Origin of the sequence: Idiomarina seosinensis (assembly GCF_003987275.1) — a bacterium.
Classification (GTDB): domain Bacteria; phylum Pseudomonadota; class Gammaproteobacteria; order Enterobacterales; family Alteromonadaceae; genus Idiomarina; species Idiomarina seosinensis.
On the sequence record NZ_PIQF01000002.1, the window covers coordinates 171,810 to 287,152 of the forward strand.

The window sequence follows — 115,343 nt, forward strand, 5'->3', positions numbered from 1 at the left end:
GCATCATTAAACGACTGGTCCCGCGTGCAACAGGATATACAGGCATTAATGGAGGGTGCGGGAAACGTTCATCCAGGTATTCCATAATAATGTGTGCATCATATAGAACCAGTTCCCGGTCGACCAAGGTGGGTGTTGCGTCTGGATAAGGGTTCAGCTGAATAAGATCTTCTGGGCGCTCATCGCGCTCAACATAACTAATCTCAACACTAACGCCCTTCTCCGCTAACACTAAGCGTACCTGATGACTTTTCAAATCATCCCGACCGGAATATAAGGTCATCACCGAACGTTTATTTGCTGCAACAGCCATTTATTTCTCCAGATAATATCAACAGCAAAAGGGTGGCAAGCCACCCTTTTACTGAACTAAAGGTTACTGAGTCTGAATGTAGGGAGCCTCTAAACAATTACTTCAGATCTCTCCAGAATTCTTTCTTCAGTAGCCAAGCTAAAATTGAAAACACCAACAAGAAGCCGAACACAAACCAACCCATGCGTTTTTGCTCCAATAGCATTGGCTCACCCATGTAGACTAAAAACGCGGTCAAATCCAGCATAGCCTGATCATATTCACTTTCAGTCATTCGGCCAGTACCATCCGACTTAATGCCGACGTAAACTTCTTTCATTTCGCCGTCAATGCGACGTTCTTCATAGGTCTTTGCTGGCATCCCTTGAAGTTCTTCCAGTACGTGCGGCATACCGACGTTAGGGAAAACGGTGTTGTTAACACCAAAGGGACGACTATCGTCTTTATAGAAAGACCGCAGATAGGTATATATCCAGTCCTCTCCGCGCACACGGGCGACGTTTGTCAAATCCGGCGGAGTTGTACCAAACCAATTACCCGCAGAGTCAGCTGACATATTATTAGTAATAAGATCACCAGGTTTCTCGCCAGTGAATTGTAAATGCTTCTGACCCAACTCTTCAGGTATTTCCAGATCGTTAAACATGCGGTTATAACGAGCATATTCTAACGAGTGGCAACCTAGGCAATAGTTCATATACAGTTGTGCACCGCGCTGCAATGAAGCTTTGTCGTGTAAATCCACATCCGCTTCGTCTAACGGTACAGTTGGCCCCGCCGCAAAAGAAAGCGACGGGATCAAAGTGATAAGAGCGATTAACAGATTTTTCATTATGATGTCAGCCTCTCTGGTACCGGTTTCGTTTTTTCCCGTCGACTATAGAAGAACAGGAATACGAAGAATGCGAAATACAAGAATGTAAAGATCTGCGCAAACAGAGTTGCCAACGCCGTCGCCGGTTGGGTACCTAGATAACCCAGTACAACAAAGCTGATCACAAAATTGATTAGGTTCAGCTTGTGCAATACTGTCCGGTACCGTATCGAGCGCACTTTACCACGGTCTATCCAAGGTAATAGTGCCAACATGACAATAGCGGCAAACATTAGAATAACGCCAAACAACTTATCGGGTACCGCACGCAAGATTGCGTAGAACGGCGTGAAGTACCAAACCGGTGCAATATGTTCCGGTGTTTTCAGCGGATCAGCCGGCTGAAAGTTTGGTGGCTCCAGGAAAAACCCGCCCATTTCTGGATTAAAGAATATGACGTAACAGAAGAAGAACAAGAATACGCCGATACCAAATAAATCCTTAACAATGTAGTAAGGGAAGAACGGTATTGCATCAACGATGTCATACTTCTTAGTAAAGCGTTCATGGAACTTAAATTTCGGCTTTTCTTCGTCTGGCACAGAGCCTTTCGGCTTCTTAATCGACACCCCATCTGGGTTGTTCGAACCAACTTCGTGTAGCGCAATAATGTGCAAGAACACCAAGATAACCAGCACTAATGGCAGCGCAATCACGTGCAGCGCAAAGAATCGGTTAAGCGTTGCCCCTGAAATGACATAGTCACCGCGAATCCACAGTGTTAGGTCATCACCAATAACCGGTATCGCACCGAACAACGAGATAATTACTTGAGCGCCCCAGTAAGACATTTGTCCCCATGGTAACAGATAACCCATGAAGGCCTCTGCCATAAGCACCAGGAAGATAAACATACCGAATAGCCATAGTAGCTCTCGGGGCTTCTGGTAGGAGCCATACATCATGCCACGGAACATATGCAGGTAAACCACCACGAAAAATGCCGAGGCCCCCGTTGAATGCATGTACCGCAACAACCAGCCGTATTCGACGTCCCGCATAATGAACTCGACCGACGCAAATGCACCATCAGCGCTTGGAACGTAATTCATCGTCAGCCAGATACCAGTCAAAATTTGATTAACTAATACCAGCGTGGCAAGCACACCAAAGAGATACCAAAAGTTAAAGTTTTTAGGCGCAGGGTACTGAGCAAGGTGGATGTTCCACGTCTTGGTCATTGGGATGCGTTCATCCATCCACTGTACGAATTTATTAGCCATTATGCTTGCCCCTTCTCTTCGCCGACCAGAATATTGTTTTCATCAATATAATAATGAGGCGGGACCACTAAGTTTAGTGGCGCAGGAACACCCTGGAAAACGCGGCCGGCAATATCGAACTTAGAACCGTGACATGGGCAGAAGAAGCCGGACTCAATACCTTCCGCATGATCACCCATGCCGGCCGGTAAGTAAGTTGGCGAGCAGCCTAAGTGCGTACAAATTCCTACCGCAACAAAGAAGTCTTCTTTGATTGAGCGATGTTTATTTTGTGCATATTCAGGTTGCTGCGGCTCTTCTGAGTTTGGATCGCGAAGTTCGTCTTCAATCTGGGTCAACTCATTTAACATTTCCGGTGTGCGACGCACAACCCAGACCGGTTTACCACGCCACTTAACACGGATCATCTGACCCGGCTCGGCTTTCGCGATATTCACTTCAACCGGCGCACCGGCGTTTTTTGCTCTGGCACTAGGATTCCAGGAAGCGATGAACGGAACGGCAACTGCCACCGCTCCTGCACCACCAACGACCCCAGTTGCGACCGTCAAAAAACGACGGCGGCCTTTATCTACAGGCGCATTGCTCATCCATTTACTCTCCAGTTTTGGACGCTTCGCGATACATCGCCGCGAAGTCGGGAATTAGCTGCTGCTTTATCCGCCATACGGATTACAAAAAATACCTAAGAATGATAAAGAAAACCCACAAAATTTACAAGACAAAAGGCTTGCTGATGGCACTCACTATTAGAAGTTTAATTCTCCCGGCGTGAGGGGGAGGTTAGCGCACGGCGTTCAGGTGCTTGATCAGCTCCTTGTTCAAGAGTGTGTGGCGCCAAGGATGGCGCCACCCAAGCCCCCCAGGGATGGGTTCACGGGCGTCTCTTGAACAAGGAGTGTCAAGCACCAGCCGTGCGTTAACCTCTCCCTCTTGCCGCTTTTCGTAGACACAAAAAAACCCGGCCGGAGCCGGGTTTTTGAACCACAATCTGTTGAAACGTCGAATTAACGCTTCGAGAACTGTGGACGTTTGCGCGCTTTGTGCAAACCAATTTTCTTACGCTCAACCTGACGAGCATCACGAGTAACGTAACCTTCTTTGCGAAGAGGACCACGAAACGCTTCGTCGTACTGCATGAGTGCACGAGTAATACCGTGACGGATTGCACCCGCCTGACCGGTAGTACCGCCACCACTAACAGTGATGTAAAGGTCGAACTTCTCAGTCATTTCAACAAGCTCTAACGGTTGACGAACAACCATTTGAGCCGTTTCACGACCGAAATATTCATCCAATGCACGGTTGTTGATTTGGATGTTGCCGCTACCCGGACGCAAGAATACGCGAGCCGTTGAGTTTTTGCGGCGACCAGTACCGTAGTATTGATTATCTGCCATAATAGTCTTGCTCCGTTATATATCCAGTTGTTTCGGCTGTTGAGCAACATGGTTGTGCTCAGTGCCTGCGTACACTTTCAGTTTACGGAACATGGCACGGCCTAGTGGTCCACGAGGCAACATACCTTTAACCGCTTTCTGAATTACCATTTCAGGCTTCTTAGCAATCAGCTTTTCAAAGCTGATTGATTTGATACCACCCGGAAATCCAGTGTGCGAGTAGTACATCTTGTCCTGAGCTTTGTTACCTGACACGGCAACTTTCTCTGCATTAACAACCACGATATAATCGCCGGTATCAACGTGTGGAGTATACTCAGGCTTGTGCTTGCCGCGTAAGCGACGAGCAATTTCAGTAGCCAAACGACCTAAAGTTTTACCTTCTGCGTCCACTACATACCAGTCGCGTTTTACCGTTTCTGGTTTTGCTACAAATGTTTTCATGATAAAAAACCTAAATCAAAAAGTTCACGGACAGTAATTCCGGGCTTCCCCGCGAATCACAACAATAAATAATGAATAAAATCATTGATTTATCTGCTGCAACCGTTGAATCAATACATTTAACTCAACGGACTGTAACGTGGGCTGCGCGGATTATAGGAAAAATGACACTAAAGATCACGCACTTTTTGCATAAATTTCATTCTATGCTTTGTGTTCGCTCGCCAGGTACTCCTGGCTTTGCATTTCTTGTAAGCGGCTTACGCAACGCCTGAATTCAAAACTTAACTGGCCTTCAGTGTAGAGCTTTTCGATTGGCACTGCGGCAGACATGATTAACTTAACGTTGCGCTCATAAAATTCATCCACTAAGGCGATAAAACGACGTGCGGTGTCGTCGTTATTACGGCCCATCTGTTCGACATTACTAATAAGTACAGCATGATATAAACGACTCACTTCCATGTAATCATTTTGCGAGCGCGCTGTCTTACAAATAGCATTAAAGTCAAAGAACACGACATCGTCACTCTCGGCTCTAACGTCAATATCTCGCCCAAGAATCTCTATCGTGGTGGCGTCATAGCGATCTTTATTTTCAGGAGCGAGCTGCTGAAAGTATTGCCATAAGTTGGCATCAGCCTCTTCATCGAGCGGTGAATGAAAGATTTCGGCTTTACTCAATGTTCGCAGGCGATAATCAACACCGCTATCAACATTAATTACTCGGCAGTGTCGTTTTATTAATTTTATCGCGGGAATAAATCGCTCGCGTTGTAATCCATTTCGGTACAAATCATCAGGAACAATATTGGAAGTAGCGACGAGCACTACGTCATAGGCAAACAGATGTTCGAATAACTTCCCTAATAACATCGCATCGGTTATGTCCTGAACAAAAAACTCATCAAAACAGATAACTCGCGTCTGTTCGGCTATTCGCCTTGCAATTATCGGTAATGGATCTGACTGTTTTTGCAACGATTTAAGTTCTTCGTGAACGCGGTGCATAAAACGATGGAAATGAACTCGCCACTTCTTCTCTAACGGCAAACTGTCAAAAAAAGCATCCACCAAATACGTTTTGCCGCGACCTACCCCGCCCCAAAAATAGAGCCCTTTAGGAGGCGTCGGCTTTGCTGCAAACAAACGCTTCCAGAACGGTCGGTCTAGCTCTTTTTTCCAGATTATCAGTTGCTGGTAAAGGCGCTCTAACTGCTCTACCGCGTGGGCCTGAGCCTGATCATAAGTAAAACCAGACTGATTAAGGTCCTGCTGGTATCGTTGTTTGGGACTTAAGCCTTGGTTAGACACTACCACTTCACCTCAGATCCTATTATCCTATTAGTGTCGGTTAGTTTATCATGTACCATCTTTTCAGCAATCGAGAGCGTGACAAAGCTCACCTCGCAGGAGTATATAATGAGTTGGATTATTGGAGTGCTGTTAGTCATCGTCGGTGCCATTATTGGCTTTTTTGTCGCGCGGTTTTGGCTAAGCTCAAGTTCGTCCGGCGAACTGGAAAACCAAGTAGAGCAGAGCCAGAAACAGCTGGCCGACTACCAACGCGAAGTGGCCGAGCATTTTGCCACTGCTAATGCATTAGTTGAACAACTTGCAGATACCCAGAACAAACTGCAGAACTACCTGAATCAAAGCAGTGAACTACTGCAACAGCATGGCGTTCAGAACGACTTACCGTTTTTCTCTGAAGACACCATGCGTCAGTTACGGGTTGCTAACACCGTCAACAAAGACTATCGCTCTGGGCAACAAACAGATACTGCCGAGCAGCCACCTCGCGACTATACTGAAAAACGTAGTGGCCTGTTCCAGCAAAGTGAAGAAAAAGCGACAGCGCAGGACAATGAAAAAACATCTTGAAACATTTTGACAGTGAACTCATATAAAGAGTCGGCGGTCTGAACCCTCAGTTGTAATAAGTATTTGTACTGTGGAGTAATTAAAATGATGAAAAAGCTGTTGACTCTTTTTACTGTTTTGATCGGTTGTTCTTTTATAAATACCACGCCGGCCAACGCCAGCATTCCATTTTTTGGAGATAGCGACAAAACCCCGACATTGGCTCCTATGCTGGAAGAAGTAACGCCAGCAGTCGTCAATATCTCGGTTAAGGGTAAACGAGAAGTACGGCAACGGATGCCGGATGCACTGCGCTTTTTCTTTGGCCCCAACGCACCCCGCGAACAGGTTCGTGAACGTCCTTTTCAAGGGCTCGGCTCAGGTGTCATTATCGATGCCGAAAAGGGCTACGTAGTCACTAACAATCATGTCATCGATGACGCCACCGAGATTTTAGTCACCTTGAAAGATGGTCGCGAATTTGATGCAGAAGTAATAGGTACTGACGAACGTTCTGACATTGCCTTAATAAAGATTAAAAGTGGCGAAAACTTAACTGCGATCGAACTAGGCAAGTCATCAGACTTACGCGTTGGTGACTTTGTCGTTGCTATTGGTAATCCATTTGGGCTTGGCCAAACCGTTACTTCAGGTATTGTCAGCGCGTTGGGCCGCAGTGGCCTGGGCATTGAGGAACTCGAAAACTTTATTCAAACCGATGCCGCGATCAATAGCGGTAATTCGGGCGGTGCACTGGTGACCCTGGACGGCAAACTAGTCGGAATTAATACCGCTATCTTAGGACCGAACGGCGGTAATATAGGTATCGGCTTTGCAATTCCTTCTGACATGATGAATAACCTGGTCCTGCAGTTAAAAGAGTTCGGGGAAGTGCGTCGCGGAGTGCTTGGCATCCGCGGTCACGATCTAACCCACGACATCGCTCAGGCGCTCAATATTGAAGCAAGCAATGGTGCCTTTGTCGCAGAGTCGATTGCTGGGGGTGCTGCGGATCAAGCGGGCATCAAATCCGGTGACGTTATTCTCTCAGTCAATGGCTCAAAAATCGCTTCATTCTCTGAATTGAGAGCTCTAGTCAGCAGCATGGGCCAGGATAAAGCCGTGACACTGGGTGTGGTTCGTGACGGCGAAGAATTAGAAATTGATGTGGTGCTCGGCTCACAAGATGTTGAAGTCACGGCTGAATCAATTCACCCGGCGCTGCAGGGCGCAACACTTGCTGTCTCTAACGATCCTGCTGGGATTGAAATCACCGACATTGCTGAGAGCTCACCGGCAGCGCGTGTCGGACTTGAAGTCGGTGATATTATCCGTGGCGTTAACCGTAATCCAGTGACTTCAATCGCAGATTTACGCACTATTATTGAGGATTCCTCAGGGGTAATTGCACTAAATCTGCAGCGTGGCGAAAGCTCTTTGTACTTAGTGTTACGCAACGCTGGTTAAATAAGCAAATATTCAATTAGTTACAAATAGGTGACTTCAGTGATAAGCTGACGTCACCTTTTTTAACGGATTAATAATATGAGTTCACCACACGCTATCCTACGATTTCTTATCCAGTCAGTGGGCTTGGGGTTAGTGGTTGCCGCTATTGTTATTATCGTTTTGCCATTTATCGATTCCAAACCAGGTAACGGACTTGAGAACTCAAACTCTGGTGTGCTTTCCTTTAATCAAGCCGTTAGTCGAGCAGCCCCAGCAGTAGTCAATATATACAGTTTAGGTGAAATAGAAGGCTCATATTATCAGCCGCGAGCTGCCCGCGTCTGGCGTTTAGGCTCCGGGGTTATTATGAATAACCGCGGCTATATTTTAACCGCGCAACATGTGGTCGATAATGTTGACCAAATTGAAGTTGCGTTACAAGACGGCCGACGTTACGCCGCACAGCTGATTGGCAGCGATTACTACACCGATTTAGCCGTTTTAAAAATAGAAGCAGACAACCTACCGGTTATCTCAACACCATCGAACCAACCCGTTCGGGTTGGTGACATCGTTCTTGCAATCGGCAACCCCTATAATATTGGCCAGACTATAACCCAGGGAATCATCAGTGCCACTGGAGGTCGGGTTGGGGTCAGTCGAAGTTCCTATTCAGATTTAATACAAATGGACGCAGTAATCAATCAGGGCGCATCGGGCGGTGCATTGGTTAACACTGCCGGGCAATTGGTGGGTATTAATAATGCGCGTTTTAACAGCGCCTTCGGTGACGGCGCCGAAGGAATTTACTTTGCAGTGCCGTATAGCACGGCCAGTGATATTATGGAAACGCTAATTACTGAAGGCAAAGTGGTTCGTGGTTGGATCGGAATTAGTGTCAACAGTAATTACACCGAACAAACACCACAGTCAGGCATACAAGTTACCGCCGTCGACCGGAACAGCCCCGCCGAACAGGCAGGGATAAAGCCGAATGATATTATTACCCGGATCGGCGGGTCTCCCGTTAGCTCAGCATCGGAAGGTATGCGCCAAGTGGTTAACAGCGAGCCGGGTTCTTCGCTCAACGTTGAGTTTTATCGCAACGGCGAACGTATGGAAGTTACCATACAAACCGCCGAACCGCCGCCGGTTTAACTGCGAACCCGAGTAATATCCGCGCCTAATGCAGTCAACTTACTCTCGATTGACTCATAACCACGATCAATATGATAAATTCGTTCGATTAACGATTGTCCTTCAGCAACTAGTGCAGCAATAACTAGCGATGCCGAGGCCCGCAAGTCCGTACACATAACCTCAGCACCGGTTAATTTTTCAACCCCGCTAGTAATTGCAGTATTACCTTCAAGTTCAACTTGAGCGCCCATTCGGCGTAGCTCAGGAATGTGCATAAAACGATTTTCAAATATTGTTTCACGAATCCAGCCGCTGCCTTCAGCAAGACAATTAAGCGCGCAGAACTGTGCCTGCATATCAGTCGGGAATGCTGGGTGCGGTGCAGTAATAATCGTCACGGGCTTGGGCCGTTGGCTGGCTCTCACCCGAATCCAGTCTTCACCAACATCAATCTTAGCGCCAGCTTCGCACAACTTCTTTAACACCGCGTCAAGACACTTAGGGTCCGTATTAAGGCAGGTAATATCGCCCTTGGTAGCAAGACCAGCAACCAAAAAAGTACCAGTTTCGATGCGATCCGGCATCACCGCATAGCCGCCACCTTTCAGTTTTTCAACGCCATAGATTTCGATGGTATCGCTACCAGCACCGCGAATATCGGCACCCAGCGTATTTAGAAAGTTCGCAAGATCGATGACTTCGGGCTCGCGAGCCGCGTTTTCAATAATTGAGCGTCCGTCAGCAAGTGCCGCCGCTGTCATCAAATTTTCAGTGCCGGTTACGCTGACCGTGTCCATTAATATGTGAGCACCCTGCAGCCGGCCATCTACATGCGCTTTAATATAGCCATTCTCAACAGCTATCGTTGCCCCCATCAGTCGCAAACCTTCAATATGTAGGTTTACCGGCCGCGCACCAATCGCGCAACCACCAGGCAAAGAGACTTCCGCCTTACCGGTTCGGGCAAGCAAAGGGCCTAACGCCAGTATTGACGCGCGCATGGTTTTGACTAGTTCGTAGGGAGCCGTCGTACAACTTAGGGATGCCGGCGAAATAGTCACTTCACCATTAGTTAATCCAGAATGTTCAATGCCCAAGGTTTGTAACAGCTTTAAGCTGGTCGACACATCCTGTAGCTGAGGCACATTGGTGATCGTAATAGGTTCGCTACCCGCAACTGACGCTAGTAGAATAGGAAGAGCAGCATTTTTAGCGCCAGAGATAGTGACCTCACCGTGCAGTTTTTGGCCACCATTAATAACAAATTTATCCATCAACTACGCTCGACCTTATGGCATCATTAATTTTTTATCACGATCCCAGGCGTCGGGCGTGTAAGTTTTTATCGATACCGCATGGATTGAGCCATCCGCTATGTATGGCTTTAGCGGGCTGTAAACCAGCTGCTGTCGCTTGACTCGACTAAGGGGCGTAAATACATCTCCGACCGCAATAATATTTACATTTGCGCCATCGATTTTAGCGTGCACTTCAGTTGCACCAATTTCAGTTTTTAGTAGCTGTTCGAGCTGTTCTGCGTCCATCTTGGTTACCCTTTTTCTGACATCAGGCGTTAATAAGACGCTAGCTTAACGAAAGCACGCCCTCAACGCCACTGACTGCAGCAATTTGTTTTAGTTGTTGGTTCGCACCTAAACAATCGAGTGTTTGGGCTTCTCCCGCTTTCACGATTTCTAACAGCAACGCGACACCAGCTGTGTCGACCGACTCAACGTTGCTCACGTCCACCTTAGTGATTGACTGAGTAAGAACCTCGCGCTGCCAGCGCCGCCAGATAGCAGGTATTGATGAACGAGTTAACTCACCCTGCAACCGCAAAACGCCGTCTTGCTGCAACTCAAAGTCTACTTTGCTCTCGCTCATCATTAACCGTTCCTTATGCGGGGACATCCACGTCGTCATCCATAGAAATTGGCTGCTGAGCTTTTTCGTTTAACAGCTCTACCGTTTTATCTATGCCTCGTGAGCGAATAATCGCAGCAATTTCGCTTTGCTTACTGGACAGCAAGCTAACACCTTCAACCACTAAATCATAAGCTTTCCAGGTCTCGTTGCTGTTATCGTAACGAACCCGAAAGTCTAAACGAATGGGAGGACGTCCATTTTCGACAACGCGAGTCTCGACGACAACAGCACGTTCGTCCTTGTCTGCGTTTTTCGGGTTAACGAACTCGACCTCGTGTTTGCTTTCGTCATATTGTGTAAAAGCTCTGGCGTAGGTGGCAACAATATAATCTGTAAAAGCTTTGTAAAAGGCCTGCCGCTGCTCACTTTTAGTGTCTTTAAAGTAGCGTCCAAGCACTTTTTTCGATGCATAGATATTGTCTACATAGGGCATCAGCTCTTCTTTCACAATAGTTTTTAAATGATTTGGATCTTCATCAATCTGGTTGCGCTCAGCTTCGATCCGATTAAAGGTTTTTTCAGCAACCTGTTCCAGTAACCGGTAGGGGTTGTCACTCTTTATCAACTCCGCTGAGGCAGAAAAACTTAACAGCACTGCGCTCATCAATCCTAACAACCAAACTCTCATCGTTAACTCCTTAGCACTTAATCATTACCCTGACTAAACAGGAACTGTCCAATCAGTTGCTCTAACACTAACGCCGATTTGGTGTCTGAGATCGAATCGCCGTCTTCTAACATGCCTACGGTATCGTCAATGAAACCTGGCTGAAGCCCCAAGTATTGCTCGCCCAATAATCCCGAAGTCAGCACCGACAAGGAACTTGTTTCAGAAAATTGATCGTACTCAGCGCTGATTTTCATCTCTACCTTGGGTTCATAATACTCACCTGATAAAGAGATATTACTGACACGGCCAACAACAACACCGCCAACTTTTACCGGGGAGCGCTCTTTCAAGCTGCCAATATTGTCGAACTTGGCATACAAGGTATAGGTCTCGCCTGAAGTAGCGGTATTGCCGCTTGCCGCGCGTAACGCAATAAACGAGAGGGCTAATACCCCCAGTACCACAAAAATTCCGACCCAAATCTGTGTTTTACGTGATTCCATGGTTATTTACCCACCAAACATCAATGCTGTAAGAATAAAATCTAAACCCAAAATAGTTAACGATGCTGTCACCACCGTCGAGGTTGTCGCTGAACTAATACCGGCCGATGTCGGTGTTGCTGTATAGCCTTTGTATAGGGCAATCCAGGTCACTACAAAGGCAAACACTATCGACTTGATAATACCGTTTAATAAATCGTCATACCAATCCACCGACGACTGCATGACAGACCAAAAAGCTCCTTCGTCGACACCTAGCCAACCAGAGCCGACTAAATATCCGCCATAGATACCAACGGCCGAAAAAATCAGCGCCAGGAGCGGCATACTGAAAAAGCCAGCCCAGAATCTTGGTGCTACGACTCGCCGCAGCGGATCAACGGCCATCATTTCCAGACTCGAGAGTTGCTCAGTGGCTCTCATTAGCCCTATTTCGGCAGTTAATGCAGATCCCGCACGCCCGGCAAATAATAACCCGGTAACAACCGGACCGAGTTCTCGTAACAACGACAATGCCACCATTGGACCGAGGCTTTGCTCGGCACCGTAATCCACCAGGATAGTATATCCCTGTAGGCCCAGAACCATGCCGATAAATAAACCGCTGACAATAATAATGAGCAGTGATAGCACACCCAGCACGTAAAGCTGGTGTACGAATAAAGGAAACGACTTTTTCGGCGTTGGCCTGCCGATAATAGCGCCTGTTAACATCGCCAGGGCATAGCCAATACCGGCTAAATTGTCGATAACGTCTGCACCAACTTTACGGAGCCATTCAATCATTGACGACCTCCCAACAAATCTTCGGCGAAGTCATCATCCGAATAATGAAAAGCAACCGGTCCATCAGCCTCGCCATGCAGAAATTGTTTAACGATCGCAGTGTCGTCTTTTAGCAACTGTTTCGGTTCACCCTCAGCTACCACTCGTTTTTCGGCAATAATATAAGCGTAGTCTGCAATACTTAGCACTTCGTCCACATCATGAGTCACTACAATCGAAGTAAGACCAAGCGAGTCATTAAGTGATTTAATCAGTTTAACGATCACTCCCATCGAAATAGGGTCCTGACCCGCAAAAGGCTCATCATACATTATCAACTCAGGGTCCAGTGCAATGGCTCGGGCTAACGCAGCTCGCCGGGCCATACCGCCGGATAACTCAGCTGGCATTAGGTCTCGTGCCCCGCGCAACCCCACCGCTTCAAGTTTCATAATGACAATGCTACGAATAAGAGATTCTGTTAGCTGAGTATGTTCCCGCAGCGGAAAAGCAACGTTGTCGAATACGCTCATATCGGTAAACAAAGCGCCGCTTTGAAACAGCATACTCATCTGTTTGCGCAGCTCATACAGTGGCTTGCGGGCTAACTTCGGGACTTCGGCGCCGGCCACTTTGATACTGCCGGAAGAGGGTTTCAGCTGCCCACCTATTAATTTCAGCAGCGTGGTCTTGCCAATACCACTGGGCCCCATAACAGCAACCACTTTACCTTTGGGCACAGTCAAACTAAGCCCCTCGTATATCGAGCGCGTGCCATGGGCAAAATGAATATTGTTCAGTTCAACGAAATTGCTCACTATCTTTCCTGAATTGACTGTGTAACCAACAAGCTTAGCGTAGTTTAATGGCTACGCGCTAAATCTCGAACCGTAAAAATGTTGCAAAACATATCAGTTAATCGAATCAACCATCGTCATCAATCGTTGCGCAAACTGTTCTCGGTCGGCCTGGCAATGCGAACACAACTGCAGTTGCTCAAATAGCCTCGCCCCATGCACCGAAAAGAAAAGAAGTTGCGCAAACTCTGGATCATTGGTGTCTTGCCTGATTAACTCAAACGTTTCTTTCACATGTCTTTGCAAAGGCTCTAGCAGCTCTGGATTGTTAGCGGCTACCGCTAACATGCCACTGCTGAGCTGCGCGCATTCGGCACCACTGTTTAACGAAGCTAACAAAATACTCTTTAATTCACGGTGTGGATCATCGACGAACTGCTGTCGAAACTGTTCGCGAAGTTGATCAAACTGAATCACCATGCGTTGCAGCATCGCAGCCAGCAGACTGTCTTTATTCTCAAAATGATAAAGCAATCCGCCTTTACTAATACCAGTGCGCTGGCATAAGGCGTCAAACGTTAAATGTGCAGCCCCCTGCTCGGCGACTAACCGTTCCGCCGCATCAATAATTGTATCTCTGTTACTCGGGCGACCGACCATAATGACTCTTGTAATTGCTCAGTTTATAAACCGTCTAGTTGGTATAGTAATTAAAACTCACTAAAAATGCAATATTCTGTTGCCTTTCGCGGTAGGCATTTAGCCTGTTAATGACGTATCATTAAGTTAGAAAAACAGCGTCTGGAACGAATTAATAGATGAAGCAAATCACACACGACTTTACCACTTTAGGTAACGAAGTTCTGAATATTGAGCGCCAAGCCATTGATGGCTTGTATCAGTATATCGATGAACAATTTAATCGGGCCTGTCAGGCGATGTTTGATTGCAACGGGCGTGTCATTGTCATTGGCATGGGAAAGTCAGGCCACATCGGTGGGAAAATAGCAGCCACACTGGCTTCTACTGGTACCCCGGCATTTTTTGTGCACCCTGGCGAGGCCAGTCATGGCGATCTAGGCATGGTTACCGCAAATGATGTTGTTATCGGTATTTCAAACAGCGGAGAAACCGCTGAGATTTTGAATATTTTGCCGGTTATCAAACGGCTTGGAATAACCTTAATCGCGATGACCGGCAATGCTGAGTCGACGCTTGCCAAACTGGCAGATATTCACGTATCAATTCGGGTAGAACAAGAGGCATGCCCGCTGGGCCTTGCGCCTACGGCCTCAACTACAGCGACACTGGTCATGGGCGACGCGCTGGCGGTTGCTTTACTTAAAGCACGAGGTTTTACAGCAGACGACTTCGCCCTGTCTCACCCCGGTGGATCGCTCGGTAAACGTCTGTTATTACGACTCGAAGATATTATGCATACCGGTGATCGGGTGCCTTCACTTTCTGAGAATGCGCTGATTAGTGAAGCCTTATTAGAAGTATCTAGAAAAGGTCTTGGCATGACCGCAATTATTGACGATAACGGTCGTCTGGCGGGCATTTTCACCGACGGTGATTTACGCCGTATTCTAGATAACCGGATTGACGTACACACAACACGAATCAATGAGGTAATGACTCGTTCATGCGTCACTGCCTCGGCTGATATGTTAGCTGCACAGGCGCTTAAGCTAATGCAGGACCGTAAGATCAATGGCTTGATTATTGTTGATCTAGAAGGCCGTCCCGTGGGCGCCATGAACATGCATGACTTACTGCAAGCAGGAGTGGTTTAATGGATACCATCAATACCTGGTACGGCGACATTAAGAGTGAACTGCTGCGGCGATTTAGTAAAGTTGAGTTATTAATTCTGGATGTCGACGGCGTGTTTTCCGATGGTCGTATTTACCTGGGAGACAATGGTGAGGAACTAAAAGCGTTCCACACACGTGATGGGTTTGGCTTAAAGGCACTTGCCAATGCAGGGTTTGAAGTCGCCGTTATTACCGGTCGACAGTCGAATATCGTCCAGCACCGGATGCAGCACCTTAAGGTAAAGCACATTTTTCAGGGGCAGTCGGACAAAACCGTGGCCTATCAGCAATTACTCACTAAGCTAAACTTAGAAGACTCTCAAGTCGCTTATGTTGGTGACGATATTCCTGATCTTGAACTGATTAAACAATGTGGTTTAGGTATTGCTGTGCATGACGCGCACCCTGCCGTGCAACAAGGAGCTGACTACGTTACCGGAAAACCAGGCGGATTTGGCGCTGTTCGCGAAGTATGCGACTTAATCCTCCTAGCGCACGGTCGCTTGCATCAGGCCGAGGGTATTAGCCTGTGAATTGGCGCATTGGCTTTATCCTGCTGGTCTTGTTTAGTGCTGGTATCCTATTGGTTTGGCGACCTTTTACCGACACCAATGAGACGGCAGATAATCGACGTTCACAGATTATGAAGCCTGATTTTACGGCCCAAGGACTGCAGACGCGTTTATTTGAATCCGAGGGAGACCTTGCGCACCAACTAAATGCCGAACAGATGGCGCATTATTTACAAATTGGGTTAACTGAACTGACCAAGCCGGTATACTCAGTATTTACTAATAAAGACGAAGCCACCTGGAAGATTAGTGCTGAACAAGGCACTTTTTATGATGACCAGACACTAATACTAGAACGCAATGTTGAAATAGTCTCATTGCAGCCCGATACTTCTATAGAACGGGTGCTCACTGATTATTTGATCATTGATATGGCCGCAGAGACCATGCGAACGGACTACCCCGTTACCATGTTTGGTCCACAGTTAACTGTACAGGGTGATGGCATGAAAGCCGACCTTTACGCCGAGAAGATGGAGTTAAACAGACATGTTAAAACCGTATTTGATCCTCGCTAGCAGCTTGTTGCTATTTTGCTTAAGCCCGGAGGTCAGTGCACAAGGCGAGGCCGACTTCTCTAAAGCCATAGAAGTAACCGCCGGGCATGAAGAATTAGACATTAAAAACAATCGATTACTACTCACCGATAACGTCATTGTTAAACAAGGCACTTTGCAAATTAAAGCAGACCAGCTTGAAGCTATCCGAGGCCAGGAAGGCGAAGAAGCAGATACTTTTATTGCGGAAGGACAACCGGCGACTTATCAGCAACAATTAGCAGATGGTTCGATGATTCGTGCTCAAGCCGACCGCATCACTTATTTTCAAACGCGCCAACGGCTGGAATTGACTGGGAATGCTGAAATAGCTCAAGGCTCTAGCCGCTCTAGTGGTGAAATCATTACCTATGACTTAGCTGAGCAGAAAGTCTCTGCCAGCGGCGAAGGTTCTGAAAATAATCGGGTAACAACAATATTTAAGCCACGCAAAAAATCAGAATCAGATAACGACACCAATAATGAGGGTGGTAATTAAGCTTATGTCTACCTTATCGGTCAGTCATTTGGCAAAAAGCTATAAGCGCCGGCAAGTCGTTAAAGACGTCAGTTTGGAAGTCAGCCAGGGCCAGGTCATTGGCTTACTTGGGCCCAATGGTGCCGGCAAGACCACTACGTTTTATATGATTGTTGGCTTGGTCAATAGTGATAAGGGGCAAATTTATTTAGATGATACCGACTTAACGCTTTTGCCCATGCATGAACGAGCCCGCCGCGGAATTGGCTACTTGCCGCAAGAATCATCTATCTTCCGAAAGCTGACGGTACGCGACAACTTAATGGCCATTCTTGAAACCCGAAAGGCACTGAGTGCGGTCGAACGCGAGGAAAGAGTCGATGCGTTACTGGAGGAATTTAATATTGGTCATATCGCTAACAGTTTAGGCATGAGCCTTTCCGGTGGCGAACGTCGCCGCGTCGAAATAGCCCGAGCATTAGCTGCGGATCCAACCTTTATCTTATTGGATGAGCCATTTGCCGGGGTGGATCCTATTTCAGTACTGGATATAAAAAAAATCATCGAACATTTGAAAAACCGCGGCATCGGGGTACTGATTACCGATCATAACGTGCGCGAAACACTCTCGGTCTGCGAGCATGCTTACATTGTCAGTCATGGTCAGTTAATTGCAAGTGGCGATGCTGAAAGTATACTATCCAATCAACAAGTCAAAGACGTTTACCTCGGTGAGCAGTTCACACTGTAGTGACAATAGCGTGATACCGAGAGAGGGATAAATGAGACAAAGCCTTCAACTAAAAATGGGTCAGCAACTAACCATGACCCCTCAACTGCAGCAGGCCATTCGCCTGCTGCAATTGTCGTCTCTGGATTTGCAGACAGAAATTCAGGAAGCGTTAGATAGCAATCCCTTATTAGAAGTTGATGCAGAAAGCAATGAGTCTGAACCCGATAACGAGGCTCATGCCGGGCAGCGTGATGACAGCAGCCACCAAGAAACCTCCGATGCGCTAAAAAATGAGCAGCTCCCGGATGAGTTACCAGTCGATAGTAGTTGGGACGATACTTACACTTCATCGACTCCGACTCAGGGCTCATCGCCATCTAAAAGCTTTGATGGAGAACTCGATGTCTACCAGGGAGAGACCAGTGAATCATTGCAGGACCATCTATTATGGCAAATGCAACTGTCGCACTTTTCTGATGAAGACGCAGCTATTGCCGAAATTATAATAGAATCGATTAACGATAATGGTTACCTGACAACCCCTATCGATGAAATCGTCGAGTCACTCGACAACCCGGAAATCGGTCAAGAAGAAGTTTGCATGGTGCTAAAGCGCATCCAGCATTTTGACCCGGTCGGAGTTGGGGCCCGTTCAGTCAGCGAATGCTTATCGATACAACTGCAACAATTAGTCAGTGATAACCCATTAAAAGAAGTTGCTTTAGAGCTTATCGAGCAACATATGGATCTATTAGGTAGTCGTGATTATCGCAGCATCATGCGCAAAATGCGGCTATCCGAAGCCGATTTAAAGAAAGTAATGCAGCTAATTCAACAGCTGCACCCCCATCCCGGCGAACAAGTTGCCGAAAAGCCGGTGGAGTACGTAATTCCTGATGTCTCTGTCGTGAAAAAACAAGGTCGATGGGTGGTCGAATTAAACCCCGACAGCGTACCTAAATTAAAGGTCAACGAAGAGTACGCTGCGTTAAGTAGGGCGGCTAAGTCAGAAGCTGACAGTCAGTATATAAAGTCACATACGCAAGAGGCTCGTTGGTTTATCAAAAGTTTAGAAAGTCGCAATGATACGTTACTAAAGGTGGCCAATTGTATTGTGCAACGTCAACAAGGCTTTTTTGAGCATGGCGAGGAAGCAATGAAGCCAATGGTATTAAATGACGTTGCTGAGGCTGTGGATATGCATGAAAGTACAATTTCGCGGGTAACCACACAGAAATATTTACACAGCCCGCGAGGGGTGTTCGAACTTAAATACTTTTTCTCTAGTCATGTTAATACTGAAACAGGAGGTGAGTGTTCAAGCACTGCTATTCGTGCTTTAATTAAAAAGTTGGTGGCGGCTGAAAACCGTGCAAAACCGCTAAGTGATAGCAAAATAGCTGAACTCATTGCGGAGCAAGGAATCAAAGTAGCTAGACGAACCATTGCGAAGTATCGAGAGTCGTTAAACATCTCGTCCTCGAGTCAACGTAAGAGTTTGCTGTAATTGTGTACGACAAAAGAAGGAAGACGTTATGCAAATTAATTTGACCGGTCATCACATCGATATTACCGACGCGTTGCGTGATTATGTAGATACAAAGTTCGCTAAGTTAGAGCGACATTTTGACCACATCAATAACGTTCACGTCATCCTTAAGGTTGAAAAAACCGCCCAAATTGCAGAAGCTAACCTGCATGTAAATGGCGGCGAGCTTTTCGCTGATGCCGAGCACACTGACATGTACGCGGCTATCGACGGTCTAATCAACAAGCTTGATCGTCAAGTCATTAAACACAAAGAAAAGATGAAAAAGCATTAACCATGCAACTTGCTGACCTATTAAGCCCTGACTGCACCAAATGTGCAGTCGAGGGTGCTAGTAAAAAACGTCTGTTAGAGACAATAAGCCAAATTGCCGCACCCAAACTGGTTGGCATAACCCGTCATGATATTTTCGAGAGCTTGTTAAACCGTGAGCGCTTGGGCAGTACCGGTATCGGTTTAGGTATCGCGATTCCGCATGGCAGACTGGCCAATGCAACCCAGCCGGTGGCTGTGCTAATAACTTTAGACGCGCCGATAGAATTTGACGCCATTGATAACCAGCCCGTTGATATTATTTTTGCTCTTTTGGTGCCAGAATCAGAGCATGAAAATCATTTACAAACTCTTGCTACCGTTGCCAGACGAATGAACGACAAAGTATGTACCCGTGCGTTACGGCACGCTGATAGTGATCAGGACTTATATACCATTTTCGTTAACGAAGACGATGATGGCTCATGCAATTAATCGTTGTTAGTGGCCGCTCCGGCTCCGGTAAAACCATCGCCCTAAGAGTACTGGAGGATCTCGGCTATTATTGCGTCGACAACTTGCCGATTGCGATGCTACCGACCTTAGTTCATGCAGTGATGGCTCAATACGACCGGATTGCGATTAGCATTGATGTTCGTAACTTACCTGAAAAGTCAGAAGAGCTGCTTGAGTCATTAGACTTTTTACCAACCGACGTCGAGCCGCAAATTCTTTTTATCGACGCTGACGACCAGACATTGTTACAGCGATTTGGCGAAACCCGCCGGCTACATCCCCTTTCTCAAAAAGAATTGCCTTTAACCGACGCACTACAACTTGAACATAAGCTGCTCGAGCCAATAATGGGCAGAGCCACCTGGCGTATCGACAGTAGCCACTTATCGCTGCACCAACTAAGCGAGCAAGTAACAGAACGCGTGTTAGGGCGTGCTGAAAAAAAACTGATCATTGTTTTTCAGTCCTTTGGTTTTAAATACGGCTTACCAAAAGATGCAGACTTCGTCTTCGACGCACGAATTTTACCAAACCCACACTGGCAACCGGAACTTAAACTGCTGAGTGGGCTGGACGAAGACGTGCAGCACTACTTTAGACAGCAACCTTTGGTGGCAAAGTATGTTCACCAAATGGATAACTTTTTAGCCACCTGGTTACCTCATTTTCAGCGCAGTAACCGCAGCTATTTAACCATCGCGACCGGATGCACCGGCGGACAACACCGCTCAGTTTACATTACTGAGCAACTGGCAGAACGCTTTAAGCAAACGGACATTAAAGTTCAGATTCGACACCGAGAGATGTCAAAGTAACCAATATGCATTGTAAAACACTGATTATCCGTAATAAACTTGGGCTACACGCACGTGCGGCGACCAAGCTTGCCCAACTGACACAGCAATTTGATGCAACGATTACAGTTGAACAAGATGGACAGAAGGTAGATGCCGCCAGTGTCATGTGCTTAATGTTGCTCGCCAGTCAGCAGGGAAAAGAAGTGAATGTCTGTGCTGAGGGTGAAGACGCAGAACAGGCACTTGCGGCGGTCACAGAACTGTTTGAACAACGGTTTGAAGAGGGCGAATAAACAATGGTAGCGGAGCTGTCCGATAAAGAATACGCAATGCAGCGTATACAAGAGGTTAATACTGCCTTATCGGACGGTATGTATGTTGCTGCACGACGTATGCTACACAACATGCCCGCCTGTGATATTGCGCTACTGCTTGAGTCTTCACCTCCAAAAAGCCGTGCGATTGTCTGGAAGCTTGTCGATGTCGACGAGCACGGTGAAATCCTTGAAGAACTCTCCGAAGAAGTTCAAAAGTCGATTATTCGTCAAATGGCGCCCGAAAAGCTCGCGGCTGCAACCGAAGGTATGGATACCGACGATTTGGCGTATGTACTACGAGGTCTTCCTGATCAAGTTTACCAGGAAGTCTTAAAGTCAATGGATGAGCGCGACAGAGAGCGCGCTGAGACAGCCTTATCCTATAACGAAGACTCCGCCGGCGGCATCATGAATACCGACACCATTACGGTGCGGGCCGATGTAACCGTCGATGTCGTATTACGCTACCTGCGCCTAAAAGGCGAATTACCCGAAGCAACCGACATGCTTTATGTTGCCGATAGATACGATAAGCTAATCGGTGAGATCGCGTTGTCACGCCTGGTGACGGTAGATCCCAGTCGACTTGTCAGCGATATCATGTCCAGCGACGTGGTCAGTATCCCGGTAGATATGGAAGAGACCGAAGTGGCCAAACTGTTTGAGCGCTTCGATTGGGTTTCGGCGCCAGTTGTCGACGCCGACCAACAGCTGGTTGGCCGTATCACCATCGATGACGTGGTCGATATTATTCGGGAAGAGGCTCAGCACTCGATGTTGAGCATGGCTGGTCTGGAAGATGACGAAGATACCTTTGCACCCGTATTAAAAAGTACTCGCCGGCGTACTATCTGGCTTGCTGTTAACTTAGTTACGGCTTTATTAGCCGCCATGGTTAGCTCTTTGTTTGAAGATATTCTGGCGCAAATGGCGGTACTCGCTATCCTCAATACTATCGTTCCCAGTATGGGCGGTATCGCTGGAAGTCAGACATTAACTCTGGTTATTCGGGGTATGGCATTGGGCCACATTGGTACCAGCAACTCCAAGTGGTTAATTGGTAAAGAGCTGGCTATCGGTGCGCTTAACGGCATTATTTGGTCGATACTGATTGCCGCTGTGGTGGCCTTATGGATGCAAAGCTGGCTGGTCGGTGGAATTATTGCCTTCGCCATGATGGCAAACCTGCTTGCCGCCGCGCTCGCCGGGGTCACGGTTCCTATGGTATTGAAGAAATACAATATCGATCCGGCACTGGCCGGCGGCGTTATTCTAACTACGGTTACCGATGTTGTCGGTATATTCGCCTTCCTTGGCACCGCGACTCTACTGCTATCCGCGTAATTGCTAACGCCCGTTAAGCACCTGCCACACGGAGTTCGTCAAGTAGAACTGAGCCCGTGTGCAGAGCATGACGGGCGTCAATATCACCGCCAATTTCGACAATATTTCGCAACATATCTTTTAAGTTGCCAGCAATCGTTATCTCTTCAACAGGATATTGGATTTCTCCATTTTCGACCCAGAATCCAGCCGCCCCGCGGGAGTAATCACCATTAACCAGATTCACGCCTTGACCCATGAGCTCGGTAACCAACAAACCTGTTCCCATTTGCTGACATAACTCTGCCAACGATTTGTCGCTATGCGTTAACCGCCAATTGTGAATTCCACCGGCATGGCCAGTAGGTTGACGACCGAGCTTTCTAGCCGCATAACTGGTTAGCAGGTAAGTCTGTAGCTCACCGTTTTTAACAATATCTTGCTGTCGGGTCGGTAACCCTTCATTATCAAATGGACTACTCGCTAAGCCACCAATAATATGAGGGTTTTCGTTAACCGTAAGCCAGTCCGGCAACACCTGCTTGCCCAGCGCATCTAATAAAAAGCTCGATTTTCGGTAGAGGTTACCGCCGCTAATGGCGCTGACCAAGTGGCCGAATAAACTGCCTGCCACATCGGCACGAAAAATAACCGGCACCTTAGCCGTATCTATTTTCCGGGCTCCCAAGCGGGACAATGTCTCGTCAGCTGCTTGTTCAGCTACTTTCTCGGCTGCTACCAAATCATCAATTTCACGAGCCACGGTGTAACTCATATCCCGTTGCATCTTGCCGTCTTGCTCGGCAATAAGTACACAACTTAAATCATGACGCGATTGCAAATAACCGCCTAGAAAGCCGTGACTATTACCATATACTTTGAACCCTGAGTGTGAACCATAGTGGGCTCCATCCGAGTTTATAATTCGTTTATCGAGTTGCAGTGCATGCCGCTCACAGCGTAACGCTTGCTCGATAGCATAATCTGCACTTTGGTCACCTGGGTGACACAAATCGAGCTCTGGATAGCTTTCTGCAATCAACTGTTTGTCAGCGAGACCATTATAGGGATCGGCGGATGTATGCTTGGCAATTTCACAGGCTTTATTGACTGCTGCCCTAATAGCTTCAGGCGATAAGTCTGTGGTAGAAGCCGAGCCTTTACGATGGTCGCGGTAAACGCTGATACCTAAGGCCCCATCCTGATTGAACTCTACGGTTTCTACCTCGCCCATGCGGGTACCCACAGAGATACCGGAACTTTTACTTATTGAGCATTCGGCTTCAGAAACGCCAATTTCATCCGCTATCGCTAAAGCTTTGCTCACAGCTCCCTTTACCTGTTCAAGTTGTTGCTCTAACTCTATCTTTTCTACTTTCAAAAAGTACTCCTTAAATCGCTACCGACTGCATAACGAAAACTGCTAAACTTGTCTTTAATCGCAATTTAAACTGGTGCAGCAACAATTATGGCAAAGAATAAAAATACATCACCCGCCGACGAACCTTTTATTAGCAAGTCCCAAATTAAACGGGAGATGGATGCCTTACAAGTTACCGGGCTCGAACTGGTCAAGCTAACAGACAACCAGTTAAAAGCCATACCTCTGGATGACCAATTACACGATGCCATTCTATTGGCTCGGCGCATCCAAAACAAACACGAAGGCTTCCGTCGGCAAATGCAATTTATCGGCAAGCTGATGCGCCAGCGTGACGTGCAACCAATTACCGAAGCCCTTGACCAGTTAAAAGGCAACCACCGTAAGACCACTGCTCATTTCCACTCTATTGAGCAATGGCGAGATCGTATTTTGGACCAGGGTGAAGACGCTATTCAGGAACTGTGCGAATCGCAACCGACTGCTGACCCGCAGCAACTTCGTCATTACTGCCAGGAGCATCAGCAGCAAATGCAGCACAATAAGCCACCTGTGGCATCACGCCAATTATTTGTCTACTTACGTCAACTAATGAGCAGCCAGTAAGCTGCTCAACCGTTATTCTGTGCCGCCTACAGTCATTGCATCCAGCTTGAGTGTTGGTTGACCGACGCCTACTGGCAGACTCTGACCGTCTTTACCACAAACACCGACCCCTTCATCCAGGGCTAAATCATTACCAACCATTGATACTTGTGCCATCGCTTCGGGACCATTACCAATCAATGTCGCACCTTTCAGTGGTGTCGTAATCTTCCCATTTTCAATAAGGTATGCTTCCGAGGCTGAAAAAACGAATTGCCCGGACGTAATGTCGACCTGCCCGCCCGCAAATTGGGGCGCATAAATGCCACGCTTCACGCTGGCAATAATATCTTCTGGCTGGTGTTCACCCGGCAACATGTAGGTGTTTGTCATACGCGGCATCGGCAAATGCGCATAGCTTTCACGGCGGCCATTACCGGTTACCGGCATATTCATTAGCCGAGCGTTCACTTTATCCTGCATGTAACCTTTTAATATGCCCTTCTCAATAAGAACATTGTAACCGCTGTTGGTGCCCTCATCGTCGATACTCATCGAGCCACGCCGATCGCTAAGGGTCCCGTCATCGACAATCGTGCACAACTCAGAAGCTACTTTCTGACCAATTTTTCCAGCATAGGCCGAAGACCCTTTCCGGTTGAAATCACCTTCTAGCCCGTGTCCGACAGCTTCGTGCAACAACACGCCGGGCCAGCCGGCGCCCAAAACCACCGGCATCGTGCCAGCGGGGGCAGGAATCGCTTCTAAATTAACCAGCGCTTGGCGAACGGCTTCCTCTGCAAACTTTTGCCAGCGGGGCTGACCTTGCTGCAGCACAAAATAGTCATAGCCGACCCGCGCGCCGCCACCAGCGCTGCCGCGCTCTCGTCTCCCATCCTGTTCGGCGATCACACTACAGTTTAGCCGCACCAATGGTCGTTTGTCCGATGCTAAAGTCCCGTCCGTCGCCGCTACCGTCACATCATCATAGCTACCGGCTAGACTCACAACTACCTGAGAGACTCTGGGGTCCTGAGCCCGCGCGTGTGCATCAACCTGCTTTAGCAAACTTATCTTGTCCGCTTCGGACATCGAAGTTAAAGGATTAAGTGCCTGATAACGGCTTTTAACACGTTGACTTTTAATGGCCTGCACTGACTTACTTTGGCCTTGTCTAGCTATTCCTCGTGCCGCTTGGCAAGTCCGTGTCAGCGCCTGTTCGGTAATCTCATCAGCATAGGCAAAGCCAGTTTTTTCTCCGTGCACCGCACGCACACCCATACCGGTTTCGATATGGTAAGCGCCGTCTTTAATAATGCCATCTTCCAGCACCCAAGACTCGTTGACGCTGTTTTGTAGATAAATATCTGCAAAATCGATATCCCCGGTGTACAGCTTTTCGAGCGCGCTTTGCAATTTGCTAACGCCTATGCCCCACTGCTCAAGCCAGGTTAGTGATTGGTTACTACTATTTAACATGAAACCTCTTTTACTGCGTCAGCGATACTTTGAAGCGAGTTTGCTTTGCCACCGGCATTTGCTGACGAATTTGTTGTACCTTAGCGAGATCAAATTCGGCAGAAATAGCACCTTCACCGGTTGCTTTTTCAGCTTGTATTTGACCCCAGGGGTCAACAATTAATGAGTGCCCGTAGGTCTTACGACCGTTTTCGTGCTCGCCAAATTGTGCCGGCGCCACCATATAAACTTGCTGTTCAATTGCTCTTGCCTTTACCAAAGTATGCCAGTGCGCTTCGCCAGTCACCTGTGTGAACGCCGTCGGCAATACAATGATATCGGCCCCCGCTTGCCGTAACGCTTTAAACATCTCGGGGAAACGAACATCATAACATACCGCCATACCAACCACAGCAAAGCCACAGTCGACCGTAACCACTTGCTCTCCGGGGCGGGTCCACTTTGATTCACGATATTCTTTCGTGTTGTCGGCAACATCCACATCAAACAAGTGAATTTTGTCATATCTGGCCAGTTGCGTACCGTCGGGACCGAAGCAGATGCTGGCAGCAGCAAACCGTTCGCCAGCGTAAATAGGTAGCGTCCCTCCGATTAGGTACACATTGTATTGACGAGCTAGCTCCGATAAACGTTGCTGCACCGGTCCATCACCGTAGGGCTCCGCCATCGCTAATTGTGCTCGATCGCCAGCACCAAAGCAGCTGAAGGCTTCTGGTAACACAACCAATTGTGGCCGCCCCTCAGGTATGGCTTTAAGCTGCTGTTCTACGCGTTGCAAGTTCTGCTTGGGAGACTGGCGACTACTCAGTTGAATTGCCGTTAATTGTGTCTTCATCATTTGCATCCTCCTGTCCTTCATCGACATCAGGTATGTCGACTGGACGGCTATCGCGTTCAATCTCAGTGACTTCTGGCTGGCCAATAGTGCCAGACACCTTGTAGCGCAACTGAGAAATTACTTCGGCATCTTGCAGTACCTTATCAATCAATAAGGCTGCCAGTCCACTGGGCGGGTTTACCATCCAGGCCAGAATAACTGGCAAACTTGAGGTTACCTTTGGCGCGTAAGTTAATTCATAATCAAGCGTTTCATTGACTAAATTAGTGGTACCAATAATTTCCATGTTACCAGCAGAGCCGAGCAGCTTGGTATCCGAAGTAGTAGCAACGCCATCAGCCATCTGCACACTACCGGTCAGGTCTGTATAGAACATTCCTTGCGAGAAAATATCCCTAAAGTCGAGGGTTAGCTTACGTAAAATGCCATCCAGGCTCAGTAACGAAAATAACCTTGCGCCGCCATCGCTGACCTCAGCAAGATATCCCTGACCAAAATCCCATTGCAATGACCCTCCCAGCGTATTCACATCAAATTGATGAGGATGTCCGTTCCAGTGCAGGCCAAAGTCGATGACTGCACTACTATCCCTGATAGCTGTTTCCAGACCGTACTGCCGCAATAAATCACCGATATCATCGCTGTTCAATGAACCGCTGAACTGGCTATAAGGTGCGCCCTCTGTCACCAGCCAGTAACCCGAGGTGGACAGCTCGGAGTTGTTACTTCGAGCGCTTAGCTGGTCAAGTCTAATACCACCGTCTATCGGGGTTATTGAAGCCTCCACATCAACAAAGCTTTTATCGTCCAGCTTACATGTTTTGCAGCTCAAGTTGATGGCGGGAATTCGTGTCACCCACTGCCATTTTGTCTCGGTATCACGCAAGTTATTCTTAGCAGATAAGTCGAGCTCAGAGGAGAGCTGGATAAAGTCGGCGTCCACTTGAATCGGTTGTTCGATGAAATTATCAGGAATTTCAACTTCTACCGCCAGGTCATTGGCATAAACTCTACCATTCCAGCCTCCCGACTCTGGAAAGACTGATACTTCAGCCTCTTCAAACTGCTGACCGGCCCAGTTTAACTCTGGAGTAGTAACATAAATAGCATCTGGCAAGATTGCCGCTTGTGACTCGGCTGGGGACTTCTGCGTCTGCAGATCTTGCTGGAGAAAATAAATTAGGTCATACCATTCAGCAACATTGATATAGGGAACATGCCCGGAAATTAGAAAATTGTTTGTTGCCGGTGACTGTATAGGTTGCTGTTCCGTTGGTGCCTCACCAATCAATAAATTCGCTTGTTCCCAGCCAGCTTCTCCGGCACGCCAACGACTTTGCCAGCGCAAACGTTCATCCACGGCTAACGCCATCGACAATTGATCGTTATTTCCTTCAATATCTAAATTTAACTGCCAGTTTTCACCAAAGTCTTTGGCCAGTGGCGCCGGCAAATTCGATTCGAGCCCTGTTAAGTCATATTGAGACTGCCAATTAGCCTTAACGTCATCCGCAAATCTCAATGTTAGTTTGCCGCTCCCGTTAACAGCACCGTAGAAGTATTTTTGCCAGCCTTGCATTGCTAATTCGTTCAATAAAGGCTCTAACTGCCAGTCGATTGCAGTATCAACAGATAGTAAGTAGTCACTATCTTTTGTTTCTCCGGCGACCTTAGTGGTAATAGGTTGACCATACCAGTTTAGACTAAGCTCCTCTGTTGAGACCTTGTCATTAACGATATGTAACTGACCTGCCGAGACATTAAAAGTTTGGTCCAGCGCCGCAATATAGATATCTTGCCCGCTAAGATCGGCGTCCACTGTTACCCCTACATCTTTCGAGTTATCCAGTGGAATATCGAGCGTGAAATCGCCGACCACTGTATTTTGTGGTTGCACTTGTTTGAGTGTTGCAGACACTGATGTTAGGGGGGACGCAGCAAAAACGGACTGCAATTGATCGGGTTCTGCACTCACTTGGCTAGCGATCTGTAACCCTTTACGGGCATCGGTTAGATCAGGAATTTGAGCATTTACCTGTTTTATGACTGCTCCTTTTATCGTCCCCGCGTCTGCAAACATAGACAAACGGTGCTGATAAAAGTCAAGTCGCAGCGGTGTTTCCGCTAAAACTGGCCAGTTCGACTGAAACCGATAATCCAATGGCTCGAAATCAACTCGAGCATTAAACACTCCATTCATCGACGAGTTCGGAAATTGATTCACAGGCCCCCGCCACAGGACTTCCACCCCCCGAATTTGACCGTCCTGCAATGCCCCTGTTAAGTAGCTTTTTAGACCAGAACCCATGAGTTCCGGTAATAGCTGCCGGGCCGTTGACACATCGAACGGGCTATCGCTGTAGCCGTGTAAGGCTATCTCTAATGGCTTATTTTGTTCACCCCTAAGCTCACCATTTACTGTTAACAATAAGTCGTTAAAAGTTACTCTTCCTTCATCAAGCCGCGCCTGCCAGTACTCGGAATTAACCTGCCAACTGCCGCTGAAATCAACAGCATCGGCTTTCCAGGCTTGGCTGGTCGATAATGCAGGACTGGTTAGGCTCAGAGTCTCTGCCTGCACACGCCACCAACCACCTGTTCTATCTCCGGCCGCAGTAACGCTCAGTGGTGACCATGAGGGCTGTGAGCTGTTGCCGGCACTTTGCAAGTCGTTCGTAGTAACTAACCAGCGTAACTGTTGTGGGGTGCTATCAACTCGAACATTCACATTAGCCTCGGTTTCGGCACGCTGCTGATGCTTAACAACACTAGATAACCCGGGCTCAACCAGGCTTAATATCGGCAGCAACTCATGCAGTGGCACATTGTCGCTACTCAGCGTGTGTCGATTAGCACTACTTTGCCATGCAATCAGCGGTAACTGCACCGTTTGCTGATTAAGTTCGGCTGTTATTGGCTGAACATTTAACAACCAACCATTCTGACGGGGTTCAACTGACACTTTTCCTTCGGGAATATGAAGCGCTACCGCTCGGCCATCGACTTCTGCCGCTATTCTATTGTCGCGCAGCTGCAAATAGCCCCCGGCAATTTCACCATCAACCAAACTAAGCCAGCTGGTAAAGTTTACATTAGATTCCTGAATATCAATGTTACCAGCCAACTGCTCAAGCCAGGGGCTGATGTCTACTTGCCGTGAGTCGACATAGAATTGTCCGTCGATTGTGGATAGCTCATTGCCCTCTAATTTTACGATAAAATCGAGGCTATTTCGGGTGAAGTCTCGTACTCGGAACTTTCCCACCCCTTGGTGACTCGACCCCTGGTTAGCCCAAGATAGACGCTCAATGACTACGGAGCGCCTGTTACCCGCCAGGTTAACAACGTTTAATTCACTCTCAGTCAGTGAAAAGCGCTCCAGCTGCTGTAAAAATAGGTTTTCCAGGGTCTGCAGGTTAACGGTATTGCCGTCTTGCTGTTCAAATTTGCGTAAGTCGATATCAATCTTCGCGTCATTTAAAATAAATTCCTGCGCAACAAACTGACGCTGCAATATGGATTGCCAGAAATCGAGCACCACTGATATCTGTTCAACGTCAACTTGAACCGGTGAATTGGGTTGTTCTATCAGGCGGATATTGGAAACATCAACGGCCGGCCCCTGTCGGTGCCATGACATCGCCAACTGTTCAATCGATATCGGCTGCTGCAACCGTTGTTCTATTTGCTGCTCAAGCTGAGCAGAAACATCTGGGATATGAGGCAACGCATATCGCAATGCGCTCATTAGCACTGCTGCCAGCACTAACAAGATTGCCAATATTAGCCATAATTTATTAATTAACCACAGCAAGCTTCGGGCCATCGTCACTACATCATCACCACATCAAATTGCTCTTGATTATAGAGCGGTTCCGTTTGTATGGTTATTTGACGCGAAACAAATAGCTCAAGTTCAGCCAAAGCATGAGATTCTTCATTTAACAGTGAGTCACTGACTGCTGCAGACGCGTAAACCACAAACTTATCAGCATCATAGGCTTTATGAACCCGGACAATTTCGCGCATGATTTCATAGCATACCGTCTCAACCGTTTTCATCGAGCCTCGACCACGACAAACCGGGCACTCTCCACATAAAACATGTTCAAGGCTCTCGCGCGTCCGTTTCCGTGTCATCTCGATAAGGCCAAGGCTGGTAAATCCGTTAATTGAGGTTTTTGCTCTGTCTTTAGCCAGTGCCTGTTCCAGGTTATGCAAAACACGGCGCTTGTGCTCTTCGTTTTGCATATCAATGAAGTCGATAATGATAATACCCCCTAAGTTCCTCAAACGCAGCTGGCGAGCTATTGCTTGAGTCGCTTCGACATTGGTATTAAAAATCGTTTCCTCTAAATTACGATGACCAACGAACGCTCCGGTATTGATATCAATCGTCGTCATCGCTTCGGTCTGGTCAATAATCAACGAGCCTCCGGATTTTAGCTCCACTCGGCGATCTAACGCTCGCTGAATTTCGTTTTCGATATCAAACAAATCGAAAATAGGCCGTTCGCCGGTGTAGTATTCCATCACATCGGTGAGCTCAGGAATAAAATCTTTAGTAAAAACCTGCAACTGCTCTAATGTCGTGCGCGAGTCCACGCGAATTCGTTCGATTTCCTCGCCAACAAAGTCGCGCAACACCCGACAGCACAAATTTAAGTCTTCGTATAAGACACCGGTTTTACGCTGACTTTTTTTGCGCTTTTTTATTTGCTGCCATAGTCTCGTCAAAAACTCGGCATCACCTTTTAGCGAGTGCTCTTCTGCTCCTTCCGCCGCAGTTCTTACAATAAAACGGCCGTCCTCAGTGCTCAATTCTTCTGCCAGTTTGCGCAAACGATCGCGTTCGTCACCGTCATCAATACGCTGAGATACGCCCACATGACTGCTTTGTGGCATGAATACCAGGTACCGGGAGGGAAGTGTAATATCAGTCGTGAGGCGGGCGCCTTTAGTGCCCAGCGGGTCTTTAACCACTTGCACCATAATGTATTGTCCCTGGTGCACAAGGGAAGTTATATTTTGTTCCGGTCGTTCGTCTCGCTCTATCGTGTCACCATCGATCCTTGTGACAATATCAGAGGCGTGCAAAAAGGCCGCTTTGTCTAGGCCGATATCTATAAATGCCGCCTGCATCCCCGGCAATACTCGCGATACCTTGCCCATATAGATATTGCCAACCAATCCTCGTTTAACTTGCCGCTCTATGTGAACTTCCTGCAAGATTCCATTCTCGACCAATACCACCCGGCTTTCTGTCGGGGTCACGTTCATCAGTACTTCAACACCCATCGTGACTCCTTAATTCGTTCTCAACTCGAGTTAACAATTGTTGGGTCTCATATAGCGGCAGTCCCACTACTCCAGTGTAGCTTCCATTAATCGCTTTTACGAACCGCGCAGCTCCTCCCTGAATCGCATACCCACCTGCTTTGTCGGCTGGTTCGCCAGTCGCCCAGTATGTTTCCGCATCGGCTAAGCTAATGTCACCAAAATCGATTTCAGTAACGACTTCGGTAACCGTTTGCTGCAATAGACCATCCACACAGCCCGCAACCACCGCAACTGATGTGCGCACTTTGTGTTGTCGACCAGACAGCCGCATCAGCATCGACAAAAAGTGTTCTTTATCGATCGGCTTCTCCAATACGCTGCCGTTAAAGTCAATTAAGGTATCCGAGCCGATAATAATAGACAGTTCGGCCTGTTGTTTTGCAACTGCAGTCGCTTTATCCAGGGCCAACCGCTGAACGTAGTCGGAAGCAGTTTCACCCGCCTGCTGCTGTTCCTCGATAGCAGAGGGCTTACAGCTAAACTGAGTTCTAAGTTGCGATAATAACTGACGCCTTCTGGGAGAGTCAGAAGCCAGCACTAACTCCATCAATTGACTCCAAATCGACGCCGAATCTTACGTAATAAGGGGAATAGCCATAGCCAAAACAGCGCCGAGGTTAGCGCAGGCCAAAAATAATTGGCAGTAAATTCAGCGTCATGAATGAATACGTTGGCCTGAAACACTAACATTCTTTTTAATAAAATTAGGAACGCGATAAGTATCGCTTGTTGCGGTAACGAAAAATTCCGGATCCGTTGGAAGTGACGCGCTGCAAAATAAGTAACTACGATCATGCCTAACGCATGCACGCCCAATACCGAGCCCAGTAAAATATCGCTTAAAACACCAAGCACTAGTGCTGTACCAATATTAACCCGATGCGGCAACGCAAGTACCCAATACAACAGCACCAGCGTAACCCAGTCAGGGCGAAAAATATCAAACGAACCCGGCATCGGCATCACCATCAACACCAACGCCACCAGATAGCTCAGAATTAACGTAAACGCGCCCTGCTTAACCATCTGGCTGATCCTCATAAATCGGTTGCCGCTCATCATCATTTTGCCATAGCAACAACACATTTCTTACTCGATCGAGCGCCGAAACCGGGTCCGCCTGCACTTGCGCGAATGGTAGTGATTCATCCCGGTTGATTTTACGAATTTTGGCGACCGGGTAGCCTTCAGGGTAAACACCACCTAAGCCGGAAGACAGTAGCAAGTCACCTTCTTTTAATTCACTACTATGCGGCACGAACATTAACTGTAAACGGCCAATTTCGCCGGTACCCTGCGCCAGCACCCGAATATCGTTGCGCTCCGACCGCAATGGGATAGCGTGACTTTGATCAGAGATTAATAACACCCGCGCGGTGTTGCTGCCAACATCCTGCACCTGGCCAATGATGCCTCGATTATCCAGAACTGCCTGGCCTTCGTAGACACCACTAAGGGTGCCTTTGTTAATAACCAACTGCTGACTGAAAGGCTCGGAAGCGACCGCAATTACTTCGGCCACCATCCGTCGGTTAGGCACTCGTTGCTCAGAGCCCAGTAATTCTCGTAAGCGTTTGTTTTCGTTGGCTAAAAGTCGAAACTGTTGCAGTTGTCCCTGCTGCTTAAGTAACTGTTGCCTTAACTGCTCGTTTTCTTCCGCCAGTTGTTCTTGTGTCTTGATACTATCGGAAAAGTTATCAAGAATTTGTTCCGGCAAAATGGCTAGATATTGTACCGGTGTTACCAGGGAGTTTAAAAATAGGCGAACGGGTTGCATCGCTTGCAGGCGATGATCAATGAACATCAACAGAAACGAACAGGCTAGTGCGAGCACTAGCCTGGACAAAAGTGACGGACCTCTGACAAATAACGTTTTCATCGTTGCGCTAGGTCACCTTGCTGCATCATAGTCGATAGATTTCCGTAACTCTTAACCTGGGGAGGACTACTCGTAACTAAACAAGTCACCGCCGTGCATATCGATCATTTCAAGCGCTTTACCGCCCCCACGAGCAACACAGGTCAGAGGATCGTCAGCAATAATAACCGGGATTCCGGTTTCTTCCATTAGCAGCCGGTCGAGATCTTTTAACAAGGCACCACCACCGGTCAATACCATGCCCCGCTCAGAAATGTCAGATGCAAGTTCCGGTGGAGACTGCTCAAGCGCAACCATCACAGCACTGACGATTCCCATCAGTGGCTCTTGCAACGCTTCTAAGATTTCATTGCTGTTTAGCGTAAATGAGCGCGGTACACCTTCCGCCAAATTACGACCGCGAACTTCTATTTCTTTAAGCTCTTCGCCAGGGAAAGCCGAGCCGATTTCGTGCTTAATACGTTCCGCCGTAGCATCACCAATGAGCGCACCAAAATTACGACGCACATAATTAATAATCGCTTCGTCAAACTTGTCGCCACCAATACGAACCGATGACGAGTATACCACGCCGTTCAGGGAGATAATCGCCACTTCCGTAGTACCGCCACCGATATCTACCACCATTGAGCCGGTTGCTTCAGACACTGGTAGGCCAGCCCCGATCGCAGCTGCCATTGGTTCATCGATAAGATAAACTTCACGTGCCCCGGCGCCCAACGCTGATTCGCGGATAGCCCGACGTTCAACTTGAGTAGAACCGCAAGGAACGCAAACTAAAACGCGCGGACTCGGTCTAAAATAATGGCTGTCATGTACTTGCTTAATAAAAAACTGAAGCATTTTTTCGCAAACATAAAAATCTGCGATAACACCGTCTTTCATCGGCCGAATAGCTTTGATGTTGCCCGGTGTACGCCCAAGCATCTGCTTCGCTGCGGCACCAACTGCTGCAATCGCTTTGGGTCCTCCAGAGCGCTCTTGACGAATCGCTACGACTGAAGGTTCATTCAATACAATACCTTCATCTTTTACATAGATGAGGGTGTTAGCGGTACCTAAATCGATCGATAAATCGTTAGAAAAAAGGCCGCGAATTTTCTTAAACATGAAGCGGTAAATCCCTACTTAAAAGCTAAAAACTGCATGATAGCGCAAGTCAGCGCTTACTGCGCTCGTATTACACGAAAACCAATATAATTAGAACTAAAATCTTCCGGAAGTTCCATCCGTGTAGAAACCCGGGCTAAACTGGGTGCAAAATTCCAGGCGCCGCCGCGTACCACAAAACCGTTATCGGACTGCGTCCATTCCCAGGCATTACCTACGGTATCAAATAAGCCCCACGGATTACGCTGAAAGCTACCGACCGGAGCCGTGCTGACATTTGACCAGTCAGAGCCACAGTTCCGGCAATTGGCTTTACCGAAGCCAACATCGTTACCCCACCAGAAATCTGATTCCGTACCAGCACGGGCTGCATATTCCCACTGTGCTTCGTTAGGCAACGAATAGTTATAACCGCTTTTCTCGGTTAACCATTGAGCGTATGCCTTCGCATCATTAGCGCTAACGCAAACAACCGGTGAGTTCTCAGATTGACTAAAGCCAGGATTACGCCAGTTCATACTGTCGTCAAACTTAGGCGTACCACTTTCTAACGCCGCGCAGCTACCATTTTTTTCAGCTTCGGTCACATAGGCGGTGTCGTTTATAAACTCACGGAAGCTTGCCACCGTAATTTCAGTGTCGGAGACACCGAACGGACGCTCGATACTTTCGGTCGTTACCGGACGTTCGTTTGGCAGCCCATTGCCCACCAGATCGCCCATTTTAAACTTACCGGAAGGGACAACCACAAGCTCCGGACCGCGGACATCGCGATACAGGATATCCTGTATTTTCTCACCTCGGGTGAACGAATATTCTGACTTTTCGAGCTCCGCACGAATTGACTGTGCATCCTTTAACTTGATCACGTCATTGTAGGTACTGTAGCCGTACTTAATCACTTCAACTTCGTGTTCACCGCCTGGCAACATCACTTCGATTGGGGTTGAACCGTAGCTGACTCCGTCAATCATAACTTCGTCGTCATAAACGTTTGAACGAATTGTCAGCGGGTGCATAACCGAACTATCTACAACCTGCTCGTCGGCTTTCCCATTATTAGCTGTTTTTTTTACCGCACAATACCGAGTGTCGATGTCTAACAGGGTACAGGCTTGTGACTGAGGCAACTGACCGCGTAATTCGACGCCCATTTTGACCCCATAATTTCCCTGACCACTGAAACCGTCACTGACCGTCTTGGAACCCAGGATCTGAACATTTGGACTAACCCGGTCCAGGTTTTCCCGTGCCAGCTCAGGTTCTGATAAATCAGCTAAGGTCTGCTCCAGGTATTGCTTAGATGCTTTTTGCTTAGCCAGCAATTTGCCGCGTGTTTCACATTGGCTTAGTGTTTCTTCACGGTCACAGACAATTGACTGACTCACTTCTAATTCGCCAGACCGATTAAACTCACTTTGTAACCGCTCAACCCGTGCCACATTGCGCTGATCTTTTAGGGTTTCTATTTCATTGATCAAGCTGTGCTTGCTGACCCGGGCTTCTTCAACTTCCCGGCTCTTAGCACTGACCAATTGCACCTGAGTTTTGATGTCTTCTTTATTTTGCTGGTGCGCCATAACAGCTTCTTTATAGGCTTCCTGAGCACCGGCAATGTCGATCGACGGGTCGTCAACCAACTGTTGGTAGCGGTTGTTCATTTCTTCAAGCGCTGCTTGCCGCTGTTGCTCAAGCTCTCTATTGCGCTCACGCAGAGACTGTAGCTGCTCTCTTAATTGTTGCTCTTCTCGCTGCAAGGTCGCGACAGTATCAGAAAAGTTGTCATACTCTGTCTGTAAAGTCGCAATTTGGTTTGATATTTCTCCGACAGACATTTGAGCCGTATCAGGCTGCTGCTGAGCCAATGCCGTCGAGGCGAATGTCAAAGTAGAGGCCATTACTAAGGCCAGTCGAGCCAATCGCATCATGTTCCCATTCCAAGCTTGAAAATAACTCAGCGGCTAGTAGCTATTGCTGTTCCCGCGCTATTGTTATTGTAGTTTTATTGAACGTTCGTCAACGTCGCGCATTTGTAATTACACTGCTTTATGCTATGTGCTTGTCAACCAAAGCGCAAGAGGCAATATTGGATATTGACGACAAAATGGCGCATCACTTATTACCAACCTACTTCTTCCCAGTAGATTTGACGGTCGCTGCCTTGATATATACCGAATGTTGCTTCGGCTTCCGGATTGTCATCGAAGTCGCCGTCATTATCATTGTCTACTTTTAAAAAGTCGGGAACATCTAGTTCGAAAATGAACTGCTGGATACCAACCACTGCATTACTTGAGTCCTCTATCCAGGCTAATTGCTCTGCGATAGGCACTGAATCATTGAATAATTTACCATCATTGAGAAGTTGCTGGGCTCCTGCCTGAACCTGCAGTTCAGCATCGTAATCAGAGGTCACAACGTTATCATTAACTTGCGAGCCTTCGAAAGCCGTACATACATCCTGCTCAAAGGCAACAAACTCGGTTCCGTTCCAATATTCAGCCTGTCCTTTTATTGACAAAGGATCTGAAGGAGGGCCAAATAAGTTTTGCAATTGCATCCGTCCATAAACCAAGTTTAATCCTGAGCTGTTCAACGCATAATAGCTGCGTGGTGCACCATTGCTATTTAACTCTGCTCCTGAAGTATCGATTAGCGAGTAATAGTTGCCATTCTCTGCGTCGTTATACTGAACACCTAACTGGTATTCTGCATAGGGTCCCTCAGGTGAACCAACCATCCGCTCGTAACGAACCTCAGGAATACCGACAAACGTCCCTATACCATCCGTCCAACTTAATTCGGTATTAATGGGCTCCAATTGTGACGATGAAGGCAATAGCGTACTTGATGAGTCCTCGTTAAAGGGATAAAACTCAAGCTCAGCATTGGTTTTAACGTAGGGTAAGCCGTCGTCGTAGTTTACCGTTACCGCTCCTGCAGCATTAACGGCTGACACTTGTGTGCTACCATCTAACGGTTGCAATTGACCAATATAGAAGTAATCTTCATCAAATTCACAACTTGTTGAATCAAATCCCGACGTACTAATTTCAAATCGATCCGGAATGTAACGTCCCGGACTATGGGTTCGCGTTGGCGTGCTGACCGGCGGGTGGACTCCCGCAAGATAATCACCTGATTCTATTTCGGCAACAAATTGTGGTTCACCAACCTCTGAATAAACAATCGAATTTGACGAGGTTGTTCCATTTACCGGATCGTCGAAATTCTCCTCGCCAGATATATTCCCGGCTATTTCGTCGGCTTCAGCCACACTAACTGTATTACTCAACTCTAACCGCTCAGTCACCAACTCATTTCCGAAGTTTGGTGTAACGGCTCCGTTTGAATTTAGAGCCGTCAAATTTACCGTAATCTCTCTACCCGCTCGGGCGATGATATCGCCGCTAAAAGTTTCATTTGGGTTAGAGCTGGTAACACCAATTGCCGCGGGTTCCCAAACGAAAGATTCACTGCTGCCCTCAAGCACCTTTCCATTGGGCAGCGTAGCCCGAGCAGACAACCTGACTTCTCCAACGTCGCCGTAGTCGATCGCTAGAGCTTCGCTGCCACCGGAGAACTGCACCGGTACACTAACAAAGCCTCCGTTCGCCGGAAGCGTCGCCGAACCTGCATCACTGGAAGCTGACATCGTTGCTTGTGGGTAAGTAGATAGGTCACTAATACAACTATTAGGATTTATACATTGTCGGCGCATATCAATAGAGCCGACTTGCTCGATAGCAGACTGGCATTGCAAGGTACTGTTATTTAGCTCGACCGTATGCAAATATAAATTGCTGTAGGATGTACCGGCTGTTTGTTTAGGAATATCAGTCGAGGTCAAGTTTGGTCCATTAGTGAACAAAAATCCGGTATCGTTAAAGGTAATTTCGCAATCGGTGGTTTCTGCCCCATCAACAAAACAACGACTGGAATTATTCGCAGACGGAGTCGCTGAATCTATCGCTACCTGGTATGTACCCGCTGTGTATTTTTGCAGCTGAACCGTAGCGCTGCCAAAGAAGTTAACCGGATTTTCACTCCAGTCGTCAGCTGCATCTGATAGGCTCAAATCTACCGTACTACTGTCGGTGGAAATGTTGTTGCAGTTAATGTCCTCACAAGCTCTAACGGTTATGTCTGCTCCCGTACAGGTCAGTGCTTGCGAGTTGAACTCCAGACGATAATGTTCAACCCCCGTAGCACCATCGCCTTCAGAGCTACAGACTTGAAATAGATCAAATTCATGAACGTTAGTCGAGCCACCCGTGCTTCCGGCAAAGCTAATATAAAACTGATCCGGTATGGCAGGTTGTAGACCCGAAATATCAGTATTTTGATACAGTGACGTGTAGTTGTCCCCTTGTCCGGAGATATCTCTTAGCACTTCAACACTAACACTACTCGTGTCAGTGTTGTCGACAACCACTTTGTATAAATGTCCGGGCTCGGGTGCAGTGGAAGAAGCATCATCTATACCTGGGTTCAATGTGTCAGACGTACCAATATATTGATACTCCTGACGTCCGGGCACTGCATCTTCAGCACCTCTCAATGTTACACTGTCAGGCGTACGTTCAACACCACCATTTCTGCCCTCGTTGGGGTTAGCAAAGTTGCCGTATGCATCAAAACCAATACCTAACCAACCACCATCGAAGCCCTCATTACCATTAGCATTGGCATAGCCCAACGAGCCGCCAAATTGACCGGCATTATCGGGTATTTTATCCGACAACACCAAGGCAATACCGTCAGCTCCACTGCCACCGTATGCGAATAATCTAAATGTTACTTCAACTCGGTTCCCCGCAGCAGCCACCGGTTCCTTTAGTGTAATTGCTGTGGTTTGATTTTGAATGTTCTCTGTTAATCGCAGACGGGGCGAGGGAGTGCCAGAGTTAATTACGCCTGGAACACTATTATTACCTTCGACGATTTGCCAATCCTCTTGGAATGAAGTTTCATTTAACGTTGGTGATAGGCACACTTGCGGAGTTGACTGGCATAAGCTAGTTTGTTGCGCAACTGCGATTAATTGGGTATCTGTTAGAGACTCATCAAAAATTGACACCTCATCCATGTCACCATCAAAATATCGATTTTGATTGAAGTCATTGCCCAGTATCAGCGGTAAATCATTAGTTGTTAATCCACCGGTATAGTTTTCAGTTGTCTTCGAGTCGATATTAAACTGGTCATCAATAATGGTGATGCTTTGTTCTCCATCCTTATAACGGATTGCGACGTATTGCCATACGTCCTGAGTTATCGAAGTGGAGCTATCAAATTGTCGTGTATTACCGGCATCAGTGTTCCACCACCAGTTAATGCTACCGTCATTTTTGACATGGAACTCGTAATTAGTATCTTTCGACAAAATTGTCATCAAGCTGGATGTTGGGTTAAAACTGTCAGGTTTTATCCAAAGCCCAATGGTGAACTCTTCTCCAGTGCCAAAGTCGAGTTGATTGTTTAATCCACTACCGTCATCGGCAATTTGTATTGTGTGATTTTGGGTATAATCAAATTCGCCGTATCCACAAGTACCTTCACCACTTAGGTTGGTCGGTATTGCCGGCGTATCGGTACTCCAAGCGGTATTGCTATTAGTTCCGTTGAATCCATTACCACTACTGTCAAGAACTTGCCCTAACGCGTTATCCCAGGGACCGTCATTTAAACGCCAATTTAACAGCGGCTGCGGAGCACCCGGCGGTTCGGCCGCACAAAACTGACCGCCGTCAAGCGGCGTTACGGGTCGTTGATAAGTAATATTTGGCCCAAAGGTTCTACCTGAGTCCAGTGCGGTTGAAGTACCTCCAACACTTACGCCTCCACTAATTAAAATACGGTTATTCAAATCGTTAGAATGGAAATAGCGGAAGTTACTCTGGACATAAATATAGGCATTAATGCGAGCGTCTCGTTCGATAGTCAAATCACCCGTAACAATTAAGATAAGTTCACGGGCATCGCCTGACGTATTAATTCTCCTTCCAGATTGGATGGTTAAATCACCATCAATGTAAACACGCGAGGTTTCTCCATTCGTGTCATAGTTTTCACCAACATCGGCAAAATCGCCAATGCGCAAATAATCGGTCGGCTGAAGCAGCTGAGGCAATTGGTTTTGACTGGAGTTATCAGGTAATGGGAATGGCTGCGCTTCAGTATTACCGGTATCGTCAAATGCCGTTGGCCAAATTGCTGAACATTGCGCTGGCGCTTGAGCTGCACCGCAACTGCGAGTGCGATTATACAACTCTGTCACTTCAGCTTGCGTATAAACGCCTGTCGCAACGGTGACCTCGTCAATTTCACCAACCAAACCGTTTGACCCAAACTGCTGCCCACCGATATATAGATTAGGCTGACCGCCAATATTGTTAAGATTAAAATTACCTGGGGTTGAAAAAGTTGCAACCTCTGTACCATTGATATAAAGCCTTAACACTCCCTCGTCAGCATTAAAGGTTGCAGCAAGGTGTTGCCATTCATCGTTAAGTAGCTGTGGTTCATTTTCGGACTGGTCGCCATACTCAACAGAGTAAACATCACCTTGATTATTGCGCACTTCAAAGTTAAGCCCTCCGCCATTTGCTCGGCGATAGACCTCAAAACGTCCATCACTTCCGAGAGTGGGCCCTTCTCCTAGAATCAATAATGTTTGGTAGTCCTCGTCGTTATCGTTCGGATCCTGGCGTTGACTACCCCCCTTAAACCAAAGCGACACACTGACCGAATCCACGGAGGACAGCGCTGCTATATCCGGTATTTGAACTTGGTTGCTGCCATCAAAAGTACCGTATCGACAGGTACCAGGAGTGCCCGTAATCGCTGACGAAAACACATTCGTCGTCGCGCCTCTAAGTGCCCTTCCGTCATTGCCGTTACCACTGGCGTCAATAACCTCACCTGCATTACCCTGCCACTGTTGTTCATCAAAGTGCCAGTCGCCGATGGTATTACTTTGAGAGCCGCCACCAGTGCCACTACAAGCCCCCTCATTATCATTTTGGTCACAGGTCTCACCGCTGACCGTTCCCTTTCCCAAATCATCATAGTTTGGAGCATTAACGTAGCCATTAATTTCACTATCTTTTCCTAATTTCACATCTTTTTTTGCATTAATATTTCCATTAACTTCAACATCCTTGTCAATCTTGATTTCGTCACCAGATTCTATATTACCGTTAATTTCAACATCTTTTTTAATGTCTACCTTGTCATCTGCTTTAATATTGGCGTTAACCTCAGAATCTTTTTGTATCGTTACTTTTCCTGTCACAACAATGTTAACAAGAGGAGAGCCTTCTTCATTAAACTCCACCTCTTTAGATATTTTTAAATCTCCATTAACCTCTATTTTTACTGTATCGACTTCCGATAGTTCAGTATCATCTTTCAATTTCAATCCATCATTGCATACATACAGGTTTGGAGTTGAATCATCGCACTCATCTAATGAGTCAGCTGCATAAACGCTAAGAGTCGGGACAGTAAAAAACAGCAGAACACCTAAAAGCTTAGTCATTTTTTGTGTAGCGGAACGCATTAGTTTCTCACTCGTTTTTCTAAGTCAAAAATGAGTGCCAGCAAATAGGCTGACGAGGAAAGCAACACATCAAGGCGTTGTAGCATCATTCTATCGTCCTCGCTTCGATAGCAACCTTTCGCGTTGTAACGGTGTTACCCGCTTCGCAGGTGCCCGTCGACTCAAGGCGGTAGTGAGTATCACCACCGGTATAGTTAAACGAATTGCATACGACTTCTGAGCGGCATTGAGCAAGCCCTCCGTTACTGTACGTTACGGTGCCACTATTTACAGCCGAACAATCAGCAATATCACTGCCTAATGGAAACAGTTCAACCATCCCGAGTTGCAAGCCACTTTGTGCTGCCATAAACGCGCGGTTTCCGAACACTTCAACTACCGTTGAGTCTGAGCTGGTACTGACTAAACGAGTGAGTACGCTAACCAAGAGACCAAGCACCACAATAACGAAAATCGCGACCACTAGCGCGCTGCCTTGCTGGTTTTTGTGTTCAGCTATACTTTTAGGGCGCATTAGGAATGTGAACCTCTTGATTAAAAAACAACCGCTCTGCTGCTGCCGTTTCGTACTCTAAAAATATATGTATCACGTTATTGCGCAATAACGTCGCATTTTCAACTTCGAAGGGCGGCTGGCTCCCCTCAGCTGTTAGATTAATAATGCGTTCACCGATGGCGACATTGTCAGAAGATGATGGCGTTTGATTCCATCCATAGTCGCTAAACCTGCGGATAGTACCTGCGGTATCAACGCAAAAACTGACGGGAGAACTGCCAACATAAAGACGCTGTCGAGGGGATTGTTCCGCAAAAAAATAATTGGATTCAAGCGTTATGGTGGTTTGTTGGCCGCTCCGGGTTTGATTAGTGTCAGCTAACGCCCAGCGACGCTCCCCTGCGACATCCTCGTTATAAACGTATTTAGGCTGTGTTGCATAAATAAATAAGCGGTCGTTATTAGGTGCTTGAGCGCTTATTTGACTCCAGCTTGTCGACATTGTGACAAGCTCCAGTGTTGCTGCCGCAGAGTCATTAAAAGGGGCGTTATAGTAGGTTCCTGCCACTTTGATGGGTACAAATTCGAGGCATTCGCTACCGTCGGCTAAAGACCTGACGCGCGCACTGTTAGGAACCGAATTGCGCAACTCGCGGGTAATTCGTTCAATGGTAAACCGACTTTGATCGAGCAGTTTAAGCCGCTCAGCTCCGGTAACGTACATTTCAGAACCTAAGCCAACGAAACGAAAAGTAAATATCGAGACGATTGCCAACAAAACAATCACGACGACGAGTTCGATTAACGTAAAGCCTTTCATCACCAATTACCCCGCACCCCGGAAAATTCAATACGCTGGCTTTGTGGCGTTACAATTACTATATCAATTTGTTTGGCTTCATTAGCTACAGTTTCGCTGACACGAACCTCCGCTGTAAAACCGTTATAATAAGCGGTGTCGATAGCGTTGCCAAATATGTTATCCAGGCCGGTTTGATTGATACCGAGGCAATTGAAATCATCGACGTCATCAAAGTCCGCCCGGGTTTCCGAGCCATCGGTATCAGGCAGCGGATTCCCCGGGCCGGCACACGTTGCCTCCGGTACCGTGCAGGCTCCGGCTCCTTCACTACAGCGGACGCTTGCCGTGTTCACTTCGTCATACTTGCGAGCCATGATTTCATTCATGAGGCTTTGCCCCAGTTCAGCTGCCCGAACCTGCTGCCAGGGGTCGACGGTTTGGCGGAACAATGGACCCATTCCAGCGGTGACCACTCCGATAACGATGGCGATAACAACGATGCCAATAATAATTTCGATGAGAGTAAAGCCGCGTGTTTTATTCATTGGGCTTTAGCTTAGTAACGTGAGAGAAGAATGAAAAGCGTTAACTGTCGGCATAGCGACTCCAGCATTCTGTTAGTTAACTACATTTTCAGCAATCATAAATGTAGCCTTCTTTATTAATGCACAGTGAAGCACTGGCCCCACCCGGCTCATTAAAAGTTAGCTGACATTGACTGGTGCAATCAAGGTTTTGAGGCTTCCCCAAAGGACCGAACTCAACAGCAAAAGGCAACGATGGCGTATTAACTACTGCCAGTGTGTTATCAGTATAATTCAACAATCTATCGTTACTGTCAGTGGCTCCGGACGGTAAGGTATAAGCTGTTGAACCACAGTTTTGCTCCGGACGACCCAGTGTCGCTGAGGTAACGTAAGCGGCTTTGCAGTCATCTGTCGTTCTTTGCATCGCTGACAACTGGATATTGCGCAGCACGCTTTTAGCGCGCTCGCGCAATACCACACTATCAATGCCGTCAGTGCCAATAAATAAAGGTGCTGCACTGACGGACAATATACCCACCACTACCAGGACTATTATTAGCTCTACTAGGGTGAAGGCTTTCATTTATGCATTAACAACCACCTGTAACTGTGGTTACGGTTGCTTTGTTTGATTCATCTTCCGCTTCTGTATAAAGTAAATGACAACTGTCACCGTCTTCGGCGGTTATAGAAAAATCTACATCGCTAGATTCAAGAGACGATGGGTAAAAACCGACACTACCTTCTGCAGGGTTTCCTGCAGCTGCGGATGTACCACTCCCGGCGACCAAAGTCCAATCGGACGCATCCAGTCCTGCTGCAATATCAATGCCTCCAGCCGCAGCTTCAGGGTAACCGTAAACGATCGAAACAGATCCACCGTTTGTCTCTACGGTGCTACCGCTAGCTGTTCCTGAACTACCGTCAACTAATGAGCGCGCGTAAACAGAATCCATTGCTCCTTTTACTGAGCCTTTAGCCCCCTCAACAGTGCTCACTCTCGCGTCTGAAGAAAAATTAATAAACTGCGGAGCTGCAGTCACTGCCAAAATCCCCAATACGACGATCACAATGATCAGCTCGATTAAGGTAAAACCTTTTTGATTACGCATAGTGTTACTCTCTCTATGTTGAACAATTTTAAATTAAAACTTGTGACACACTTTATCAGTTATTGTTATTACTGAATACGGTTACGCCACCATTTCTTGGGTTATAGACAAAAGCGTTGCCGGTTGTCTGGTAATCGGTTCCGCTGGGTGCGGTGTTTAGATTCTTAATGGTATTGGCCAAGAAATAGACACACAATTGGTTGTCCATTGTCGGCTCGGGATTGGCGACTGCATGGGTGTAATAGCGGTTTTCTCCCAGTGTGGTGAAGTCATCGGTTATGGTCGGCGAACCCTGCAAAATTCCCTGCATTAAGCTCATACAGTCAGCGCTGGTTAAATTTTCATCGTTAATCGAGTTGTCGCCGCGAGCGGTTACTGGATAGCCTGTGTTGCCATCAACATAGATGGGTAACGAATCCAGCTCCACTTGCGCGCCGGCACCATCGGTGCCATTGCCTCTTGGGCGGCCACGGAGTTCCCATTCCCCCCGAGCGATGCCGACAGCACTGGCAAAACCTCCTGCTACACCCTCGATAGCTGAATCTTCAGCGTCTGCTGTTACATCGGTAAAGCGCGGTAACGCGGAAGCCGCCAATAACCCCAAAATTACCACCACGATAATCAATTCTATAATGGTGAAACCGTACTGTTGCTTAACCGCTCTCATGACTTGCGTCCTTTATTACATATGGTCATAGTTTATAACTTTAATTTTACATTTAATAGTAATTACGCTTGGTTTTTGATCAATTTATTTGACCTGTTTCACTGTTATAAAACAGCGTAAACATTTGCTCGTCTGAATTTCCATTGAGTCGATACGAACAACCCTGTGGTTGTTCCGAAATAACCAGGTTATAACGACCACCGGCCAACATCTGCCACAATTCATGACAGCCGTTTTCAACACTTGGCCAGCCTTGCTGGTTCATTATAATTTCAACTTTTGAATCACGGGTCATTAACCAGACGGTGGATGGTCTACCGCGCCGCAACCACTCGGTTTTGGTCAATAGTAGATTCTCATTAAATCGCTTAAGCAGTACTTCACGCTCAGCCTGTTGCCAGCCCCAACCGTCTCCTATAAAGCCTTTTTTTAACATCAACATTATCAACAGGCCGATAGCAACGACAACTAAAACGGTTTGTAACCACCGTTTTAAATTGCTTTGCGCTCTATCTTCCGCTGTCATTTTCGTCTCTGCCCGTTAACCGCCCTGATAAGCACTCATCATATCCCACATTGGGGTAAATATGCCGAGGGCCAATATCAACACCATAACCGCTACCACCGCTATCATGGCTGGCTCGATACGCGCTGTTAATGTTTTAAGATCGTAGTCTGTTTCGCGTTCATAGTATTCAGCCACTTCTCTTAATAACGTATCGATACGGCCCGTTTCTTCACCCACCACGATCATTTGCATCACCAGCGGTGTAAATAACTGGGACTGCCGTGCGGCGCGTGATAAGTTTTCCCCGCGTTCTATGGATCGGCGAATATCGAGAATCTTTTTTTCCATCCAGGCATTATCCACCGCTTCGGCTACCAGCGATAACGCCTGAGTCAGCGGTACACCCGCGCCCAGCATCACCGAAAAGCTACGCGAGAATCGCGCCAGCATCGATCGCTCCAGAATGCTGCCAATAATTGGGACCTTCAGCTTAAGGCTGTCCCACAACAACCTTCCGTTCTTGGTCGCTTTGTAATAGCGAAGACCAAAAAAACTGGCAGTCATGGCAATAATCATTAGCGGCCAGTAATTGACAAAGAAATCAGAGGTTCCTAATAGCGCTCGAGTCGCCCAGGGTAATTCAACGTTAAATCGGCTGAACATATCGGCGAATGTCGGGATCACAAATATGTTTAATACGAACAGCGCAATGACCAAGGCTATCAATACAAAGCTCGGGTAACGGGTCGCCGCTTTGATTCGCTTACGGGTGTCCTGCTCTTTCTCAAGATATAGCGCGAGTTGCTCGAAAGATTCTTCCAGCTGCCCGGTATTTTCGCCGACGTGAACGATGGCGATGACCAGCTTTGGAAATACTTTTTTATGCAGGGCCAGTCCGGCAGATAAGGTCCGGCCGCGCTCTAGCTGGCTATGAACGTCGCGTAATGCCCGCTTCATTCGTTTGTTTTGTGTACTGTCGGATAATCCCTCTATAGCGCGCAGAATAGGAATGCCCGCATTCGTCAACGAGTACATTTGCCGACAAAAGATGATCAGCTGATCGAGATCGACTTGTGGCTCCAGCGCGTCCCGCATGGTTTGTATCACTGAGCCAATACTCAGGGTAGTATCGCTGCGCTTAGTGTCATTGCGGCCAGTCGGTTTACTACCACCGGCTGCGTTAACCTGCACCGGAATTAGCCCACGACTCATCAGGTTACTGGCTGCTGCACGAGAGTCATTGGCTTCGACATCGCCCGTTTGTAAGTTGCCGTTTTTATCCCGCGCCTGATAGCGAAACCGCATACTAAGACTCCTCAGCCTCGGCATTGGCATCGCTTTCTATGTCAGTCTTAGCAAGCGTAATGTTATCTTCCACGCTTTCCGCCAAAAATAACACTTCCTCGACGCTGGTTATTCCTTGCTGCGCATATTCCAGCGCTACCAGCGCCATCGACCGAAATCCCGGTGCCTCATTAGCTGCTTCAGCAAATTGCTGGGTATCGTTCATGCGTAATGCGTCCATCATTGGTCGGTTCATTTCCAGCAGTTCGAAAACACCAATACGACCTTTGTAACCCGTGTGGTTACAGGACTGACAACCGCTACCCATTTTGTAGGTTTTGGCGGAGCTGTCTTTTTCTAGATGCTCCAGTAATGCCGCTTGGTCATCATCCAGGGGCTTGGCCGTCGCACAATTATCACACACCCGACGCACCAGTCGTTGGGCAATAATACCGCGCAGTGCGGCAGCGACTAAATACGATGGCGCGCCCATGTCTATTAGCCGCATGGCACTCGTGATCGCATCATTGGTGTGTAACGTTGATAACACTAAGTGACCGGTTATAGCGCCACGCAAGCCTATCTCGACCGTTTCATGGTCACGCATCTCACCGACCATGATGATATCGGGATCCTGACGCAAGGTGGTGCGCAAGACACGCGCGAAATCGAGACCAATTTTTTTATTGGTCTGCACCTGAGAAATCCTTGGCAGTCGATACTCGACTGGATCCTCGACCGTAATCACCTTTTTCTTTTCGGTATTGAGCTCGCTCAACGCGCCGTATAGCGTGGTTGTTTTACCTGAGCCGGTAGGTCCGGTCACCAGCAACATTCCATGCGGCCGCCCAATTAATGCACGTACGCGTTTTAACAGAGGCGCCGGCATACCCGTTTGTTCCAGCGATAAAATACCGCTGGTCTGATCCAGTAAACGCATAACGCAGGATTCGCCATACTGTACGGGCATGGTCGATACACGCACATCAATACTGTGGTTTTTAACCTTAATATTAAAGCGACCATCCTGGGGTAAACGGCGTTCAGAAATATCCATGCCCGACATTAGCTTTAGGCGTAGCACCAACGCATTGGCGATATTAGTCTCGTCGAGGATGTTTTCCTGCAGCACGCCGTCAATACGCTGCCGAATGCGCAGCATATTCTCGTCGGGCTCGATGTGGATATCTGATGCCCGTACTTGTACGGCATCCTCGAACAGCGACTGCAACAGTTTGGCAACGGTCGCGTCTTCGCCCTCTTCATCCAGACTTAAAGTACCAAGCTCAAATTCTGAGGTTTCTTCGTACTCATCCTGCAGTTGGCTGGCAAAGGTCTCTATCTCTTTCGTACGCCGATATAGAGCATCAAAGGCCTGCAGTAGCTCGGACTCCGAAACGACCGCAAATTCGAGATTTCTTGGCGCTAACCGTTGGGTGATAGCATCAACTGCGGATAAGTCAGCGGGATCGCTCATTCCCACTAACGCAGAAGAATCGTCCGACTCAATAACCAACGCACGATGTCGTCGTGCCTGAACCTCGGGCAGTAACTTGAAAGTTTGTGGTGGAATTTGTCGGTCGCTAATCGATAACAGCGGTAACTTTAATTGCTGCGACAAGAATTCAAGCAGCTTTGATTCAGTAATGTAACCCAGCTCGATAAGTGTTGCGCCAAGCTTACGACCTGATTGCTTTTGCTCTTTTAAGGCATTGTCTAACTGCTGTTCACTAATGACCTGTTCCTGAACCAACAGATCACCAAGACGCATTTTAAGGCGTGGGCGTTTCATGCTGGCTCCTTAACTGTTGTATCTGCTGAGCAATAAATTCCAGCGTGGCCTGGTTACCGACCAATTGCGCCGCACGCTCGAAGTACCGCAGGGCTGCCTGCGGATCAGTATCTCTTAGTGCCAGGGCAAGACCCAGATGCCAGCGGCCTTTATCGGGTTCGACCTTAACTAATGCACGGTAGCTGCTGCTCATTAGTGCCGTATCATTCAGTTTTTGTCCCAGCTCTGCCATAAACTGATAATACTGTTTAAACTCATTCGGGTCTGGCTGACGTTGCATTAAAAGCTGTTTTGCCGATCCTGCTTCACCTCTTTTATCAAGCATGCTGGCCGCTAACAGACGTAACGAATGAGCATTCGGAAACGCTTCCAGGCCATCGCGTAAAATGGACAATCCCTTATTGAGTTGACCACGCCCATACTCAAGCGCCGCCCACTCCTTGCGCGCTTCATGCAAATCGGGTTTGGCGTCGAGAGCATCGCTGAAATAATCAGAAGCATCACTAAATAATCCTCTGGACTGCGCATCACGGGCTTTTCTTAGCGCTCTCTCTGCTATCTCTGCAGCACTCAGATTAACGCTTCTTTTGGTAAATGAGCCTTTGTCGTTAGTTGTTTTAGTATTTTGTTGCCGGTCAGCCTCAGGCTCGGTTCTCTCTACTTTTGCCTTTACCGGGTTTGCTTCTTTTGCCCGGGCGATAGCGGCTGTATCGATTTGCTCTGGCAGCTCAAATGGCTTTGCTGAGTCCTCCTCAGCGGGCTGTTGAGAGTCTGATGGTTGTTGTTGCGTCGTCGCCAGCGGCTGCGGATTCAACGGTTGTTCCGCTACTGACTGAGGTTCTGAGCTATTTTCGTTGGCGCGGGTGCTATCGCTACCAAACCCTATTTCGTCACTCATAAAAACAAGCGCCAGCACAACAATACTGAACAGCAGCAGTACCACTAACTTAGTACCAATAGGGGATCTCCGGCGAGGCGCAACCGCTGACCCCTGATAACCGCTCGACCCGGACTGTTGATGACGCTTATCAAGGTCTTTTAGCACTTTATTGATGATGCTCATGAGCTTAGTCCTAAGCTCTGAAGAATCTTACTAATCGGCATTTGCATATAACGCAGGCTTGCTATTCCAATAATAATGATAAGTGCGCTAACAATCAGCCACACCACCAAGCGGTAATTCCGTGGTTTATAAACAACATCCTCGGTGTCTTCGGCAGCAAGCTTAAGATCTCTGTAGGTTAGCTGATGTCGTCCTTCTCCGTAGGCCAGTAGCAGCATTTTATGACACAACATATTAACCAGCCGCGGTATGCCACGACTGCATTGATAAACGGAGTTTACTACTGAACTAGAAAAGATTGGCGCCCCTTTATAACCTGCAACGTTCATCCGGTGGCCAATATATTGTGACGTTTCATTGGCGTTCATTGCTGTAAGACGGTAGGAAAAGCTAATCCGTTGCCGCAACTGGCGAAATCGATGCTGCTGCAAACGCTCATCTAGCTCGGGTTGACCAATCAACACAATATGAATCAACTTGCGCGACTCTGTTTCCATATTAGACAACAGCCTTACTGCCTCCAGACTATCCTCGGGGAGTGCCTGCGCCTCATCTATCAGTAAAACTACGGACTTACCTGACTGATTAATATCAACTAGCCGTTGTTGCAGAACCCGTGCCAATTGATGCTCTGTTTCTATAGTCTGGGTATCAACTTCCAGTTCGTGGGCGATGGCGCGTCTAAGTTCTTCAGGATTCAAATAGGAGTCAGGGACATAGGCGGTTCGAAAAAAGTCCGGAATCTCGTCCAGTAGACGCCGACATAACAAGGTTTTACCAGTGCCTACTTCGCCGGTTACTTTAATAAACCCTTCGCCTGTATTCAGGGCTGTCAGTACCACCTTCACCGCTTGCGCATGACTGTCTAGCTCGCAATAAAATTGCGTGTTAGGCGTTATCGTAAACGGCAGTTGTCTTAATCCATAGTGATACAAATACATAAGCAACGGCTAGCCAACTATTAACGGTTTAACTCAGGGAACCAAGTTTCTAAAAGTTCCCGCGAACGCTCAAGTTCCTGTTGCCAGGTATCCACACCGATCACAGTCGGCTTAATCAAAATCACCAGTTCTTTTTTCTGAGCACTATTACTTCTATTCGTAAATAAGTTACCAATCAACGGGATATCGCCAAATAATGGTACCTTTTGAATATCTTCACTGGTTGATGTCTGCATCAACCCTCCGAGCACCACAATCTCACCATTGCGCGCTCTAACTATGGTATCGGACTCACGAATATTGCTTCGGGCAAGTGGCAGCCTGAGTGTCTCATCGCCAATCTGTATTACTTTCTCTTGTTCAGCGGTTTCGACCACAGAAGGGTGAACATGCAGAGTAACGACGCCATCGTCGCTAATCTGCGGTGTCACATCTAAAGAAATACCTGAGAAAAACGGTGTGAGTTCGACGTCAGAGCTGGTAAGGGCGTCACTGATGCCCGAACTGTTGGTCTGCGACTGAACATCAGTCACGTAGTACTCATCCTCACCGATTTTTATTACCGCTTTTTGGTTATTGGACGCACTGACCCTTGGATTAGACAAAACCTGGACACTCCCCTGGGTTTGCAGCAGATCTAAAAAGCCAGAGAAATTATTATCCTGAAAACGTAAACCAAAGACCCCGTTACTTGTGGCAGCGCTTAAATCGTTCGGTATCGAGCCGTTAAAACTTACGTCAAAACCAGACGACAATTGATCCAGCTCACTCCAGCGAATACCCTGCTGAAATTCATCACCCAGGGTCACTTCGATAATGCGCGCTTCCAAAATAACTTGTCGTTGTAAGCGTGTTTGTATAGTGGACAGGAACTCCCCAACAGCCCTCAACTTTGAAGGCTGAGCAGTTACGCTAACAATACCAGCCTGGGGCGATAAAACGACACTGCCTGAGGTACCCACCACCTTTTCCAACATCGATTCAAGCGAACCCCACAGATCAGTTTCTGACTGAGTGCTGATACTTGCTCCATTGCCCTGTTGATTATTACTTTGGAAGCTACTTCCGCCTTGGCTGCCCCCACTACCACCAATCATTCCCGGGTTATTAAAGCTGCCCGAACTGCTACTCATATTAGAGGAATTGCCAAGGTTTCCACTTTGATTACGTTCCTGGCTAACGCCACCACTGCTAATCTGAGTTTGGGACATGCCAAAACGCTTTAGTGACAAGTAATCCAAGGAAAACGTCTTAGTTCTGACACCCTGCGGAAAGACTTGGATCATCCGGTTGTTTTGTTTTATTTCATAACCGTATGTATCTCCAATAACATCAAGCGTTTCAACTATCGTGACGTCTTTGAGATCGACCGAAATGGTACCGTCTACATCCGGGTGAACGATAATGTTATAGGGCGTATCCACCGTTAAGCTATAAAAGAAGTCGCGTGCCTCTACCTCGTCTGCCTGTAATACAAAACGGGGCTCTTGCAGGATACTATTTTCTCCGCGTTGCTCAGACGGCTCCGTCAAAAAGGCGAGCACCTCATCGGGGATTTTATCTTTACTTTTAGTATTGTTACTGGTTTGCTGTCTATCTACTGACTGATGACCTTTCAATGCATCATAAGGTTCTGATGGACTATGAGTCGGATGATACGCACAACCCGCTAGCACACTCAACACGCCTATACTAAGAAGCCATTTCATTAGCCGCCTCCATTAATCGCTGAGCGTTTTTTTATTTTTTTCCCAAACATCGTTAATTCGAGTTCTTGTTGATCATTTTGCAGCCGAATGCGCTGACTTTCGATAGCAGTAATTCGATAGTTACCCACTTTGTCTCCCAGTTGATAACGCTGCCCATCAATAATGGCGTAGCTATTGTTACCAAACGAAATAATTTGCGTTAGTGTCAGCTGACGTTGCTGTGTCGTACCATTTTCGCTCGCCGTGGGGCTCCAACCGTACGGTCTTGTCGGGTCACTGGCCTTGGCTGCAACAGAAATTGCGGCAAGCGTTAAGGCAATCAATAGTTTATAGTTGCTAACCACCAATGATCTCCTTATCAACACTTAATAATTGCCAGGCCAAATCTACCCGCGCTTGCGGATAGTCTGTCACTTTATAGCGGAACTTATACCACTGTACTTCTGGATTCCGTTTGCGTAACTCCCGGAAAAACTCCTGGAGCTCCGTGAAGTTCCCTTGATAAGAGGCGTTAACTCGATGCCGATATAAGTTCACGGTTTGTTCTGTGGTAATCGCTTCAGGAGAACTCGACTCCAGACTAACAAGAGCGATCCCGTCAGGATAATCCAACGCATTTTCTATAAACTTTCGCCTTGCAGATTGATCAAGCAACGTATAGCTATCGGTCTTTTCTTTCAGTGACGCTAATCGTGCCTGCTTTCGTTTTATCTCTTCCAGTAACGGTTTATCGACGTTAACTGCTAATTGTTGCTGCAATTGTGCCGATGCTATTTCTAACTGTTCAATCTGTTGTTCAGAGGCTCTTATTTTTTGCTCATCCCTACGCAGTTGCTCCTGTTGCGGCAGCACGCCGTAGCTTATTAATGGCAAGGTTACTAAAACCCAAGCTGCGACAGCGATCAGCGCTCTGCGCTCTTTCGGTAGTTCGCTAAACTTTTCACAGTACTGCTGCCACAAATCGTGCCATTGACGCATTATTGACTGTCCTCTCGCTCAGAGGTCTCAGGTGCCGTTTCGGACGTATCCTGATTGGTCAGGCTAAAAGTCTGCTCTCCTTTGTCATTTCTATCGAGATCGACAACAGCAAAACGACTACGTGACAAAAGCTCTGTTTGATCAAATCGTTTCATCCAACGAGGCAACAAATTTGCTTTTATCGCCTTGCCATTTAACGACACGCCCGCCGGGGTCATGGAAAACTCTGTTAACCACAAGCCTTCAATATTTGTGTTTGACAGGTCCTGCATCAGCTCATCAGGTGTATTGGTTTGACGCTGCTGTTCGGCCAACTTGGTGTTTAGCTGACGTTGAGCTGTGATTTCTTTGTCCAGTTGGTCCGCTCGCTCGGCAAGTTGCTGACTTGGCTCGCGTTGCTCTAACTGTTGCTGTTGCTGCTGTTGCTGTTGCTGAGCCTGATTTAATTGCTGATTAACACGTTCAAGCTGCTGCTTAACTTTGTCACTTTGCCACCCGACATAAATTGACGCGCTAACAGCCACGATTAAAAGCACCACCGCAACAATAATTAACCTGGGTAAGGTCAGTGTTTGAACAACTGGCTTTAACTCGTCGCGTAGCAGGTTAACTGTTTGTTTCATTCACCGGCTCCAGTAGCTGAGTCAGGAGATTTATCCGGCAATGCTGCAGCCAACGCTTCAATATCACTAAAGTCGCCTTCACAGAGCTCGTTCATCCAGGACTGGTACGAAAAAGCCTCTACATTCACTGCTAATAAATCTTGTAAAGCTGTTTTCATTGCGTCCATTTGTGGATGTTTGATAGCAAGCTGTATTTGTTTCACCGGAGCTTGTCGCAGCTGGCTCTCAAAGTAATCCATTGACCGTTGCAACTCAGTCGCCATCGGCTCCATTGCACCAAGCTCGATTTCCTCTTTACTGTAGCCATCAAGCGATCTCAGACCACGCAGGCCGCGAGAAAAACATAACTGTCCCTGATGATAGATTTGAGCTATGTAGCCACCATTTTGGACAGGGTACAAACAAAGCACCGCTGTCGCTGATGGTTCATGCAGCTTTTTAAGCTGCAGTTCACCAACAGAGATTAATACTAACTGCCAATCGGCATTTATTATGGCATGCACCCAGTCGACTAATTCACTCTTTTTAGCGACCACCGCAACCACTTTATTGTGGCCTGATGCCTGGTAGGGAAGCTCATAATAGTCTGTGATCATGTCTTCCGGAGCTAACTCCACCAGCTCACCGAGCTGAAAAGCGAGGCTCGAGGCGATATCTTGCTCAGGTAGGTCGGGTCGGTCGATAGCAACGGCCTGATAATGGCGGACGCCCAAAACAAGCTCCGTTACGCAGTGTCTTAGGTCGAGCTTATGGTAGCGTTTTTGGCACTGCTCTATAGTTGAGGGGATATCGCCTGCTGAAAGGTCAAAAGTATCGTTAACAACAACTTCGGGATGGTCATGCTTTGTATGCCGCAACACTAAAAGTCGCAGCTGCTGTTCACCCAAGTGTAAAATTATCCGGTATTCACCAGAACGCGTCTGAGACGCTCCGAAGCGCACGGTACTTCCTTTTTCTCATAATAGTTATAGGATTCAAATGCTAACACGTTTTATAACATAAAGAGAACAAAAAACTATCGCCATATCACCCTAAAAACGGAACTGGCTAACAGCCCGGCCAAGCTTTCCAGCCAGTGTTTGTAATTGGTGTGCGGTGGAGCTGGTATGCTCTGTTGCTTCTTGATTTTGGTCTGCCATCTCAGAGAACCGTTCTACATTGCGGGCCACCTCGTCACTGGCGGCATTTTGCTCGCCCAGAGCATTACTAATATCCTGCACAACCTGCAACACTCGGTCGAAGCTTTCGCGAATTTCATTAATCGCCTGACCTGTCATGGAGGCAAGCTCGACACCCTCTTCTACTTCCTGAACGCCGTGCTGCATTTGTTTAACGCTGGCCTGAGTCCCCGTTTGAATCTTAGCAACCATGGATTCAATTTCGTCGGTTGATTCGCTGGTTCGTTGTGCCAGGTGACGCACTTCGTCAGCAACAACCGAGAAGCCACGACCCTGCTCACCGGCCCGAGCTGCTTCGATAGCCGCATTCAACGCCAACAAATTGGTTTGATCAGCAATAGATTTAATCACGTTAACAATGGAGGTAATTTGCTCAGATTGCTTATCCAGTTCGACTAATTGCCCGGACGCTTGCTGCACCGCATCACTAATTCGATTCATAGCAGCCACCATCTGCTCCATAATGGCCGCACTTTCTTCGGCGTTTTTGCCTGACTCTTCGGAAATTTGTTTAGCTTCAGCGGCATTATCGGCTACGTGATTAATACTAACGCTAAGCTCCTGCACTGAGGTAGCGATGGTATTTGATGCTTTGGACTGTTCGTCAGAGGAAGCCGACAACTGCTCAGCTGTGCTTGCAACCGATTGACTGGCCGAATCAAGTTCGCCCGAGGCAGATTTGATTTCGCCCATCATATTGCGCAACTGAGTCTGCATGGTTGCCATTGCCGATAGCAGCTCGGCAATCTCATCGCCCCCCTCGTCATCTACCTGGCTATTCAGATTGCCGTCAGCAATTGCTGTTGCAACCCGCATTGCATCGTTAATCCGGGTTTCTAGCTGACGTTTGAATAACATGGCCGAGACAACCGCCACGGCTGCAACTAAAAGCCCTCCAATAACAACGACTAAACGAACGACATTAGCAGCGGCGTCAGCGGCATCGGTTCGATCCACCAAAAGTTGCTCTTCCGTCGCTGCAAACTCGTTCATCAGGCTACGCAATTGTTCCATACTTTGTTCGCCGCGCCCTTGCTTGACGATATAAGCCGCCTGGTCAAGTCCCATTGCTCCGGTACCATATTGGGTGCGAATATCTATCGGCGGCTCTACGGCCTCGGTTAACCATTGCTGATAAACCTCTTCGACTTTAGCAAGCCGTTGCTGCTGCTGCGGATTGTCCGAAGTAAGCTGGCGTAATGACTTTAAATTACGCTGCACGCCTTCTTTACCCTCTATATAGGGCTGTTTAGCGTTGTCTTCACCACTGATGACGAAGCTAAGATAACCACTTTCAATGCTTAACAAATGTTTAACGACATCTTCAGCTTCACTAATGACCGTAAATGTGTGCTCTGCACGGGCTGTCGTATCAACCATATTCGATACACTTACCATTACCGTTGCTATAAGCCCGGCAAGAACTATTACGATAACGCCAAAGGCGATGACCAGTTTGTGTATCAGCTTCATACGGTTGTTCCCATTTGCTCGGTGCTCTCCTTTCCAATAATGTCATTATCGGCCCGATAGAGAGTTTCTACAGTCTTTTTTAACGGTGCTTAGTCATCTGCCATTGTAACGACTGCCCTGCATAATACGGCACAATGACACCATCTGCGGTATCCAATGATGCTGGCAAACTCCAGGGTTTACGAATTAAAGTAACGGTTTGTTGATTTCGCTCAAAACCGTAAAAAGCGGCACCATTAACAGAGGCAAAATTTTCTAGCTTGTCGAGTGCTTTATGCTGATCAAAAAACTCGGCATAAAGCTCCAGTGCTGCCGGGGCCGAATAACAGCCTGCACAACCACATGCAGTTTCTTTATTGGCTTTTACATGAGGCGCCGAATCGGTACCCAGAAAAAACTTTGAGCTGCCTGATAAGGCCGCTTGTTGCAGTCGCAGCTGGTGCTCACGGCGTTTTAAAATCGGTAGACAATAATTATGCGGCTTGACGCCGCCAACCAATAAATCATTGCGGTTCATCAGCAAGTGTTGTGGCGTTATGGTCGCTGCGACATTGTCGTTAGAACCATTGACAAAGTCGACCGCATCGCCGGTGGTAATATGCTCTAACACTAAACGTAACTGTGGAAATTGTGTGGTAATTGGCAATAAGTGCCGATCGATAAACACTTTCTCCCGGTCAAAAATATCAATATCTGCATCGGTCACTTCACCATGCACCAGCAATGGCACTTGCTGCTCTTGCATGACCTCCAGCACAGGCGCCAAAGCTTCTACCGATTTAATACCAGCTGCAGAATTAGTTGTGGCACCAGAGGGGTATAGTTTAAAGCCAATGATGTGCGGGTGTTGCGCTGCCTTTTTTACTTCATCTGCAGAAGTCTCGGCCGTTAAGTACAGCGCCATTAGCGGCTCAAAAGTTAATGCAGCCGGTAGCGCCTCGATAATTCGTTGGCGATAGGCTAAAGCCATATCGACTGTGGTTACCGGCGGCATCAGATTAGGCATAACCACGGCTCGCTTAAAAGTTTGTGCCGATGCCGGCACTGTGGTCTCCAGTAATTTGCCATCTCGAAGGTGTAAGTGCCAGTCATCTGGGCGGGTTATCGTCAACTGCTGCATGAGTTCTCCTTTGTTATCGTTCCGGGAGCTAAAACGGTTGTTTAAATTATAAGCCTTGCCAGCCCGCGCTGTCTAACCAATTCCCATAGCTTGTTTCCAGTGTTTTCGACAGCATGAGACATATCGATCGTTACCCCCTATTGCTATTTGTTGACCCATGGTTACTGCATTGCCCTGTTTGTCGACTCGTAAAGACATAGTCGCTTTGCGACCACAATGACAGATGGTCTTCATTTCAACCAACTTGTCAGCAACCGCCAACAATACGGCGCTGCCCGGAAAGGCGTTGCCAAACGCGTCGGTTCTAATGCCATAACACATTACTGGAATATTATGCTGATCCGCCAAAGTTGTTAATTGCCAAACCTGCTGTTCAGTTAAAAATTGTGCTTCGTCAATCAACAAACAATCAATAGCGCTGCGTTGATGAGCAGACAGCACTTTTTCAGTGAGCTCACAGTCACTGCTAAACTGAATAGCAGCGCGCTTAATACCTAGCCGCGACGCTATATAGCCATTGCCAGCACGATCATCAATTGCCGGTGTCATTAACATCACTCGCTGTTTGCGTTCCTCATAGTTATGAGCAACTTGTAGCAGCGACGTACTTTTCCCGGCATTCATTGCCGAATAAGTGAAATACAGAGAGGCCATAGTTTTTTCATTATCGTTATTATTATTGAATGGTGAATTATGTCATCATAATTAAAAGCAAATCTTACCGAGGAGCCACCAATATGCAATACCCTACCGAATTTATTAAAGCCATGCCTAAAGCAGACTTGCACCTGCACTTAGACGGCAGCCTGCGCGCCAGCAGTCTGGTGGATATGGCAAAACGCGCCGATGTAGAACTACCCAGTTACACCGAAGAGGGGCTCTTCGAGCAGGTTTTTAAGTCTCACTACAATAATCTCGGTGAGTATTTAAATGGCTTTCAATACACCTGCGCGGTGCTACGTGACCTGGAAAACCTGGAGCAAGCGGCTTACGAATTAGCTATCGATAATCAGCAAGAGGGCGTCACTTATATCGAGGTACGGTTTGCTCCCCAGTTGTTAATGAACCCAGCTACGGGCGTTACTTTCGACACGATTATGCATGTGGTTAACGATGGCTTAAGCCGCGCTAAAAATGAATATAATCAGCAGACCGAAGTGCAGCAGGGTGAAAAACCCGCGTTTGATTATGGCATCATTAATTGCGCAATGCGTATGTTCGGTAAGAAGGGCTTCTCGCCTTATTACACTCAGCTGTTCCAGCAACTCCGTGACTTTGAGCCGATGCAGGTAATCCGTACCGCCGCAATGGAATTGGTTCGTGCCAGTGTCAGGATGCGCGACGAGGAAGGCATTCCAATTGTTGGCCTGGATATTGCCGGTCAGGAAATAGGTTATCCGGCAAGCCAGTTTAAAGATATCTATGAGTACGCGCACAAGAACTTTTTGCTGAAAACCGTGCACGCCGGTGAAGCTTATGGTGCCGAAAGCATTTTTGAAGCTTTGACTCAGTGTCATGCAGATCGCCTGGGGCATGGTTACTCTTTATTTTCACCCGAGATGACCGAAGATCCCAACATTAAAGATCCTAAAGCTTATGGCGAAAAGCTCGCTTCTTATATCGCTGACCAGCGGATTGCGGTAGAAGTATGCTTAACCAGTAACTTGCAAACCAATCCAGCTATTGGTGATATTAAAAATCACAACTTCAAGCACATGCTGGACCATCGGTTGGCGACGGTTATCTGCACTGATAACAGGTTGGTCTCACGAACGACGGTCAGCAACGAATACCAGCTCGCGGTTGATAATTTTGATATCCCGTTGCACCGCTTAAAAGATATGGTGGCATATAGCTTTAAGAAAAATTTCTACCCAGGCTCGTACACTGAAAAACGTGATTACACCAAACAGAATCTGGCGTATTTTGACAAAATGGTCAGCAAATTCGGATTAACTGAATAATTTACTCGATGGATGCCCGCCAGGTCGCAATATCAACCGGGCGGGCATAGTGGTAGCCCTGCATAATAATTGCGTTGTCAGCATTGTAGAGGAAGTCCGCCTGTTGCTGTGTCTCTACGCCTTCCGCCACAATCCGCATGTTCATATGATTAGCCACAGAGATAATTGTCTGGATAACGCCATTTTTAACTCTTGGGTCAAACATCGCATCAATAAAGCTTTTATCTATCTTGAGTTCATGAACCGGCAGTCGACTGAGATAAGCAAGCGACGAGTACCCGGTGCCAAAATCATCAATCGCGAACTGTACTCCCTGGTTTGTTAAACGGTCCATTTTTGCGACGACATTCGACACATCATCAATTAACACCCCTTCAGTTACTTCAAGCACTAATGACCGGTGTTCAATGCCTGTTTCTTTGACCAGCGCGTCAATCCAGTCCTCAAAATCTGACTTGCGGAAATGGCGCGGGCTGATATTAACCGAAATAGTAAGCCGCCGGCGTTGCTGCTGCAATTCTGCCAATAACTCACAGACTTGAGTTAGCACCCAGCGGTCGATGGCAACAATCAAATCAGACTGTTCGGCGATTGGGATAAATTGCGCCGGAGAAATCATCCCCTGCTCCGGGTGTTGCCAACGAATTAATGCTTCGGCACTAATGATTTTGCCGGAATGTAAGCACTGCGACTGCAGCTGTAATCTAAGTTCTTCGTTGCTGAGAGCTTGCCGCAGTTGCTTCTCCATCTCAAATTGCTGTCGGACCTCTTGACTAAATTGGCTGTGATAAAAACGAAAGCTATTTCCCCCCTGCTGTTTTGCTTTGTGCATGGCGGTTTCAGCTGAACGAATCAGTTTTTCAGCCGTTGTTTCATCGTCACCCGTTAGTTTTGCATCTGGGTAAATAGCGCACCCAATACTAATGGAGATTTTGACCTCTTCATTCATCACTAGAAACGGGTTCTCTGTAGTACTTAGCAATAAGTTAGCTATGGCTTCAGCTTTGTGTTTCGCGTGATTACGCTGAGTACAGTTTTCAGGTAGCAGCACCGCAAAGGCATCAGCACCGAGGTGCGCCAATGTATGCTCTCTGCCTTTTAATTCCAGCTTTAACCGTTCAGCAAATGCCTTTATTAAATCACTACCAAACTCGTAGCCACGGGCATCGTTAATATGCTGTAAACGGTCCATATCTATTAATAGTAAGGCTCCGTAGTGCTCAACTTGTCTACCAGCCAATACCTGTTGCATCAGCTCGGATAAATGAAAGCGGTTAGGTAACGCTGTCAGCGGCTCATAGTACGCCAGAAAATGAAGCTTTTCTTCGTCTGCTTTACGCTCGGTTATATCCTCTTCTACACCGATAAAATGAGTAATTTTTCCGTCTTCATTAATAACCGGCGTAATGGTAGCCCAAACCACATAATTACTGCCGTCTTTACGTTTATTGAGCAACTCGCCGCGCCAGGTTTCCCCTGACTTTAAGCGATTCCATAGTTGGTCGTAGGTTGTCTGCATGGTGGCGCCCGATTGAAGAACTCGGGGATTCTGACCAATTAACTCCGCCCGACTATATCCAGTCACTTCAATAAAGGCTTTATTAACGTACTCGATCTCACCATCAATGGAAGTAATCAGTACGCACTCATTGGTTTGCTCTATTGCGGTATTGAGTTTTTGCAAGTCTTTAAAATAGGCAGAGCGATCACGAGCGATTGTCTCTATGGCGCGGGCCATAAGGCCCAGCTCATCATTGTCTTTGAGTGGAATTTTAATTTCAGTCGACGCGTCTTTTAATTTTTCGACGCCCTGCTGCAAACGCTGCAAGGGGAGAGTCAATTTTCGGTGTAGGTAAAGTTTAAGCATCGAAGCCAGCACTAACACCAATATCAGTTCTATCAGCAAGGTCCCCAACCGCTGGTTAGCTATCGCAAAAAGACTTTCCTGATGCCGATAAACAATCAGCAACGACCAGTCCTGAACTGTTTGATTGTCATCCACGGCACCAGTTAACGGCACCTTGCTAAGAAAACGATCTTGCTCTGGCTGAAAAACCAGCTCGGAGTACTTACCTGCCGACTTTAAAAAAGGCTTCGGCAAATCATCAACAACGCGTTGCAGTCGGCGGCCTTGATCGGTCGTCATGGTCGAATAAACGACCCGCCCATAGGGATCGTAAATTAGTGCTCTGTCTACCCTCCGGTGCACTTCCAGCTCAGCGATCACCTCTTTAATCAACTCCGGATAGCCGTAGCGGATAATGCGATTAAGAGTTGCCTGAGTTAAAAAGCCGGTGGTACGTAATTCTCGTTCAGCCAGACTTCTGTTTTCGAGCATTTGATGGTTCAGGGTTAAACCGACCAATCCGATAAAAACGCAAATACTGACTGTCGCTACTAGTACGGTCGCCTTGGTGCTCAGGCTTTGCCAAAACTTGACTTGTTGATAGGCGCGCGTTTTCCTCATTAGCGTGACTCAACCATACAGTAATCAAGCTTAACGGGCTCTCTGAGCAATTCGTTATCTAACAAATATTTTTGCAATGATGTGGTTGCGCGCTCCAGATCAAATTCCTGCGGTCTGGTTGCGCCAATCAGTTTCAAATTGGCCAGTGCCGATGACACGCTCTCTAGTGGCATTTGAGTATTAGCAGCGATAAGCTCCATCACCTTGTGGTCCCGCGTTTTAATTTTGCTAACCGTCTGATCCCACGCCTGTCGAATATACGATTCGATATGTTGTTGATGCTGTAGCCATATACTGCGTTTTATCACCAACACATCAATAATTTCACCACTGATTTGACGACTATCAAAAATAATCTCAGCACCAAGCTTTTTTAACTCACCAAGGGTTGGATAAAAGCTAATTACTCCATCGACTTGCTTGCTGTTAAACAACTCAACCTGCATGTTGGGTGTTGCCGCCACCGAAATGATTTCACGCCCCTCAAACACTCCCGCCGCTAACGCGCGATCGAGGATATAGCTGCCTACGGTCTTAATTTCGTGAGCTATTTTTAAAGGTTCGGGCTGCGCTCGCCAGTTGGGCTGCATTAACAAAGCGTCGGCGCCTAATGAAATATCAAGAACTTTGGCTACACACAAAGGATCGTTAACGTCCTGTTGATAGCTTAATGCTTCGTCTAACGTTAATAAGCCGCCGTCCAGCTGTCCCTCAGCCATTAATCTGACTACGTTAGAGGTAGCAGGTAGCAAATGAAGTTTTAGCTTTGAGGTAATTGATGAGTCTGGATTGAGTTCTTGGTAGACAAATAATGGCTGGTAGCCCAACCAACTATTACCTGCCAAATTCACGGGCTCGTGCGGTTGCGAACATGCAGCAATCAGCAACAAACCTCCGGTAAACGTTACCCATCGTTTTAGCTTCTGGATAATTTGATAACCGGAGGTGATACGCATGGTTACGCCTTCACACTAGATAATCTTTGCTTGCTAGAAGGGAATGTCATCATCAAAGTCCGTAGCATCCGGAGAAAATGGTTGCGGTTGCGATGGCTGCTGCGGCTGTTGCTGTGGGCGCGATTGCGGTGCATTCCCCTGATTACCCGTATTTTGCTGTTGCGGCGCATTCTGCTGATAACCTTGCTGATAACCACCCGCCTGAGCCGGCGCTGGCTGGCCTTGGTTCATATTCTGGTTCATGTTGTCGCCCATGCCGCCACCGCGAGAGTCCAGCATTTGCATTTCATTCACAACAATCTCTGTGGTGTAGCGGTCCTGGCCTTCCTGAGTTTGCCATTTACGTGTTTGCAGGCGACCTTCAATGTACACTTTCGAGCCTTTTTTCAGATATTCGCCCACAATTTCAGCGAGCCGGCGGTAAGCTACGCAGCGGTGCCATTCTGTCTGCTCACGAGGTTCGCCGGTTTGCTTATCTTTCCAGGTTTCGCTGGTTGCAATCGACAAGTTAGCGATCGCTGTACTGTTTTGGGTATATCTGATTTCCGGATCGGCGCCAAGGTTACCAATTAGAATGACTTTATTCACACCGCGACTGGCCATGCTGTTCTCCTGTTTCGTCTATCTTTAACTTATTGAATTTTTTAAATATTCTGTTATTTATACTGTTGCAAGAGACCTTGCACGGTCTCTTCATCATAACGCTTTTTATCGACTTTTAAATAACTAATTTTATCGTCTTCAGCATAACGTACTTCCTCAACGCCAGCGACCGATAGCAGCTGTTCGTTAAGTTCTTTTATGACACTTAATGCTTCTATGTGTTGCAGAGATATCGCCACATTAGTCACCGGCTTTGGGTTTTTCATAGCAACGGTGAATAATAACCAAAAGCATAGCAGTACTAATGAGGCGATACCGAGTCCTGCCAGCTGAAACTGTTGTAAGAACCAACCTCCTCCAGCACCGCCAATAAAGGCCCCCAGAAACTGGCAGGTGGCGTATAAGCCACTGGCACTTCCTTTACTACCCGCAGGTGCAATTCGAGTTAATAAGGATGGTAGCGAGGCTTCGAGATAATTAAAGCCGGAAAAAAATACCACCAACGCCAATGCCAGACCCGCCATACCAACGGCTACAAAGTCCGCCAGTGCTATTGCGACAATAAGCATAACTAGCGCAATCCGAAACCAAAAAACTTGATTGTCGGTGCGTGAACTGCGAATGATCATCGGCACCATAACAGCTATGGAGAGCAGCAGAGTTGGTAAGTAAAACCAAGCATGGGTAGCCGTATCAAAACCGGCATTTTGCAGTTGCGTCGGTAACGTAATAAACCAGGCGGTTAACACCGCATGCAAGACAAATACACCCAGATTCAACTGCCATAACTGACCGTTTTTTAACAAGCCTTTTAACTCAGAAGCCACCGGTAATGCTTCTCTTCGGGCGCTACGCGTGGTGACTCGCGGCACACTCACCACCAGCACGATAATTCCGACAACGCCGCTAGCTGCTGTAAACCAAAATAAACCTGATAAACCAAGCCAACTACCTAATAGCGGCCCGGCAACCATCGCTAGCGCAAACGCAAGACCAATACACATGCCTATAATAGCCATTACTTTAGTGCGTTGTTGCTCCCGCGAAACATCCGCTGCCATTGCTAGAATCGCAGCGGCAATGGCACCTAATCCTTGAATTGCCCGACCCACCGCAACCATCCACAAGCTATCGGCCATTGCAGCGACAACACTGCCGATGATAAACACGCATAGTCCGCCAATGATTATCGGCCGGCGGCCGACACGATCGGATAACATGCCGAGAGGAATTTGCAATAACGCTTGTGTCAGTCCATACGCCCCTAAGGTGATGCCCATTAACAGCGCGCTGTAGTCAGGGTACTCGCGAGCATAAATAGCCAACACCGGCATGATCAAAAACAGCCCCAGCATGCGTATTCCAAACACGGACGCCAGCGCGACAGAAGCTCTTTTTTCGGTTTTGTTGAGTGTCTGTTGATTCATTTGCACAGCTTGTAAATTCAAACAAGTCAGCATTGTACCAGATGCGGTTGGGTGTGCGATAATGTTGTCAGCTAGCCAACAGGAATAGATGAATGGATACCATAGAAGTACGCGGAGCAAGAACTCACAATCTAAAGAACTTTAATTTATCAATTCCTCGCAACAAGCTGGTGGTGATCACCGGCTTGTCGGGATCCGGTAAGTCATCTTTGGCCTTCGATACACTGTATGCGGAAGGCCAGCGACGCTACGTTGAATCCTTATCGGCTTACGCAAGGCAGTTTTTATCATTAATGGAAAAGCCCGACGTTGACTCTATCGAGGGTTTGTCGCCTGCGATCTCTATCGAACAGAAGTCTACCTCGCACAACCCCCGTTCAACGGTAGGCACAATCACCGAGATTTATGACTATTTACGGCTCATGTTTGCGCGGGTCGGTGAACCGAGATGCCCGACCCATGACGTACCGCTAGCGGCGCAAACTGTCTCGCAAATGGTGGATAAGGTATTGCAGGCGCCGGAAGGGGCAAAGCGGATGCTGCTTGCGCCGATTATTCAGAATCGTAAAGGTGAGCACCTTAAAGTACTTGAGAACCTTGCACTTCAAGGTTTTATTCGTGCCCGCATTGACGGCGAAATCTGTGATCTTAGCGATCCACCGACACTGGAACTTCAGAAAAAGCATACCATTGAAGTCGTGGTTGACCGTTTTAAAGTGCGCGACGGCCTGGAGCAGCGTCTGGCAGAATCGTTTGAGACTGCGCTCGAAATGAGTGGCGGCACCGCCTTAGTCGTACCAATGGAGGGTGACGATGAAAGTCTGGTGTTCTCGGCCAACTTCGCCTGCCCTCATTGTGGCTTTAGCATGCAAGAACTGGAGCCCCGGTTATTCTCCTTTAATAACCCGGCTGGTGCCTGTACGCGCTGTGATGGCTTAGGGGTTGAACAGTTTTTTGATCCCGCCAAGGTTGTTACTAACGATGAGCTATCGTTAACCGGCGGCGCTATCCGGGGTTGGGATAAACGCAACTTCTATTATTACCAAATGCTGCAGTCCCTGGCCAAACACTATGGATTTAAACTGGCATCACCGTTTAAAGAGCTCGATGAGGACATTCGTCACAAAATATTATTCGGTAGCGGTCAGGAACAGATTAAGTTTACTTACATGAACGACCGCGGCGACAAGGTGGTTCGAGAACACCCGTTTGAAGGGATTATCCCGAATATGCAACGGCGGTACCGCGAGACTGAATCACAAGCGGTTCGCGAAGATCTCTCAAAATATATCGCCGTCCAGCCCTGCGAAAGCTGTCATGGGGCGCGTTTACGTACCGAAGCACGCCATGTATTCATTAATAATACGACACTCCCACAAATCGTTGAGCAATCTATTGGTAATGCGCTGGAGTTTTTTAATAGCCTCGAGTTGGAAGGCCAAAGAGCGCAAATTGCGGAAAAGATTTTAAAGGAAATTAATGACCGGCTGCACTTTCTGGTAAACGTCGGACTCAATTATTTGAGTCTCTCGCGCAGCGCAGAAACTTTGTCAGGGGGCGAGGCCCAACGAATTCGGCTGGCCAGCCAAATTGGCGCGGGACTGGTTGGCGTTATGTATGTGCTTGATGAACCAAGTATTGGCTTGCATCAACGCGATAACGAACGCCTGTTAAACACGCTGACCCACTTGCGTGATTTAGGTAATACCGTGCTTGTCGTTGAGCACGATGAAGACGCCATTCGGCAGGCAGACCATGTCATTGATATCGGTCCTGGCGCCGGGGTCCACGGTGGTGAAATTATCGCTCAGGGCGATGTCAATGACATTGTAGCTAGTGAAGACTCACTTACCGGCGACTATCTATCTGGTAGAAAACAAATAGATATACCGGAAGAACGTCATGCTCCAGGCAAGCATGAACTGGTGATCAAAGGGGCCAGTGGCAATAACTTAAAAAATGTCGATTTTCACTTACCTTTAGGCATTTTGACCTGTGTCACCGGTGTTTCAGGGTCAGGTAAATCAACATTGGTTAATGATACGCTATTCCACATCGCCCACCATGAGCTTAATGGTGCGACAACCGGTGAGCCGGCGCCATTCGACAGTGTTGATGGGATGCAACATCTCGACAAAGTGGTGGATATCGACCAAAGCCCGATTGGCAGGACCCCTCGCTCTAACCCGGCGACATATACCGGTATCTTTACCCCTATTCGCGAACTGTTCGCAGGCGTTCCAGAGGCGCGAGCCCGAGGTTACAAACCGGGTCGCTTTAGTTTTAATGTTCGCGGCGGCCGCTGCGAAGCCTGTCAGGGCGATGGCGTGATCAAAGTCGAAATGCACTTCCTGCCCGACGTCTATGTGCCTTGCGATATTTGTAAGGGAAAACGCTATAATAGAGAGACACTCGATATTCAGTATAAGGGTAAAAATATTAACCAAGTACTGGATATGACGATTGAGGAAGCGCGGGAGTTCTTTGACCCAATACCTGCAATTGCCCGCAAGCTGCAGACATTGATGGACGTTGGCCTTTCTTACGTCCGTCTTGGCCAGTCGGCAACGACATTATCCGGCGGCGAAGCACAGCGAGTGAAGTTATCGCGTGAATTATCAAAACGAGATACAGGTCAGACGTTGTATATTCTAGACGAACCAACGACTGGTTTGCACTTTCATGATATCAAGCAGCTGCTGTCGGTTATCCATCGCTTGCGAGATCATGGCAATACAGTTGTCGTCATTGAGCACAATTTAGACGTAATAAAAACAGCCGACTGGATTATAGACCTGGGTCCTGAAGGAGGTTCCGGCGGTGGGGAAATTATCGCCCAGGGTACTCCGGAAACTATTTGTGAGGTTGAGAAATCCCACACAGCACGCTTTTTAAAGCCCATGCTCAACCGATAATTTGGTAAGAAACTAATGTTAGAAGAAGAGTTTAAAGTTCGTTTTTACGAGACCGATGCGTTAGGTCATGTTAACAATACGGTTGTTCCCATGTGGATCGAAACCGGCCGTTTGCCAATCTTTGAGTTTTTTGGCGAAATGTCTCCAGATACACAAAGTTTAATTGTGGCCCGGCTGGAAGTTGACTACTCACGACCGATATTTTTCGGTAGCAATGTCACCGTAAAAACCTATGTCAGTAGATTAGGCGGTTCATCGTTTGATATTACCACCGAAATCTGGCAAAAAGACGAACTCTGCGCCAAAGGTAAAACAATACTGGTTTATTTTGACTTTGGGCAGCAAAAATCAATACCGTTAACCGACGGTTTAAGAACACGATTAGCGACATTAACGCATCCGGAGTATCCCCTTGACGCGTGATCTAGTTAGTGGTGGCCAATATATTCATGCTCCTGACGACCTTAACCGGTTGTTACAAGACATCTACGATGAAGCATTGACCATTAAACAAGGTAAAGTCGCCGACTATATTCCGGCACTGGCTGCGGTGAACCCTGACTACTGTGCCTTAACTTTGGCGACCTTGGACGGCGAAGTTTTTAATGTCGGCGATACTAAGCAACAATTTTCTATTCAGTCAGTGTCCAAAATTTTTGGGCTGATGCTGGCGATGGAGCGTTTAGGCGACGACCTTTGGCAGCGCGTTAAAATGGAGCCTTCCGGTCAGGCTTTTAACTCTATCGTGCAGCTTGAGTGGGAAAAAGGTATTCCACGAAATCCGATGATTAACGCCGGTGCAATATTAGTTAGTGATGTGCTGGTTAGTCATTACTCCGCAAGTAAAAATGCGGTGCTGAGCCTAGTTCGTAGCCTCTGTGGTAATGACCGGATATACGCCAACGATGAGGTCCACCAATCTGAAAAAGAACACGGTCACAGGAATTCGGCGCTCGCCCACCTAATGAAGAGCTTTGGTAATATTGAATCCGATGTAGACGAGTTGCTGGATCATTATTTTTGGCAGTGCGCGCTAACCATGACCTGTGAAAATCTTGCTCGTTCACTGACCTTCTTAGCCAATGACGGGGTTTGCCCCTTTTCCAAAAAGGAAATCATGTCTAAGCGTGATTCGCAGCGAATTAATGCCTTGCTTTCAACCAGCGGAATGTATGACCAAAGTGGCGAGTTTGCTTTTACGGTTGGTGTACCCGCAAAAAGTGGTGTCGGTGGTGGTATCGTCGCAATTGTTCCGGACTTTGGCGTCATCGCCGCCTGGAGCCCTAAATTGAATGAATACGGCAACAGTGCAAGAGGCATGTTTATGGTTAGGGAACTCGCGAATAAATTGGGGCTTAGTGTTTATTAACGACGATATAACTGGAACCGTTGCAAGTTAAAGCGAGCAAATAACCGATCAAGCAAGCCTTGTCGGGCAACTTCCCGCATTAGTTGCTGCATTGTTTCAACGCTTATTTTCTCGTTTTCCCCAACGACGATAGCGACTTTATATTGTTGCTCTATACGGTCGGATATCAACAATTTATCCAAATAATCCACTGATGAATTTTTTAGCGCCGCCAATAGTTCATCGTTAACTACTGCTGCATCAATGCGCCCGCCGACCAACATTCGCAGGTTGGTTATTCTGGAGTCCGACAAATAAACTCGATAGCGCTCGGCCACTTCAGCGGAGTTCATCTGTTCTCCCGCCATCAAGTAGTGATAGCCCTTTACTCCACCTAGTACCTTTCCTTCTAAATTATCAAAGTAACCCTGGTCTTTTTTTCCATCTTGCAAGGCCACTAACCGCTCGCGGCCCTGTAATAACGGAACAGTGCTACTTACTTTTACATCGCGATTTTGCCAGCCCCAAAACGTAGACTCAAAAAACATAACATCGCAGCAGCCACTTTCAGATAAAGCTTCATAGCGCCCGTTCGGCGGGATCGCCTGCAAAATAAATTCGTAGGTGGTCTGGTAATTATTAAGTAGCTTTATCAGCTCGCGCGTAACATCAGTTTCCAGCCGATCCGAAAAAAATGGAGGAAAGTCGTAAGCTGCCACATACACTGACTTTCGTGCAGAAGCAGTGTTGGCAAAAAAGAAGGTGCTGATCAGTAATAGAACAATTAATCGTTTCACAGAGTTAGCATACACTATTAAGTTGTCCCCATCATACCGGAGACGGCTTGCGGTGCAAGCCTTAAGACTCACTTCGTTCGCAGCGGTTTGCTCCATGCCGGGCCGGCTGTGTGTTGCTTCGCAACGGGGCTTTGTTGCTACGCAACGGCTGTTTGGCCCGGCCGGGCCGGCTGTATATCGCTGCCGCGATGGCTGTTTGTGCGCTTGCTTTGCTTGCGCACGGCTGTTTGCGCCTGCGGCGCGGGGAAAACCAAATAAATACAGTTGTTGTTTGGGCTTTGTCTTTGAATTACCGCGCGCAGCGCAAAAAGCCGGAGCCGCCGAAGGCAGGCTACAAACAGCCATCGCGCAGCGATAAAAAGCCGCTCCGAAGGAGCAAAAAATCGCGAGCCTACAGGCATAAAAAAACCCGGCCGAAGCCGGGTTTTATAAACGTCGAAGCGTTTATTAGTCCATGATTTTCGATACAACGCCCGCACCAACAGTACGGCCGCCTTCACGGATTGCAAAGCGCAGACCTTCGTCCATTGCGATTGGAGCAATCAGCTCTACAACAAACTTAAGGTTGTCGCCTGGCATGACCATTTCTACGCCTTCTGGCAACTCTACAGCACCTGTTACGTCCGTTGTACGGAAGTAGAACTGTGGACGGTAGCCTTTAAAGAATGGCGTGTGACGGCCACCTTCGTCTTTGCTCAGTACGTATACTTCAGCTTCAAACTTAGTATGCGGAGTGATTGTTCCTGGCTTCGCCAGTACCTGACCACGCTCTACGTCATCACGCTTAGTACCACGCAACAAGGCGCCGATGTTCTCGCCCGCTCGACCTTCGTCTAGCAGCTTACGGAACATCTCTACACCGGTAACTGTGGTCTTGGTGGTGTCTTTCATACCAACAATTTCACACTCGTCACCTGTGCGAACGATACCACGCTCTACACGGCCTGTGACTACCGTACCACGACCTGAAATCGAGAATACGTCTTCGATTGGCATGATGAACGGCTTATCGATGTCACGCTCTGGCTCTGGAATGTACGAATCCAGTGCGTCCGCTAATTCAACAATCTTCTTCGCCCAGTCTTCGTCGCCTTCCAGCGCTTTCAAAGCTGAACCCTGGATGACTGGCAAGTCGTCGCCTGGGAATTCGTATTCTGATAACAGTTCACGAACTTCCATTTCTACCAGCTCTAGCAACTCTTCATCGTCAACCATGTCACATTTGTTCATGAATACAACGATGTAAGGTACGCCGACCTGACGTGACAACAAGATGTGCTCACGCGTCTGTGGCATTGGGCCGTCAGTCGCTGCTACTACCAGAATAGCACCGTCCATCTGCGCCGCACCGGTGATCATGTTTTTAACATAGTCAGCGTGACCTGGGCAGTCTACGTGCGCGTAGTGACGCGTTGGCGTGTCATATTCAACGTGTGACGTTGAAATAGTGATACCACGCTCTTTCTCTTCTGGCGCGTTATCGATGGCTGCGAAGTCTTTCGCCGCACCACCGTATACTTTTGCCAAAACAGTTGTAATAGCAGCAGTTAGGGTAGTTTTACCGTGGTCAACGTGACCAATGGTGCCGACGTTTACGTGCGGCTTCGAACGTTCAAATTTTTCTTTAGACATGATAGTTCCTCAAACTTAAGTTGAAAGCCCGGTCCCAAAAGAACCGGACCAGACCTTACTTAACCTTTCGCGTTACGCTCAGCCATCACTTTTTCTGCGATGTTATTAGGCGCTTCGCCATACTTCAAGAATTCCATTGAGTACGATGCACGACCCTGAGTTTGTGAACGCAGGTCGGTCGCATAACCGAACATTTCGGATAATGGAACTTGAGCGTTAACCGCTTTCAAGCCACCTGGTGCTTCTTCCATACCTTCGATCAGACCACGACGGCGGTTCAAGTCACCAACAACATCACCCATGGATTCTTCCGGAGTAATAACTTCGACTTTCATCATTGGTTCAAGCAAAACCGGGTCGGCTTGCAAAGCACCTTTTTTGAAGGCCATGCTACCGGCGATTTTAAATGCCATTTCTGATGAGTCAACATCGTGGTATGAACCGTCATACAAGGTAGCTTTAACACCCAGTACCGGGTAGCCCGCAAGTACACCCTGTTCCATCTGTTCTTTAACACCGCGATCAACAGCTGGGATGTATTCTTTTGGTACCACACCACCGACGATTTCGTTAACGAAAGAGTAAGTGACGTCGTCACCGTTTTCGTCTTCTTCGATCGTCATTGGCTCAAGCTTCAACCAAACGTGACCGAACTGACCACGACCACCAGATTGACGTACGAATTTACCTTCGACTTCAACGGCTTTGCGAATCGCTTCACGATAGGCAACCTGAGGCTGACCGACGTTACATTCAACTTTGAATTCACGCTTCATACGGTCAACGATGATGTCCAGGTGCAACTCACCCATACCAGAAATGATGGTTTGGCCAGATTCCTCATCCGTTTTAACGCGGAATGACGGATCTTCTGCAGCCAGCTTACCTAAAGCAATACCCATTTTTTCTTGGTCAGCTTTAGTTTTTGGCTCGACCGCGACCGAGATTACCGGCTCTGGGAATTCCATACGCTCAAGAATAATCTTGTTAGTTGGGTCACACAGAGTGTCACCAGTCGTCACGTCTTTTAGACCAATCAGTGCTGCGATATCGCCTGCACGAACTTCTTTGATCTCTTCACGACTATTTGAGTGCATTTGCACCATACGACCAACACGCTCTTTCTTGTTCTTGACTGGGTTAACGACACCGTCACCCTGATTCAAGACACCTGAATAAACGCGAACGAACGTCAATGTTCCAACGAACGGGTCGGTTGCGATTTTAAACGCCAGCGCTGAGAACGGCTCTTCGTCAGATGACTTACGTACACCTTCAGACTCGTCGTCCAAAATACCGGTAATCGGCTTAACTTCGGTTGGTGACGGCAAGTATTCGATAACGGCGTCAAGTACTGCCTGAACACCTTTGTTTTTGAACGCTGAACCACAAGTTACCAGACAGATATCATTTGCCAGTGTACGCGCACGTAAACCTTCTTTGATTTCAGCTTCTGTTAACTCACCTTCTTCAAGGTATTTGTTCATCAACTCTTCGTTTGCTTCAGCCGCGGCTTCTACTAACTCAGCGTGATATTCTTCAGCTTCATCGACCATTTCCGCAGGGATATCTTCATAAGTAAATGAAGTACCCATGTCTTCTTCATTCCAGTTAATGAACTTCATTTTCACCAAGTCCACAACGCCGCGGAAGTTGTCTTCTGCGCCTACTGGTAACTGCATTGGTACAGCTTGTGCTGCCAAACGCGTTTTCATCTGGTTTACGACTGACAAGAAGTCCGCACCTGCACGGTCCATCTTGTTAACGAATACCATACGCGGTACTTCGTATTTGTTCGCCTGACGCCAAACAGTTTCTGTTTGAGGCTGAACACCAGAAGAAGCACAAAGAACCACAACAGCACCGTCAAGTACACGCAGTGAACGTTCTACTTCGATGGTGAAGTCAACGTGCCCTGGAGTGTCAATGATGTTGACACGGTGCTCGGGGAATTGCTTATCCATACCTTGCCAGAAACAGGTCGTTGCTGCTGAGGTGATGGTGATCCCACGTTCTTGTTCTTGCTCCATCCAGTCCATGGTTGCTGCACCATCGTGCACTTCACCAAGCTTGTGAGACAAACCAGTGTAGAACAACACACGCTCAGTGGTGGTTGTCTTACCGGCGTCTACGTGAGCACAGATACCGATATTACGATAGCGCTCTATGGAAGTCTTACGAGCCACAATAAACTCCTTACTAGGTTAACTGCGAATTTACCAGCGATAGTGAGCAAACGCTTTGTTTGCTTCAGCCATGCGGTGAACGTCTTCACGTTTCTTCACAGCTGACCCTTTATTTTCTGATGCATCTAGCATTTCAGCTGCCAGACGCTGCGACATTGATTTTTCACCACGGGTGCGCGCTGCATCAACTAACCAGCGCATAGCCAGTGCGTTACGACGAACTGGACGAACTTCTACTGGCACCTGATAGGTAGAACCACCAACACGGCGAGATTTAACCTCGACCGTTGGACGCACGTTTTCTAGTGCTACGTCAAAAACGTCCAAGTGTTCTTTACCTGTTTTCTCAGCCATAATGTCCAGTGCACCGTAAATAATTTTTTCAGCGACTGCTTTCTTGCCGTCAACCATGACGACATTAATAAATTTGGCCAACAACTCCGATCCGAACTTAGGATCTGGTAAGATTTTACGTTGACCTATGACGCGTCTTCTTGGCATCTCAATATTCTCCGATTAATTCAGGGTATTACCCAAAACTTATGAATTACAGTTTGGCCTTACTAACGGAGAACCGTTAAGACTTAGGCCGCTTCGCGCCGTATTTTGAACGGCCTTGTTTACGATCGTTAACACCTGAACAGTCAAGTGCTCCACGAACGGTATGGTAACGAACACCTGGCAAGTCTTTTACACGACCGCCACGGATCAATACCACTGAGTGTTCTTGTAAGTTATGTCCCTCACCGCCGATGTACGAAGAAACTTCGTAGCCGTTGGTTAAACGAACACGGCATACTTTACGCATAGCAGAGTTCGGTTTCTTAGGGGTTGTGGTGTAAACACGGGTGCATACTCCGCGTTTTTGAGGGCACGCTTCCAAAGCCGGAACGTTGCTCTTAACAACCGGCTTCTGGCGGCCTTTACGCACCAGCTGGTTAACTGTTGCCATTCATTACTCCTAGTTTAGTTGATGTCGCTTTCTAGCGCGCACGATGTGCGTGAAAAATCGCTAAATCCTAGCCATTAAAGGCCAGATCCCGAAAATCGGGAGCGGGAATTTTAATGGTCATATTTTCACCTGTCAAGGCCATATAAAAGAAGCCGGTACTGACAACAGTACCGGCTTCTATACGCTGACTACTGAAATGCTCGTTTATTCAGCACTATCATCCGACTGGTTTCCTGCGTTTAACGCATCCGCCAGTTGTTGTTCAGCTTCTTCAGCCGTCATCTTAGGTGCTTCATCCTTAACCTGAACCTCTTCCAAACGGCGCGCCATGCGCTCCTTGTGGTAAGAGTAACCGGTACCAGCAGGAATCAAGCGACCGACGATAACGTTTTCTTTCAAGCCGCGTAGGCTATCTTTTTTGCCGCCTACCGCTGCTTCGGTCAGAACACGTGTTGTCTCCTGGAACGACGCTGCAGAAATAAACGACTCGGTCGATAGCGAGGCTTTGGTTATACCTAACAATTGACGTTCAAAGGTTGCTGGCATTTTGCCGTCAGCTTCCGCTTTCGCGTTTGCTGCCAACACTTCCGCCATTTCAACCATTTCGCCTTCAAGCAGGTTGGTTTCACCAGCGCGCAATATCAATGCTTTTCTGAGCATTTGGCGAACGATGGTTTCAATATGTTTATCGTTTATCTTAACACCTTGTAAGCGATAAACTTCCTGCACTTCGTTAACGATATAGTTTGCTACGGCACTGACTCCGCGCAGACGCAAAATATCATGCGGCGCTTCCGGACCATCCGCAATAACTTCGCCTTTTTCAACATGCTCACCTTCGAACACGTTCAATTGGCGCCATTTAGGAATCATTTCTTCGTGCTGATCAACACCATCAGTTGGAGTAATAATCAGACGACGCTTGCCTTTGGTCTCTTTACCGAAAGATACAGTACCGGTCTTTTCAGCCAGGATAGCCGGCTCTTTCGGACGACGTGCTTCAAACAAGTCGGCAACGCGTGGTAGACCACCGGTAATATCTCGAGTTTTCGAGCCTTCCTGCGGAATACGTGCCAGCGTGTCACCCACTCTAACTTCAGCGTTATCTTCCAGATTGATGATCGCGTTGCCTGGCAAGAAGTATTGTGCCGGAATATCGGTTCCAACGATATTAACGTCGTTACCTTTATCATCGACCAGCTTCACCATTGGGCGCATATCTTTACCGGCGCTGGTACGTTGACCCGTTTCCAGTACAACGATACTCGACAGACCGGTCAGCTCGTCGGTTTGACGTGTCATAGTGACGCCATCAATTAGATCAACAAACTTGATACGACCTTCTACCTCGGTAATGATTGGGTGTGTATGCGGGTCCCAGTTAGCGACTGTTTCTCCGCCTTCGACCGAATCACCTTCACCTTTCTTAAGTACTGCACCGTAAGGCACCTTATAGCGCTCACGCTCGCGGCCGTACTCATCAATCAGTGTCAATTCAGTTGAGCGCGAGGTAATTACGTGTTCTTTATCGCTGTTTACAACCCACTTGGCATTGTGCAGCTTAATCGTACCCGAGTTTTTAACCTGAACGCTGTTTTCAGCGGTAGCACGCGATGCTGCACCACCGATGTGGAAGGTACGCATCGTTAACTGTGTACCCGGTTCACCAATCGACTGAGCAGCGATAACACCAACTGCCTCACCTTGGTTCACCATATGGCCACGAGCCAAGTCACGACCATAACAATGAGCACAGACACCAAAGTCAGTATCACAAGTGATTACTGAACGAACCACAACTTCATCAATTGAGTTCGCTTCTAGTACGTCACAGTTTTTCTCATCCAATAACGTGTTACGCGGAAGCAATACGTCGTTGCTGCCCGGCGTCAAAACGTCATTACAAAGAACACGGCCCAAGACTCGTTCGCGTAATGGTTCAACCACGTCGCCACCTTCAATCAGCGGTTTCATGATCAAGCCTTCTTCGGTACCACAATCTTCTTCCATGATGACGACGTCTTGTGAAACGTCGACCAGACGGCGGGTCAGATAACCTGAGTTCGCTGTCTTCAATGCGGTATCGGCCAAACCTTTACGTGCGCCGTGCGTTGAGATGAAGTACTGAAGTACGTTCAAACCTTCACGGAAGTTAGCTACGATCGGGGTTTCGATGATTGAGCCGTCTGGCTTAGCCATCAAACCACGCATACCGGCCAACTGACGAATCTGTGCGGGGCTACCACGAGCACCGGAATCAGCCATCATAAAGATTGAGTTGAACGATGCTTGTTCTTCCTCTTTACCTTCTTTGTTGATGACGGTCTCTTTTGACAGATTTTCCATCATAGCTTTCGAGACTTTCTCGTTAGCCGTTGACCAAATGTCGATAACTTTGTTGTATTTCTCGCCGGCGGTTACCAGACCCGACTCGAACTGCTCCTGAATTTCAGCAACTTCTTCTTCGGCAGCTTCAACAATCTCTTTCTTGGCGTCTGGAATTACCATGTCGTTGATACCGACAGACGCGCCGGAGATCATCGCATAATGGAAACCGGTATACATAACCTGGTCAGCAAACACCACGGTGTCTTTAAGACCTAAATCACGATATGCCTGGTTTAACATGCGGCCAATCGGTTTCTTGCCCATTGCCTGATCGATTAAATCGAATGGCAAACCTTCTGGCATGATCAATGACAATAAGGCGCGACCTACTGTTGTATCTCTCAACAGAGTACGTGTTTCGCGATTGCCATCTTCATCAATTACGGTGTCAGTAATCCGCACTTTTACCCGTGAGTGCAATTCAACATCACGGTTACGATAGGCCTTTTCAGCTTCCTGCGGGCTCTTAAACGCCATTCCTTCGCCTTTCGCGTTTATCTTTTCTTTGGTCATGTAATACAGACCCAAGACAACGTCTTGCGAAGGAACAATAATTGGGTCGCCACTAGCTGGTGACAACACGTTATTGGTCGACATCATCAGGGCACGCGCTTCCAGCTGTGCTTCTAACGTCAATGGTAAGTGAACGGCCATTTGGTCGCCGTCAAAGTCGGCGTTGTAGGCCGCACAAACCAACGGGTGAAGCTGAATCGCTTTACCTTCGATCAATACCGGTTCAAATGCCTGGATACCCAAACGGTGCAGCGTTGGTGCACGGTTCAACAGTACCGGATGCTCTTTGATGACTTCATCCAGTACATCCCAAACTTCGGCGGTTTCCCGCTCCACCATCTTCTTAGCGGCTTTAATGGTCGTTGCTAAACCACGACGTTCAAGCTTGCCGTAAATAAACGGTTTGAACAGTTCCAGCGCCATCTTTTTAGGCAGGCCACACTGGTGCAAACGTAGTTTAGGACCAACAGTGATAACCGAACGGCCAGAATAGTCGACTCGTTTACCCAGCAAGTTCTGACGGAAACGACCTTGCTTACCTTTGATCATATCCGCAAGCGATTTTAATGGACGCTTATTAGAGCCAGTGATGGCACGGCCACGACGACCGTTATCTAACAGCGCATCAACCGCTTCTTGTAGCATCCGCTTCTCGTTACGCACGATAATGTCAGGTGCAGCTAGATCAAGTAGACGCTTAAGACGGTTATTACGGTTAATAACACGACGGTATAGATCGTTCAGGTCAGACGTGGCAAAACGGCCACCGTCAAGCGGTACCAGCGGACGTAAGTCAGGTGGTAACACAGGCAGCACTTTTAAGATCATCCACTCTGGCTTGTTGCCAGACATCTGGAATGATTCAAGCAACTTCAGACGCTTGCTAATCTTTTTACGTTTAGTCTCTGAATTAGTTTCAGGTAATTCTTCACGTAAGCGCTGGATCTCGCCATCAATGTCAATGGCGCGCAATAGGTCAAGAACTGCTTCAGCACCCATTTTCGCGTCAAATTCATCACCATGCTCTTCTAACGCATCCAGATACTCTTCTTCGGTCAGAATTTGACCTTGTTCTAATGAGGTTAAACCACCTTCGGTAACCACATAAGATTCAAAGTACAATACACGTTCAATATCGCGTAAGGTCATGTCCATCATTAAACCAATACGAGATGGCAATGACTTTAAGAACCAGATGTGCGCAACTGGGCTGGCTAACTCAATGTGACCCATACGCTCACGGCGTACTTTAGTCAGTGTTACTTCTACGCCACACTTTTCACAGATTACGCCACGATGCTTCAAGCGCTTGTATTTTCCACACAAGCACTCGTAATCCTTTACCGGACCAAAAATGCGCGCGCAGAATAAACCGTCGCGTTCTGGTTTAAAGGTACGGTAGTTAATAGTCTCCGGCTTTTTCACTTCACCATATGACCAACTACGGATCATATCCGGTGATGACAGCTGAATTCGAATACCATCAAATTCTTCTGTTTGATTAGCCGGTTTTAAAAACTTAAGCAAGTCTTTCACGATTTATCTCCTGTCGGAGTTCAAACCTCAGGGGAGTGCGAGCACTCCCCGAATTCATTCCGCAACAGCGTTTTAGCTCTGTTCCAGCTCGATATTGATGCCTAGTGAGCGAATCTCTTTCAATAGTACATTGAAGGATTCTGGCATACCTGCGTCCATCTGCAGGTTGTTGTCGACGATGTTCTTGTACATCTTAGTACGACCGTTCACATCATCAGACTTAACTGTCAGCATCTCTTGCAGCGTGTAAGCCGCGCCATATGCCTCTAGTGCCCAGACTTCCATCTCACCAAAGCGCTGACCACCAAACTGAGCTTTACCACCCAATGGCTGTTGAGTAACCAAGCTGTACGAACCAGTAGAACGGGCGTGCATCTTGTCATCAACCAAGTGGTTAAGTTTCAGCATGTACATGTAGCCAACTGTCACGTCGCGCTCGAAGCGTTCGCCAGTACGGCCGTCATGCAGAGTGATCTGACCTGACTCTGGAATATCTGCCAACGCCAACAACGCCTTGATTTCTTCCTCAACCGCACCATCAAATACTGGTGTTGCGGTCGGTAATCCACCGCGTAGGTTATTGGCTAGACGCAGGACTTCGTCGTCACTAAACTCGGTAATATCGACTTCTTGACGTCCTTCACCCAGATCGTAGACCTGCTGCAGGAAGTCACGCAAATCTGACATTGCCCGTTGCTGTTTCAGCATTTTATCAATTTTGATACCGATACCACGTGCAGCCATTCCCAAATGCGTCTCCAGGATCTGACCGATGTTCATTCGTGACGGAACACCTAGCGGGTTCAGTACGATGTCGACAGGATTACCTTCGTCGTCATGGGGCATGTCTTCGACTGGTATAATGGTCGAAATAACACCTTTGTTACCGTGCCGTCCAGCAAGTTTGTCACCCGGTTGAATACGACGTTTAACCGCAAGGTAAACCTTAACAATTTTAAGGACACCTGGCGCCAAGTCGTCGCCCTGCGTGATCTTACGACGCTTGGTTTCGAACTTATGATCGAAGTCATCGCGAATCTGCTGATACTGCTCGGCAATTTGTTCCAATTGCTCTTGCGCACTCTCGTCGCTCAAGCCCTGGCTCAACCAATTGCTGCGATCCATACTGGCTAACTTAGCTTCATCGAAGCCGTTGGCTAACAATAGGTTACGCGCGCGGTTATAGATGCCTTCTTCCAGAATCTTAAATTCTTCAGTTAAGTCTTTTTTGACCTTGGCTAACTGCATTTCTTCGATCGCTACCGCACGCTTGTCTTTCTCAACGCCATCGCGAGTGAACACCTGCACGTCGATAACTGTTCCGTTAACGCCGTTCGGTACACGCAATGAGCTGTCTTTCACGTCCGATGCTTTTTCACCAAAGATTGCTCGCAACAGCTTCTCTTCCGGGGTCAATTGGGTTTCGCCTTTTGGCGTTACCTTACCGACCAGAATATCGCCGCCGTTAACTTCGGCACCAACGTAGACAACGCCAGCTTCGTCGAGTTTGCCGAGTGCTGACTCGCCAACGTTAGGAATATCAGAAGTAATTTCTTCTGCGCCTAACTTAGTATCACGAGCGACACAGTTAAGCTCTTGAATGTGAATCGTGGTCATGCGGTCTTCTTGAGCGACACGCTCCGAGATCAAAATAGAATCCTCGAAGTTATAACCGTTCCACGGCATGAACGCGACGCGCATGTTCTGACCCAAGGCCAGCTCGCCCAAGTCTGTGGACGGACCGTCTGCTAATACATCACCTGAAGTAACCGGCTCGCCTGGGTTAACCGTTGGCTTTTGGTTAATACAAGTGTTCTGGTTAGAACGCGTGTATTTGGTCAGGTTATAGATGTCGATACCGGCTTCGCCAGGTACCATTTCTTCTTCGTTAACTTTAACAACGATACGAGCTGCGTCGACGTAATCAACAACACCACCACGTTTTGCGACAACGGTTACACCAGAGTCAACCGCGATAGTCCGCTCAATACCAGTACCCACCAACGGCTTATCAGCGCGTAACGTTGGGACTGCCTGACGCTGCATGTTCGAGCCCATTAAGGCACGGTTAGCATCATCGTGTTCAAGGAACGGAATCATACTCGCCGCAATGGATACGATCTGCTGCGGTGCTACGTCCATGAACTGAACCTGCTCTTTACTGACCAGAGTAAATTCGTTTTTATGACGACATGGCACCAAGTCTTCGACGAGCTCACCATTATCGTTCAACGCCACGTTCGCCTGCGCGATAACGTAGTTGCCTTCTTCGATCGCTGACAAATAAACAACGTCGTCAGTCACCTGACTATTTTCGATGCGACGATAAGGCGTTTCCAGGAAACCGTATTCGTTGGTCCGAGCAAAGGTCGATAATGAGTTAATCAAACCGATGTTTGGACCTTCCGGTGTTTCGATCGGACATAGGCGACCGTAGTGCGTCGGATGTACGTCGCGTACCTCAAAGCCTGCACGCTCTCGTGTCAAACCGCCTGGACCCAATGCAGAAATACGACGCTTATGCGTTACTTCTGACAACGGGTTGTTTTGGTCCATAAACTGTGACAGCTGGCTTGAACCAAAGAATTCTTTAACGGCAGCACTGATTGGCTTAGCGTTAATCAGGTCTTGCGGCATCGTGCTGTCCAGGTCACCCAGCGACAGACGCTCTTTAACAGCGCGCTCAACACGAACCAGCCCAACACGGAATTGGTTTTCTGCCATTTCGCCAACCGAACGAATACGACGGTTACCCAAGTGGTCGATATCATCGACTTCGTCAAGACCGTTACGGATTTCAATCAGCTTTTTCATGACTTCGACGATGTCGTCGTTAGTCAGTGTGTTAACGCCGGTCAGGTCGTCACGACCCAAACGACGATTAAACTTCATGCGGCCTACCGTTGACAAGTCATAGCGATCTTCGCTGAAGAATAGGTTATCAAATAACGCTTCAGCCGCTTCACGAGTCGGCGGCTCACCTGGGCGCATCATGCGATATATTTCTACTAACGCTTCTAAGCGGTTCGAAGTACCATCAACCCGTAACGTCTCGCTCATGTAAGGTCCATGGTCGAGGTCGTTGACGAATAAGGTTTCAATTTTCTTGATTCCGGCTTCGCTCAGCTTAGCAATAAGCTCTAGGTTCAATTCTTCGTTTGCGTTAGCGACGATCTCGCCGGTTTTCTTATCGGCATAGTCTTTCGCTAATACTTTACCAACCATATATTCCGCAGGTACTTCTAGCTCTTTAAGCTCGAGCTTTTCCAGCTGACGGATATGGCGTGCGGTAATACGACGGCCTTTTTCGACAATCATCTCGCCGTCTGGCGATTTGATATCGAATTTTGCGGTTTCACCACGCAAACGCTCAGGCACCAATTGCATTTTAACTTTGGTCTTGAGAATTTCGAAATACGTGGTGTCGAAGAACATCTCAAGGATTTCTTCGGTGCTGTATTCTAGGGCACGCAAAATGATCGACGCAGGCAATTTGCGGCGACGGTCAATACGCACAAAGACATTATCTTTGGGATCAAATTCAAAATCCAGCCAGGAGCCACGATAAGGAATAACGCGAGCGTTATAAAGAACCTTACCTGAGGAGTGTGACTTCCCTTTGTCATGATCAAAGAACACACCTGGCGAGCGGTGTAATTGTGACACGATGACACGTTCGGTACCGTTTATTACAAAGGTTCCGTTCTCTGTCATCAATGGGATTTCACCCATGTACACTTCTTGTTCTTTGATATCTTTTACTGTTCCAGCCGCTGCTTCTTTATCAAACAGAACCAGACGCAGTTTCACACGAAGTGGTGCAGAATATGTGATTCCGCGAATTTGACATTCTTCTACGTCAAATGCAGGTTCACCCATGTGGTAACTGACGTACTGCAGTTCCGCATTACCTGAGTAGCTGGCAATCGGAAAAACCGAACGAAAAGCTGCTTCCAAGCCATTATTAGCTTCTGGATCAACTTCAATAAATTTCTTAAATGAATCAAGCTGCATTGACAGCAAGTAAGGCACTTCAAGCACATGTGGCCGTTTTCCAAAGTCCTTACGAATACGTTTTTTTTCTGAGTAGGAGTACGCCATGGGGTTCCTCAGCTAGCTGATTGATGACCCTAACCAACGAGTGGTTCGCTGGTTAAATACAGATAATAAAATCTGTTGATCCCGTTGTTTAATACCGCTCACTTGCATCCGAACGACGGGCAAAAATGATACAAGCATTAAAGCGCGAAAAGGCTGGTGGTCAATTAACCACCAGCCTAAGGCCGTTAGGCCATATGTCGTGCAAGAGTTAAATTACTTAACTTCAACTTCCGCACCAGCTTCTTCAAGCTGCTTTTTCAGCTCTTCAGCTTCGTCTTTGCTTACGCCTTCTTTGACTGCTACTGGAGCAGACTCAACCATAGCTTTAGCTTCTTTCAAGCCAAGGCCAGTTGCAGCGCGAACTGCTTTGATTGATGCAACTTTGTTGCTGCCTGCGCCTTTCAGCACTACGTCAAATTCAGTTTGCTCTTCAGCTGCTGCTTCGCCACCGGCTGCTGGGCCAGCTGCTACTGCTACTGCTGCAGATGCGTCTACGCCGAATTTTTCTTCAGCTGCTTCGATCAATTCAACCAGTTCCATTACTGGCATTTCAGCGATCGCGTTTAAAATGTCGTCTTTAGTCAGAGCCATTACTCTAAACTCCTGGGTTGATAATTACAAAAAATGGTTCAAAAACCAACGTATTACTTAGCGTCTTTAATCGCCGCCAACGTTCTAACAAACTTGCTAGGTACTTCGTTAACTGTTTTAACGAATTTGCTAACAGGTTCTTTGAAGGTGGCGAGCAATTTAGCCAATGCTTCATCACGAGTCGGAAGTGAAGCAACTGCGTCCAATTTTTCTGGACCCATGATGCCATTACCGATTGATAGAGCTGTAACTTGCAGGTTCTTGTTTCCTTTACCGAAATCTTTAAACAAACGAGCAGATGCGCCCGGTGCGTCCAAAGAAAAACCGTAAACAAGAGGTCCTTTAAGTACATCAGCCATATCGTCAAACTGGGTGCCTTCGAATGCACGTTTTGCAAGAGTATTACGTACTACTTTAACGTAAACGCCTTGCTCACGAGCTTTCTTACGCAGCTCAGTCATATCGGCGACTTCGATGCCTCGATATTCAGCAACGGTGACAGCTAGCGCGTCTGAAGCTACTTCGTTAACTTCCTTAACGATGGCTTTCTTTCCGGCTAAACCTATTGCCACTGATATCACCTCGTTTTTATTCGGGACCGAAGTCCCTCGTTACAAGTTAAGTGAGGTTACCCCCACCGCGTTGTCACGGTGAATCTCTTACCCAGAGAGCCTGAGTCGGATTTCACCATCTGCGTAGGAAATTAAGTGCCGCTATCCAAAACTACTGAAATTCTCGCGGTACACCTACGGTCTTGGACGGGAGCCTTGCGATTTTGTCTTACGACAAGCACACGGCAGCCCCAACCCACAAACCTTTACTAACCAATAGCTATTAACCTGCGTTAACAGTACCTTGGTCAATACTTACGCCTGCGCCCATAGTGGTCGACAGGTTAATACGCTTAAAGTATACACCTTTAGCAGAAGAAGGCTTCGCTTTCTTCAATGCTACTAACAATGCATCTAAGTTTTCTTTCAGCTTGTCGTCGTCGAAATCGACACGGCCAATCGTTGCGTGAACGATACCGTTTTTGTCGTTGCGATAGCGAACCTGACCTGCTTTAGCATTCTTAACCGCTGTTGCTACGTCTGGAGTTACTGTGCCAGTTTTCGGATTTGGCATTAAGCCACGAGGACCTAAGATTTGGCCTAGCTGTCCAACTACGCGCATCGCGTCTGGTGAAGCTACAACTACGTCAAAGTTCATCTCGCCTTTCTTTACTTGCTCGGCCAGATCTTCCATACCGACGATATCAGCACCAGCTTCTTTCGCTTTTTCAGCGTTGTCGCCAGAGGTAAATACAGCAACGCGAACGTCACGACCTGTACCGTTTGGTAATACTGTTGCGCCACGAACGTTTTGGTCCGATTTACGAGCATCGATACCAAGGTTAACTGCAACATCAACGCTTTCTGTGAATTTAGCAGTCGCTAATTCTTTTAACAGAGTGATCGCTTCATTAACGTCGTAATCACGGGCTTCAACTTTATCGCGGATTAAACGTGCGCGTTTTGATAATTTAGCCATTGATTAGCCCTCCACATTTAGGCCCATCGCGCGGGCAGAGCCGGCGATAGTGCGAACTGCTGCGTCTAAGTCAGCGGCGGTCAGATCAGGTTCTTTCACCTTTGCAATTTCTTCTAATTGCTCACGAGTAACGGTGCCCACTTTCTTAGTGTTAGGCTCGCCTGAACCACTTTTGATGCCGGCCGCTTTCTTCAACAAGAAGGACGCTGGTGGTGTCTTAGTGATAAACGTGAATGAACGATCTTCAAACACTGTAATTTCAACTGGCACTGGTGCGCCTTTTTCCAGGCTGTCCGTCTGTGCGTTGAATGCTTTACAGAATTCCATGATGTTAACACCATGCTGACCCAATGCAGGACCAACGGGTGGTGAAGGGTTAGCTGAACCAGCAGCTACCTGAAGCTTAATAATGGCCGATACTTTCTTCGCCATGGTAATCACCTCTGTTGTGGGTTTAACGCCTCGTAATTTGTCAGAGTCAAATTACTCAGTCGGCTTCCCGTTAAAAAAGGACGCGAATTATAGGCTAATTCGCATCCACGATCAATGCCTTGACGGTTATTTTTTGATCACGCTTTCTCGACTTGACTAAACTCGAGATCAACCGGCGTTGCCCGGCCGAAGATTGACACCGATACTGTTACCCGGCTTTTTTCGTAATCAACTTGTTCTACTGTGCCGTTAAAGTCTGCAAATGGTCCATCGTTGACGCGAACCACTTCGCCTGGTTCGAATAGAGTTTTTGGTTTCGGTTTGTCTTGCGAATCCTGTAAACGATCTAAAATTGAGTCAGCTTCACGTTTAGAAATCGGCGTTGGACGCTCGCTGCTACCGCCAATAAACCCTAGTACGCGTGGTACACTTTTTACCAAGTGCCAAGTATCGTCGTCCATTTCCATTTCGACCAACACATAGCCTGGAAAGAACTTGCGCTCACTCTTACGGCGCACGCCAGCTTTCATTTCTACGACTTCTTCTTTAGGCACAAGAATTTCACCAAACTTATCTTCTAAGCCATGCATCTTGATATGTTCTTTTAGAGACTCAGAAACACGCGCCTCGAAACCGGAAAAAGCTTGTACAACGTACCAACGCTTGCTATCGCTCATATTAAATCTCCAAACCGGTTAGGAAGCCAACAACGCGCACTAAAATGCCGTCTAATCCCCAAAGAATAAGTGCAACAATAACTGTCGCCACAACAACGATTAATGTTGTTTGGGTTGCTTCCTGACGTGAAGGCCAGACAACCTTGCGCACTTCGGTACGGCTTTCTTTCGCAAACGAAAGGAACTGTCTGCCTTTTGTGGTTGCCGCTGCGGTAAAGCCGGCCAGACCAATCAGAATTACAACGCCAATAGCGCGATATAATACGGAGACTTGTTCTGTAAAATAGTGGTTGCCACCAATAGCAACGACTAACAATGCGATAGTAATGATCCACTTAACGCTATTTAAGGAACTGCTTTGCGTGTCGTTATTTGCGCTCATTCTTAAATCCTAGTTACGACTGGCCGTTTCGCTCAACGAGCTCGATCTTAAAATCTGGCAGGGGCGGAGGGATTCGAACCCCCAACCGTCGGTTTTGGAGACCGCTGTTCTGCCGTTGGAACTACGCCCCTATAAGTCCTGACGAGATTTTCTCGGATCAGGATTGGACGCGGTATTATACCGAAGAAGACGCGCGGCGCAAGCCTTAAGACTCACTTCGTTCGCAGAGCTTTGCTCCGTGCCGGAGCGGCTGAGTGTTGCTTCGCAACGGCTGTTTGGCCCTGCCGGGCCGGCTGTTTATCGCTGCCGCGATGGCTGTTTGTGCGCTTGCTTCGCTTGCGCACGGCGGTTTGCGCCTGCGGCGCGGGGAAAACCAAATAAATACAGTTGTTGTTTGCGCTTTGTTTTTGAATTACCGCGCGAAGCGCAAAAAGCCGGAGCCGCCGAAGGCAGGCTACAAACAGCCATCGCGCAGCGATAAAAAGCCGCTCCGAAGGAGAAAAAAATCGCGAGCCTACAGGCATAAAAAAACCCGGCCGAAGCCGGGTTTTATAAACGTCGAAGCGTTTATTAGTCCATGATTTTCGATACAACGCCCGCACCAACAGTACGGCCGCCTTCACGGATTGCAAAGCGCAGACCTTCGTCCATTGCGATTGGAGCAATCAGCTCTACAACAAACTTAAGGTTGTCGCCTGGCATGACCATTTCTACGCCTTCTGGCAACTCTACAGCACCTGTTACGTCCGTTGTACGGAAGTAGAACTGTGGACGGTAGCCTTTAAAGAATGGCGTGTGACGGCCACCTTCGTCTTTGCTCAGTACGTATACTTCAGCTTCAAACTTAGTATGCGGAGTGATTGTTCCTGGCTTCGCCAGTACCTGACCACGCTCTACGTCATCACGCTTAGTACCACGCAACAAGGCGCCGATGTTCTCGCCCGCTCGACCTTCGTCTAGCAGCTTACGGAACATCTCTACACCGGTAACTGTGGTCTTGGTGGTGTCTTTCATACCAACAATTTCACACTCGTCACCTGTGCGAACGATACCACGCTCTACACGGCCTGTGACTACCGTACCACGACCTGAAATCGAGAATACGTCTTCGATTGGCATGATGAACGGCTTATCGATGTCACGCTCTGGCTCTGGAATGTACGAATCCAGTGCGTCCGCTAATTCAACAATCTTCTTCGCCCAGTCTTCGTCGCCTTCCAGCGCTTTCAAAGCTGAACCCTGGATGACTGGCAAGTCGTCGCCTGGGAATTCGTATTCTGATAACAGTTCACGAACTTCCATTTCTACCAGCTCTAGCAACTCTTCATCGTCAACCATGTCACATTTGTTCATGAATACAACGATGTAAGGTACGCCGACCTGACGTGACAACAAGATGTGCTCACGCGTCTGTGGCATTGGGCCGTCAGTCGCTGCTACTACCAGAATAGCACCGTCCATCTGCGCCGCACCGGTGATCATGTTTTTAACATAGTCAGCGTGACCTGGGCAGTCTACGTGCGCGTAGTGACGCGTTGGCGTGTCATATTCAACGTGTGACGTTGAAATAGTGATACCACGCTCTTTCTCTTCTGGCGCGTTATCGATGGCTGCGAAGTCTTTCGCCGCACCACCGTATACTTTTGCCAAAACAGTTGTAATAGCAGCAGTTAGGGTAGTTTTACCGTGGTCAACGTGACCAATGGTGCCGACGTTTACGTGCGGCTTCGAACGTTCAAATTTTTCTTTAGACATTGCAGCCTCTCTAACAAAATTGTTCGGTGTTTACCTAGACGATATTATTATCGCTACCGGGTGGTTGTCTTGGGGGGACCAAAAGAAATGGTGCTGATAGGCGGATTCGAACCGCCGACCTCACCCTTACCAAGGGTGCGCTCTACCAACTGAGCTATATCAGCACGGATTGTTGTTTGGAGCGGGTGGCGGGAATCGAACCCGCGTCATCAGCTTGGAAGGCTGAGGTAATAGCCACTATACGACACCCGCGAAACAATTTGGGCCACCTCAAAAACCTGGAAATTGCGTGGTGGAGGGGGCAGGATTCGAACCTGCGAAGGCGGAGCCGTCAGATTTACAGTCTGATCCCTTTGGCCACTCGGGAACCCCTCCCAAATGCAATTTAAATTGGTGCCGGCAGAGAGAGTCGAACTCCCGACCTACTGATTACAAGTCAGTTGCTCTACCAGCTGAGCTATGCCGGCACCCCGGTTAGGTGGAGCGCATTCTATGGCACTAAATTTGATAGTGCAATAGTTTCGCGTAAAAAAGTTAAAATTTACTGGTTAAGTGGTCAGTTTTTGACTTTATTGAACAAAATACCAACGGTTTTTGTCGCTATCGCCACGGCTTTTTATCGCTAACCCGATGGCTGTTTGTAACCTGCCTTCGGCGGTTACGGCTGTTTGCGCTTCGCGCAGCAAACACTTAAACAAAAACCTAAATCCAAACAATAAATAACTGTGTTTAGGTGTTAGTGTTTGGTTTTCCCCGCGCAGCAGGCGCAAGCCGCCTGCAAGGCAAACGGCCAACGCCTTAGGCGTTAAGCAAACGGATGACGCAGTACGATCGTTTCCGCGCGATCAGGCCCGGTTGAGATAATATCAACCGGTATCCCGGTAATCGCTTCTATTCGAGCAATGTAGGCCAACGCCTGCGGTGGTAGCTGGTTGTGCTCGGTAACACCGACCGTGCTTTGCTGCCAGCCCTCAAGCGTTTCATAAACCGGTTCGACAATCTCGTAGTCTTCAGCCGCTAACGGTGGATACTCACTAATAGTACCGTCTGCTAGCTTATAGCCCGTGCAAATTTTCAATTCTTCCAGCCCGTCTAAGACATCCAATTTGGTTAGGCAAAAACCGCTAATGGAATTAATTTGTACCGCACGACGCATCGCTACAGCATCTAACCAACCGGTACGACGTTTACGCCCGGTAGTGGCGCCGAACTCATGGCCTTTGACCCCTAAGTGTTGGCCGACATCGCAGTCAAGCTCAGTGGGAAACGGACCGCTTCCTACTCGCGTGGTATAGGCTTTTACGATACCCAGCACATAATCGATGTATCTGGGACCAAATCCAGCTCCGGTAGCCACGCCACCTGCTGTTGTGTTTGACGATGTGACATAAGGATAGGTACCGTGATCAATGTCCAACAGGGTGCCCTGGGCACCCTCAAACATGATCTTATCGCCGTTTTTACGAGCTTTATCCAACATCGCCGGGACATCTGCGACCATTGGTTTTAGTAGCTCCGCAAAAGTTTTGCACTGCGCCAGTACGTCGTCGTAGTTCACGGCATCGGTCTTATAATATTCTGTTAATGCAAAATTATGATATTCGAGTACTTCTTTTAATTTGCTTGCAAAACGTTCTGCATTGAATAAATCGCCAACGCGGAGACCGCGACGTGCGACTTTATCTTCGTAGGCTGGGCCAATTCCCCGACCGGTGGTTCCAATTGCTTCTTTACCTCGAGCTTTTTCACGCGCCTGATCCAGGGCAATATGGAACGGCAAAATCAATGGGCAGGCCTCGCTGATCCGTAATCGGTCTGTTACTGGTACACCTCGTGCCTCCAGCATCTGCATTTCTTCCATTAATGCCTCTGGCGACAGAACCACCCCGTTACCGATAACGCATTGTACATTTTTACGGAGAATTCCCGATGGAATTAGGTGTAAGACGGTTTTTTCTCCATCAATCACCAACGTATGGCCGGCATTGTGACCTCCTTGATAACGAACCACTAAGGTTGCCTTGTCCGTTAACAGGTCAACAATTTTACCTTTACCTTCATCACCCCATTGGGTGCCGAGAATTACAACGTTTTGACTCATGATTGCCCCACGTAAAAAAAAAGCGCGGCAATTCTAACCTTTTGCAGCGCCTTTGTACACGAACACAAAAAAGCCCGTGCCCAAATTTTGTATTTTGAACACGGGCTTTTTGCTTAATTATTGATTAATCTTCAATTTTACCGTTCATGTCCTGCAAATACTTAAAGAAGTCGCTCTCGCCATCCAGCACCAGCATATCAGCGCCCGAGTTAAAGGACTCGGTATAAGCCTGCATGCTACGGATAAACGCAAAGAACTCAGCATCTTTAGAGTAAGAGTCTGCATAGATCTTGGCGGCCTGTGCGTCACCTTGACCACGCAGTTCACGTGATTGGCGCTTAGCATCAGCAAGCATTACGGTCACCCGTGCGTCAACATCAGCACGAATAAACTCTGCCTGCTCACGACCCTCAGAACGGTGTTCGGTAGCGACAGCTTTACGTTCAGCTCGCATACGTTGATAAATTGACTGACTCACCTCATCCGGCAAGTTAATCTGCATAACACGCACGTCGATTACCTCAACACCAAGGTCGCTCGCGCTCTCTGCACCTTTGATTAAGGCCTCACGCATCAGTTCATCACGTTCACCAGAGACGATATCCGCGATGGTACGATTACCAAATTCACTACGTAATCCACTGTTTATCCGTCGGGTCAGCAAAGCCTCAGCCTGCAACACATTACCGCCGTTAGTACTTAGGTAAAAAGTTGAAAAGTCGTTGATACGCCAAATCACGTAAGTATCAACAATCAAATCTTTCTTTTCACTAGTAACGAAGCGATCAGGATCGCCGTCTAGCGTTTGCAGACGAGCATCCAACCTTTTTACCGACTCGATAAACGGTATTTTAAAATGAAGGCCCGGCTCAAACACTCGGGCTTCACCTGTTTCTGCGTTACGTTCCACTTTACCGAACTGGATAAGAATGGCCCGCTCGCCTTCTTTTACTACGTACAGCGAGGAAAGACCCAGTGCGAGTAGTACAATAACAATTATTGCAATCAGGTTTTTCATTAGTCTCTACCTCCACCACGGTTACTGCTGCGACCGCTGTTGCTTGAGCTGCTCGAACTATTGCTGCTGCCCGAGACTTCGGTTGGGACGCGCGACGGTGAGAAAGAGGAAACGTTGCGACCTTGCTTTTCTAAGATCTTGTCTAGCGGCAAGTACATCATGTTGTTGCTGCCTTCTACGTCAACGAATACTTTCGGCGTTTTGCTGTAAAGTTCCTGCAAGGTATCCAGGTAGATACGTTCACGAGTCACTTCTGGTGCCTGCTTATACTGCGGAAGCAATTCGTTAAAGCGTGCCACTTCACCTTGAGCTTCAAGTATAATTTGCTCTTTATACGCTTGTGCTTCTTGCAGCAATCGACGTACCTGACCGCGAGCTAGTGGCTCGACCTCACGAGCGTATGCTTCTGCTTCACGGATAAAGCGCTCTTCATCTTCCTGCGCTGAAATTGCGTCGTCAAATGCGTCTTTAACCGCTTCTGGTGGACGTGCTGGCAGAAGGTTAATATCTACAATCTGAAGTCCCATATTGTAAGGGTTAACCGTCTCTTCTAAAAGTTCCAACGTACTCGCTCGTACATCTTCACGACCGCGCGTTAACACTTCATCCATAGTTGTATGACCAACTACGTAGCGCAGTGCACTATCAGTCGCTTTTGACAACACTGAGTCAGCATTAACCACGTTGAACAGATAGTTGCGTGGGTCAACAACGCGATACTGAACGTCCAGCTGTACCACAACCACGTTCTCATCCTGAGTCAGCATAAAGCCTTCTGTGCTGTCCGAACGAATATTATTGACGTCGACATGTTCGACTGTGTCAATAAATACCGGACGCCAGTGCAGACCAGACTCTACCAATGTGTGGAAGTTACCAAACCGCAATACAACACCGCGATCGGCTTCTTTTACTGTGTAAAAACCGGCAATAAACCAGACAACTAGCGCAATAATAGCTATTAAGCCAACGCCTTTTGCCGGAATACCCGAGTTGCCGCCTGAACCACCACGCTTTTTGCCGCCAAAACCAAATTTAGCGAATAACTTGCGTAATGCCTCGTCGAGATCAGGGGGACCTTGATCTTTACCCCCTTGGTTTTTCCATGGGTCGCGGTCATTATTTCCGCCATTACCCGGTTGGTTCCAAGCCATGGACTACTCCACTTTAGTTTCTAATCTTGCTGTTAAGAATTTTGTGCTACGTACTGGTTCAACTGGTTGTCATATTGCTTTTGTAACTTGTGCCAGTCAACCACTGACATTTTAATTGACAAGTTCAACTGACCAGCCTCATCAACTTGTTCTGCCGTTACGCTATTCAAGCCATATAATGTACCACGAAGTTTACCCATCGAGGGCGGTAATTTTAAGTGTAAATTAACCATTTGCTTGCCCAAACGCTCTTTTAACGCTTCGACGATAAGCTCAAGTCCTTGATCTTGCTGTGCTGATACCCATACTCGCTGGGGTTTGCCTTGTTCGTCCCGATCTATCCTTGGCGCTGTATTTTCAAGCTTATCAATTTTGTTGCAAATCATTAATTGCGGCACATCGCCCGCATCTATCTCGGTTAAAACTTCGCTAACCTGCTCAATATTATCCTGCTGTTGCTCATCAGCCACATCAACCACATGCAGCAACAAACTGGCATCCTGAGTTTCTTGTAGAGTCGCTTTAAAAGCCGCAACCAAATCGTGCGGCAAGTGCCGGATGAAACCCACTGTATCAGCGAGGATAACAGTTCCCACCTCGTCCACTTCAATTTTGCGCAGCGTCGGATCGAGCGTGGCGAATAGCTGGTCGGCAGCATAGACATCAGCACTGCTTAATTGGTTGAATAGTGTCGACTTACCTGCATTAGTATAGCCAACCAAACTGACCGTTGGAATTTCAGCACGTTTTCGGGCACGGCGTCCCTGTTCGCGCTGCTTCTGTACTTTTTCCAGCCGCCGCAAGATATTTTTTATCCGCCCGCGAATTAATCGGCGGTCAGTCTCTAGCTGCGTTTCACCCGGTCCGCGTAAGCCGATACCACCCTTCTGTCGTTCAAGGTGAGTCCAGCCCCGAACCAGCCGCGTGGAAATATGCCGTAACTGTGCCAACTCAACCTGCAATTTACCCTCATGGGTACGAGCGCGTTGAGCGAATATATCCAAAATAAGGCCTGTTCGATCTAACACGCGGCACTGACATACTTTTTCAAGATTACGCTCTTGAGTGGGGGATAAAGCATGGTTAAAGATTACAATGCTGGCCTGCCGTTCTTTCACCATTTCGGCAATTTCTTCAGCTTTACCGCTACCGACAAAAAACTTAGGATTCGGCGCACTGCGCGAGGCAGTTATAATGCCGAGCGTTTTTACACCTGCTGAATCAGCCAGTAATTGTAATTCCGAGAGGTCTTCACGGTCGACTTCGGCGGGTAAGTCCATGTGGACAAGTACAGCGTAGTCGCCACCTTCATATCTGTCGAACAAACTTAAAAGACCTCCTGAGGTTAATTTATTCTGGTGTTTCTACAAAATCATCCGGGTTTTGCTGAGGCAAGTAATTCTGCGGAATACGTGCGGGCACAACAGTTGAAATTGCATGCTTATAAACCATTTGGCTAACGGTATTTTTGAGCAGCACCACGAATTGATCAAACGATTCGACCTGTCCCTGTAACTTGATTCCGTTAACTAGATAGATTGACACTGGGATGCGCTCGCGGCGTAACGCGTTTAAAAATGGGTCTTGTAAAGTTTGCCCCTTAGCCATGCTGGATTCCTTATTTTCGTTATTAATATCCAAATTATTGCCATGGTGTCGTGCTAGCACTAACACAACTTTAATCTACCCTAGACCAGTCATTATTTTTTGCAACATAATTTATGTTTCAGGCAATAAAAATACGCGACAAATTTAACTTTCGATCTATGGGCAAATAAAAAGATTTCAACGGTTTATCGGAAATCTTTTTGGCGATCGTTGTAACAGTGTCGACACCTTACTAGCAACCTGCGGGTCGTCCGTGGTTAGCCAGTCAACATCAGGCCAACCGCGCAGCCAGGTTAACTGTCGCTTAGCCAGCTGCCGAGTTGCGATAATACCGCGCTCGCGCATCGTCGAGTAATCATAATCACCGGCCAAATAGGCCCACATCTGGCGATAGCCGACACTTCGAATGGAGGGTAAATCCGGATGCAGGTCACCACGTTCGTATAGCTCTCTCACTTCGGCTTCAAAAGGCTGCTTTAACATTTGGTCAAATCGTTGTTCAATGCGTTGATGCAAAGTACTTCGCTCCAACGGCGCTATGGCAAACTGATGTATAGGATATTGCAGTTGTCCGTGCCGTTGTTGCGTTAGCTCCGTTAACGTCACACCCGTTAATCGATAAACTTCAAGTGCTCGTAATGTTCTTTGTGGGTCGTTTGGATGAATTCGCTTGGCACTTACCGGATCAACTTGGGCTAACTGTTGATGTAAGCTAGCAAGCCCGTCTCGTTCAAGCTGGTCAGTGAGTTGCTGCCTAATTTTAGGATCAGATTCAGGCAACTGCGACAGCCCTTCCAGTAACGCCTTAAAATAGAGCATAGTGCCACCGACCAATAGTGGAACTCTCTTCCGTTTCAGAATTTGCTCAATTAGACGTGTTGCATCTCGCTGAAATTCAGCGGCCGAATAGCTCTCAGCCGGATCGCATATATCAATTAAATGATGCGGAACCTGTCGCTGTTCGTCCGCCGTTGGCTTAGCTGTACCTATATCCATACCGCGGTAAACGAGTGCTGAATCTACAGAAATAATTTCGCAAGGCAGTTTTTCGCATAGATCCAGCGCCAAAGAGGTTTTCCCCGCCGCAGTCGGACCGTACAAACAAATGACAAAAGGTTCTTTGCTGTTATGCATAAGGGTTACTTGCTCAGTGCTTTGTCAGGTAAAGCAATATTATGGCGATATTCGTTATTCGCCTGAAGTGCATCCAGCCATTGCCGCATCCAGTATTCTGCCTGGGACAACGAATAACTTTCAGGCAGCGCATTAGCGGCCAGCCAGGCAGCAATCTTTTGCTCGTTACCATATTCAACCGCGTGGGTAATCAGTTGTGCACACTTATCCGCCACATTACCGTGTCGGAGCATCGACGGTACGGTGTCAATCACCAATTTATTTGCCTGCATTCGATAACTCAGACCACATCTACTGAGCAGCTCAGCGCAATGATTAAATTGACTGGCACTAACACCTATCGTGCGTAAATCGATAGCGACCTCTATTAACAGCGGCTGCCCACTTAAGCCATGTGAAAGCTGCTGAAGCAGTTGGCTATTCAAAAGCTGCTGATGAACCGCCACTACATCCAGCCACGCAGCTTTGCTATCGTTACGCATTAATAACCAGCACGACTCGACGACCGCTAATGCTTTCCAGTTATTCGCCAGCTCTGTTTCCGCCTGCGTCGTATGACTGTTGACCGCATTCGGTAAGATACTTGGGCCGGCACGATAGCCGGACAAATTCTCGTTCAGTTGAGTCGGCGACTTTTGATAATGATGATGACTCACTGGCTCCGAACTCTGCTCTATTTGAGCCTCTGCTGGAGCTTGCTGTTGATGCAATGCGCTCGCTATCGCCTGCAGAATAAAGTCATGCACTTGACGTTGCTGATGAAACCGCACCTCATGTTTTGCCGGGTGCACATTGACATCCACCTGTTCTGGCGGCAGCCAGAAGTACAACACGTAAGTAGGTACTCGCTCCGGCGGCAAATATCGCTCATAAGCTTGTCTTATTGCATGGCTTAGTAGCTTATCACGCATCATCCGACCGTTCACAAAGCTGTACTGGATATCGGCTTGGTGACGGCATTCATCTGCTGTTGCTATCCAACCATCAAGTTTAAACGGCGTGCCCTCTGATGTAATGGATAACGCGTTATCGGCAAAGTTTTGGCCACACACTTTTGCCAGTCGGCGCCGACGTTGCTGATCATCGTTTTTACGTATTTTAGGGTAGTGTCGGACCCGTTTTGCCTGATGCCATACGGTGATATCTACATCAAAACGACTCAATGCGATACGCTTAATTGTTTCATCAACATGAGAAAACTCTGTTTTCTCTGTGCGCAAGAATTTTCGTCGAGCCGGCGTGTTAAAAAAGATATCCTGAATATCAATCGTGGTACCGTCAGGATGAGCCGCGGGTTCTATCTGCACCGCCATGTCTCTGCCTGACGTCCAGGCTTGCCAAGCTTCGGCCTGCGCCGCGGGCTTGGAAGTTAAACGCAAGCGGGATACAGAACTAATACTGGCAAGAGCTTCGCCACGGAAACCCAGACTCGCTATCGACTCCAGATCTTCCAACGAGCTTATTTTACTGGTCGCATGGCGGCTTAACGCCAACGCTAATTCGTCTTTGCCAATACCACAGCCGTTATCTCTAATTTTAATTCGTTTTACGCCGCCCTGCTCTAATTCTATAGTAAGCTGGTCAGCGCCGGCATCGAGCGCGTTTTCTACTAATTCCTTAACCACAGAAGCAGGCCGCTCTACCACCTCACCGGCGGCAATTTGGTTCGCGAGCTCTATGGGTAACTGACGAATAGACATTAGCGGCTAGGTATTTTTAACTTTTGACCAATGCGCAATACCGAGCTACGCAGGTCATTCTCTCGCTTAATCGCAGATACGGTAGTACCATAACGCTCAGCAATGACCGATAACGAGTCACCAGACTTAACGGTATATTCAGAGTTACTATGCTTTGCCAGGTAGGTATTATCCAGTGGGTTATTCACAAAATACTGGCGAATTCCTTTGTAAACCGCTCTCGCTAACTTTTGCTGATGAGCATTGCTATTCAGTAAACGCTCTTCTGTTGGGTTTGAAATAAATCCGGTCTCAACCAATAGCGAAGGCTTGTCGGGCGACTTTAATACAGCAAAGCTGGCCGCCTGAGGTTCTCGCTTATGCATTTTGGTCACTGCCGACATTTCCCCGATAATATGTCGTGCTGCCGCATAGGCGCCAGCTATCGAGCTATCCATCGACATATCTAACAGGGTTTGTGCCAGAAAAGGTTCATGACCGGTATCTTTTATGATGCTTTCGGCGCCACCGAGCAATTCCGATTTGCGTTCCGTGCCTTCCAGCCAGCGACCGACTTCGGAATCAGCCCGACGTTTTGATAGCACCCAAACCGACCCTCCGCGAGGCTGCGGTGTACGAAAGGCGTCAGCATGAATCGACACAAAAAAGTCAGCCTTTGCCTGCCAGGCTTTCTGCGGACGCTCATTAAGATCCACGTAGTAATCGCCAGAACGTATTAAATAGGCCTGCATACCAGGATCCGCATTAATTAGACTGGCTAACGCCCGGGCAATCTTTAACACCACTGTTTTTTCATAAGAGCCGGTCGGGCCTACAGATCCGGGATCCTCCCCGCCATGCCCTGCGTCAATAGCAATTGTTACTTTTCGATCATTCAGTTCCGAAATAGACTTTGCAGGTCCACTGCGCTCTACTGACTTACCGGGCAAATCAACCACCAACCGGTTCGGATAAGACTCATTCGCGGGCAAAGGGAAAATTTGTGGTTCGCTTTTTTCATTAAGCTCAATAACAATACGTGTGCTGCCAGTGCTTTTCGGTGTGCTGGTTCGGATTAGGTCAAGCAGTAAAGAGTCGTTCCCCAAGTTATCCAGGGCGGTATCTAATCCGGTGTTATTAAAATCGATGACCAATCGCAGCGGATCGCTGCCATACAGCGTAAAGTAGCTATAGTCAGGCGCTGATTTTAAATCGAAAACGACTCTCGTTTTATCGGGTGACGGCCAGACACGCACACTTTCAATACTGTTGTCAGCCGACGCTGCGACAGGCGCCAAAGCCAACAGGCTTAACAACGCTAGCTGAAATAATCCTAAAAAAATACTGCGTCTCATAATTGTGCTAATAATTCTTCCGCTTTCGATGATTGCGCGTGCAAGTGAATGTCGCGTCCATTATCCAGATAAGCTATCTCGATCTGCAAATCAGCAGCTGGTAACCATCCAGCGCCTTTTTCAGGCCACTCAATAAAATTAAGAGTATCCTCTGCAAAATAATCTCGGATGCCCATATACTCAAGCTCTTCTGGATCGGCCAGCCGGTATAGATCAAAATGATGTATCCGCCAACCTTTCAATTCGTAGGGCTCAACTAAGGTATAAGTCGGACTCTTAACGGCGCCCTGATGGCCTAAGGACTGAATGATACCACGACAAAATGCGGTTTTTCCGGCGCCCAGTTCACCTTTTAGATAAATAACAAATGGCGGCGTTATTAACTCAGCAAAACGTGCTGCAAATGAAAAAGTTGCAGATTCATCGTCCAGCCTAAAAGTCGTCTCAGAGATTTTAGTCATTGCCATCGTTACCAAATTCACTCTCATCTTTACCATTCACTAGCTGCCGTAACGGACCTAATAAATCACTTGCCAGTGTTCCTCGACAACCGTCTTTCGCTGCTATTTCGCCTGCAACTGCGTGCCAATATGTTGCTGCGATTAGCGCTTGTTCAGGAGCAAGTCGCTGCGCCACTAACGCAGCAATAACGCCGCTTAAGCAATCGCCCATACCGCCACTGGCCATAGCTGGGCTACCTCGCGCTACTATAAAATTACCACGTTCGCTGGCAACTAGACTACCTGCGCCTTTTAATAACACCTGCCCCTGATACTTTTTACGCAGTTGTTCGACCGCAGCAAACCTATCCTGTTCCACCTCTTTAGTGCTTTTTCCTAATAGCCTTGCGGCCTCACCAGGATGAGGCGTTAGTATAAACCGCTCTGATGATAAATTTTGTTCCGCTAATAAATTAAGCCCATCAGCATCGATGAGGATAGGTGTGGAAGTTTTCATTACTGCGTCAAATAATTTTTTAGACCAGTCATCAGTACCAAGACCAGGTCCTAGCACCACGACGCTTGCTCTTTGTAGCAGCGGCTCTAACTGTTTTGCTGACTCAACCCCATGAACCATGCCTTCGGCTTGAGCTGATGATACCACGCTAGTATTGGTCGGGTGACAGGCAACCGATACTTTACCTGCACCTGTTCTTAATGCTGCTTGCATTGCCAGCGTGACAGCGCCAGGCATTCCTGGATGTCCACCAACAATTAACACATGACCAAAATCACCTTTTTGAGAGTTTATCTGACGTTCACCAAGCCAGTGGTGATAGTCAATTCCTCCGGCAAGGAACCATTCCGCCGTTTGCTGTTGCTGGAAGTGTGAACCAACCCCCAGTTCAGCCAAGCTGATTTTTCCACAATAATGCCGAGCGTCCGATGTATACATACCCCGTTTTTTAGCAATCATCGTGACCGTTCGCTGCGCTTTGATCGCCGCACCTGTCAGCGTGCCGGTGTCCGCGTTAATACCTGATGGAATGTCCACCGCGATAACCGGCAGGGCCGAATCATTTACAGTTTTCACCCAGTCTGCGAGCTTACCTTCCAATGGTCGGCTAAGACCAACACCAAATACCGCATCGATAACGGCATCAAAGTTGTCTGGGTTAAAGTCGGTAAAATCCGATTCGTTATTGTTAGCGTCACGCCATGCCTGCCGAGCATGATGGGCATCATTATTATCAATATCCGTTAGTTCTGCGCCAGCTTTTAAGGCGAATACTGACACTCGATAGCCGGCCTGCTGCGCAAGCCTTGCGATGACATACCCATCACCACCATTATTCCCTTCGCCGCAAAATAGTGCCAGCCTTGCATGCTCAGGCAGCTCACGCTGTATTTGCAAAAACACAGCTTTACCAGCAGCTGCCATTAATTGCCGCATACTTACACCCGCTTGCTCAGCGGCCTGTTTTTCGCCGTTCTGAACCTGTTCTGCGCGATAAAGACTTTGTGATAAACTATCGTTATAGTTCGTCGTATTCGACACCTTAACGCCTCCTTAAGATGAGTTCTTTTCCATGTCCGACCAACGATTTACGCCTAGTTTATCAGAACATCAGCTACAAGCTTTAGCAGACGATATTAAACGCTGGGGAGCAGAACTTGGCTTTCAAAAAGTCGGTATTACCGATCTTGATCTTAGCCAACATGAGGCTACCTTACAGCAGTGGCTGGATAAAGGCTATCACGGCGAAATGTCCTTTATGGAGCGCCATGGGATGCTGCGGGCGCGACCAGCGGAGCTACATCCCGGTTCGGTTCGGGCAATTTCGGTAAGGATGAACTATCTGCCTGTCGAAGCCGGCTTCGCAAAAACTCTGAACGATTCAAAACTGGGCTTTATTTCACGTTACGCGCTTGGCCGTGATTATCATAAGTTAATGCGAAAACGGCTAAAGCAGTTGGGCGACAAAATAAAAGCAGCTTTTGAGGATACTGACTTTAGGCCCTTTGTTGATTCTGCACCAATCATGGAAAGACCACTCGCCGAAAAGGCAGGGCTTGGCTGGACAGGAAAGCATACGTTGATACTGGATCGGGACGGAGGCTCGTGGTTTTTTCTTGGGGAACTGCTAATTAATCTGCCACTGCCGGTTGACCAGCCAGTCACCGAAGGTTGCGGTAGTTGCACCGCCTGCATGACAATTTGCCCGACCAATGCCATTGTTGGCCCTTACGAACTTGATGCCAGGCGCTGTATTTCTTATCTCACTATCGAATTGAAGGGTTCCATTCCGGAAGAGTTGCGTCCATTAATGGGTAACCGAATTTATGGCTGCGATGACTGCCAGCTTATTTGCCCCTGGAACCGTTATGCGCAGTTAACCGAAGAAGCCGATTTTAATCCCCGTCAGTACTTACATAGCCCACAACTAATAGAACTGTGGCAGTGGAGTGAAGAGCAATTTATGCAACGCCTGGAAGGTTCACCGATTCGCCGTATCGGCTTTGATTGTTGGTTAAGAAACTTAGCAGTCGCGCTTGGTAATGCAGAGCCGGATGCAGAAATCATCACCGCTCTGGAGCAGCGCAGCGGACAGGTTAATGCCATGGTCCAGGAGCATATTGACTGGGCTCTAGACCGTCAGCGCCAAGGCACGGCGACTGTTACCAAACAACTAAAACGATTGGTTAGGGCAGTTGAAAAAGGGCTTCCGAGAGACGCTTAAAGCTGCTAACTATTCGGGCTTAAACACCCCGATAACTTGGTCAAACTCCCGCTCACTACCACCACCCTGTTGTTTGGGTTCGCTAAACCGATGCTTACAGGAAACACATTCAACCTGCTCAATATCGTTCTCGATAAACAGCATTAAAGTATCCATTGCTTCACATTTAGGGCATACGGCTCCCGCAATAAAACGTTTTTTCTGTCTGGTCAAAATGACTCCTGTGCCCTATGGCAGCTTGAATGATAGAATGCATTCTATTCTACCGTATCTACGGTTAACGATAAACTCAATCAGTCAGGCACGGAAGTTACACAGCATATGATCACAGCAAATAATCTGACATTAATGCGCGGCGGCGATGTCCTCTTTGAGAGCAGCGAGCTACAAATCTTTCCACAGCACAGAGTTGGACTGGTTGGGAAAAATGGTTGCGGCAAGTCATCATTATTTGCACTGATGCGGGGCCAACTGCAGGCAGATACGGGTAATCTGCAAGTCCCTTCAAAATGGCGTATTGCCAGTGTTGCTCAAGACACGCCCGCGCTCGATCAGACAGCTTTGGATTATGTCATTGACGGCGACCAACCGTTCCGCCAGCTGCAGCGAAAACTGAGTGAAGCAGAAAAAAATGGTGATGGTCACCTGATTGCAGAGCTGCATGATCAGTTGGGAGCGATAGGCGCTTACGATATCGAGCCACGCGCCAGTTCGATGTTAGCCGGACTCGGCTTTACTCAGACTCAACTTAAAAACCCAGTTAAATCCTTCTCCGGCGGTTGGCGTATGCGCCTTAATTTAGCCCAGGCATTAATGGCAAGAGCAGACTTGCTGTTACTTGATGAACCGACCAACCACCTGGATGTTGATGCTATTTTTTGGTTAGAGGATTACCTTAAGCGCTTTCCTGGAACACTGATTCTAATTTCTCACGATCGAGACTTTCTGGACGAAGTTTGCACCGATATAGTTCATATTGAGCACCAACGCCTTAATTCTTACCGCGGCAATTACTCACAGTTTGAGGCGCAACGAGCCGAGCAAATAGCCCAGCAGCAAAGCCAATATGAGAAGGCACAAGCAATGCGCCAACATTTGCAAGCTTACGTTGACCGGTTTCGATATAAGGCGAGCAAAGCGAAACAGGCACAAAGCCGTTTAAAAGCTATCGAAAAACTACCTTTGCAAGCACCGTTACGGGCTCAGTCAGATATCGACTTTCGCTTTTTTGAACCACAACAATTACCGAACCCATTAATGAGTCTGCGCGATGCTAAAGCTGGCTACGGAGACACCATTATTCTCGATGCAATAAAGTTAAATTTAGTACCAGGTACCCGTATGGGCCTGTTGGGTCGCAACGGTGCCGGTAAATCAACTCTCATTAAATTATTGTCTGGAGATCTGACTCCGCTCGCTGGTGAGCGTAATGTGAGTAACGGTTTAAAAATCGGTTACTTCGCTCAGCATCAGCTGGAAACTCTGGATTTGGCTGCTTCGCCCTTGCTTCATTTGCAACGCATGGACGCAACGGCCTCCGAGCAGTCATTGAGAGACTTTCTGGGAGGCTTCGGCTTTTCCGGGGACTTTGCGACTCGGGCTGTTGAGCCAATGTCCGGCGGCGAAAAAGCGCGCCTGGCGCTGGCACTGATTATTTACCAAAGGCCCAATTTGCTACTGCTTGATGAACCTACCAACCACCTTGATCTGAGTTTGCGAGATACGCTAGTGACAGCTCTGCAAGACTATCAAGGCGCACTGATTGTCGTTTCTCATGACCGGCACTTGTTAAGAACCACCGTCGATGAGTTTTACCTGGTTGCCGACAAGCAGGTTCAGCCTTTTAACGGCGACCTTGATGACTATCATCAATGGCTGCAGCAACAAGCCGCTGCAGACACTAAAACAGAACGCAAGAGTTCTATTACTGGCAAAAATGATCGGAAGCAGCAAAAACGAGTTGAAGCTGAGCTTAGAAAAGCCTTAGCGCCGTTAAAAAACAAGGTTAAAAAATACGAAGATCAAATTACCCGGCTGGAGCAACAGTTAACGGAGATTGAGCTGCAGCTGGAGGACGCATCACTGTATGAAGAACAGAACAAAGGCCAATTGGATACTATACTTGCTCGCCAGGCAAAGCTCAGCAACGAGCTGCAAGATCTCGAACAAAGCTGGATGGAAGCAGAGCACAACCTAACTGAGAAACAACAAGCCATTGAACAACAAGGCTCTGCTTAATGCATCAATTAGCTCGGTTTTCACCCCCTAAAGGGTTTAAGAATCCCCACTTGCAGACACTCTTACCGCGCGTGCTATTTCGCCAGCGTCCATGGTCAGGAGACTGGCAGACATTTGAACTCAGCGATGGCGATTTTGTCGAGCTGTGTTGGTATCAAAAGCCTGACAATAACTCGACTCGACAACCTATATTGTTATTATTCCACGGTTTGGAAGGCTCAGTCGAGTCGCCTTACATTTGGCAGACAATGCAACTCGCCGCTAAACAGGGGTGGCTAACTCTTGTGATGCATTTCCGCGGCTGTGGTCAACAGCCAATTAATCGGCTGCCAAGAGCTTATCATTCCGGAGATACCGGCGATGCCAGCGAAGTCATTCAATACCTTGCCTGCAATTATTCTGATAGTCCGCTACTCGTCGCTGGTTTTAGTCTGGGTGGTAATATGCTTTCCCAGCTACTCACAACGCATTCTGCAACCGCTGTTAAAGCCGCCACTATTTGCTGCGCTCCATTCAATTTGCATGCCTGTTCAGAACGCATCGACAATGGCTTTTCGAGGTTTTACAGACGTTATTTGTTAACGCCGTTAAAACAGAAAGTCACCAAAAAAATTTCGCTGGGTATAATCCCTCAGCGTCATCCGATCGCTAACCTTGATATCAAGTCGATGACCAGTTTTTTTCAATTTGACGATCAGGTTACTGCGCCTCTGCATGGCTTTTCTAATGTCGATGATTATTACCAAAAAGCCAGCGGCAAACAATTTTTACCCGAGATAAAAACACCAACACTTATCATTCATGCGAGCGACGATCCTTTTATGAGCGAAGCTGTCATTCCCTCGAGCAAAGAGCTGCCAGCAAGCGTGCGTTATGAGTTAAGTGCTCGTGGTGGCCATATCGGCTTTATCGAACGACATAAAGGCCAGTGGCAGAGCTGGCTACCGCCTCGTTTAATTCAGTTTTTTAAGGAGCAATTACAATGAGAGTGCCTTGGGACGCATTAGATGACGAAACTTTAACCAACCTGCTGGAATCGGTCGTCTTACGCGAGGGGACTGATTACGGTGCTCAGGAAATGAGTTTTTCCGGAAAAGTTGAGCAACTGCGACAGCGATTAAAATCAGGTGAAGCCGTTATTGTTTACTCGGAGCTGCACGAAACTATCGACATTGTGGCCCCCGGACAAATAATGGCTAACGAAAACGAGGCGGACGAGCAATAAATATTTTTTGCCAGTCGACACGCTGGTCACCGAGTACTAAAAAGTTAGGGTTCAACAAGCTGACCGTCTGGTTATAAGTAATAGGCTCAAAGTTTTCGTTAAGCAAACAGCCTCCCGCCTCAACGACTATAACCTGAGCGGCAGCAGTATCCCACTCACCCGTTGGCCCAAGCCGCAAAAAACAATCGGCTTTACCTTCAGCAATAAAGCACGCTTTCAACGAGCAACTACCAGCGGGCAATGGTTGTAACTCGCGCTTGGTCTGGATTCGGTTTAATACCGGCCCGCGCGACTGACGACGGCTAATAGCGATAATTATTGGATCCGATTGTGGATCATCTAACCGTCTTACGGATATCGAACGGGTGCCCGTTACTGTGGTTTTAAAAGCCCCCTGCCCGCTCTCCGCGAAGTACAAACTATCTCCAGCGGGCCAGTAGATGACCCCTATTCGTGGCTGGTTCGACTCGATGAGCGCAATATTAACCGCGAAGTCGCCCGAGCGCGAAATGAATTCCTGAGTGCCATCAATAGGGTCAATTAAAAAATAACGTTGCCATTGCCGCCGCTCATTGTAGCTTTCGTGCTCACTTTCCTCGGAGATGACTGGAATATCGGGGAAGACTTCTCGCAGTCGCTCAACAATCAACTCACTCGCCGCCAGGTCAGCGCTGGTTACTGGCGATTCATCTGGCTTTTCATAAGTCGCAAAGTCGCCCCGCTCGTACGCTTGCATAATACGCACGCCGGCTTCTCGTGCAATCTGGCTTATTGCCTCCAACATTTGCTTATAGACCTTTATTGCGAAGCATCATTAACAACGCAGTTAAACTTCTTGCTTCAGTAAAATCAGGCTGCGCCAACAATTGATCAATATCCGCAAGTTTCCAGTGAACCTTTTCTAGTGGCTCGGGTTCATCGCCCGGTAATTGCTCTGGATACAAATTGTTAGCCACAAATAATGTCATCTTAGCCTGAAAAAACTGTGGCGCCATAGTCACCTCAGTTAAGCGCTCTAGTGACTCGCAACCAAAGCCGATTTCCTCTTTTAACTCACGCTGCGCAGCCTCTTCCGGCGACTCACCGGGATCAATCAGGCCTTTTGGAAAGCCCAACTGATATTCGTGCATTCCGGCAGCGTACTCACGAATTAAAATCATAGTTTCGTCATCAATAAAAGGAACGACCATAACCGCACCACGACCACTACCCTGCATCCGCTCAAACTGTCTTTGTTCACCGTTGCTAAAGCGTAAATCAACCGCCTCAATTTTTAACAACCGACTTTGGGCAACTAATTTGCGAGATAATATTTTGGGGACTTGTCGTGATGCCATAACCTTTTACTGCTCCACAGCCAATACTATGATCTACTATAACGACTCTGATGACAGAAACCAGTCACAATTAAGCGAACGGATCAGCCGACATGACGATAACACACCAGAGTGATAATATGTTCGTCAGAATACGCAACTGAAGCCGGGAGAATACGTGGGTAAAAAGCCAGCAACAGAGACTAATTTTGATGCAGTAGTAATAGGTACCGGGCCCGGCGGCGAAGGTGCCGCTATGCAACTGGCCAAAAGTGGCAAAAAGGTCGCCGTAGTAGAACGCCATCAGTCGATTGGCGGTGGCTGCACACACTGGGGAACGATACCCTCTAAGGCACTGCGTCATTCGGTCAGCCGATTGATTGAATACAACAACAATCCTTTGTTTAGCGGTGTTGGATGGCAGCGCGGCATGACGTTTTCTCAAATTCTGAAGTACGCATCCGGCGTTATTCGCAAACAAGTAAAATTGCGCAGCTCGTTTTATCAACGCAATGACGTTACCGTTATTCATGGAGCAGCATCTTTCATTGACCAAAATCGACTGAAGGTCACAAAGAATGACGGCTCTTTTGACTATTTGAACGTCAAGCAAGTTGTGATAGCAACGGGTTCCAGGCCCTACCACCCAGATGATGTCGACTTCACCCATCCAAGAATTTACGATTCGGACACAGTACTGTCTCTGGACAAGGATCCTAAGACAATTTTGATCTATGGAGCAGGCGTAATCGGTAGTGAATACGCCAGTATTTTCCGTGGCATGGGTGTGAAGATAGACTTGATTAACCAGCGGGATAGGCTGCTATCGTTTTTGGACGCCGAAATTTCGGATGCAATCAGTTATCACTTGCGTAATAACGGTGTGGTTATTCGTCATAATGAAGAATATGAAAGCATTACTGGGCATGATGATGGCGTCGAATTAAAAACCAAATCCGGCAAGTTGATGAAGGCCGACTGTTTGTTATTTGCCAACGGCCGCTCGGGTAATATAGAAGCGCTTAACTGCGAGGCCGTGGGGTTAAAACCCAATTACCGAGGGCAACTAGAGGTGGATGAAAATTATCGAACAGCCGTTGAGAATATCTACGCAGTGGGTGACATTATCGGTTACCCAAGCCTTGCAAGTGCAGCTTATGATCAAGGCAGAATTTGCGCTACAGCAATGCTCAACGGAAGTTGCGACGAAGCACTGATCAGCGATATTCCAACTGGAATTTATACGATTCCGGAAATTAGCTCAGTGGGAAAAACAGAAGAAGAGTTAACTGCCGCCAAAGTGCCTTACGAAGTCGGCCGAGCGCAGTTTAAACATCTTGCACGAGCACAAATATCAGGCAACGATGTCGGCTGCCTTAAACTGCTGTTTCATCGTGAAACTAGAGAACTGCTGGGGCTTCACTGTTTTGGCGAACGGGCTTCCGAAATTATTCACATTGGCCAAGCCATTATGGAGCAAAAAGGCGGTGGTAATAGCATAGATTACTTCGTCAATACGACCTTTAATTACCCTACGATGGCAGAGGCATACCGAGTAGCTGCTCTCAACGGCATTAACCGCCTATAGTAACCGGAGAGTGAGGACGGGCCATGCTTTCTCACTCTCCAATTAACCCTGCTGTGGTAATGACACGGTTACACATAAACCAGCATTTTCCACATTTTTCATGCTGATATAACCATCGTGACGGTCGACAATCCGTTTGATGATAGCCAGCCCTAACCCTGAACCGACACCACCGCGAGCTTTGTCGCCCTGCGTAAATGGTTGAAATAGTTTTTCTTGCTCAGTCTCGGGGATCCCGGGGCCATCATCAGTAACAGAAAACCAGACACTGCGGCGCTTTTTATTATAGCCGGACTTGATCCATACATTTTTCTTACCATAGCGCTCAGCATTCTCTAACAGATTAACAGCCACCCGCTTAACGGAGAGCGGCCTTAACATGACGCGCGGACATTGCCCAAGCTCAACGTGAAACTGCTTTTGCCAAGAGTCCGGAAGGTTCGCCACGGTTTGTTCAAGTAACTCATTCAACGACTCGTGACTTGAAACTTCCTGCTGATCAAGTCTTACATAGTCAATAAATTGGTCGATGATATCGTTCATATCGTCGATGTCTTCAGCAATCCCTTGAGCCAAATAATCTTCAGATTCCGGCATCATTTCAGCAGCCAAACGAATTCGCGTTAATGGTGTACGTAAGTCGTGGGAAACCCCCGCCATCAACAAGTTACGATCATTTTCCAGCTCCTGAATACCCCGCGACATTCGGTTAAAAGCCTGAGTTACCGATACAATTTCACTAGCCCCTTTCTCCGGAAGCTGCGCTGGAAACTCTCCCCGACCGACTAGCTTAGCCGAATTTTCCAACGCTTTGAGCGGGCGGTTTAACCAGTTGGCGAATAACACCCCGCCAAAAACACTGAGCACGCCAATCACTAATAAATAGATGACTAGCGGTGAAAACTGCCCGGATGTCAGGCTATTTAACGGAACGCGAATCCAGTAATCGGGAGCTTGCGGTGGTTTCACCCAAACATAAAACTTTTGTCCCTGAGCGATACGAACATCGGCTTGTCCACCTAACTCAGCAGACATTAACTCTGATAGATAGCCATAATAGGTTGTTTGTTGAAGCCCTTCCTCGAGTGACTTTTCATTCGAAAAAACGCGAATTCCGGTCGCTTCATGAAACGCTACCGCTAACGATTGTTCTTGTTGGCCGGAGGTCAATGCCGACTCAGTAATGAACATCGTCTTTATCTGTTTAGCAACCAGTTGAGTAATCTGTTCTATAGATGGCTTAACCACATAATTACTGACCATCAGGTAAGATACCAGTTGGTTGAGTAATAGTACTAAGGCAAGTAGGCCGACAGTTCGCGCAAACGCAGATTTAGGAAAAAGCTTCATTTAGTTTTTTAGTAGCCCATCCGGCACAAATACATAACCAAGTCCCCAAACAGTCTGAATATAACGAGGCTTTGCCGGGTCGACTTCTAACATCCGGCGTAATCGCGATACCTGTACATCGATCGAACGCTCCAGCGCACTGTAATCGCGACCTCGGGCAAGGTTCATTAGTTTATCTCTGGACAGCGGTTTACGCGGGTGGGTGACTAAAGCTTTTAATACAGCAAACTCACCGCTGGTTAGTGGCAAGGGCGTGTCGCCATCGAACATTTCACGAGTACCAAGGTTCAGTCGGTAGGTTCCAAAAGTGACTTCTTCATCATCTTGACTTGGCGCTCCGGGAGCTTCTGTTCCTCGGCGTCTCAATACTGCTCGTATTCGAGCAAGCAGTTCGCGGGGATTGAAGGGTTTCGCCAAGTAGTCATCGGCCCCAAGTTCCAGCCCTATGATTCGGTCAACTTCGTCCCCCTTTGCAGTCAACATGATAATTGGAATGTGATTGTTATTTTGACGTAGCCGCTTACAAATAGTCAGCCCATCTTCTCCCGGCAACATTAAATCAAGAACCATCAAGTGGAAGTTTTCACGGGTTAAGAGCCGATCCATTTGTTCAGCGTCCTGGGCTACCCTAACCTGAAAGCTTTGTTCATTTAAGTAACGCTCCAACAAGCTGCGCAGGCGAGCATCGTCATCTACGACTAAAACTTTTAGAGTTTCCTGAGTCATTTCATTATTCCTGTCGATAGAACCTGTTATTAACATACACGCACAGTCAATTTTTAAGAAGCGATTGAGTGTTAATAAATGTGTCTTTGATCAGGTCCTATCTATCTCGCCAGTAACGCGACATTTCTACATATAAAAAAGATGCCGTCCAGGTAATCAAAACTAGCCCGGTCAAACTTTCTATACCAGTCAAAAACCGCAATTCACCGACTGGGGCAATATCACCAAAGCCCACCGTCGTGTATACCGTATAAGAGAAATAGAGGCTGTCGAGGTAGGAGCCGTCAAATGCCCCGGTTAAACGACCGAACAGTGAGTGATGGTGCATCAAGTAGTATGCGACAGCAAAGATAGCGACTTCGATACTATGAGCTATCAATGCCAGCAGCACCGCTATCCCCAGACGAAACTGGTTAAACAGTCGCAATTCCTTAAACAGCATACCAATGCGCTGTAACGCCTCGTAATGAAACGCGACAACAATAAGCACCACCAGACTATTGGCTAAAAACGAAATAATCACTGCCGTTTACTGTCCGCTAAGAAATTGAATAAACCGTAATATAATAATGGTACCACCACGACGGTAAGAATGGTGGATGCCGCCAACCCAAAGATTAATGAAATGGCTAAGCCATTAAATATCGGATCGCTTAGAATAAAGTAGGCCCCAATCATTGCAGATACAGCGGTTAATGCAATCGGTTTTAAGCGCACCGCGCCGGACAATACAACCGCGTCTTCAAGAGAGTACCCTTCGTCGATTAACTGGCGAATAAACACCACTAGTAAGATAGAGTTACGCACAATAATACCCGCCAGCGCGATCATCCCTATCATTGAGGTGGCGGTGAATTCTTTACCCAGTAGCCAGTGTCCAGGGAGAATACCAACCAGCGTTAAAGGTATTGGTGACATAATAATAAGCGGCATTAAATAAGATCTAAATTGTGCGACCAATAGCACAAATATCATAAATATTCCGACGCTGTAGGCGAGCCCCATATCTCGGAATGTCTCATAAGTGATTTGCCACTCACCGTCCCATTTTATCGCGACCGGGCCTGTTGCTGACGGTTGGTTAATATAAAACTGTTCCGGTGGATTATCCATTTCTTCAATCAGCGACACCAGTTCAAACATTCCATAAATCGGTGAGTCAGTTTCGCCAGCCATATTCGCCTCAACATAAGTCACCGGCTTTAAGTCTTTATGGTAGCGACTACGCGGCCAACGATCAGTTTCGATCTGAGCAACAGTCGACAGCGGAATCATAGTGCCATCTTGTGCCCTTAACTGCAGCGACAGAATCTGTTGTCGTTGAGCTTTTGCCCCGTCTTCTAATTGCACCAAAATTGGCACTGCGTATTTCGCAGTATCTTTGTGTAAATAACCTGCGGGTTGCGCATTAATCAATAAGCTTAGCGCCTGAGTGACCTGTGACTGTGCAATACCTAGTTGTGCTGCGCGTTGTCGATCGACCTCCAGCAGCCAACGTTCAACATTGTCGGTGACCGACGTATCGGTATCGACCAAGCCATCAACCTGCGCCATTTTGCTCAACAAGGTCTCAGCCAGTTCTATTTGCTGCTGGCCAGTTCCACCGTAGATTTCAGCGACAATAGGAGCAAATACGGGGGGCCCGGGCGGTACTTCGACAACTTTTAGTGCTGCGCCATAAGGCTTAGCAATTGCAACTAAGTCTGCTCGAATTTCACGGGCGATTTGATGAGAAGATCGCTGGCGATCCTCCTTGTTTTTTAAGTTGACCTGGATATCACCCTGACTTGGCTGACTCCGCAAATAATACTGGCGTACTAAGCCATTAAAATTAATGGGTGAAGCAGTACCGGCGTATGCTTGCCAGTTTTCTACTTCGTCAACGGTCGACAAATAATTACCCAGTTGCAGTTGCAGTCTCTGGGTTTCCTCCATCGCTGCATCGTCGGGCATATCAACGACCACCTGCAGTTCAGACTTATTGTCGAACGGCAACATTTTTAAAACTACCCCTTTGAATACAGGTAACAACATCACCGCTAACAGCAAGATAAAGACTCCGGCACCAAACAACGCGCGTCGGCCTCGATGCTGCTTGCCCAGCAACGGCCGAAGTATTTTCTCAAAAATGCTTTTTAACTTATCGGAAACGCCAGCGGCTGAATCGCTGTCGTCTCTGCTGTCTTTGCCGCGTTCGCCATTAAGTAATCGCAAAGCCAGCCAGGGAGCTACAATAAAGGCAATAAGTTGAGAGAACACCATTCCCGCAGAGGCATTAATAGGAATCGGGCTCATATACGGACCCATTAGACCACTGACAAAGGCCATTGGTATCAATGCCGCCATTATCGTTAAAGTGGCCATGATGGTAGGCGAACCAACTTCGTCGACCGCTTTAGGGATAACCTCTGGTAACGGCTTGGTCGAGTTACGAATACGCCGATGAATATTCTCGGTAATAACGATACCGTCATCGACCAGGATGCCAATTGAAAAAATCAGCGCAAACAGTGACACTCGATTAAGGGTAAAACCCCAAAACCAGCTGAACACCAGGGTGAGCAATAACGTAACCAATACCGCAGTGCCGACTATAGCAGCTTGTCGCCAGCCCATCGTCAAAAGCACCAGCACAATAACGGAAATTGTGGCTGATATCAGATCCGAGACTAGTTGATTAAATTTATCAGTGGCCGTCTTACCATAATCTCGAGTAATCGCGACCTCAACATCGACTGGCAGTATCTTGTTTTTAAGCTCAGCTAATTTCGCGCGGACGGCGTCGGTTATATCGATAGCATTTTCGCCAGGCTTCTTCGATATAGCGATGGTCACGGCCGGATAAACCTCTTGTTCCTGTAATCCGCCCATTAATAATGACTGATTAATCGGACTGCCGCTGTCAGCAATTGTCGCCACATCGCTAAAATAAATTGGCTTGCCGTCCGCCGTACCGACAACCAACTGTTTCAAATCTTGCAGGTCATTCAAAAAGCCACCTGCCTGAAATGGGATCGCCAGTCCGTCTTTGATAATTCGGCTTTCTTGAGCCGAATTATTGCCCGCATCAATAGCCTGCTTAATATCGGCAACCGTTAGACCGTAGCCCGCTAATTTTGCAACCTCAACTCTCGCATTAACATGTTGCCGCGCGGCGCCGTGAGTTTTTATATCTCGAGTGCCTGGTATTTGCTTTAACGCAATCTCCAGACGATGGGCTAATGCAGTCAGCTGCTCAGCGCTGGTTAAAGTATCCTCGTCGTACAGTGTCAACGTCATTATCGGAACGTCGTCAATACTTCTAGGCTTTACCAGCGGCTGCATGACCCCGAGAGAGGGCGGAAACCAATCCTTATTTGACTGAATTTTGTTGTAAAGCCGCACCAGAGCTTGCTGACGAGGAATACCAACATTAAACTGGACGGTAAGCACCGCCTGTCCGGCACGCGATACCGTATAGATATGTTCAACCCCGGACATTTCGCTTAATATTTGTTCACCCGGGATGGCGATCAGTTGCTCCACCTGCTTTGCCGAAGCTCCCGGAAAACCAACAAAGACATCAGCCATCGTCACGTCAATTTGCGGTTCTTCCTCCTTCGGTGTAATCATTACAGCAACAATGCCCAGAACGATACCGAGCAGGCATATTAAGGGCGTGAGTTCAGAGCGCTGGAATACGCCAGCGATAACGCCGGAGGGACCGAGCCGCGTGTCTTTATCAGTCATTTGACAGGCCCTCTGCCAGTGTTACCACTTGCTCGCCAACCTCCAGGCCACTTAGTATTTCGACTTGATCCGCTATTTTGTCACCGGTTCTAATCTGCCGTAGTTGGTTCTCTCCCGCTTCGGTTCTGACATAAACGGCTCGC

General features: G+C 47.6%; 107 protein-coding genes and 5 tRNA genes (2 of these 112 cut by a window edge). 26 read left to right on the forward strand and 86 right to left on the reverse strand.

Annotated elements, in window-relative coordinates:
• The 7 genes from sspA to zapE form a co-directional block, all read right to left on the reverse strand.
• Positions 1-313, reverse strand: partial view of a stringent starvation protein SspA gene (gene sspA / locus CWI81_RS07135; RefSeq protein ID WP_126784625.1) — the 5' portion only. 308 nt of this gene lie to the left of the window's left edge; only the first 313 of its 621 coding nucleotides appear in the window; the start codon lies at positions 311-313; its stop codon lies beyond the left edge, outside the window.
• Between the two features lie 97 nt (positions 314-410).
• Complete coding sequence (locus CWI81_RS07140) at positions 411-1,145, reverse strand: cytochrome c1 (protein ID WP_126784626.1); 735 nt, start codon at positions 1,143-1,145, stop codon at positions 411-413.
• Positions 1,145-2,410, reverse strand: a complete 1,266-nt coding sequence (locus CWI81_RS07145) for a cytochrome b (protein WP_126784627.1) — start codon at positions 2,408-2,410, stop codon at positions 1,145-1,147. Before CWI81_RS07145 ends, CWI81_RS07140 begins: the two co-directional genes overlap by 1 nt.
• Positions 2,410-3,000: a ubiquinol-cytochrome c reductase iron-sulfur subunit gene (petA, locus tag CWI81_RS07150; RefSeq protein WP_126784628.1), complete on the reverse strand. Its 591-nt coding sequence runs from the start codon at positions 2,998-3,000 to the stop codon at positions 2,410-2,412. The genes CWI81_RS07145 and petA overlap by 1 nt, the downstream gene beginning before the upstream one ends.
• Before the next feature lie 417 nt (positions 3,001-3,417).
• Positions 3,418-3,810: a 30S ribosomal protein S9 gene (gene rpsI, locus CWI81_RS07155; protein WP_126784629.1), complete on the reverse strand. Its 393-nt coding sequence runs from the start codon at positions 3,808-3,810 to the stop codon at positions 3,418-3,420.
• Between the two features lie 15 nt (positions 3,811-3,825).
• On the reverse strand, positions 3,826-4,254 hold the full coding sequence (gene rplM / locus CWI81_RS07160) for a 50S ribosomal protein L13 (RefSeq protein WP_126784630.1): 429 nt from the start codon (positions 4,252-4,254) through the stop codon (positions 3,826-3,828).
• A gap of 204 nt (positions 4,255-4,458) precedes the next feature.
• Entirely contained in the window at positions 4,459-5,568 is a 1,110-nt protein-coding gene (zapE, locus tag CWI81_RS07165; RefSeq protein ID WP_126784631.1) for a cell division protein ZapE, read from the reverse strand.
• A gap of 108 nt (positions 5,569-5,676) precedes the next feature.
• Between zapE and CWI81_RS07170 the strand changes: the two genes are divergently transcribed.
• The 3 genes from CWI81_RS07170 (at position 5,677) to CWI81_RS07180 (ending at position 8,724) form a co-directional block, all read left to right on the forward strand.
• The gene (locus tag CWI81_RS07170; protein WP_126784632.1) at positions 5,677-6,138 is read left to right on the forward strand and encodes a Z-ring associated ZapG family protein; all 462 of its coding nucleotides are present in this window, start codon (positions 5,677-5,679) and stop codon (positions 6,136-6,138) included.
• Positions 6,139-6,225: 87 nt separating this feature from the next.
• On the forward strand, positions 6,226-7,584 hold the full coding sequence (locus CWI81_RS07175) for a DegQ family serine endoprotease (RefSeq protein ID WP_126785005.1): 1,359 nt from the start codon (positions 6,226-6,228) through the stop codon (positions 7,582-7,584).
• 78 nt (positions 7,585-7,662) lie between these two features.
• Positions 7,663-8,724, forward strand: a complete 1,062-nt coding sequence (locus CWI81_RS07180) for a trypsin-like peptidase domain-containing protein (RefSeq protein WP_126784633.1) — start codon at positions 7,663-7,665, stop codon at positions 8,722-8,724.
• On the opposite strand, the gene murA is transcribed toward CWI81_RS07180, so the two are convergent.
• From murA to CWI81_RS07220, 8 genes are all read right to left on the reverse strand, one after another.
• Positions 8,721-9,980 (reverse strand): UDP-N-acetylglucosamine 1-carboxyvinyltransferase, encoded by a 1,260-nt coding sequence (gene murA / locus CWI81_RS07185; RefSeq protein WP_126784634.1) that lies wholly within the window; start codon positions 9,978-9,980, stop codon positions 8,721-8,723. The genes CWI81_RS07180 and murA overlap by 4 nt on opposite strands.
• Positions 9,981-9,995: 15 nt before the next feature.
• Positions 9,996-10,250: a BolA family protein gene (locus tag CWI81_RS07190; protein ID WP_126784635.1), complete on the reverse strand. Its 255-nt coding sequence runs from the start codon at positions 10,248-10,250 to the stop codon at positions 9,996-9,998.
• A gap of 40 nt (positions 10,251-10,290) precedes the next feature.
• Complete coding sequence (locus CWI81_RS07195) at positions 10,291-10,593, reverse strand: STAS domain-containing protein (protein WP_241970381.1); 303 nt, start codon at positions 10,591-10,593, stop codon at positions 10,291-10,293.
• Between the two features lie 10 nt (positions 10,594-10,603).
• Complete coding sequence (locus CWI81_RS07200) at positions 10,604-11,260, reverse strand: ABC transporter substrate-binding protein (RefSeq protein WP_126784636.1); 657 nt, start codon at positions 11,258-11,260, stop codon at positions 10,604-10,606.
• Positions 11,261-11,277: 17 nt separating this feature from the next.
• Positions 11,278-11,745, reverse strand: coding sequence for an outer membrane lipid asymmetry maintenance protein MlaD (gene mlaD, locus CWI81_RS07205; protein WP_126784637.1), 468 nt, complete (start codon positions 11,743-11,745; stop codon positions 11,278-11,280).
• A 6-nt stretch (positions 11,746-11,751) separates the two neighbouring features.
• Entirely contained in the window at positions 11,752-12,531 is a 780-nt protein-coding gene (gene mlaE / locus CWI81_RS07210) for a lipid asymmetry maintenance ABC transporter permease subunit MlaE (RefSeq protein ID WP_126784638.1), read from the reverse strand.
• Entirely contained in the window at positions 12,528-13,328 is an 801-nt protein-coding gene (locus CWI81_RS07215; RefSeq protein ID WP_126784639.1) for an ATP-binding cassette domain-containing protein, read from the reverse strand. The genes mlaE and CWI81_RS07215 overlap by 4 nt, the downstream gene beginning before the upstream one ends.
• Before the next feature lie 93 nt (positions 13,329-13,421).
• Complete coding sequence (locus CWI81_RS07220) at positions 13,422-13,967, reverse strand: TetR/AcrR family transcriptional regulator (RefSeq protein ID WP_126784640.1); 546 nt, start codon at positions 13,965-13,967, stop codon at positions 13,422-13,424.
• Positions 13,968-14,125: 158 nt separating this feature from the next.
• On the opposite strand from CWI81_RS07220, the gene CWI81_RS07225 reads away from it, so the two are divergent.
• The 11 genes from CWI81_RS07225 to mgtE are packed head-to-tail and all read left to right on the forward strand — an operon-like array spanning position 14,126 to position 22,218.
• Positions 14,126-15,103, forward strand: a complete 978-nt coding sequence (locus tag CWI81_RS07225) for a KpsF/GutQ family sugar-phosphate isomerase (protein ID WP_126784641.1) — start codon at positions 14,126-14,128, stop codon at positions 15,101-15,103.
• Complete coding sequence (gene kdsC / locus CWI81_RS07230) at positions 15,103-15,657, forward strand: 3-deoxy-manno-octulosonate-8-phosphatase KdsC (protein WP_126784642.1); 555 nt, start codon at positions 15,103-15,105, stop codon at positions 15,655-15,657. The genes CWI81_RS07225 and kdsC overlap by 1 nt, the downstream gene beginning before the upstream one ends.
• Positions 15,654-16,214, forward strand: a complete 561-nt coding sequence (gene lptC / locus CWI81_RS07235; protein WP_126784643.1) for an LPS export ABC transporter periplasmic protein LptC — start codon at positions 15,654-15,656, stop codon at positions 16,212-16,214. The genes kdsC and lptC overlap by 4 nt, the downstream gene beginning before the upstream one ends.
• Positions 16,186-16,731, forward strand: a complete 546-nt coding sequence (gene lptA, locus CWI81_RS07240; protein WP_126784644.1) for a lipopolysaccharide transport periplasmic protein LptA — start codon at positions 16,186-16,188, stop codon at positions 16,729-16,731. Before lptC ends, lptA begins: the two co-directional genes overlap by 29 nt.
• A gap of 4 nt (positions 16,732-16,735) precedes the next feature.
• Positions 16,736-17,461, forward strand: a complete 726-nt coding sequence (gene lptB, locus CWI81_RS07245; protein ID WP_126784645.1) for an LPS export ABC transporter ATP-binding protein — start codon at positions 16,736-16,738, stop codon at positions 17,459-17,461.
• A gap of 31 nt (positions 17,462-17,492) precedes the next feature.
• Positions 17,493-18,950: an RNA polymerase factor sigma-54 gene (locus CWI81_RS07250; RefSeq protein ID WP_126784646.1), complete on the forward strand. Its 1,458-nt coding sequence runs from the start codon at positions 17,493-17,495 to the stop codon at positions 18,948-18,950.
• 28 nt (positions 18,951-18,978) lie between these two features.
• On the forward strand, positions 18,979-19,266 hold the full coding sequence (gene hpf, locus CWI81_RS07255; RefSeq protein ID WP_126784647.1) for a ribosome hibernation promoting factor: 288 nt from the start codon (positions 18,979-18,981) through the stop codon (positions 19,264-19,266).
• 2 nt (positions 19,267-19,268) lie between these two features.
• Complete coding sequence (gene ptsN / locus CWI81_RS07260) at positions 19,269-19,739, forward strand: PTS IIA-like nitrogen regulatory protein PtsN (protein WP_126784648.1); 471 nt, start codon at positions 19,269-19,271, stop codon at positions 19,737-19,739.
• Positions 19,730-20,575 (forward strand): RNase adapter RapZ, encoded by an 846-nt coding sequence (gene rapZ / locus CWI81_RS07265; RefSeq protein WP_126784649.1) that lies wholly within the window; start codon positions 19,730-19,732, stop codon positions 20,573-20,575. The genes ptsN and rapZ overlap by 10 nt, the downstream gene beginning before the upstream one ends.
• Before the next feature lie 5 nt (positions 20,576-20,580).
• Entirely contained in the window at positions 20,581-20,850 is a 270-nt protein-coding gene (locus tag CWI81_RS07270; protein WP_126784650.1) for an HPr family phosphocarrier protein, read from the forward strand.
• 3 nt (positions 20,851-20,853) lie between these two features.
• On the forward strand, positions 20,854-22,218 hold the full coding sequence (gene mgtE, locus CWI81_RS07275; RefSeq protein ID WP_126784651.1) for a magnesium transporter: 1,365 nt from the start codon (positions 20,854-20,856) through the stop codon (positions 22,216-22,218).
• 13 nt (positions 22,219-22,231) lie between these two features.
• Here mgtE and pmbA read toward each other — a convergent pair whose 3' ends face one another.
• Complete coding sequence (pmbA, locus tag CWI81_RS07280) at positions 22,232-23,578, reverse strand: metalloprotease PmbA (protein WP_126784652.1); 1,347 nt, start codon at positions 23,576-23,578, stop codon at positions 22,232-22,234.
• 87 nt (positions 23,579-23,665) lie between these two features.
• Here pmbA and yjgA point away from each other — a divergent pair, with 87 nt between their 5' ends.
• A complete protein-coding gene (yjgA, locus tag CWI81_RS07285) occupies positions 23,666-24,184 on the forward strand; it encodes a ribosome biogenesis factor YjgA (RefSeq protein WP_126784653.1) in 519 nt (172 codons plus the stop codon).
• A 12-nt stretch (positions 24,185-24,196) separates the two neighbouring features.
• On the opposite strand, the gene tldD is transcribed toward yjgA, so the two are convergent.
• The 29 genes from tldD to CWI81_RS07430 form a co-directional block, all read right to left on the reverse strand.
• Positions 24,197-25,642, reverse strand: coding sequence for a metalloprotease TldD (gene tldD, locus CWI81_RS07290; protein ID WP_126784654.1), 1,446 nt, complete (start codon positions 25,640-25,642; stop codon positions 24,197-24,199).
• 10 nt (positions 25,643-25,652) lie between these two features.
• A complete protein-coding gene (locus CWI81_RS07295; RefSeq protein WP_241970382.1) occupies positions 25,653-26,480 on the reverse strand; it encodes a carbon-nitrogen hydrolase family protein in 828 nt (275 codons plus the stop codon).
• Complete coding sequence (locus tag CWI81_RS07300; RefSeq protein WP_126784655.1) at positions 26,443-30,306, reverse strand: YhdP family protein; 3,864 nt, start codon at positions 30,304-30,306, stop codon at positions 26,443-26,445. The genes CWI81_RS07295 and CWI81_RS07300 overlap by 38 nt, the downstream gene beginning before the upstream one ends.
• Before the next feature lie 5 nt (positions 30,307-30,311).
• Positions 30,312-31,778 (reverse strand): ribonuclease G, encoded by a 1,467-nt coding sequence (rng, locus tag CWI81_RS07305; protein ID WP_126784656.1) that lies wholly within the window; start codon positions 31,776-31,778, stop codon positions 30,312-30,314.
• Positions 31,768-32,367: a Maf family protein gene (locus CWI81_RS07310; protein ID WP_126784657.1), complete on the reverse strand. Its 600-nt coding sequence runs from the start codon at positions 32,365-32,367 to the stop codon at positions 31,768-31,770. Before CWI81_RS07310 ends, rng begins: the two co-directional genes overlap by 11 nt.
• Positions 32,367-32,846: a rod shape-determining protein MreD gene (gene mreD, locus CWI81_RS07315; protein WP_126784658.1), complete on the reverse strand. Its 480-nt coding sequence runs from the start codon at positions 32,844-32,846 to the stop codon at positions 32,367-32,369. Before mreD ends, CWI81_RS07310 begins: the two co-directional genes overlap by 1 nt.
• On the reverse strand, positions 32,839-33,699 hold the full coding sequence (mreC, locus tag CWI81_RS07320) for a rod shape-determining protein MreC (RefSeq protein WP_126784659.1): 861 nt from the start codon (positions 33,697-33,699) through the stop codon (positions 32,839-32,841). The genes mreD and mreC overlap by 8 nt, the downstream gene beginning before the upstream one ends.
• 66 nt (positions 33,700-33,765) lie before the next feature.
• Complete coding sequence (locus tag CWI81_RS07325) at positions 33,766-34,809, reverse strand: rod shape-determining protein (RefSeq protein ID WP_105305550.1); 1,044 nt, start codon at positions 34,807-34,809, stop codon at positions 33,766-33,768.
• 56 nt (positions 34,810-34,865) lie between these two features.
• Positions 34,866-36,737: a formylglycine-generating enzyme family protein gene (locus tag CWI81_RS07330; RefSeq protein ID WP_126784660.1), complete on the reverse strand. Its 1,872-nt coding sequence runs from the start codon at positions 36,735-36,737 to the stop codon at positions 34,866-34,868.
• A gap of 191 nt (positions 36,738-36,928) precedes the next feature.
• The gene (locus CWI81_RS07335) at positions 36,929-42,226 is read right to left on the reverse strand and encodes a DUF6701 domain-containing protein (protein ID WP_198678657.1); all 5,298 of its coding nucleotides are present in this window, start codon (positions 42,224-42,226) and stop codon (positions 36,929-36,931) included.
• 232 nt (positions 42,227-42,458) lie between these two features.
• Entirely contained in the window at positions 42,459-42,887 is a 429-nt protein-coding gene (locus CWI81_RS07340) for a Type II secretory pathway component (RefSeq protein WP_126784662.1), read from the reverse strand.
• Positions 42,877-43,689, reverse strand: coding sequence for a prepilin-type N-terminal cleavage/methylation domain-containing protein (locus CWI81_RS07345; RefSeq protein ID WP_126784663.1), 813 nt, complete (start codon positions 43,687-43,689; stop codon positions 42,877-42,879). Before CWI81_RS07345 ends, CWI81_RS07340 begins: the two co-directional genes overlap by 11 nt.
• Positions 43,689-44,216, reverse strand: a complete 528-nt coding sequence (locus CWI81_RS07350; protein WP_126784664.1) for a prepilin-type N-terminal cleavage/methylation domain-containing protein — start codon at positions 44,214-44,216, stop codon at positions 43,689-43,691. Before CWI81_RS07350 ends, CWI81_RS07345 begins: the two co-directional genes overlap by 1 nt.
• A gap of 88 nt (positions 44,217-44,304) precedes the next feature.
• The gene (locus CWI81_RS07355; RefSeq protein ID WP_126784665.1) at positions 44,305-44,781 is read right to left on the reverse strand and encodes a prepilin-type N-terminal cleavage/methylation domain-containing protein; all 477 of its coding nucleotides are present in this window, start codon (positions 44,779-44,781) and stop codon (positions 44,305-44,307) included.
• Between the two features lie 7 nt (positions 44,782-44,788).
• Complete coding sequence (locus CWI81_RS12885; protein ID WP_126784666.1) at positions 44,789-45,310, reverse strand: type II secretion system protein; 522 nt, start codon at positions 45,308-45,310, stop codon at positions 44,789-44,791.
• 55 nt (positions 45,311-45,365) lie between these two features.
• A complete protein-coding gene (locus tag CWI81_RS07365) occupies positions 45,366-45,977 on the reverse strand; it encodes a prepilin-type N-terminal cleavage/methylation domain-containing protein (RefSeq protein WP_126784667.1) in 612 nt (203 codons plus the stop codon).
• Between the two features lie 79 nt (positions 45,978-46,056).
• Positions 46,057-46,503, reverse strand: a complete 447-nt coding sequence (locus CWI81_RS07370) for a hypothetical protein (RefSeq protein ID WP_126784668.1) — start codon at positions 46,501-46,503, stop codon at positions 46,057-46,059.
• Between the two features lie 15 nt (positions 46,504-46,518).
• Positions 46,519-47,790, reverse strand: coding sequence for a type II secretion system F family protein (locus CWI81_RS07375; protein ID WP_126784669.1), 1,272 nt, complete (start codon positions 47,788-47,790; stop codon positions 46,519-46,521).
• Position 47,791: 1 nt separating this feature from the next.
• Positions 47,792-49,561 (reverse strand): GspE/PulE family protein, encoded by a 1,770-nt coding sequence (locus tag CWI81_RS07380; RefSeq protein ID WP_126784670.1) that lies wholly within the window; start codon positions 49,559-49,561, stop codon positions 47,792-47,794.
• A complete protein-coding gene (locus CWI81_RS07385) occupies positions 49,542-50,624 on the reverse strand; it encodes a tetratricopeptide repeat protein (protein ID WP_126784671.1) in 1,083 nt (360 codons plus the stop codon). The genes CWI81_RS07380 and CWI81_RS07385 overlap by 20 nt, the downstream gene beginning before the upstream one ends.
• The gene (locus CWI81_RS07390) at positions 50,621-51,565 is read right to left on the reverse strand and encodes an ExeA family protein (protein ID WP_126784672.1); all 945 of its coding nucleotides are present in this window, start codon (positions 51,563-51,565) and stop codon (positions 50,621-50,623) included. Before CWI81_RS07390 ends, CWI81_RS07385 begins: the two co-directional genes overlap by 4 nt.
• A gap of 20 nt (positions 51,566-51,585) precedes the next feature.
• Entirely contained in the window at positions 51,586-53,274 is a 1,689-nt protein-coding gene (mshL, locus tag CWI81_RS07395; RefSeq protein WP_126784673.1) for a pilus (MSHA type) biogenesis protein MshL, read from the reverse strand.
• A complete protein-coding gene (locus tag CWI81_RS07400; RefSeq protein ID WP_126784674.1) occupies positions 53,274-53,618 on the reverse strand; it encodes a SctD/MshK family protein in 345 nt (114 codons plus the stop codon). Before CWI81_RS07400 ends, mshL begins: the two co-directional genes overlap by 1 nt.
• On the reverse strand, positions 53,611-54,252 hold the full coding sequence (locus tag CWI81_RS07405; RefSeq protein WP_126784675.1) for a hypothetical protein: 642 nt from the start codon (positions 54,250-54,252) through the stop codon (positions 53,611-53,613). The genes CWI81_RS07400 and CWI81_RS07405 overlap by 8 nt, the downstream gene beginning before the upstream one ends.
• Positions 54,252-54,875 carry a PilN domain-containing protein gene (locus CWI81_RS07410; protein ID WP_126784676.1) on the reverse strand — a complete coding sequence of 208 codons (624 nt, stop codon included), beginning with the start codon at positions 54,873-54,875 and terminating at the stop codon, positions 54,252-54,254. Before CWI81_RS07410 ends, CWI81_RS07405 begins: the two co-directional genes overlap by 1 nt.
• On the reverse strand, positions 54,872-55,816 hold the full coding sequence (locus tag CWI81_RS07415; RefSeq protein WP_126784677.1) for a type IV pilus biogenesis protein PilM: 945 nt from the start codon (positions 55,814-55,816) through the stop codon (positions 54,872-54,874). The genes CWI81_RS07410 and CWI81_RS07415 overlap by 4 nt, the downstream gene beginning before the upstream one ends.
• A 90-nt stretch (positions 55,817-55,906) precedes the next feature.
• Entirely contained in the window at positions 55,907-57,526 is a 1,620-nt protein-coding gene (locus CWI81_RS07420; RefSeq protein ID WP_126784678.1) for a methyl-accepting chemotaxis protein, read from the reverse strand.
• Between the two features lie 79 nt (positions 57,527-57,605).
• Positions 57,606-58,646 carry a dihydroorotase gene (gene pyrC, locus CWI81_RS07425; protein WP_126784679.1) on the reverse strand — a complete coding sequence of 347 codons (1,041 nt, stop codon included), beginning with the start codon at positions 58,644-58,646 and terminating at the stop codon, positions 57,606-57,608.
• A gap of 72 nt (positions 58,647-58,718) precedes the next feature.
• Positions 58,719-59,300, reverse strand: a complete 582-nt coding sequence (locus tag CWI81_RS07430) for a thymidine kinase (protein ID WP_126784680.1) — start codon at positions 59,298-59,300, stop codon at positions 58,719-58,721.
• An 83-nt stretch (positions 59,301-59,383) separates the two neighbouring features.
• Between CWI81_RS07430 and CWI81_RS07435 the strand changes: the two genes are divergently transcribed.
• The gene (locus tag CWI81_RS07435) at positions 59,384-60,610 is read left to right on the forward strand and encodes an adenosine deaminase family protein (protein WP_126784681.1); all 1,227 of its coding nucleotides are present in this window, start codon (positions 59,384-59,386) and stop codon (positions 60,608-60,610) included.
• Between the two features lies 1 nt (position 60,611).
• Here the strand turns inward: CWI81_RS07435 and CWI81_RS07440 are convergent, their stop codons facing one another.
• The 4 genes from CWI81_RS07440 to CWI81_RS07455 are packed head-to-tail and all read right to left on the reverse strand — an operon-like array spanning position 60,612 to position 66,096.
• The gene (locus CWI81_RS07440) at positions 60,612-63,077 is read right to left on the reverse strand and encodes an EAL domain-containing protein (RefSeq protein ID WP_126784682.1); all 2,466 of its coding nucleotides are present in this window, start codon (positions 63,075-63,077) and stop codon (positions 60,612-60,614) included.
• Complete coding sequence (locus CWI81_RS07445) at positions 63,077-64,033, reverse strand: type 2 periplasmic-binding domain-containing protein (protein WP_126784683.1); 957 nt, start codon at positions 64,031-64,033, stop codon at positions 63,077-63,079. Before CWI81_RS07445 ends, CWI81_RS07440 begins: the two co-directional genes overlap by 1 nt.
• Before the next feature lie 33 nt (positions 64,034-64,066).
• Entirely contained in the window at positions 64,067-64,636 is a 570-nt protein-coding gene (gene ssb, locus CWI81_RS07450; RefSeq protein ID WP_126784684.1) for a single-stranded DNA-binding protein, read from the reverse strand.
• Positions 64,637-64,689: 53 nt separating this feature from the next.
• The gene (locus tag CWI81_RS07455) at positions 64,690-66,096 is read right to left on the reverse strand and encodes an MFS transporter (protein ID WP_126784685.1); all 1,407 of its coding nucleotides are present in this window, start codon (positions 66,094-66,096) and stop codon (positions 64,690-64,692) included.
• Positions 66,097-66,155: 59 nt separating this feature from the next.
• Here CWI81_RS07455 and uvrA point away from each other — a divergent pair, with 59 nt between their 5' ends.
• Genes uvrA through glsA form a run of 3 tightly spaced genes read left to right on the forward strand, consistent with a single transcriptional unit; the run spans position 66,156 to position 70,347 of the window.
• A complete protein-coding gene (gene uvrA / locus CWI81_RS07460) occupies positions 66,156-68,978 on the forward strand; it encodes an excinuclease ABC subunit UvrA (protein ID WP_126784686.1) in 2,823 nt (940 codons plus the stop codon).
• A gap of 15 nt (positions 68,979-68,993) precedes the next feature.
• Positions 68,994-69,401 (forward strand): acyl-CoA thioesterase, encoded by a 408-nt coding sequence (locus CWI81_RS07465; RefSeq protein WP_126784687.1) that lies wholly within the window; start codon positions 68,994-68,996, stop codon positions 69,399-69,401.
• Positions 69,391-70,347, forward strand: coding sequence for a glutaminase A (glsA, locus tag CWI81_RS07470; protein ID WP_126784688.1), 957 nt, complete (start codon positions 69,391-69,393; stop codon positions 70,345-70,347). The genes CWI81_RS07465 and glsA overlap by 11 nt, the downstream gene beginning before the upstream one ends.
• Here glsA and CWI81_RS07475 read toward each other — a convergent pair.
• Complete coding sequence (locus tag CWI81_RS07475) at positions 70,344-71,123, reverse strand: substrate-binding periplasmic protein (RefSeq protein ID WP_241970384.1); 780 nt, start codon at positions 71,121-71,123, stop codon at positions 70,344-70,346. The genes glsA and CWI81_RS07475 overlap by 4 nt on opposite strands.
• A gap of 110 nt (positions 71,124-71,233) precedes the next feature.
• Here CWI81_RS07475 and CWI81_RS07480 point away from each other — a divergent pair, with 110 nt between their 5' ends.
• The gene (locus CWI81_RS07480; RefSeq protein WP_126784690.1) at positions 71,234-71,581 is read left to right on the forward strand and encodes a hypothetical protein; all 348 of its coding nucleotides are present in this window, start codon (positions 71,234-71,236) and stop codon (positions 71,579-71,581) included.
• Here the strand turns inward: CWI81_RS07480 and tuf (CWI81_RS07485) are convergent.
• The 13 genes from tuf (CWI81_RS07485) to CWI81_RS07545 form a co-directional block, all read right to left on the reverse strand.
• A complete protein-coding gene (tuf, locus tag CWI81_RS07485; RefSeq protein WP_126784691.1) occupies positions 71,571-72,755 on the reverse strand; it encodes an elongation factor Tu in 1,185 nt (394 codons plus the stop codon). The genes CWI81_RS07480 and tuf (CWI81_RS07485) overlap by 11 nt on opposite strands.
• A 59-nt stretch (positions 72,756-72,814) precedes the next feature.
• The gene (gene fusA, locus CWI81_RS07490; RefSeq protein ID WP_126784692.1) at positions 72,815-74,941 is read right to left on the reverse strand and encodes an elongation factor G; all 2,127 of its coding nucleotides are present in this window, start codon (positions 74,939-74,941) and stop codon (positions 72,815-72,817) included.
• Positions 74,942-74,971: 30 nt separating this feature from the next.
• On the reverse strand, positions 74,972-75,442 hold the full coding sequence (gene rpsG / locus CWI81_RS07495; RefSeq protein WP_126784693.1) for a 30S ribosomal protein S7: 471 nt from the start codon (positions 75,440-75,442) through the stop codon (positions 74,972-74,974).
• Positions 75,443-75,518: 76 nt separating this feature from the next.
• Positions 75,519-75,893 (reverse strand): 30S ribosomal protein S12, encoded by a 375-nt coding sequence (gene rpsL, locus CWI81_RS07500; protein ID WP_006956845.1) that lies wholly within the window; start codon positions 75,891-75,893, stop codon positions 75,519-75,521.
• Between the two features lie 204 nt (positions 75,894-76,097).
• Positions 76,098-80,330, reverse strand: coding sequence for a DNA-directed RNA polymerase subunit beta' (rpoC, locus tag CWI81_RS07505; RefSeq protein WP_126784694.1), 4,233 nt, complete (start codon positions 80,328-80,330; stop codon positions 76,098-76,100).
• Between the two features lie 72 nt (positions 80,331-80,402).
• Positions 80,403-84,431, reverse strand: a complete 4,029-nt coding sequence (gene rpoB, locus CWI81_RS07510) for a DNA-directed RNA polymerase subunit beta (protein WP_126784695.1) — start codon at positions 84,429-84,431, stop codon at positions 80,403-80,405.
• Positions 84,432-84,644: 213 nt separating this feature from the next.
• Positions 84,645-85,022, reverse strand: a complete 378-nt coding sequence (gene rplL, locus CWI81_RS07515; RefSeq protein ID WP_126784696.1) for a 50S ribosomal protein L7/L12 — start codon at positions 85,020-85,022, stop codon at positions 84,645-84,647.
• Positions 85,023-85,075: 53 nt separating this feature from the next.
• A complete protein-coding gene (gene rplJ, locus CWI81_RS07520; RefSeq protein ID WP_126784697.1) occupies positions 85,076-85,594 on the reverse strand; it encodes a 50S ribosomal protein L10 in 519 nt (172 codons plus the stop codon).
• Positions 85,595-85,856: 262 nt separating this feature from the next.
• Positions 85,857-86,552 (reverse strand): 50S ribosomal protein L1, encoded by a 696-nt coding sequence (rplA, locus tag CWI81_RS07525; RefSeq protein WP_126784698.1) that lies wholly within the window; start codon positions 86,550-86,552, stop codon positions 85,857-85,859.
• Between the two features lie 3 nt (positions 86,553-86,555).
• A complete protein-coding gene (rplK, locus tag CWI81_RS07530) occupies positions 86,556-86,984 on the reverse strand; it encodes a 50S ribosomal protein L11 (protein ID WP_126784699.1) in 429 nt (142 codons plus the stop codon).
• Between the two features lie 137 nt (positions 86,985-87,121).
• Complete coding sequence (gene nusG, locus CWI81_RS07535) at positions 87,122-87,661, reverse strand: transcription termination/antitermination protein NusG (protein ID WP_126784700.1); 540 nt, start codon at positions 87,659-87,661, stop codon at positions 87,122-87,124.
• 1 nt (position 87,662) lies between these two features.
• Positions 87,663-88,043: a preprotein translocase subunit SecE gene (gene secE, locus CWI81_RS07540; RefSeq protein ID WP_126784701.1), complete on the reverse strand. Its 381-nt coding sequence runs from the start codon at positions 88,041-88,043 to the stop codon at positions 87,663-87,665.
• A 55-nt stretch (positions 88,044-88,098) separates the two neighbouring features.
• Positions 88,099-88,174: transfer RNA gene (locus CWI81_RS07545), tRNA-Trp, on the reverse strand.
• Positions 88,175-88,297: 123 nt separating this feature from the next.
• On the opposite strand from CWI81_RS07545, the gene CWI81_RS07550 reads away from it, so the two are divergent.
• Positions 88,298-88,624, forward strand: coding sequence for a hypothetical protein (locus CWI81_RS07550; RefSeq protein WP_126784702.1), 327 nt, complete (start codon positions 88,298-88,300; stop codon positions 88,622-88,624).
• On the opposite strand, the gene tuf (CWI81_RS07555) is transcribed toward CWI81_RS07550, so the two are convergent.
• The 15 genes from tuf (CWI81_RS07555) to CWI81_RS07625 form a co-directional block, all read right to left on the reverse strand.
• The gene (gene tuf / locus CWI81_RS07555) at positions 88,614-89,798 is read right to left on the reverse strand and encodes an elongation factor Tu (RefSeq protein WP_126784691.1); all 1,185 of its coding nucleotides are present in this window, start codon (positions 89,796-89,798) and stop codon (positions 88,614-88,616) included. The genes CWI81_RS07550 and tuf (CWI81_RS07555) overlap by 11 nt on opposite strands.
• A gap of 88 nt (positions 89,799-89,886) precedes the next feature.
• Positions 89,887-89,962: transfer RNA gene (locus tag CWI81_RS07560), tRNA-Thr, on the reverse strand.
• A 13-nt stretch (positions 89,963-89,975) separates the two neighbouring features.
• Positions 89,976-90,050: transfer RNA gene (locus CWI81_RS07565), tRNA-Gly, on the reverse strand.
• A 38-nt stretch (positions 90,051-90,088) separates the two neighbouring features.
• A tRNA-Tyr gene (locus CWI81_RS07570) sits at positions 90,089-90,173 on the reverse strand.
• Between the two features lie 16 nt (positions 90,174-90,189).
• Positions 90,190-90,265: transfer RNA gene (locus tag CWI81_RS07575), tRNA-Thr, on the reverse strand.
• 338 nt (positions 90,266-90,603) lie between these two features.
• Positions 90,604-91,899, reverse strand: coding sequence for an adenylosuccinate synthase (locus CWI81_RS07580; RefSeq protein WP_126784703.1), 1,296 nt, complete (start codon positions 91,897-91,899; stop codon positions 90,604-90,606).
• Positions 91,900-92,023: 124 nt separating this feature from the next.
• Positions 92,024-92,917 (reverse strand): protease modulator HflC, encoded by an 894-nt coding sequence (gene hflC, locus CWI81_RS07585; protein ID WP_126784704.1) that lies wholly within the window; start codon positions 92,915-92,917, stop codon positions 92,024-92,026.
• The gene (gene hflK / locus CWI81_RS07590; RefSeq protein WP_126784705.1) at positions 92,917-94,071 is read right to left on the reverse strand and encodes an FtsH protease activity modulator HflK; all 1,155 of its coding nucleotides are present in this window, start codon (positions 94,069-94,071) and stop codon (positions 92,917-92,919) included. The genes hflC and hflK overlap by 1 nt, the downstream gene beginning before the upstream one ends.
• 32 nt (positions 94,072-94,103) lie before the next feature.
• The gene (hflX, locus tag CWI81_RS07595) at positions 94,104-95,396 is read right to left on the reverse strand and encodes a ribosome rescue GTPase HflX (protein ID WP_126784706.1); all 1,293 of its coding nucleotides are present in this window, start codon (positions 95,394-95,396) and stop codon (positions 94,104-94,106) included.
• Between the two features lie 25 nt (positions 95,397-95,421).
• The gene (hfq, locus tag CWI81_RS07600) at positions 95,422-95,679 is read right to left on the reverse strand and encodes an RNA chaperone Hfq (protein ID WP_126784707.1); all 258 of its coding nucleotides are present in this window, start codon (positions 95,677-95,679) and stop codon (positions 95,422-95,424) included.
• 177 nt (positions 95,680-95,856) lie between these two features.
• A complete protein-coding gene (miaA, locus tag CWI81_RS07605; RefSeq protein ID WP_126784708.1) occupies positions 95,857-96,813 on the reverse strand; it encodes a tRNA (adenosine(37)-N6)-dimethylallyltransferase MiaA in 957 nt (318 codons plus the stop codon).
• Between the two features lie 5 nt (positions 96,814-96,818).
• Positions 96,819-98,513, reverse strand: a complete 1,695-nt coding sequence (gene mutL, locus CWI81_RS07610; protein WP_126784709.1) for a DNA mismatch repair endonuclease MutL — start codon at positions 98,511-98,513, stop codon at positions 96,819-96,821.
• On the reverse strand, positions 98,513-99,847 hold the full coding sequence (locus tag CWI81_RS07615) for an N-acetylmuramoyl-L-alanine amidase (RefSeq protein ID WP_126784710.1): 1,335 nt from the start codon (positions 99,845-99,847) through the stop codon (positions 98,513-98,515). The genes mutL and CWI81_RS07615 overlap by 1 nt, the downstream gene beginning before the upstream one ends.
• Positions 99,844-100,308 (reverse strand): tRNA (adenosine(37)-N6)-threonylcarbamoyltransferase complex ATPase subunit type 1 TsaE, encoded by a 465-nt coding sequence (gene tsaE / locus CWI81_RS07620; protein ID WP_126784711.1) that lies wholly within the window; start codon positions 100,306-100,308, stop codon positions 99,844-99,846. The genes CWI81_RS07615 and tsaE overlap by 4 nt, the downstream gene beginning before the upstream one ends.
• Positions 100,301-101,845, reverse strand: a complete 1,545-nt coding sequence (locus CWI81_RS07625) for an NAD(P)H-hydrate dehydratase (protein WP_126784712.1) — start codon at positions 101,843-101,845, stop codon at positions 100,301-100,303. The genes tsaE and CWI81_RS07625 overlap by 8 nt, the downstream gene beginning before the upstream one ends.
• A gap of 31 nt (positions 101,846-101,876) precedes the next feature.
• On the opposite strand from CWI81_RS07625, the gene queG reads away from it, so the two are divergent.
• Positions 101,877-103,028, forward strand: a complete 1,152-nt coding sequence (gene queG, locus CWI81_RS07630; protein ID WP_126784713.1) for a tRNA epoxyqueuosine(34) reductase QueG — start codon at positions 101,877-101,879, stop codon at positions 103,026-103,028.
• A gap of 9 nt (positions 103,029-103,037) precedes the next feature.
• On the opposite strand, the gene CWI81_RS07635 is transcribed toward queG, so the two are convergent.
• Positions 103,038-103,241 carry a YheV family putative zinc ribbon protein gene (locus CWI81_RS07635; protein WP_126784714.1) on the reverse strand — a complete coding sequence of 68 codons (204 nt, stop codon included), beginning with the start codon at positions 103,239-103,241 and terminating at the stop codon, positions 103,038-103,040.
• A 108-nt stretch (positions 103,242-103,349) separates the two neighbouring features.
• Between CWI81_RS07635 and CWI81_RS07640 the strand changes: the two genes are divergently transcribed.
• Genes CWI81_RS07640 through CWI81_RS07650 form a run of 3 tightly spaced genes read left to right on the forward strand, consistent with a single transcriptional unit; the run spans position 103,350 to position 106,491 of the window.
• The gene (locus CWI81_RS07640) at positions 103,350-105,266 is read left to right on the forward strand and encodes an ATP-binding cassette domain-containing protein (protein WP_126784715.1); all 1,917 of its coding nucleotides are present in this window, start codon (positions 103,350-103,352) and stop codon (positions 105,264-105,266) included.
• The gene (locus CWI81_RS07645) at positions 105,266-106,252 is read left to right on the forward strand and encodes a hydrolase (RefSeq protein ID WP_126784716.1); all 987 of its coding nucleotides are present in this window, start codon (positions 105,266-105,268) and stop codon (positions 106,250-106,252) included. The genes CWI81_RS07640 and CWI81_RS07645 overlap by 1 nt, the downstream gene beginning before the upstream one ends.
• A complete protein-coding gene (locus CWI81_RS07650; RefSeq protein ID WP_126784717.1) occupies positions 106,249-106,491 on the forward strand; it encodes a YheU family protein in 243 nt (80 codons plus the stop codon). Before CWI81_RS07645 ends, CWI81_RS07650 begins: the two co-directional genes overlap by 4 nt.
• Here CWI81_RS07650 and cysQ read toward each other — a convergent pair.
• On the reverse strand, positions 106,463-107,275 hold the full coding sequence (gene cysQ / locus CWI81_RS07655; RefSeq protein WP_126784718.1) for a 3'(2'),5'-bisphosphate nucleotidase CysQ: 813 nt from the start codon (positions 107,273-107,275) through the stop codon (positions 106,463-106,465). The genes CWI81_RS07650 and cysQ overlap by 29 nt on opposite strands.
• Positions 107,276-107,279: 4 nt before the next feature.
• Positions 107,280-107,828, reverse strand: coding sequence for an ADP compounds hydrolase NudE (gene nudE / locus CWI81_RS07660; RefSeq protein ID WP_126784719.1), 549 nt, complete (start codon positions 107,826-107,828; stop codon positions 107,280-107,282).
• Between the two features lie 157 nt (positions 107,829-107,985).
• Between nudE and sthA the strand changes: the two genes are divergently transcribed.
• Positions 107,986-109,395 carry a Si-specific NAD(P)(+) transhydrogenase gene (sthA, locus tag CWI81_RS07665; RefSeq protein WP_126784720.1) on the forward strand — a complete coding sequence of 470 codons (1,410 nt, stop codon included), beginning with the start codon at positions 107,986-107,988 and terminating at the stop codon, positions 109,393-109,395.
• 42 nt (positions 109,396-109,437) lie between these two features.
• On the opposite strand, the gene envZ is transcribed toward sthA, so the two are convergent.
• The 5 genes from envZ to CWI81_RS07690 form a co-directional block, all read right to left on the reverse strand.
• A complete protein-coding gene (envZ, locus tag CWI81_RS07670) occupies positions 109,438-110,745 on the reverse strand; it encodes a two-component system sensor histidine kinase EnvZ (protein ID WP_126784721.1) in 1,308 nt (435 codons plus the stop codon).
• A complete protein-coding gene (gene ompR, locus CWI81_RS07675; protein WP_126784722.1) occupies positions 110,746-111,471 on the reverse strand; it encodes an osmolarity response regulator transcription factor OmpR in 726 nt (241 codons plus the stop codon). It abuts the gene before it with no gap.
• Between the two features lie 97 nt (positions 111,472-111,568).
• Complete coding sequence (locus tag CWI81_RS07680) at positions 111,569-111,994, reverse strand: potassium channel family protein (RefSeq protein WP_126784723.1); 426 nt, start codon at positions 111,992-111,994, stop codon at positions 111,569-111,571.
• Positions 111,991-115,200 (reverse strand): efflux RND transporter permease subunit, encoded by a 3,210-nt coding sequence (locus CWI81_RS07685; RefSeq protein WP_126784724.1) that lies wholly within the window; start codon positions 115,198-115,200, stop codon positions 111,991-111,993. The genes CWI81_RS07680 and CWI81_RS07685 overlap by 4 nt, the downstream gene beginning before the upstream one ends.
• Positions 115,193-115,343: the 3' end of an efflux RND transporter periplasmic adaptor subunit gene (locus CWI81_RS07690; protein ID WP_126784725.1), read on the reverse strand. It continues 851 nt past the right edge of the window; the window shows 151 of its 1,002 coding nt (coding positions 852-1,002); its start codon lies off the right edge, out of view; it ends in the stop codon at positions 115,193-115,195. Before CWI81_RS07690 ends, CWI81_RS07685 begins: the two co-directional genes overlap by 8 nt.

What these genes read in the sequence shown, in the direction of transcription:
- hflK (WP_126784705.1), bottom strand. Translation starts at nt 94,071, where the DNA reads ATGGCTTGGAACCAACCGGGTAATGGCGGAAATAATGACCGCGACCCA.
- CWI81_RS07645 (WP_126784716.1), top strand. Translation starts at nt 105,266, where the DNA reads ATGCATCAATTAGCTCGGTTTTCACCCCCTAAAGGGTTTAAGAATCCC.
- cysQ (WP_126784718.1), bottom strand. Translation starts at nt 107,275, where the DNA reads ATGTTGGAGGCAATAAGCCAGATTGCACGAGAAGCCGGCGTGCGTATT.
- mgtE (WP_126784651.1), top strand. Translation starts at nt 20,854, where the DNA reads ATGGTAGCGGAGCTGTCCGATAAAGAATACGCAATGCAGCGTATACAA.
- tsaE (WP_126784711.1), bottom strand. Translation starts at nt 100,308, where the DNA reads ATGACTAAAATCTCTGAGACGACTTTTAGGCTGGACGATGAATCTGCA.
- tuf (WP_126784691.1), bottom strand. Translation starts at nt 72,755, where the DNA reads ATGTCTAAAGAAAAATTTGAACGTTCGAAGCCGCACGTAAACGTCGGC.
- pyrC (WP_126784679.1), bottom strand. Translation starts at nt 58,646, where the DNA reads ATGCAGCAGTTGACGATAACCCGCCCAGATGACTGGCACTTACACCTT.
- rpoB (WP_126784695.1), bottom strand. Translation starts at nt 84,431, where the DNA reads ATGGCGTACTCCTACTCAGAAAAAAAACGTATTCGTAAGGACTTTGGA.
- tuf (WP_126784691.1), bottom strand. Translation starts at nt 89,798, where the DNA reads ATGTCTAAAGAAAAATTTGAACGTTCGAAGCCGCACGTAAACGTCGGC.
- nudE (WP_126784719.1), bottom strand. Translation starts at nt 107,828, where the DNA reads ATGGCATCACGACAAGTCCCCAAAATATTATCTCGCAAATTAGTTGCC.
- CWI81_RS07390 (WP_126784672.1), bottom strand. Translation starts at nt 51,565, where the DNA reads ATGTATTTGTATCACTATGGATTAAGACAACTGCCGTTTACGATAACG.
- envZ (WP_126784721.1), bottom strand. Translation starts at nt 110,745, where the DNA reads ATGAAGCTTTTTCCTAAATCTGCGTTTGCGCGAACTGTCGGCCTACTT.
- CWI81_RS07250 (WP_126784646.1), top strand. Translation starts at nt 17,493, where the DNA reads ATGAGACAAAGCCTTCAACTAAAAATGGGTCAGCAACTAACCATGACC.
- CWI81_RS07330 (WP_126784660.1), bottom strand. Translation starts at nt 36,737, where the DNA reads ATGATGCGATTGGCTCGACTGGCCTTAGTAATGGCCTCTACTTTGACA.
- lptA (WP_126784644.1), top strand. Translation starts at nt 16,186, where the DNA reads ATGTTAAAACCGTATTTGATCCTCGCTAGCAGCTTGTTGCTATTTTGC.
- miaA (WP_126784708.1), bottom strand. Translation starts at nt 96,813, where the DNA reads ATGCATAACAGCAAAGAACCTTTTGTCATTTGTTTGTACGGTCCGACT.
- mreC (WP_126784659.1), bottom strand. Translation starts at nt 33,699, where the DNA reads ATGAAAACGTTATTTGTCAGAGGTCCGTCACTTTTGTCCAGGCTAGTG.
- murA (WP_126784634.1), bottom strand. Translation starts at nt 9,980, where the DNA reads ATGGATAAATTTGTTATTAATGGTGGCCAAAAACTGCACGGTGAGGTC.
- CWI81_RS07455 (WP_126784685.1), bottom strand. Translation starts at nt 66,096, where the DNA reads ATGCTGACTTGTTTGAATTTACAAGCTGTGCAAATGAATCAACAGACA.
- mlaE (WP_126784638.1), bottom strand. Translation starts at nt 12,531, where the DNA reads ATGATTGAATGGCTCCGTAAAGTTGGTGCAGACGTTATCGACAATTTA.
- CWI81_RS07375 (WP_126784669.1), bottom strand. Translation starts at nt 47,790, where the DNA reads ATGCGGTTTCGCTATCAGGCGCGGGATAAAAACGGCAACTTACAAACG.
- rpsL (WP_006956845.1), bottom strand. Translation starts at nt 75,893, where the DNA reads ATGGCAACAGTTAACCAGCTGGTGCGTAAAGGCCGCCAGAAGCCGGTT.
- CWI81_RS07345 (WP_126784663.1), bottom strand. Translation starts at nt 43,689, where the DNA reads ATGAAAGGCTTTACGTTAATCGAACTCGTCGTCGTGATTGTTTTGTTG.
- rpsG (WP_126784693.1), bottom strand. Translation starts at nt 75,442, where the DNA reads ATGCCAAGAAGACGCGTCATAGGTCAACGTAAAATCTTACCAGATCCT.
- CWI81_RS07350 (WP_126784664.1), bottom strand. Translation starts at nt 44,216, where the DNA reads ATGAATAAAACACGCGGCTTTACTCTCATCGAAATTATTATTGGCATC.
- CWI81_RS07580 (WP_126784703.1), bottom strand. Translation starts at nt 91,899, where the DNA reads ATGAGTCAAAACGTTGTAATTCTCGGCACCCAATGGGGTGATGAAGGT.
- CWI81_RS07685 (WP_126784724.1), bottom strand. Translation starts at nt 115,200, where the DNA reads ATGACTGATAAAGACACGCGGCTCGGTCCCTCCGGCGTTATCGCTGGC.
- uvrA (WP_126784686.1), top strand. Translation starts at nt 66,156, where the DNA reads ATGGATACCATAGAAGTACGCGGAGCAAGAACTCACAATCTAAAGAAC.
- CWI81_RS07385 (WP_126784671.1), bottom strand. Translation starts at nt 50,624, where the DNA reads ATGAGCATCATCAATAAAGTGCTAAAAGACCTTGATAAGCGTCATCAA.
- CWI81_RS07145 (WP_126784627.1), bottom strand. Translation starts at nt 2,410, where the DNA reads ATGGCTAATAAATTCGTACAGTGGATGGATGAACGCATCCCAATGACC.
- CWI81_RS07195 (WP_241970381.1), bottom strand. Translation starts at nt 10,593, where the DNA reads ATGATGAGCGAGAGCAAAGTAGACTTTGAGTTGCAGCAAGACGGCGTT.
- CWI81_RS07370 (WP_126784668.1), bottom strand. Translation starts at nt 46,503, where the DNA reads ATGACAGCGGAAGATAGAGCGCAAAGCAATTTAAAACGGTGGTTACAA.
- CWI81_RS07190 (WP_126784635.1), bottom strand. Translation starts at nt 10,250, where the DNA reads ATGGACGCAGAACAGCTCGAACAGCTACTAAAAACTGAAATTGGTGCA.
- hfq (WP_126784707.1), bottom strand. Translation starts at nt 95,679, where the DNA reads ATGGCTAAGGGGCAAACTTTACAAGACCCATTTTTAAACGCGTTACGC.
- mshL (WP_126784673.1), bottom strand. Translation starts at nt 53,274, where the DNA reads ATGAAATGGCTTCTTAGTATAGGCGTGTTGAGTGTGCTAGCGGGTTGT.
- secE (WP_126784701.1), bottom strand. Translation starts at nt 88,043, where the DNA reads ATGAGCGCAAATAACGACACGCAAAGCAGTTCCTTAAATAGCGTTAAG.
- CWI81_RS07445 (WP_126784683.1), bottom strand. Translation starts at nt 64,033, where the DNA reads ATGCGTATCACCTCCGGTTATCAAATTATCCAGAAGCTAAAACGATGG.
- lptB (WP_126784645.1), top strand. Translation starts at nt 16,736, where the DNA reads ATGTCTACCTTATCGGTCAGTCATTTGGCAAAAAGCTATAAGCGCCGG.
- rpsI (WP_126784629.1), bottom strand. Translation starts at nt 3,810, where the DNA reads ATGGCAGATAATCAATACTACGGTACTGGTCGCCGCAAAAACTCAACG.
- ptsN (WP_126784648.1), top strand. Translation starts at nt 19,269, where the DNA reads ATGCAACTTGCTGACCTATTAAGCCCTGACTGCACCAAATGTGCAGTC.
- rplA (WP_126784698.1), bottom strand. Translation starts at nt 86,552, where the DNA reads ATGGCTAAATTATCAAAACGCGCACGTTTAATCCGCGATAAAGTTGAA.
- CWI81_RS07325 (WP_105305550.1), bottom strand. Translation starts at nt 34,809, where the DNA reads ATGTTTAAGAAAATTCGCGGCCTTTTTTCTAACGATTTATCGATCGAT.
- CWI81_RS07200 (WP_126784636.1), bottom strand. Translation starts at nt 11,260, where the DNA reads ATGAGAGTTTGGTTGTTAGGATTGATGAGCGCAGTGCTGTTAAGTTTT.
- CWI81_RS07175 (WP_126785005.1), top strand. Translation starts at nt 6,226, where the DNA reads ATGAAAAAGCTGTTGACTCTTTTTACTGTTTTGATCGGTTGTTCTTTT.
- kdsC (WP_126784642.1), top strand. Translation starts at nt 15,103, where the DNA reads ATGGATACCATCAATACCTGGTACGGCGACATTAAGAGTGAACTGCTG.
- hpf (WP_126784647.1), top strand. Translation starts at nt 18,979, where the DNA reads ATGCAAATTAATTTGACCGGTCATCACATCGATATTACCGACGCGTTG.
- CWI81_RS07295 (WP_241970382.1), bottom strand. Translation starts at nt 26,480, where the DNA reads ATGATGAAGACACAATTAACGGCAATTCAACTGAGTAGTCGCCAGTCT.
- nusG (WP_126784700.1), bottom strand. Translation starts at nt 87,661, where the DNA reads ATGAGCGATAGCAAGCGTTGGTACGTTGTACAAGCTTTTTCCGGTTTC.
- ompR (WP_126784722.1), bottom strand. Translation starts at nt 111,471, where the DNA reads ATGACTCAGGAAACTCTAAAAGTTTTAGTCGTAGATGACGATGCTCGC.
- CWI81_RS07615 (WP_126784710.1), bottom strand. Translation starts at nt 99,847, where the DNA reads ATGAGACGCAGTATTTTTTTAGGATTATTTCAGCTAGCGTTGTTAAGC.
- CWI81_RS07420 (WP_126784678.1), bottom strand. Translation starts at nt 57,526, where the DNA reads ATGAAGCTGATACACAAACTGGTCATCGCCTTTGGCGTTATCGTAATA.
- rplK (WP_126784699.1), bottom strand. Translation starts at nt 86,984, where the DNA reads ATGGCGAAGAAAGTATCGGCCATTATTAAGCTTCAGGTAGCTGCTGGT.
- CWI81_RS07435 (WP_126784681.1), top strand. Translation starts at nt 59,384, where the DNA reads ATGCAATACCCTACCGAATTTATTAAAGCCATGCCTAAAGCAGACTTG.
- CWI81_RS07640 (WP_126784715.1), top strand. Translation starts at nt 103,350, where the DNA reads ATGATCACAGCAAATAATCTGACATTAATGCGCGGCGGCGATGTCCTC.
- mutL (WP_126784709.1), bottom strand. Translation starts at nt 98,513, where the DNA reads ATGTCTATTCGTCAGTTACCCATAGAGCTCGCGAACCAAATTGCCGCC.
- rplL (WP_126784696.1), bottom strand. Translation starts at nt 85,022, where the DNA reads ATGGCTCTGACTAAAGACGACATTTTAAACGCGATCGCTGAAATGCCA.
- CWI81_RS07310 (WP_126784657.1), bottom strand. Translation starts at nt 32,367, where the DNA reads ATGGAGTTAGTGCTGGCTTCTGACTCTCCCAGAAGGCGTCAGTTATTA.
- CWI81_RS07220 (WP_126784640.1), bottom strand. Translation starts at nt 13,967, where the DNA reads ATGGTCGGTCGCCCGAGTAACAGAGATACAATTATTGATGCGGCGGAA.
- CWI81_RS07430 (WP_126784680.1), bottom strand. Translation starts at nt 59,300, where the DNA reads ATGGCCTCTCTGTATTTCACTTATTCGGCAATGAATGCCGGGAAAAGT.
- hflC (WP_126784704.1), bottom strand. Translation starts at nt 92,917, where the DNA reads ATGAAAAACCTGATTGCAATAATTGTTATTGTACTACTCGCACTGGGT.
- mlaD (WP_126784637.1), bottom strand. Translation starts at nt 11,745, where the DNA reads ATGGAATCACGTAAAACACAGATTTGGGTCGGAATTTTTGTGGTACTG.
- mreD (WP_126784658.1), bottom strand. Translation starts at nt 32,846, where the DNA reads ATGGTTAAGCAGGGCGCGTTTACGTTAATTCTGAGCTATCTGGTGGCG.
- CWI81_RS07440 (WP_126784682.1), bottom strand. Translation starts at nt 63,077, where the DNA reads ATGAGGAAAACGCGCGCCTATCAACAAGTCAAGTTTTGGCAAAGCCTG.
- rplM (WP_126784630.1), bottom strand. Translation starts at nt 4,254, where the DNA reads ATGAAAACATTTGTAGCAAAACCAGAAACGGTAAAACGCGACTGGTAT.
- CWI81_RS07270 (WP_126784650.1), top strand. Translation starts at nt 20,581, where the DNA reads ATGCATTGTAAAACACTGATTATCCGTAATAAACTTGGGCTACACGCA.
- rapZ (WP_126784649.1), top strand. Translation starts at nt 19,730, where the DNA reads ATGCAATTAATCGTTGTTAGTGGCCGCTCCGGCTCCGGTAAAACCATC.
- CWI81_RS07650 (WP_126784717.1), top strand. Translation starts at nt 106,249, where the DNA reads ATGAGAGTGCCTTGGGACGCATTAGATGACGAAACTTTAACCAACCTG.
- CWI81_RS07170 (WP_126784632.1), top strand. Translation starts at nt 5,677, where the DNA reads ATGAGTTGGATTATTGGAGTGCTGTTAGTCATCGTCGGTGCCATTATT.
- petA (WP_126784628.1), bottom strand. Translation starts at nt 3,000, where the DNA reads ATGAGCAATGCGCCTGTAGATAAAGGCCGCCGTCGTTTTTTGACGGTC.
- CWI81_RS07300 (WP_126784655.1), bottom strand. Translation starts at nt 30,306, where the DNA reads ATGGCCCGAAGCTTGCTGTGGTTAATTAATAAATTATGGCTAATATTG.
- CWI81_RS07365 (WP_126784667.1), bottom strand. Translation starts at nt 45,977, where the DNA reads ATGAGAGCGGTTAAGCAACAGTACGGTTTCACCATTATAGAATTGATT.
- CWI81_RS07180 (WP_126784633.1), top strand. Translation starts at nt 7,663, where the DNA reads ATGAGTTCACCACACGCTATCCTACGATTTCTTATCCAGTCAGTGGGC.
- CWI81_RS07225 (WP_126784641.1), top strand. Translation starts at nt 14,126, where the DNA reads ATGAAGCAAATCACACACGACTTTACCACTTTAGGTAACGAAGTTCTG.
- rng (WP_126784656.1), bottom strand. Translation starts at nt 31,778, where the DNA reads ATGGGTGTTGAAGTACTGATGAACGTGACCCCGACAGAAAGCCGGGTG.
- CWI81_RS07340 (WP_126784662.1), bottom strand. Translation starts at nt 42,887, where the DNA reads ATGCGCCCTAAAAGTATAGCTGAACACAAAAACCAGCAAGGCAGCGCG.
- CWI81_RS12885 (WP_126784666.1), bottom strand. Translation starts at nt 45,310, where the DNA reads ATGCGTAATCAAAAAGGTTTTACCTTAATCGAGCTGATCATTGTGATC.
- CWI81_RS07465 (WP_126784687.1), top strand. Translation starts at nt 68,994, where the DNA reads ATGTTAGAAGAAGAGTTTAAAGTTCGTTTTTACGAGACCGATGCGTTA.
- yjgA (WP_126784653.1), top strand. Translation starts at nt 23,666, where the DNA reads ATGGCAAAGAATAAAAATACATCACCCGCCGACGAACCTTTTATTAGC.
- CWI81_RS07355 (WP_126784665.1), bottom strand. Translation starts at nt 44,781, where the DNA reads ATGAAAGCCTTCACCCTAGTAGAGCTAATAATAGTCCTGGTAGTGGTG.
- CWI81_RS07380 (WP_126784670.1), bottom strand. Translation starts at nt 49,561, where the DNA reads ATGAAACGCCCACGCCTTAAAATGCGTCTTGGTGATCTGTTGGTTCAG.
- CWI81_RS07140 (WP_126784626.1), bottom strand. Translation starts at nt 1,145, where the DNA reads ATGAAAAATCTGTTAATCGCTCTTATCACTTTGATCCCGTCGCTTTCT.
- CWI81_RS07405 (WP_126784675.1), bottom strand. Translation starts at nt 54,252, where the DNA reads ATGCGTCAATGGCACGATTTGTGGCAGCAGTACTGTGAAAAGTTTAGC.
- queG (WP_126784713.1), top strand. Translation starts at nt 101,877, where the DNA reads ATGTCCGACCAACGATTTACGCCTAGTTTATCAGAACATCAGCTACAA.
- CWI81_RS07410 (WP_126784676.1), bottom strand. Translation starts at nt 54,875, where the DNA reads ATGAAACAAACAGTTAACCTGCTACGCGACGAGTTAAAGCCAGTTGTT.
- tldD (WP_126784654.1), bottom strand. Translation starts at nt 25,642, where the DNA reads ATGTTAAATAGTAGTAACCAATCACTAACCTGGCTTGAGCAGTGGGGC.
- ssb (WP_126784684.1), bottom strand. Translation starts at nt 64,636, where the DNA reads ATGGCCAGTCGCGGTGTGAATAAAGTCATTCTAATTGGTAACCTTGGC.